Consider the following 115,343-nt stretch of genomic DNA (forward strand, 5'->3'; position numbering starts at 1 on the left):
TGCTCCTGGTGCTCCCGGGATCGGTCACCTCCGGGGGGATGCGCTCCGGTTCCGGCGGAACCCAGACGCTCACCTATGACGATGCGCGTGCCATCAAGGCAGAGTGCCCGTCGGTCGGGGCGGTGGCCCCGAACGTGCGCGGCTCCGGCCAGGTGGTGTATGGCAACCAGAACTGGTCCACCGTAGTCTACGGTGTCACGCCGGAAATGGTCGACGTCCGTGACTGGACCATCGTCGGCGGCCGCAACATCACCCAGTCCGATGTCGATGGCGCCACCAAGAACTGCTTGATCGGCCAGACCGTCGCTGATAACCTCTTCGGCGGCACCGATCCGGTGGGAAAGATCATCCGGATCAAGAAGATACCCTTCGCCGTGGTCGGCGTTCTCGGGAGGAAGGGGCAGTCGCCCCAGGGGCAGGACCAGGACGACGTGATCTACGTGCCACTGCGGACCGCGCAGAGAAAGCTTTTGGGGAGCCAGTTCCCCAACGTGGTCGGCTCCATCATGGTGCAGGCCAAGGATGCCGAGGTGCTGGACAAGGCTCAGGACGAGGTCACCGAGCTTTTGAACCAGCGGCATCGGATCGGCCCCAACCGCGAGGTCGATTACACCATCAGGAACCTTTCCGAGCTTCTGGCGGTCACAGAGCAGTCCTCCAAGGTGATGTCCATCCTGCTGGGCGCAGTGGCCTCGATCTCCCTCGTGGTAGGTGGGATCGGCATCATGAACATCATGCTGGTCTCGGTGACTGAGAGGACCCGTGAGATAGGCATCCGCATCGCCATCGGAGCGAAGAAGCGTGACATACTGCTGCAGTTTCTGACCGAGGCCGTGCTCCTCACCACGTGCGGCGGCTTGATCGGGATGCTGCTCGGGGTGGCCGGAGCGAAGCTCGTGGCGAGTCTCATCGGCTGGCCTACCCTGGTCTCCGTCAACACCATCATCATAGCCTTCGCCTTCTCTGCCGGAGTGGGGGTCTTCTTCGGTTTCTACCCGGCGCGCAAGGCGGCGGCGCTGAACCCCATCGACGCACTGAGATACGAGTAGCGTTTCAACAAGCAGGTTGAAAGGATCGCTTATGAAGAAAAACAGCAAAACCGCGCTGGCCCTCTCCCTCGGCCTTGTGCTCGGCGCCACCGCCCCGGCTTTCGCCCAGCCGGCCGTCAACCTGACACTGAAAGACGCCATCAGGATGGCGTTCGAGAAGAACCTCGACCTGAAGGTGGAACTCTACAACCCCGCCATGGCCGAGGCCGACATCCGCCGCAACCTGGGGATCTACGACCCGAAGCTTACCCTGGGCGTTAACTATGAACGCAGCAACAGCAGCAACATCCTGACCTTCCGCCCGCAGCCGGTTGACCAGGTCACCGCGAGCGCCGGGGTGAGCCAGCTTCTTCCGACCGGAACGGTCGTCGGGGTGACAGCGCAGAGTGGATGGATCAGCAACTCGGCCAAGTACTACTCCAACGCCATCGACCTCTCCCTGGCGCAACCCCTGCTCAAGGGGTTCGGGCAGGAGAACACCGAACTGGCCATCAACGTCTCCCGTTTCACCAAGGGTGAGACGATGAACGTCTTCAGGACCCGGCTGAGCGACACCGTCGCCAGGGTGCGCAACGACTACTTCCAGCTCTACAACCTGCTGGAGGTGCTCGAGGTGCGCCGTACCTCGCTCGCCCTGGCCAAGCGGATTCTGCAGGACGACCAGGGGCGGGTCAAGGCGGGCGTGCTCCCCGCGTACGAACTTTTGAACTCCGAGTTCCAGGTCGCCACCCGGGAGAAGCAGGTCATCGACGCGGAGCGGGCGGTCCGGGACCAGATGGACGTGCTGCGCGTGGAACTGCAGCTTCCTCAGGACGCGGAGATCGTCCTGGCCGACCAGCCGTACCGCGGCAACTTCAACATCCTTGAGCAACAGGCGCTGAACGATGCGCTTGAAAACCGCACCGAACTGGCCACGCAGCGTGACGTCATAAAGATCAACGATCTGCAGCAGCGGGTGGCGAAAAACCAGACATTGCCCGACCTTACCCTGAACGCCAGCGTCGGCACCGGTGGCTTTGACCGCCGATTCCTGGGGGGGCTGGAGAAGACCGCCACCATCGACGAGCCGAGCTGGGGGGTGGGGCTTCAGTTCAGCTATCCGCTTGGCAACCGCAGCGCCGAGAACGACTACATAAGGAAGAAACTCGCCCTGGAGCAGGCGCAGACCCAGTTGCAAAACCTGGAATCAACCGTGGTCAGGGACGTGAAGGCGGCGCTCCGCCTGGTGGCGGCAAGCTACACCCAGCTCGACGTGACCGCGCGCGGCACCGCCTACGCCCAGGACCGGTTGCGCGCCTTCCAGAAACGGCACGACGTGGGGCTTGCCACCACCAAGGATGTCTTCGACGTGGAGAACGACCTGGTGACCGCCAAGGGGAACCAGATCCAGGCCCTGGTGGATTACAACAATTCCATCACCCAGCTCTGGCGGGTGACCGGGATGATTTTGGACCAGGAGGGGATCAACGTGACGGAGACCCAGGCCGACCACCTGTATCAAAATATGAAGTAGCCGCCGCGACCGCCCCTTGTTTGCCAGTCGCATGATACACGCTACAATTGGCGGGTGTTAAGGCGGGAGGGCGGAGGTGGCTATGCAAAGGGTGCGTTACGAGCATGTTCATCAGATCAGGTTCACGGCGGTCGGAGCCGAGACCATCGGTGACCTGATCCGGACTTTCGAGGAGAGTCTGCAGCTCTTGAAGCATTGGGACGAAAAGGGAATTCAGCTGGACCCACATGGCGTGGGGAGCAACTACGCCATCTTTTACACCTACGACGAAGCAGTGGCCAGGGAGGAGGGGTTCGAACGGATACGGACCGAGTCGGGAAACCCGCTTCCACGCCGCTGAGTGGCTGGTACGTGGGACAGTGATAAAGGGGACAGGCACCTGCGGAGCCCGTCCCCTTTTTGCTTCCATGATACGCCTCACCTGTGAGATACTTTGCCGTCACCATCTCCGCACGACGTCAAAGGCAAAGGAAACATGTCACATCTGCACCGCTTTTCCCGTACCGAACTCCTCATTGGACCCGCTGGGCTCGACAAACTGAAAAACTCAACCGTCGCCATCTTCGGCCTGGGGGGGGTAGGGAGCTACGCCGCCGAAGCGCTGGTGCGCGCAGGGGTAGGCCACCTGGTCATCGTCGATTTCGACGACATCTGCCTCACCAACGTGAACCGGCAGTTGCACGCCATGGACGGCACCGTCGGCAAGGCCAAGGCCCTGGTCATGGCCGAGCGCATGCGCCAGATCAACCCGCAGGCCGAGATCGTCCCCTACCAGGATTTCTACTCCGCCGAAAACAGCGAGTTCCTGCTCCATGATCACTACGATTATGTCGTCGATGCCATCGACCACATAACCAGCAAGCTGCACCTGATCCGCACCTGCCGCGAAAAGGACATCCCCATCATCTCCAGCATGGGGGCCGCCGCCAAGGTCGACCCGACCAAGATCGGCGTCGCCGACATTTCCCAGACCCACAAGTGCCGCATGGCGCGCTCGGTCCGCAAACTGCTGAAGAAGCAGGGGATAGAAAAGGGTGTGAAGGTCGTGTTCTCGACCGAGGAGTACCGCGAGCAGGAGGTGAAGGATGGCGGCTGCAAGGGTAACTGCATCTGCCCCAACAAGGACGACCAGAAGTTCTCGTGCGAGCACCGCCGCGTCATCCTCGGGAGCGTGTCGTTCATCCCGTCCATCTTCGGGCTCACCATGGCGGGGGTGGTGGTGAACGATCTGCTGGCGGCGCGGCCCGATTAGGGGGCGCTGCAGGGGGAGGGTGGATCATAGAATGCCCGGGGGTGTTGCTTCGGGCATTTTCTTTTTCCACCGGTGTGAAGTTCTGGCATCCGCGTTGGCGATGGTCGTGGTGTCTTGGGTATGGGGGGCGAATGATTATTCGCCCCTACAGTGGACGGGATCGCCGTCGGTTTGCGCCTTGTAGGGGCGAATAATCATTCGCCCGGTTTTCGTACCAGTGCCGGCTCCTCACGCCGGTCGCTGACAATGGCGGCGCATCTCCAGTGCGTTTTGTGCGGCATAGCCGCAGCGGCAGTTGTTGAACATGATGAACGTCGTTCGCGCCCTCTCGCCAAGCTGCAGGGCGTGCCGCGCGATCTCCTTCAGTTCCGCTTCCTGGTAGAGGTACTCGTCGCCGGGTACGTCGCTGTGCCAGCAGTCGCCGTTTCTGCCGTGCAGCCTGAGATAGGCTATGCCGGTGGTGGCGTCGGGATGGAAGGGGGCGGTGGTGAGGTTGCCGTACTGCGGCTCGTCACAGGTGATGTAGGTGATCTTGTGCTCTTTCAGGAAAGCCAGCATTTCATCCCGGTGCTGCGAGGTAAACCAGCTGCCGTGGCGGAATTCCACCGCGATGGGAAACCCTGCCACCAGTTCCTTGCAGTAGCTCAGGTAATCGAGGTTGGCCTTCTTGTAGCCGAACCAGGGGGGAAACTGGAAGATGATGAACCCCATCTTGCGCGCCTGCCGGAGCGGTTCCAGGGATGCCAAAAGCGCCTGCGCCATCGCCTTGAGCATCCCCGGCTCGGCCACGTGCAGCTCCTCCCTGCCCAGGTCCCCGGGCGCCAGCATCCCACGCAACTCTTCCGGCAGCCGGCGCGGGTCGATGTTGTGCCCGGTAAGGGCGCCGAAGGCCTTGACGTGGAAAAGGAACCCGGGCGGCGTACGTCCCGCCCAGGCCTGCGCCATATCAATGGACGGAATCTGGTAGTAGGAACTTTCGATTTCGACGGTGTCGAACTGGCGGGCGTAGAACTTGAGTCGTGCCTTGGGCGTGCCGGCGCCGCGCGGGTAGAAGGCGCCGCTTTCGATGAGGCTGCTTTCGGTCCAGGAGCAGGTGCCGATGCGGATCTTGCCTGGTGCCATGAAGCCTCCGTGCCCCCCCTATACCCTCACCCCCACCCCCTCTCCCCGCGGGAGAGGGGGGATAAGGAACCCGCGAAGTGGACCGATCTTCCAAGAACCGGCTTACCGGGCATATGCTGCCGCACTTTCCCGATGACAGCCTCTTTTGCCGCATCGCCCGCGCCGTGTGCCGGGCCGGCTGTCTCCCCAGAAAGGAGCTCTACGAGGCCTGGGAAATGGCGCGACGGGTGCACCGGCGCTTTCGAGGGGGACGGGTGGTGGATCTTGCCGCCGGGCACGGTTTGCTGGCGCAGGTGCTGCTCATCCTGGACCGCGACCTCCGGGAAGGGATCGGCGTCGACCTGCGCATCCCGCAAAGCGCCGCCCGGCTCGCCATGGAAATCCGCGCGGAGTGGCCAGGTGCGGCCGACCGGTTCTCACTCCTGGAGCGGGACTTGAACCTGGTCCAGTTGCGCCCGGACGACATCGTGGTATCCGCCCACGCCTGCGGCTCCCTTACCGATCTCGTCCTGGAGAAGGCCGCTGCGGCCCGTTGCCGTGTGGCGGTGCTCCCCTGCTGTCACGATCTGCGCGCTTGTGACGATGGCGGAGTTTCCGGCTGGCTCGATGGGCCTCTCTCCATCGACGTGACCCGGGCCGCCTGGTTGCGCTCACGCGGATACCGCGTCTACACGCAGACCATTCCGCCCGATATCACGCCGAAGAACCGCCTGTTGATGGGGGAGCCGCTCTAGAGAACCGCGTTCAGCAGGAAGTTAACCACAGACAGCACCAGGCTGAACAACAGCGCCCACAGGAATCCGTCCACCGAGAAGCCGCGCACCAAGGCGCTGGTCAACATGATGAGCAGGGCGTTGATCACGAAGGTGAGCAGCCCCAGGGTCAGGATGTTGATCGGCAGGGTGAGCAGCATCAATAGCGGCCTGATGAAGGTGTTGATGAGACCGAGCACCAGCGCGGTGATCAGCGCGGCGCCGAACCCGGAGAGGCGCACCCCCGGCAGAAGATAGGCCGTGATGACAATCGCCACGGCGTGTACCAGCCACTTCACTATGAATCCCACGTGAACCTCCCTTTAATGTGCTGACAACGACCGGGCAATTATACCCGATTCTCTCCCGCGACAAAGCACTCTCTTGCCACCCGCGATAAAGGTGGCTTGGCTTCAAATCCGCCTGTTGTTTCGCCTCCCCAAAACGATGTTCAACCTGACAGTAAACATCGCCTCAGCGGTATCTTTCAAAACTGCACAAAGCTCTCGCCCCTCCCGGAACACCAAGGGCTAAACCCGCATAAATATTGATTATAGCGATTAACTTGCTCCTATAAACAAGTTGACAGCGTGGGCAATACTCGGGTATATTTCGCCGACTCTCACATTAATAGCAAAAGGGGACGGGCACCTGACGGAGCCGGTCCGCTTAAAGAGGACACGCAACCCATGAAGGAAATACTTTCCGGCAACGAAGCCATTGCCAGAGGCGCCTACGAGGCAGGGGTGAAAGTCGCCTGCGCCTACCCGGGCACCCCTTCCACGGAGATCCTGGAAAACACCATCCGCTATAGGGAAATCGACTCATCCTGGGCCACCAACGAAAAGGTCGCCCTGGAAGTCGGCATCGGCGCCTCCTTCGTCGGCGCCAGGTCCCTGGTCACCATGAAGCACGTCGGCGTCAACGTCGCCGCCGACCCGCTGTTCACGCTCTCCTACACCGGCGTCAACGGCGGGCTGGTGCTTGTCTGCGCCGACGACCCCGAACTGCACTCCTCCCAGAACGAGCAGGATAGCCGCAACTACGCCAAGTTCGCCAAGGTCCCGATGCTCGAGCCTGCCGACTCGCAGGAGTGTCTCGAGTTCACCAAACTCGCGTACGAGATATCCGAAAAGTACGATACCCCGGTCCTGCTGCGCACTACCACCCGCATTTCGCACAGCAAATCGGTGGTGAACATGGGCGAGCGCACCGGCGCCGTCCGCGACGCGAAGATCGAGAAAAATGCGGCCAAGTTCGTCATGCTGCCGGGCAACGCACGAGTACGCCACGTGGCGGTCGAGGAACGCACCGTGCAACTCTCCAAGGACGGCTGCGGCATGCCGATCAACCGCGTGGAGATGCGCGATGGCAAGATCGGCGTCATCACGGCCGGTATCGCCTACCAGCACGTGCGCGAGGCGCTTCCCGAGGCTTCCGTGCTGAAGCTCGGCATGGTGCATCCGCTTCCCTTCGACCTGATCGGCGACTTCGCCGCCAAGGTGGAGAAGCTGTACGTGGTCGAGGAACTGGACCCGTTCATCGAGGAGCAGGTGAAGGCGATCGGAATTCCGGTTATCGGCAAGGAGATCATATCGATCTGCGGCGAACTCACCCCGGGGCGGGTGCGGAAGGCATTCGGTCTGCCGGAAAACGCCCAGAGCGCTGTGGAAAAGCTTCCGGGGCGTCCCCCCAACATGTGCCCGGGGTGCCCGCACCGCGGCGTTTTCTACACCCTCAACCAGCTGAAGGCCTACGTCTCCGGCGACATCGGGTGCTACACCCTCGGCTTCATGCCGCCCCTTTCGGCCATGGACACCTGCGTCTGCATGGGTGCCTCCATCGGCATGGCGACCGGCGCGGTCAAGGTGCTCCCCCCCGAGGAGCGCAAGAAGGTGGTCGCGGTCATCGGTGACTCCACCTTCCTGCATACCGGCATCAACGGCCTCATGGACATGGTCTACAACAAGGGGGCCGCCACCGTCATCATCCTCGACAACAGGATCACCGCCATGACCGGCCGCCAGGAAAACCCGGGCTCCGGCCATACCCTGATGAACGATCCGGCCAACGCCGTGGACTTCGAACTGCTGTGCAAGGCGATCGGCGTCAAGAACGTGCGCACCATCAACCCCCTCGACCTGGACGAGTGCCGCACCGTGATTTCCGAGGAGATGGAGCGTCCCGAGACGTCGGTCATCATCACCGACAAGCCCTGCGTACTCATCAAGAGGGAAGGTATCTTCAAGGCGGGCGCCCCGCTGCAGGTGGTCGATGAATCCTGCACCGGATGCCGTGCCTGCCTCAAGATCGGCTGCCCCGCCATCGAGTGGGTGCCCGCCAGCGGCAAGAAGGGGAAGGCGCACATCGATCCGCTTTTATGCAACGGTTGCGACGTCTGCAGCCAGCTGTGCAAGTTCTCTGCGATTCAGGAGGCAAAATGAGCGACAAGGTAACCAACATCGTCCTGGTGGGCGTGGGTGGCCAGGGCATTCTGCTCGCCGCCGAGATCCTCTCCGAGACCTTCATGCTGGCAGGCTTCGACGTCAAGAAGAGCGAGATCCACGGCATGTCCCAGCGCGGCGGCTCCGTCGTGTCCCACGTCCGTTACGGCAAGGAAGTCTTCTCCCCCATGGTCCCCGAAGGGGAGGGGGACATCCTGTTCGGCTTCGAGCTGATGGAGAGCTACCGCTACCTGTCCCTTCTGAAACCGGGCGGCACCGTCGTGGTCAACGACCTCTGCATCGCGCCCCCGTCCGTCCTTGTCGGGCAGGAACAGTACCCGGCTGACATGGCGCTGAAGATCCAGGAACTCTGCCCGGATTGCCTGCTGGTGGATGGCCAGAACCTCGCCATTCAGGCAGGCAACGCCCGCGCCGCCAACACGGTGCTGCTGGGTGCTGTTTCCAAGCGTCTGGACATCGAGGAGAAGTACTGGATCGAGGCGATCGAGAAGATGGTGCCGAAAAAGGCCCTCGCCGTGAACCTCAAGGCGTTCGAGATGGGGCGCGGTCTGAAATAACAGAACCTGATATTTAACGCAAAGCCGCAAAGACGCTAAGACACCAGGCAAAGGCAAAAAAAGAGTTTGGTTTAAACCCGTCTATAGGTTTTCTTTGCGCCTCTGCGGCTTTGCGTTAAATAGAGCCTTTGACTGACTTTGAGAGTCGGTGCTGTAAGTATCAGTTAAGGAGTGAGTCATGTTTTTCAACGAGGAATTCGAGACGCTGCCGCGGGAGGCGCTCGAGGCGCTGCAGCTTAAGAGGTTGAAGGCCATGGTGGCCCGGGTCGAGAAAAGCGTCCCCTTCTACAAGGAGGCGCTCGCCAAGGCCGGTGTCACTTCCGATTCCATCAAGTCGCTCGCGGACCTGCAGCGGCTCCCCTTCACCTACAAGCAGGACATGCGGGACTCCTACCCCTACAACCTGTTCGCGGTGCCGATGGAGGACATCGTCCGCATCCACGCCTCCTCCGGCACCACCGGCAAGCCGACCGTGGTCGGTTACACCAAAAAGGACATCGAGACCTGGAGCGAGCTGATGGCGCGCTGCTTCATGGCGGCCGGGGTGCACAAAGGGGACATCATCCACAACTCCTACGGCTACGGCCTCTTCACCGGCGGCCTGGGCGCGCACTACGGCGCCGAGCGGCTGGGGGCCTCGGTCATCCCGATGTCCGGCGGCAACACCAAGAAGCAGATCATGATCATGCAGGACTTCGGCTCGACCGTCCTCACCTGCACCCCTTCCTATTCGCTCTTCATGGCGGAGGCAGCCAAGGAGGAGGGGATCGACTTCCGCGACCTCAAACTGCGCGTCGGCATCTTCGGCGCCGAGCCCTGGTCCGAGGAGATGCGCCGGGACATCGAGGGGAAGCTGAACCTCTCCGCCGTCGACATCTATGGCCTCTCCGAGATCATGGGACCGGGCGTCGCCATCGAGTGCTGCGAGGCCAAGAAGGGTCTCCACGTCTGGGAGGACCACTTCATCCCCGAGATTATCAACCCCGAGACCTGCGAGGTGCTTCCCGAAGGGCAAATGGGTGAGCTCGTCATCACCACCATCACGAAGGAGGGGATCCCGCTTATCCGCTACCGGACCCGCGACATCACCTCCATCACCTACGAGCCGTGCGTCTGCGGCAGGACCCATGCCCGCATCGCCCGCATGAGCGGCAGAAGCGACGACATGCTGATTATCCGCGGCGTCAACGTCTTCCCGTCCCAGATCGAGGCGATCCTCATGGGGGTCGAGGGGGTCGAGCCGCATTACGTGCTCATCGTGGAAAGAAAGGACAACCTCGATACGCTCGAGGTGCAGGTCGAGGTCGGCGAGAACCTCTTCTCCGACGAGATCAAGCACCTCCAGGCGCTGTCGGCCAAGATCGAGAAGCAGATCAAGGAGATGCTCGGCGTCACCTGCCGCGTGAGGCTGGTCGAGCCCAAGAGTATCACCCGCAGCGAAGGGAAGGCGAAGCGCGTCATCGACAACAGGAACAAGGCCTAAGGAGGGAACGTCATGCACGTAGAACAGATCTCCATATTCATCGAAAACAAGTTCGGACGTCTGGCCGAGGTGACCCGCATCCTGGGCGATGCCGGGGTGAACATCCGCACCCTGTCCCTGGCGGACACCTCCGACTTCGGGATCCTGCGCCTGATCGTGAACGACACGGAAAAGGCGAGGACCGTCCTCAAGGAGCGCGGCTTCACGGTGAGCAAGACCGAGGTGGTCGCGGTCGAGATTCCGGACCGTCCCGGCGGGCTCGCCGACATCCTGCAGGTGCTGGACGCCGACGGGATCAACGTCGAGTACATGTACGCCTTCGTGGAGCGCTGCGGCGAGAACGCCGTGATGATCTTCCGCTTCGACGAGACGCAGAAGGCGATCGCCACCCTGACCGGCAAGAGCTTCAACGTGCTGCCGGGGGAGAGGCTGTACAGCATGTAGTTTTGAGCCTTTGGTCCCCTCGCCCTCCGGGAGAGGGTGGCCGGAGGCCGGGTGAGGGTGAGGCGCAGGCAAGAATCCCTCACCCCAACCCTCTCCCAGAGGGAGAGGGAGAAAGGGCGGCGTCACCGAAATTAGATGCCCTCAACCCAACCCTCTCGCAGAGGGAGAGGGTGATAAGGGCTGTAGGGGCGAATGATTATTCGCCCCTACAGGTGAGGCCGTAGACGGGGGGGATTGTGGTCGCTGTAGGGGCGAATAAATATTCGCCCAGGGCACTCGCTCCGGCCGGACCGTCGCCCGGCGGCAGCCCAGCCCGGCATGAACCGTTTCTTTAACAGCCGTAGTTCAACCTGCCGATATTCAATGTGGTTAACCAAGTAGAGGGGGCAACAGATGAGAAAGATGTTCGCTGTATTCGGTATCACCATGCTGCTTCTGTGCAGTGCCAGCGCGGCCCTCGCCGCTGCTCCGATCAAGATCGGGGCGCTCTTCGCCGTTACCGGGCCTGCTTCCTTCCTTGGCGAACCTGAAAAGAACACCCTCGAACTGCTGGTCAAGGAAGCCAACGCGAAGGGGGGCATCAACGGCTCCAAGATCGAGCTCTTCGTCTACGACACCGGCGGCGACGCCACGAAGGCGGTGCAGCTCGCCAACAAGCTGATCAAGAACGACAAGGTCGTCGCCATCGTCGGCCCCAGCACCACCGGGGAATCCATGGCCGTCATCCCGGTCGCCGAAAAGGAGCAGATCCCGCTCGTCTCCTGCGCCGCGGGCATCAAGATCACCGATCCCGTCAAAAAATGGGTCTTCAAGACCCCGGCCAACGACCACGTCGCCGCCGAGAAGATCCTGATCCAGGCCGAGAAGCTGAAGCAGAAGAACATCGCCCTGATCACCGTGTCCGATTCCTTCGGATCCTCCGGCCGGGAGCAGTTGAAGCAGATGGCGGCCAAGCGCGGCTTCAAGGTCGTGGCGGACGAGGTGTATTCCCCGAAAGACACCGACATGACCCCGCAGCTCACCAAGATCAAGGCTGCCAAGCCGGACGCCATCATCTGCTGGGGCACCAACCCCGGGCCTGCCATCATCACCCGCAATCTTCAGCAGCTCGGTATCAAGACCCAGGTCTACCAGAGCCACGGCGTGGCTTCCAAGAAGTACATCGAGCTCGCCACCCCCCAGGCCGCGGAAGGGATCATGCTTCCGGCCGGGAAGCTGGCGGTGTTCGATCTGCTGAAGCCGACCGACCCGCAGGCGAAACTGCTCAAGGACTACAACACCGACTACAAGAAGAGCTACGGCGTGGAGGCCTCCACCTTCGGCGGCTACGCCTATGACGGCTTCCAGCTCATCGCCGCGGCCATCAAAAAAGGTGCGGTCACCCCGGCGCAGATCCGCGACGGCATAGAGAAAAACGGCCGCATGGTCGGCGTGTCCGGCATCTTCAAGATGTCGCCGGCCGACCACAACGGCCTCGACCTGGGCGCCTTCGAGATGGTGCGCATCGTCAAGGGCGACTGGGTCATCGTAAAATAACGACCGGCGGCGGGAGCGCCGCTCAAAAGGGGAAGGAAATCGTGAAAAAACTTGTCTCGACTGCTTTTGCTTCGATTGCTTTGTTCTGCCTGTCCACCGCCGCACTGGCAGCTCCGCCGATCAAGATCGGCGCGCTCTTCGCCGTGACCGGCCCAGCTTCGTTTCTCGGCGAGCCTGAGCGCAACACCGCGCAGATGGTGGTAGACGAGATCAACAAGGCCGGCGGCGTCAAGGGGCGCAAGCTGGAGCTGATCACCTACGATACCGGCGGGGACGCCACCAAGGCGGTCCAGCTCGCCAACAAGCTGGTCAAGAACGACCAGGTCGTCGCCATCATCGGTCCCAGCACCACGGGCGACAGCATGGCGATCATCCCCGTCGTCGAGAAGGCCCAGGTTCCGCTCATCTCCTGCGCGGCCGGCAGCAAGATCACCGAGCCGGTGAAGAAGTGGGTGTTCAAGACCGCCCAGAACGACGGCCTTGCCGTCGCCAGGATCTACGAGCAGTTGAAGAAGGAGAAGAAGACCAAGGTGGCCATCCTCTCCGTCTCCGACGGCTTCGGTGCATCCGGGCGCGAGCAGCTCAAGGCGCAGGCGTCCCGCTACGGCATCCAGATCCTCTCCGACGACACCTATGGTCCGAAGGACACCGACATGACCGCGCAGCTCGCAAAGATCCGCGGCTCCCAGGCCCAGGCGCTCATCTGCTGGGGGACCAATCCCGGTCCCGCCGTCATCGCGAGAAACGCGAAGCAGCTCGGCCTCACCATTCCGGTGTACATGAGCCACGGCGTCTCCTCCAAGAAGTTCATCGAACTGGCCGGCGATGCCGCCGAGGGGATCAGGCTGCCGTCCGGCAAGGTGCTGGTCGCCGACCTGCTCCCCAAGAACGACAAGCAGAGGGGCTCCCTGCTCGCCTTCATCAAGGACTACCAGAACCACTTCAAGGCCGAGGGTGACCATTTCGGCGGCCACGCCTGGGACGCCGTCATGCTCCTGAAAGGCGCAATCGAGAAGGGGGGGGACACCCCGGCCGGCATCCGCAACGCGCTGGAGGCGACTCGCAACTTCCCGGGCATCGGCGGCGTGTTCAGCTACTCCGCCAAGGACCACGCCGGTCTGACCAAGGACGCGTTCACCCTGGTCGAAGTGCGCAAAAAAGACTGGGTGCTGGTCAAGTAGGTAAAGAGGATTCATGGAGCTTTTAAACCAGGTAACGCAGTTCGTCATATCAGGGCTCGCCACAGGTTCCATTTACGCCCTGATCGGCCTCAGCTTCGCCATCATCTTCAATTCGACAGGGATCATCAACTTCGCCCAGGGTGAGTTCGTAATGCTGGGCGGGGTGTTGACCATTTTCTCGCTGAACGTGCTGCAACTGCCGCTTTTGGCGGCCATCATCGTCGCGGTGGCGGTGACCACCGTAATCGGTCTTGTTTTCGAGCGGCTGGCCATCCGGCCGCTCAAAAACGCCACCCCGCTCTCGCTCATCATCATCACCATCGGCGCCAGCATCCTGATCCGTGGTTTGGTGATGCTGCTGTGGGGCAAGGACACCCAGGCGCTGCCGGCCTTCTCGGGGACCGACCCCATCAGCGTCGCAGGGGCCACCCTCTTGCCGCAGCACCTCTGGATCTTCGGCGTCACCGTCCTGGTCATCATCGGCTGCCGGCTCTTCTTCAACCACACCATCAGCGGCAAGGCCATGCGCGCCTGCTCATTCAACCCGCGCGCCGCCAACCTGGTGGGGATCAGCGTCGGGCGCATGGTGCTCTTCTCCTTCGTGATCAGCGCCGCCGTCGGTTCGCTGGCGGGCGTCATCATCGCGCCTCTCACCATGACCGCCTACGACGTCGGCGTCATGCTGGGGCTGAAGGGATTCTGCGCCGCCATCATGGGGGGGATGGGAAGCGGCCTCGGCACCGTGCTGGGGGGGCTCATCCTCGGCACCTTGGAGTCGCTTGGGGCGGGGCTCATCTCTTCGGGTTACAAGGACGCCATCGCGTTTTTCATCCTGCTCCTGATTCTTTTCATCAGGCCGCAGGGACTTTTCAAGAAGGGTGAAACAGAAAGGGTTTAAGGTTTTACTTTGAAATCGGACAGAATTAAATTTCTCGTTTTTGCCCTCGTGGTGCTGCTCATCCCTCTGCCGCTGTCGGGAGGGTATCTCACTAACGTCCTCATCTTCGTCGGGATCAACAGCGTGCTGGCCCTGGGGCTCAACCTCCTTTTGGGCTACGCCGGCCAGATATCGCTGGGGCAAGCCGCCTTCTTCGGCCTTGGCGCCTACGGTTCCGGCGTGCTGACCACCGCCTATGGCTTCAACCCGTGGCTTGCCATGATCGTGGTCGCCGCATGCGTCGCGCTTTTCGCCTTCGCCATAGGGTTCCCGGTGCTGCGCCTGAAGGGGCACTATCTCGCCATGGCCACCCTGGGCGTCGGCGTCATCGTAAACATCGCCTTAAACGAGACCGTCGATCTTACCGGCGGTCCCTCTGGCCTTTCCGGCATCCCCAACCTCGCCATCGGCAGCTTCACCTTCGACTCGGACGTGAAGAACTACTACCTGGTATGGGTCTTCGCGCTGGGGATGATCCTCCTGTCGCTGAACCTGGTCAACTCGCGTTTCGGCAGGGGGCTTCGCGCCATCCACGACTCGGAGGTGGCCGCGCGCGTCATGGGGGTCAACGCGAGGCTCATGAAGGTGCAGGTCTTCACGCTCTCGGCCTTCATGTCGGCCATCATGGGGAGCCTGTACTGCCACGTGATGACTTTCATCTCTCCCAACTCCTTCGGTTTTCATTTCTCGGTCGAGATCCTCACCATGATCGTCATCGGCGGCCTGGGAAGCGTCTACGGTTCCATCCTGGGGGCGCTGCTCTTGACCCTGCTCCCGGAGATGCTGCGCACCTTCCAGGATTACGACATCATCGTGTACGGGCTCTTGCTCATCACCATGACCATTTACCTCCCCGGCGGCCTGGTGGAGGGGATTCCTGCGCTGTTCCGGTGCCTGCTGCCGGCCAGGAAGGTGACGGAGGGGAGCGATGCTTAGCCTGAACGGAATCGGCAAGAGGTTTGGCGGGCTGACCGCGCTGGAGCAGATCAGCTTCAACGTCGGCAAGGGGTCCATCACCGGCATCATCGGGCCCAACGGCGCCGGCAAGACCACGCTCTTCAACGTGGCCACCGGGATCTATCCACCCTCGAGCGGGGCGGTCCTTCTCGAGGGTAGGGACATCTCCAAACTGCCGCCTGAAGGGCGTGCGCGGCTCGGGCTGGTGCGCACCTTTCAGAATATCGAGCTCTTCGGCAAGATGACCGTGCTGGAGAACGTCATGGTGGGCCTGCACACCCGGAGCAACTCCGGGCTTTTTGCCTGCTCCTTCAGGATGCCCTGGCAGATGAGCGAGGAGCGCCGTATCCGCGAACGGGCCATGGAGCTTCTTGAATTTGTCGGGATACCGGATCTGGCGGGTGTCCAGGCCGGGACCCTTTCCTTCGGGAAGGGGAGACTCCTGGAGATCGCCCGGGCCATGGCCCTGGAGCCGAAGCTCCTCTTGATGGATGAGCCGGCGGCTGGGCTGAACAGCAGCGAGACCGCGGAGCTGGCGGAGTTGATCAAGAGGATCCGTGACCTTGGTGTCACCGTGGCGCTGGTCGAGCACGACATGGACCTGGTCATGGACATCTGTGACCAGCTGGTGGTGCTCAACCTGGGGACCATGCTGGCCGAAGGGACGCCGAGGCAGATCCAGGACAACCCGGCCGTCATAACCGCGTACCTCGGCGAGGAATAGCTCCATCCCCTTTTCTCCGGTCCCTCTCCCTGTGGGAGAGGGTGCCCGAAGGGCGGGTGAGGGAGATGCCCCAGCGAGAGTGACGCCTGTTTGCGTCGCCCTCACCCCCAGCCCCTCTCCCAAAGGGCGAGGGGGGAATGACACGGCGAGGAGTAGTTCCATCCCCGGTCCCTCTCCCTCTGGGAGAGGGTGCCCGAAGGGCGGGTGAGGGAGATGCCCCGAGCGAGAGTGACGCCTACTTGCGTCTCCCTCACCCCCAGCCCCTCTCCCAAAGGGCGAGGGGGGAATGACACGGCGAGGAGTAGCTCCATCCCTTTATTCCGGTCCCTCTCCCTCTGGGAGAGGGTGCCCGAAGGGCGGGTGAGGGAGATGCCCCGAGCGAGAGTGGTGCCAATTTGCGTCGCCCTCACCCCCAGCCCCTCTCCCAAAGGGCGAGGGGGGACAACCAAGGACAACCGTTAATGCTAAAAATCAAGAACATCAACGCATATTACGGCAAGGTGCACGCGCTCAAGAACGTCTCGCTGCACCTGAAGGCCGGCGAAATAGTGACCCTCATCGGCGCCAACGGCGCGGGGAAAACTACGCTCCTCAATACCCTCTCCGGCATCATCCCGACGGCAAGCGGGGAGATCCTGTTGGAGGGGAACAATGTAGTCGGGCTGGCGGCCGACCGGGTGGTCTCGCTGGGCCTTTCCCAGGTGCCTGAAGGGCGCCAGGTCTTCAATCCCCTTACGGTCGAGGAAAACCTGGAGCTGGGCGCCTACTTGCGCTACCGCGCCGGCGGGCAGAGAAGCGAGATCGGCGCGGACCTGGAACGGATGTACCTGATGTTTCCGAGGCTCAAGGAGCGCCGTCGCCAGGCGGCCGGCACGCTCTCGGGCGGCGAGCAGCAGATGCTGGCCATCGGCCGCGCGCTCATGGCGCGTCCGAAGCTCTTGCTGCTGGACGAGCCGTCCATGGGGCTCGCCCCCCTGGTGGTGCAGGACATCTTCAAGGTGATCGAGCGCCTGCGCAGCGAGGAGGGGACCACCATCCTCCTGGTGGAGCAGAACGCGCGCGCAACCCTGAAGGTGGCTGACCGCGGCTACGTCCTGGAGACAGGTAAAGTGATACTTGAAGGAAAGGCGTCCGAACTGCTGGAAAACAAGGACGTGCAGCGCGCCTATCTGGGGCGCGACAAGAAAGAAATTTGGGAGAGGTAGCTATGCAGATTTGGGAGCCAGATTACGAGTGCATGCCGCGGGAGGAGATCGAGCAGCTCCAGTTGGAGCGGCTCCAGGCTACTCTGAACCGCGTTTACAAGAACGTTACCTGCTACCGCAACAGGTTCAAGGAGATGGGGATCGTCCCCGAGGACGTCAGGTCCCTCGCCGACCTGGCCAAGCTCCCGTTCACCACCAAGGAGGACCTGCGCCTCAACTACCCGTACGGCATGTTCGCGGTGCCGCTGCGCGAGGTGGTCCGCATCCATTCCTCCTCCGGCACCACCGGCAAGCCCACCGTCGTGGGCTACACCAAGCACGACCTGAAGGTCTGGTCGAGCCTCGTGGCGCGCTTCATGACCGCGGCGGGGGTCAACAGCGATGACGTGGTGCAGATCGCCTTCGGCTACGGACTCTTCACCGGCGCCTTCGGCCTGCACTACGGCTCCGAGATGATCGGCGCCTCCGTTATCCCGATGGGCGCGGGGAACACCGAGAAGCAGATCATGATCATGCAGGACTACCGCACCACCGCGCTTGTTTCCACCCCGAGCTACGCCGTCACCATCGCGGAGCGGATGGAGAAGATGGGCATCGACCCCAAGAACCTCACCTTGAAGGTCGGTCTCTTCGGCGGGGAGCCCTGGTCCGAGGCTATGCGCCGCGAGATCGAGGAGCGGCTCGGCATCACCGCCACAGACAACTACGGCCTCTCCGAGGTCATCGGCCCGGGTGTCGCCGGCGAGTGCCTGTGCAAACGCGGCATGCACATCTCCGAAGACCACTTCATCGCCGAGATCATCGATCCGGACACGGGCGCTGTGCTTCCTCCGGGGAGCGTAGGCGAACTGGTGCTCACCTCGCTCACCAAGGAAGCCTTCCCCATGGTCCGTTACCGGACCCGCGACATCACCTCTCTGGACTACGAAAAGTGCGACTGCGGCAGAACCATGGTGCGCATGAAGAAGACCATGGGGCGTTCCGACGACATGCTCATCATCAAGGGGGTCAACGTCTACCCGTCGCAGATCGAGGATGTGCTGTTCGCCATCGAGGGGTGCCAGCCGCACTACCAGTTGGTCGTGGACCGCAAAGGGGCGCTGGATACACTGGAAATCCGCATCGAGGTGACCGAAAACATCTTCTTCGACGAGATGAAGAAACAAAAGGCCTTCCTGGACAAGGTGGAGAAGAAGATCGATTCCGTGCTCGGCGTTGGGGCGGTGGTAAAACTGGTGGAGCCCAACAGCATCCCGAGGGCTGAAGGCAAAGCATGTCGCGTCATTGACAACAGAAAAATCTAGACTAGCATTGATTCCGCTTTTGCTTTCAAGCCGGGTGTCAATGACAAGGCTGCAAGCATACTCGACTGGGGCACGCCCCCCCGATACTACCAAGGAGGAATCAAATGAAGAAAGTTGCCATTTTTACTGCTGCTGTGCTGTCTATGTCGGTGATCGCTGTTCCCGCCTTCGCGGAGGCCAAGAAGGGCGAGAAGATCGACGCCAAGGCGAAGTTCGACCAGCACTGTGTCGCCTGCCACCCGAAAGGCGGCAACCTCATCAATCCCAAGAAGGGGCTGGGCAAGAAGGACCTCGCCGCCAACGGCGTCAAGACCGAGAAGGACATCGTTGCCAAGATGCGCAATCCCGGTCCGGGCATGACCAAATTCGACGCCAAGGCCGTGCCCGACGCCGAAGCCAACGCGATAGCGAAGTACATCCTGGCTACCTTCAAGTAAATCCCGTTTCAGATAGGAACCTCCATAAGCACCTGCCGGCCCCGCGCCTGCAGGTGCTTTTTTTTCCTACGGGGCAGTTGTGAGCCAGGGCATGGATGCCTCGCAGGACAGTCCACGCCCTCACGTCCCCCCTTTGCGAAGGGGGGAGACGTGATGCACCTGCAAACCTTCGTGCAACTCACAGGTGCTCTCCAGAATTCTTCAAAGAACCTGGGATGCGAGCGCTTGAGCATCTCCCCGTCAAAGAACTCTATTATTCCAAACGGCATTAATGGCCCCAGTTTTTTAAGCACACCGCCCGCCTTTTACCCCTCTCCCGAGGGGGAGTGTTGTGGACGGCGGCCAAGGCCGCCCTCGTCACCGGCATCCTGGTCGAGTTGCTGCCGGTGCGCTCTCCGTTGAAGAGGAAGGTGAGCGGGGCCCTCACCACCATCGGGGCCATCTGTCTGCGCTTTGCGCTGCTGGAAGCGGGTAAGACCGCCGCGCGTGAGCCGCGGGCGACCTTCAACGTGCAGCGCAGCAGGATGCGGCGCTGAGGGTGGCAGGTAAGGGTCGGCATAAGCAAAGAGCGCCGCAGAAAAACTGCGGCGCTCTTTTTTGTTCACTCGGGAAGTCCACTTTCCCCTCAGAGAAGGTGCCGGGAGGGGGCGGGGCTTCATGCGGCACATTGCCTATTGCAGCGCCCTCACCCCCAGCCCCTCTCCCAAAGGGCGAGGGAGGATTTTTGGGGGGGTGCTTAAAGGGTCTGCTTTGCGGCAAGGATCTTGATCTCCATCACGGCCCGCGCCCACGGGAAGGCGGCTTTGGTCGAGTCGAAGGTGGGGCCGGAATGGACGATGGTTCCTGTTCCTTCCACGAAGAACCCCGTGCCGGGGCCGTGACTCCCTTCCACTTCGCGTGTGCCCAGCGTGATCAGGACTCTCGGGTTCTGGGCCAGGTTGTTCTCCGTCACGTGCATGTAGCCGACCGGTACCAGGAGCTTCCCGTCTGCGCTGATCCTCAGGTAGCTGTTCCAGGTGTTGACCATGTGCGGGCCTTCGATCCCCTGTGTCACTATGGCCACCACGCCCTCATGCGCCATCACTTCTTTCATCTTCTCAGGAATCGGGATCATCATATAGCACCTCCTTTGGTGGTTACCACTGTCTCAGTTCGATGGGGAAACCGTCGCAATCACGTATTTCGGCACGCTTGGAACTGCCGAGTGTTACCGGTCCCCAACTGGGGGTGACGCCTTTGCCGGCCAGGTAGGCGAGGGCGGCGTCCATGTCTTCCACCTCCAGCGCCATCATCCGGTAACCGGTGCCCCAGGGTTCCAGGGCGGATATGGCTGCATCCTGCACCCGCATAAGCTCGAGCACCGTGTCGCCAAGCGCGAGGTATGCGATTTCTTCCAGCGGCGCCGCGGCCACCGCCATTTTCTCCTTGATGGAAAACCCGAGAATCTCCGTATAGAACTTGATGGAGCGTTCGAAGTCGCACGGGATTATCTCAATGTGATCGATTCTTTTGAACATGATTACCTCTTTACTGGAATATCTACTTACCGTCTTACTTGTGATCGTTTATTTTGCTTCCGCTATGAGTGGGACCTCGGGCGCTTTCTCAGGCACCCGCATCCACTGTGCCGCTATGAGTGAGATGACGCCTAGCACTGTGCCGCCGATGAAAGGTATGCGGTAATCCATCATCCAGAAGTATCCCCCCAGGGCGGGCAGGAACACGGCCGCAATGTGGTTGATGGTGAACCCCACAGACATCGACGATGCGATATCAGCGGGATCGGCCACCTTCTGGAAGTACGTCCTGATCGCGACCTCGAAATTGTAGAGGATGTTGTCCAGTATGTACATGAGCATGACCAGATTTTTGGATGTGGTGAACGCGTAGACCAGGAAGATGACGATGACGCCCGAATACTCGATGGAGGAGATGGTGCGCTCGCCGAAGTGGTTGATCGCTTTGCCGATCAGTGAGTTGAGGATGTAGGCCACCACGTTGTTCACGATGAAGAGGATGGTCATCTCGCGCACCGTGAAATGGAACACCTGGACCAGGAGCAGGATGGAGAAGACCACGAAGATCTGGCGCCGGGCGCCGGAGAGAAGCGTCAAAAGATAAAAGAGCGAATACCGGCGGCGCAGGATCATCTTCTTGCGCTGCGGCACGATCCCGGCGTGGGTGGGGTTTTGGAACAGCCCCCAGATCCCGGCTGCGAGGACCAGGGCGCCGATGGCGAGATACATCTCGCGGTACTGCGCCACTCCGCTCAGGCAGTACACGATGATCCCCGCCACTACGCTCGACACCGCTGCGAGCGCGCGCAGCCGGCCGAAGATGAGCGGCGACAGCGCCGTCGAAAAATACTGCAGCGTGAGGGACTGGTTGGTGCTCTCGTAGTAGTGGAATCCGAAGCTCATCACCACGGTGGTGAAGATGACCCATCCGTAGGAGGGGATCAGCGCCGTGATGCCGGTGCCGAGCCCAAGTAGCGCCACCGAAAGCGCCGCCAGCTTGTGCTCGCGTACCAGCAGCAGGACGAACACCACCAGGAGCGACAAGAGACCCGGGATCTCGCGCACGGACTGGGTCACGCCCACCTGGCTTCCGTTCAGATGAACCATTTCGGCGGCGAAGTTGTTGAAAAGGATGGTATATCCCTGCAGCCCGATGGTCGAGGCGGCGGTGAGCACCACCAGAAAGCGCAACATCGGGCGCTGTTCCGAGGCCAAAAGCCCCATGTCGAATTTTCCCAGTACACCTTTCATGCGAGACTCCGGTTGTGAATGCTACCTGCGGCACCCGTCGCCGCGCAGAGCGCTATCTTTAGCACCGATGGTCTCCGCTGTACATACTGCTTTCTCTAATGATCGCGAGACGGCTTGACTTTAATGGGGCGCCAGCTACTTTTTATGGATGTTTTTCAACGCACGACCCGCCCTGCCACAATGGTAATGGCAGGGAAGGGGACTGTATCAACTCTGGATGGCAAAGGAGGAACTCATGCAGAAGTACCGCTGTACCGTTTGTGGTTATGTCTATGATCCTGAGGTGGGCGACATCGATAGTGGCGTGGCCCCGGGAACGGCCTTTGAGGATATTCCTGATGACTGGGTTTGCCCGGTGTGCGGCGTCGACAAGAGCATGTTCGAACCCGAATAAACTGCAGGGGAGATCTCATGAAGTGCGTCATCATCGGCGGCATTGCCGCCGGCCTTTCGGCTGCGAGCCAGATCAAGAGGCAGTCTCCGGAGGCCGATGTGATCGTCCTCGAGAAGAGCGGCGACGTCTCCTACGCCGCCTGCGGAATGCCGTACAACCTATTCTTCAAGGACCGGCCGGTGGAGAGGCTCTACGCCATGCCGCTGGAGGTAATACGCGGCGAGCGCGGGGTCGACTACAGGCTGCACCAGGAAGTCACCCGGATCGACGCAGGCGGTAAATGGGTTGAGGTCACCGACCTGCAAACCGGTAAAAGCTACAGTGAAAGTTACGACTTCCTGATCTATGCCACCGGGAATAAAGCGATCCATCTGGACATCCCCGGCTTCGACGCCATCGACGTCTTCTATTTTCGTACCCTGGAAGATACCCGCCGGGCAAAGGAATTCCTCTATCAAAAGCCTCCCGCGAAGGTACTCCTTGTCGGGGCAGGTTATACCAACCTCGAAGTCGCCGATGTCCTCACCAACCTGAAGCTCGCCCCGGTGATCCTGGAGAAGGCACCGCTGATCCTCCCCTCCTTCTGCGAGGAGGTGCGCGAGAAGGTCGTGGCGAAGGCGCGGGAAAAGGGGGTCGAGCTGCTGACCGGCGTCGACATCGAGGAAAAGTCTGGGCGACAGGTGAAGACTTCCGCCGGGACCTTCGATGCCGATATGGTGGTAGTTGCCGCGGGGGCCAGGCCCAATACCGCCCTCTTTGCCGCGGCGGGGGGGGAGCTGGGTGTTGCCGGCGCAGTGAAGGTGGACCGCTACCTGCGCACCAACCTCGACGGCGTCTTTTCCGGCGGTGACTGCGCGGAGCACTACGTGCGGCAACTGGGACTCAACTCCTACTTCCCTCTCGGACCGGCGGCAAACAAGCAGGGGCGGGTCATCGGCCACAACATCTGCAACCCCGACCGGATGACGGAGTTCTGGGGGATCGACCAGACCGCGGTCTTCAAGTTTTTCGACTACACCGTGGCCACGACCGGGCTCAGCGAGCGGCAACTGCAGACGCTCGGCAAGGACGTGGTCAAGGTGGTGGTGGACGGCCCGACCCGTGGGGAGTTCCCCGGTGGCGGCACCATCCGCATCGTGCTTTTGTGTGAGAAAGGAAGCGGTCTCCTGCTCGGTGGGCAGATGGTCGGCGAGGACGTGGTGGCCAAGCGGCTGGATATCCTGGCGACTGCCATCTACAAGAAGATGACCGTTTTCGAGATCGCCGAGCTGGATCTGAGCTATTCCCCGCCTTACGCGCCGGTATGGGACCCGGTCCTGGTCGCCGCGAACGTCGCGGTAAAAAAAGTCTGAGGAGAAAAGCATGAGCGTTTCCAACAGCTACAACACCCTCTCCACGCTCACCGTGGACGGCAAGACCTACCGCTATCACTCGCTGAAGGCCTTCGCGGACAACTCGGGCATCGATATCAGCCGCCTGCCTTATTCCATGAAGATCCTGCTGGAAAACCTGCTGCGCCGTGAGGACGGTGTGGTGGTGAAAAAGGAGGACATCGAGGCGGTGGCACGCTGGGACGCACGGGCTGAGCCGGACCAGGAGATACAGTTCATGCCGGCCCGCATCCTCTTGCAGGACTTCACAGGGGTGCCTGCCGTGGCCGACCTGGCCGCCATGCGCTCCGCCCTGAACCGGCTCGGGGGGCGCCCCTCTGACATAAACCCGATGCAGCGCGCCGACCTGGTCATCGACCACTCGGTACAGGTGGACCAGTACGGCAGCGAGTTGGCGCTCAAGGCCAACTCGGTGCTGGAATTCGAGCGCAACCACGAGCGCTACCAGTTCCTGCGCTGGGGGCAGTCCGCCTTCAGGAACTTCAGCGTGGTACCGCCGGCGACCGGCATCTGCCACCAGGTGAACCTGGAATACCTGGCGCAGGTGGCGCTCGTGAACACGGTAGAGGGGGCGGGCGGGGGTGAGTGGGTGCTGCCGGACACGCTGGTCGGCACCGACTCGCACACCACGATGATCAACGGCCTCGGCGTGGTCGGCTGGGGTGTCGGCGGGATCGAGGCGGAGGCCGCCATGCTGGGGCAGCCCTGCTCCATGCTCATCCCGCAGGTGGTCGGCTTCCGGTTGACCGGTGCCTTGAGCCCCGGCGCCACCGCGACGGACCTGGTGTTGACCATCACCCAGATGCTCCGGAAGAAGGGGGTCGTCGGGAAATTCGTCGAGTTCTACGGTCCGGGCGCCGCATCGCTCAACATCGCGGACCGGGCCACCATCGGCAACATGGCTCCCGAGTACGGTGCCACCATCGGCGTCTTCCCCGTCGACGAGCAGACCACGGCCTACCTCGGACTCTCCGGCAGGGGCAAGGTGGTACCGCTGGTCGAGGCTTACTTCAAGGGGCAGGAACTCTGGCGTTCTTCCGATCGCCCCGAGCCGGTCTTCAGCGACACCCTGGAGCTGGACCTGGCCGACGTTGAGCCCTCCCTTGCCGGCCCCAGCCGTCCCATGGACCGGGTGCGCCTGAAGGAAGTGCGCGGGTCGTTCCGCAGGCAGCTCGTCACCCTGAGGCAGCAGGACGCGGCCCACGTGGACAAGGAAACGCTGAACCGGTGGCTGGGGGAGGGGGGGGCGCCGGTCACGGTCGCCCCCGAACTGATGGCCGAGCATCCGGACAAGGGACTGGGCTCGCTGGGGCAGTGCGTCCCGGTGCGCCAGCCCGACGGCACCAGCTACAACCTCTGCCACGGCTCCATCGTCATCGCGGCCATCACCAGTTGCACCAATACTTCCAATCCTTCGGTCATGATCGGTGCCGGTGTGCTGGCACGAAACGCGGTGCGGCGCGGGCTCCAGGTGCGCCCCTGGGTGAAGACCAGCCTGGCTCCGGGTTCCAAGGTGGTGACCGACTATCTCGCAGCCGCGGGGCTCACCCCTTACCTGGATGCACTCCGCTTCCACCTGGTCGGCTACGGCTGCACCACCTGCATCGGCAACAGCGGACCGTTGGCCGACCACATCTCCCGCGCGGTGGTGGAGGGGGATCTCGCGGTGGCGGCGGTCCTGTCCGGCAACCGCAACTTCGAAGGGCGCATCAATGCCCACGTCCGGGCCAACTACCTCGCCTCGCCCCCCCTGGTGGTCGCCTACGCACTGGCGGGTAACATCAACATCGACCTGACCCGCGATCCGCTCGGCACCGACCCCAACGGTGAGCCGGTCTACCTGAAGGACATCTGGCCGGACGACAAGGAGGTTGCGGAACTGGTGCAAAGCTGCGTCCACGCCGAATCCTTCGCCACCAACTACGCAGACGTCTTCCACGGTGACGACGAGTGGCGCAGCCTCATCGTCCCCAGCGGCGAGCTGTACCAGTGGCAGGAGGATTCGACCTACATCAAGGAGCCTCCCTTCTTCCTCGACCTTCCGCCCGAGCCGCAGCAGGTACCGGATATCACCGGGGCGCGCTGCCTGGCTCTGCTGGGCGATTCCATCACCACCGACCACATCTCGCCCGCAGGCTCCATCGGCAAAGCCACACCGGCCGGACGCTACCTGATGTCGCTGGGGATCGAGCCCAAGGACTTCAACTCCTACGGTGCGCGACGCGGCAACCATGAAGTGATGGTGCGCGGCACCTTCGCCAACACCCGCATCAGGAACGCGCTGGTTCCCGGCGTGGAAGGCGGCGTCACCATGTTCTTCGCCAAAGGAGACGGCAGCGGCAAGCAGATGTCCATCTTCGACGCCTCGGAGCAGTACCGGGCCGAAGGCACGCCGCTGGTCGTCATAGCGGGCAAGGAGTACGGCACCGGTTCCTCGCGCGACTGGGCCGCCAAGGGGACCAAGCTCCTCGGTGTCAGGGCGGTCATAGCGGAAAGCTTCGAGAGGATCCATCGCTCCAACCTGGTGGGGATGGGGATTCTCCCGCTGCAGTTTTTGCCCGGCGAGAGCTACAAGAGTATCGGCCTCAACGGCACCGAGAGCTTCGACCTCACCGGTCTCGACGCAGTGACGCCGGGGCAGAATCTCGCGGTGAAGTACACCGGGATGGATGGATCCACCGGATCCTTCACAGTCCTGGTACGCATCGACACCTCCAACGAGCTCGATTACTATCACCACGGCGGCATCCTTCCCTTTGTGCTGAGGCAGTTCCTCAAGAGTTGAGCGCAGGCACAGTCAACCGCATCAACCTGTAGGGGCGAATAATCATTCGCCCCTTTTTCTTTGCACACAATGTTGAAACTTGAGCCTCGGCTTCCGTCCTGCGTCCTGCGGCGTCATCCAACCAAAGGCGGGCGAATGATTATTCGCCCCTACACGTTCTTATGGATCCTGATGCATAATCCCTCTTGACCTTTGATACCCCCTGGGGGTATTGTCTGTGTAACAGTATACCCCCGTGGGGTATCATTGAAGGAAGGAGGGAGCCATGAGCGACTCGTCGAAGAACAAGCTTAATACCCGCGTGAAAAGGATCGCCGGGCAGGTGGCCGGCATTGAGCGGATGCTGGAGGAGAAGCGCTACTGCGTCGACATCCTGAATCAGATCTCCGCGGTGCGCTCCGCCCTCGATTCCCTTGGCGTCGAGCTGCTGACCCGCCACCTGGAGAACTGTGTCCTGGGGCAGGGGGGCGACAAGCAGCACGACCAGGCCAAGCCGATGAGCCAGCAACAATTGCTGGACGAAGTCAAGACGGCACTGTCGCGTTTCCTGAAGTAGCGGTTTAGGGAGGATAAAGCCAATGGTTGAAAAAGTATCGTTACGCGATCCGGTTTGCGGGATGGAAGTCGGAGAAGCTGCACCCCTCTCCGCGACACACCTGGGGACCAGTTACAAATTCTGCTCCGCGAGTTGCCTGGAGAAGTTTCTGGCCTCTCCCGACACGTATCTGAAGCAAGCCGCCGTGCCCGCACCGGACGAGTCGCCTGCAGCGGCAGAGCCGCTTGCTCCGCTTGAGCGGCCTGCTCCGGAGCAGGTGGAACAGTGCGAGTTGCCGCTTCTGGGGATGAACTGCGCCGGATGCGCCGGGCGGATCGAGAAGACCCTGAACACGACGCCCGGCGTCGTGACCGCGGCGGTCAACTTCGCCACCACGCGGGCCAGCGTCACCTACGATCCGAACGGGACCAGCCCCGACGCGCTGAAGCAGGTGGTGCGCGACATGGGGTATGACGTCCTGGAGGCAGGGAGCGCCGGGACTGATACTGACGAGGCCAGCATGCTGGAAGCGCAGACCCAGGTGCACGAGGCGCAGTACCAAAAGAACAAGAAGAAGTTCTTCCTGGCGCTGGCGCTCACGCTGCCGGTCGCCATACTCGCCATGGCCGGCCATCTGGTCCCTGCCCTGGCCGATGCCTTCAACTTCCCGGGACGCGCCTGGGTCGAACTCGCCCTGACTACCCCGGTTCTGTTCTGGGCCGGGCGCGAGTTCTTCACCGGCGCCTGGGCCGCGGCAAAGCACCGGGTGGCCGACATGAACACCCTGGTTGCGCTTGGCACGCTCTCCGCGTACGTCTTCAGCCTAGTGGCCACCATCGCGCCGGATTGGCTCATGGCGGGCGCGGGTAGCGAGGCTGGCGCTGCCGGGCACGGACATGCAATGGCATCACCGGTCGGCGTCTATTACGAGGTGGCCGCCATCATCGTCACCCTGATCCTTATGGGGCGCCTCCTGGAAGCACGTGCCCGCAGCAAGACCAGCGGCGCCATCCATGCCCTGATCGGCCTGCAGCCGAAGCTGGCGCGCGTGGTGCGCGACGGCAGGGAAGAGGACATCCCCATCGCCGAGGTTCAACTGGGTGACGTCATCGTGGTGCGCCCCGGCGAAAAAGTGCCGGTAGACGGTGAAGTGGTCGAAGGGGGCTCTTCAGTCGACGAGAGCATGCTGACCGGGGAACCGTTGCCGGTGCACAAGAAACTCGGCGATACCGTCATCGGCGCCACCCTGAACAAGACCGGCTCATTCCGTATGCGCGCCACCCGGGTCGGCAAAGACACCGTGCTGCAGCAGATCGTGCGCCTGGTGCAGCAGGCCCAGGGGAGCAAAGCCCCCATCCAGCGCCTGGCCGACCTGATCGCCAGCTATTTCGTCCCCGTTGTCATCAGTCTCGCCATCGCCACCTTCGTGATCTGGTTTGATGTGACGCCACCCGAGACCCGTCTCAACATGGCGGTGCTCACCTTCGTCTCGGTGCTGATCATCGCCTGCCCGTGTGCCCTCGGTCTGGCCACCCCGACTGCCATCATGGTTGGCACCGGACGCGGTGCCCAAAGCGGCATCCTGATCAAGGGGGGCGAGGCACTGGAAACGGCGCACAAGCTGACCACCATCGTTTTGGACAAGACCGGCACCATAACCCGCGGCGTCCCGTCAGTCACCGACATCGAAAGCGAGGGGCTGGACCGGAAGACCTTGCTGCAGCTTGCCGCCTCGGCGGAGGGGGGCAGCGAGCACCCGCTCGGGGAAGCTATCGTGCGCGCGGCCGAAGAAGAGGGGCTCTCCAGATTGCCGGTAACCGGGTTCAACGCAATCCCCGGGCACGGCATCGAGGCGGAGGTGGACGGGAGGAAGGTCCTGGTCGGGACCGAACTGCTCCTTAAAAACAACGGCATATCTGCCGATGCCGAATCTCTGCACCGTCTCGCCGATGCAGGCAAGACCCCGGTCCTGGTAGCGGTTGACGGGAGCTATGCCGGCGTCGTCGCCATTGCCGATCCGATCAAGGAAGGGTCAGCCGGCGCCGTGAAGCGGCTGCACGACCTGGGGCTCGAGGTGATCATGCTGACCGGCGACAACCGCCGCACCGCCGATTCCATTGCCCGCCAGGTCGGCGTGGACCGCGTGGTGGCCGAAGTGTTGCCGGACGGTAAGGGCGAGGAAATCAGGAAACTGCAGGCGCAGGGCAAGATAGTCGCCATGGTGGGCGACGGCATCAACGACGCCCCGGCGCTAGCCCAGGCCGACGTCGGCATCGCCATGGGAAGCGGCACCGACGTCGCCATCGAGGCGGCCGACATCACGCTGGTGCGCGGGGACCTGAACGGCGTCATTTCCAGCATCGCGCTGTCCCGCGCCACCATCGCCAACATCAAGCAGAACCTGTTCTTCGCTTTCATCTACAACATCCTCGGCATCCCGATTGCGGCCGGGATCCTGTATCCGTTCACCGGCTGGCTGTTGAGCCCGATCATCGCCTCGCTCACCATGGCACTCTCGTCGGTGAGCGTGGTGACCAACGCCCTGCGGCTGCGCGGCTTCACCGTAGAAAGGGGGTAACCATGGACGCGTCTCAAATTTTCGTCACCCTGGGCGGAGCGGCCCTGATTTTATTCAACCTCTGGTTCTTTTTCGGCAAGAAGGCTACCATCAAGCCTGTCGCCGCTAAGGGAGCACTTTATGCCTGCCCGATGCACCCATGGATCACCAGCGAGGACCCGACCGCCGACTGCTCGATCTGCGGCATGAAGCTCGTCAAGAGCGAAGAGGTGGGTAAGTAGCAGGGATGCGGTTGTGTGTGGAATATTCTGCTGGATACGTGGAATATTCCCCCGCAGCCGTTGCCCTGGACCGCCGTCGCCTCCCGCTGGTCACGCCATTCCAGCTGGTTACGCTTTTATTCCTGTTTGGCATGACACTTGATTAAGAGTAGCCGGTGGTTGTTGAAAGGAGATGCCGCGGGGTTCCGCCTCCTCGGTCCCGCGGCATCTTTCAACTTCAACACCTCCCTCACCCGGCCTTCGGCCACCCTCTCCCAGGGGGCGAGGGCAGGGGCCACCATCCGGCCTTCGGCCACCCTCTCCCAGGGGGCGGGGGCAGGGGCCACCATCCGGTTTTCGGCCACCCTCTCCCAGAGGGCGAGGGCAGGGGCCACCATCCGGCCTTCGGCCACCCTCTCCCAGGGGGCGAAGGCAGGGGCCACCATCCGGTTTTCGGCCACCCTCTCCAGAGGGGGGAGGGTGTGGTCAGCGATGTACACACGTCCACTGTAGGGGCGAATAATCATTCGCCCCCCCATTTGCACCGATCGACACCGCAGCACGGAGAAACGATGAAACTGCACACCATCTCGATCAACAACCTGAAACGCCGCAAGGCCAAGATGGCGTTCTTGACCATCGGCCTCATGGTCGGCATAGCCACCATCGTGACCCTGGTCACCCTGACCCGCTCCATGTCCAACGACATCGAGCGCAAAATGGACGAATTCGGCGCCAACATCCTGATCACCCCGCAGAGTAACGGCCTGTCCATGAACTACGGCGGCATCAACCTCGGTGGCGTCACCTTCGACCAGCGCGAGATCAAGGAGGCTGACCTCGACAAGGTCCGCAAGATCAAGAACAACAAGAACATCTCCTCCATCTCTCCCAAGGTGCTGGGCGGCGTCAAGGTGGGTACCCACGACGTGCTGCTGGTCGGGGTCGATTTCGCGGCAGAGCTCAAGATGAAGCAGTGGTGGCAGATCTTCGGCAGCGAGCCCAAGGCGGACCACGAGGTGCTTTTGGGAAGCGACGCCTCCAACACCCTCAACGCAACTTCCGGCGACAATATCGAGATCAAGGGTGAGAAGTTCAAGGTGGCCGGTGTTCTGAACCAGACTGGCTCACAGGATGACTCGCTGGTCTTCATGGCGCTCCCGAAAGCGCAAAAGGTGCTCGGCAAGGAAGGAAAGATCACCATGGCGGAGGTCGCCGCCCTCTGCTCCGGCTGCCCCATCTCCGACATGGTGAACCAGATCGCCGAACTGCTCCCGGACAGCAAGGTTTCCGCGATCCAGCAGGTCGTGGCGGGGCGCCTGAAGGCACTGGACCAGTTCAAACGCTTCTCCTACGCCATGGCAAGCGTGGTCGTCTTCATCGGCTCCCTCATCGTCTTCGTCACCATGATGGGGAGTGTGAACGAGCGCACCACCGAGATCGGTGTGTTCCGCGCCATCGGCTTCAGGAAGAGCCACATCATGCGCATCATCCTTCTGGAGGCCGCTCTGGTGAGCCTTTTGGCCGGCGTGCTCGGCTACGCGGCCGGCATGGGGGGCGCGAAGCTCGCGCTCCCGTTCATGGCGGAGACGAAGAACGCACACCTGGTCTGGGACACCACTATCGCCTTCGGCTCGATAGCGCTGGCGCTGCTTCTTGGCATCCTGGCCAGCCTCTACCCTGCGCTGCACGCCAGCAAGATGGACCCGACCGAAGCCCTGCGGGCACTCTAACCTCTCACCCCCCTCCTTTGACGGGAGGGGGCAGGGGGGGGATGTTGCCATCGGCGTTGCCTGTGGCCGCTTCCCCCTCACCCGGCCCCTTCCTCCCCGTCAGGGGGGAGGGGGACTGCGATAAATGAGGACGAAATGGCTATCATAGAGATGAAGAACGTGAAGAAGCAGTACCAGACCGGCTCCGACCTCGTGGAGGCGCTGCGCGGCGTGGACATCACCATCGAGGCAGGAGAATTCATCACCATCATGGGGCAGTCCGGTTCCGGCAAGAGTACGCTCCTCTCCGTCCTGGGGGGGATGAACCATCCAACCAGCGGTGAAGTGGAGATGGCCGGGGTGAAGCTGTACCAGTTGAAAAGCGAGGAGTTGGCCGACTTCCGCGCCCAGAACCTCGGCTTCGTGTTCCAGTCCTTTCACCTGATCCAGTACCTGACCGCGCTCGAGAACGTCATGCTGCCGCTCGCCATCGTGAAGATGAGCACCGCCGCCAAGAAGGAGGCGGCGCGCCAGGCGCTGGAGCGGGTCGGACTCGGTGCCAAGACCGACCGGCTCCCCAACCAGCTCTCCGGCGGGGAACAGGAGCGTGTCGCCATCGCCCGCGCCATCGTCAACAACCCGCACATCCTGCTCGCCGACGAGCCGACCGGAAACCTCGACTCGAAAACGAGCGAGGAAGTCATGGCGCTCTTCAGGCAACTGAATGAGGCGGGGCAGACAGTGGTCATGGTCACTCACAACCCCGAGAACGGAGCTTATTCGGACCGCACCATCCATCTCAAGGATGGCTTGATCAGTGCGTAGAGTCGGCAATCGTTGCTTAAAATCTAAAAATCTGGAGAACACACACTTCTCGTACTTCGTGCTCTCCAGATTTTTCTATTTATGCGATTTTCTTCTCATCTGAAAGATTAACCTGCCGATGTGTGTATAATATTCCACTGTAACTGCCGAATATCCTTCGCTGAAATTTATGCCCCCAGTGTCTGATGCTTTGTAAATCGCGCAGTTATCAGTCGGGCACGGATCGTGTAAAAGTATCGTGAAAGTTACTGTCAAGTTTGTGGAGTCACCATGAAATACCGGCTTCTTTTTCTGTACCTGTCGTTGACCCTCCTGCTCTCCGCACCCGCGGTTCATGCCGACCAGGCAAGCCCAGCCATAGAAAATCTCGATCAACTGGTGCAGACCGCCCTGGCCAACAACCCGGAACTCAAGTCGTCGTCGGCCCGCTGGGAGATGTACCGAAGCCGTATCAGGCAGGCGGGCGCCCTGGAAGATCCCATGCTGATGCTGAAGATCCAGAACGGCGTGGTGACCGATCCCGTGAACTTCAAGCGCGACGGCATGACGCAGAAGGTGGTCGGTATCAGCCAGTTGATCCCCTTTGCCGGCAAGAGACAGCTGAAAGAGGATATCGCCGCCGCCGAGGCCGAGACCTATCGCTGGAGCGTGGAGGAGCGCAAGCTCGAGCTCGCCCGCATGGTGCGCGAGGCATACTACCAGGTCTACTTCGTCGACAAGTCGCTGGGGATCATCGACAAGAACATCAGGATACTGGACGACTTCATCACCCTGGCCCAGACCAAGTACTCGGTGGGGCAGGGCGCCCAGCAGGACATCTACAAGGCGCTCCTAGAGCGCTCCAAGATGCTGGACATGAAGATATCCCTGGAGCAGCAGCGCAGGAGCCTGGAGGTCAACCTCAACTCCCTGTTGAACCGGCCGCAGACGACCAAGGTCGGCGCCATAACGGATTTCAAGCTGGCCCCGTTCACGTACACCCCCGAGCAATTGCTCGACATCGCTGAGGAAAACCGCCCGCAGCTGAAGACCATCAAGGCACAGATCGAGAAGGGGAGGGTGGGGCACCTGCTGGCCCAGAAGGAATCGTATCCCGACTTCAACGTCTCCTTCGAGTACATGCAGCGCGACAAGGCGATGGGGAGCGACGGCTCCGACATGTATTCGCTGGGCGTCACATTCAACCTGCCGATCCAGAAAGAGCGGCGGGCAGCCATGAGGGCGGAGTCCTCCTCCGAGGTCAACATGGCCAGCGAGGAGCTGAGCGGCGCCAGGAACACCATCTCATCCGGGATCAACGACCTCCTGGCGCAGCTGGAGCGGCGCAAAAAGCTGATTGATCTCTACACCACCGGCATCATTCCCCAGGCCGAGCAGTCGCTCGAGTCTGCGGTGATCGGCTACCGGGTCAACAAGGTGGACTTCCTGACCCTGCTGGACAACCGGGTCACCCTTTTCAACTACGAGCGCGAATACTACGACTCGATGGCTGATTACCAGATGAAGCTGGCCCAGCTGGAAGCGCTGGTGGGCAAGGAACTGCGCTAGCTCCGTTTCCCTATCGCTCCTCCCCCCGGAGGGGGAGGAGCGATAGGGGGGGGACGCTGTCAGGAGCCCCCTCCCTGTCCCTCCCCCTCCGGGGGAGGGGACTTAGCTGCCGGACTGTGAGGCCTTTGTGAATCGAAGGCCGCCTGAATAAATTTCTACCCCACGAGGTATTTACTCATGAACAAAAGCGTCAAGGTTGCAGTTCCCATCATCCTGATTCTGGTAGCGGCGGCAGTCGGCGGAGGATACTACCTGTGGCACCAGAAGCACCAGGCGCCGGCCGGCAAGGAAAAGGCGGCCCAGGGGCAGGTGCTCTACACCTGCGCCATGCACCCTTTCATCATCAAGGACAAGCCGGGGACCTGCCCCATCTGCGGGATGCAGCTGATCAAGAAGGTGGAGGGGACCCAGGCGAGCGCCGAGGAGCAGAAGATGCTCGGGCACGTCTCGCTCTCGCCGACCCAGTCGGTCATGGCCAACGTCGCCACGGTGCCTGCCGAATACGCGCCCCTTTCCAAGGAGATCAACGCGGTCGGCATCGTGCAGTACGACCAGTCCAAGCAGGCCAAGGTGACCGCATGGGTGGCCGGGCGCATCGACAAGCTTAACGTGAACACGGTAGGCGCCTTCGTCTCCAAGGGACGGCCGGTGGCGGAGATCTACTCGCCCGACCTGGTCGCCGCGCAGCAGGAATACCTCCTGGCGCTGAGAAGCCGCGAGCAGTTCAAAAAATCGAGCATCGACGCCATCTCCCAGGGGGGCGAAGGGCTGGTGGCCTCGGCGCGCCAGAGGCTCAAGCTCCTGGGGGTGAAGGACGAGCAGATCGCCGGACTGGAAAAGGCGGGACACCCCAACATCAAGCTGCCCATCTACACGCCGCTTTCCGGCGTCGTGATCGAAAAAGTGGTCCAGGAAGGGCAGTACGTGAACATGGGCGATCCTCTCTTCAACATCGCCGACCTCTCCACCGTCTGGGTCGATGTCGAGGTGTACGAGAACGAGTTCAGCTTCGTGAAGATGGGACAGCGGGTGGAGATCCTGTCGCAGTCGTATCCGGGCAAGACTTTCTCCGGGCGCGTCTCCTTCATCTATCCCTTCCTCGATCCCAAGACCCGCACCGTGAAAGTGCGGGTGGAACTGGGGAACCCCGGTCTCAAGCTGAAGCCCGACATGTTCGTCAACGCCTCCATTAAGGCCCCCTTGGGGAACGCGCTGGTGGTGCCGTCCACCGCGGTGATGGACACCGGCAAGCGCCAGGTGGTGTGGGTGGAGTCACAGCCGGGCATGTTCGAGCCGCACGACGTGCAGGTGGGCGCCCGTGTGGGAGACAAGGTGCAGATCCTCTCCGGCCTGAAGCAGGGGGACAAGGTGGCGGCCTCCGGCGGCTACCTGATCGATTCCGAATCGCAGCTTGCCGGAGGCAGCGGTGGCGGCGGCCACGAAGGGCACGCAGGCGCAGCTGCTCCCGGCGCAGCCGCGTCGCCGGCGGCTCCCGGTGCGCCAGGTCAGCACCAGGGGCACGGCGCACCGGCCGCACCCGCCGCACCCAAGAAGGGTGGCGGCATGGATATGGGCGACATGAAGATGTAGTTGTTGGAATCCTATGAGCACTGAGGTTTTACATGATTGAAAAGATCATCGAATATTCCGCCCGCAACCGCGTCATAGTGCTGATGCTGTTCGGCTTGCTGATCGCCTGGGGCGTCTGGGCCGTCTACAAGACGCCGGTGGACGCCATACCCGATCTCTCCGACAACCAGGTCATCGTCTTCACCGACTACCCGGGGCGCTCGCCGCAGGTGGTGGAGGACCAGGTCACCTACCCGCTGGCGGTGAACCTGCAGGGGCTGCCGCAGGTGCGCGCCGTGCGTGCCTCCTCCGCCTTCGGCTTCTCGATGATCTACGTGATCTTCGAGGACAAGGCCGACATCTACTGGGCCAGGACCCGCGTCCTGGAGCGCCTGAACTACGCGGCCAGCCTGCTGCCGCCGGGCGTCGTCCCGACCCTGGGACCCGACGGCACCGGCGTCGGACACGTCTTCTGGTACACGCTCGAAGGGAAGGGGTACGACCTCGAGCAGCTCAGAACCCTGCAGGACTGGTTCGTGCGCTACCAGTTGAATACGGTGCCGGGCGTGGCCGAGGTGGCCTCCATCGGCGGCTTCGTGCGCGAGTACCAGGTCGACCTCGACCCCAACCGTCTCTTCGCCTACAACATCAAGGTGGGGCAGGTGGCCGAGGCAATCAAGAAATCCAACAACGACGTGGGTGGCAGGCTGTTGGAACAGGCCGATGCGGAGTACCTGATCCGTGGCCGCGGCTACGTCAAATCCACGGCGGACCTGGAAAACATCGTGGTCGGCGCCGACATGCGCGGCACGCCCATCTACGTGAAGAACCTGGGCACCGTGCAGCTTGGCGGCGCGATACGGCGCGGCATGCTGGACATGAACGGGCAGGGCGAAGCCGTGGGCGGCATCGTGGTCATGCGCTACGGCGAAAACGCCAAGGACGTCATCGACCGGGTCAAGGAGAAGATCGTCTCCCTGGAGAAGGGGCTTCCTCCCGGCGTGAAGATCATGGTCTCCTATGACCGAAGCGACCTGATCGAGCGCGCCATCCATACCCTGAAGTCCTCGCTCATCGAGGAATCAATCGTGGTGTCGCTGGTCATCCTCGTGTTCCTGCTCCATTTCCAGAGCGCGCTGGTCATCGTGCTGACCCTCCCCATCGCGGTGCTGATTTCCTTCATCACCATGAAGCTCATGGGGGTCACCTCGAACATCATGTCGCTGGGCGGGATCGCCATCGCCATCGGTGTCCTCGTGGATGCCGGCGTCATCATGGTGGAAAACTGCTACCGCCACCTCTCCGAGATGCCGTCCGAGGAGCGGCGCGAGAAGCGCCTGGATGTCATCATCACCTCTGCCAAACAGGTCGGCCGGGCCATCTTCTTCTCGCTGGCCATCATCATCCTCTCGTTCGTGCCGGTGTTCCTGCTCGAAGGGCAGGAAGGAAAGATGTTCCACCCGCTCGCCTTCACCAAGACCTTCTCCATGATGGGGTCGGCCTTCATCGCCATCACGCTGGTACCGGTGCTGATGTACTACTTTATGCGCGGCAAGATGCCGCCGGAGAGCGCGAACCCGGTATCTACCTTCTTCATCAAGCTTTATTCGCCGGTGATCCGGTGGGTGCTCAAGTGGAAGAAGACCACCATCGCGCTGAACCTGGTGGCGCTCGCCATCGCCATCCCCATGTTCATGAGCATCGGAAGCGAGTTCATGCCCCCCCTGGACGAGGGGTCGCTCCTGTACATGCCGGTGACACTCCCCAACATCTCCATCAACGAGGCGAAGCGCCTGATCCAGGTGCAGGATACGGTGATCAAGAGCGTCCCCGAGGTGGAGCACGTGCTCGGCAAAGTCGGGCGCGCCGAAACCTCCACGGACCCCGCGCCGGTCTCCATGTTCGAGAGCATCATTATCCTGAAACCCAAAGACAAGTGGCGCCCCGGCGTCACCAAGGCCGACATCGTTTCCGAACTCGATAGCAAACTGCAGCAGATCGGGGTCAGAAACGGCTGGACCCAGCCCATCATCAACCGTATCAACATGCTCTCCACCGGCGTGCGCACCGACCTGGGGGTCAAGATTTTCGGCGCTGACCTGAACGTGCTGAAGGACCTGGCGGTGCAGGCCGAGGGGATCCTGAAGACCGTGCCCGGTGCGGCCGACGTCGTCGCGGAAAGGGTGACCGGCGGCAACTACATCGACATCGATATCGACCGCGAGGCGGCGGCGCGTTACGGTGTCGCTGTGGGGGATATCCAGGAGGTGATCGCTACGGCCCTGGGGGGGGAGATGCTCTCCACCTCGGTGGAAGGGCGCAACCGCTTCCCGATCCGCCTGCGCTACATGCGCGAGATGCGCAGCGACATCCCGTCCATCCAGCGCATCCTGGTCTCAGGCATGGAAGGTGCCCAGATCCCGCTCTCGCTGGTGACCAAGCTTAAGGTCTCCACCGGTGCGCCCGAAATCAACAGTGAAGGGGGCCTCCTGCGCTCCATCGTCTTTCTTAACGTGCGCGGACGCGACATGGGCGGCTTCGTGAACGAGGCGAAGACCGTGCTGGAGAAGCAGATGAAGCTTCCTCCCGGGTATTACATCGCCTGGTCCGGCCAGTGGGAGAACCAGGTGCGCGCCAAGGCGCGGCTGCAGATGCTGGTTCCAGCCGGCATCCTGATCATCTTCATTCTGCTCTACTTCACGTTCCACTCCGCCCTCGAGGCGAGCATGGTCATGCTCTCGGTCCCGTTCGCGCTGGTGGGCGGGGTGTACCTGGTGAAGCTGCTCGGGTACAATATGTCGGTCGCCGTCTGGGTCGGCTTCATCGCCCTGTACGGCATCGCGGTCGAGACCGGGGTGGTCATGGTCATCTACCTGCACGAGGCGCTGGACAAAAAGCTCCTGAAGGGGCCGGTGACCGAGCAGGACATCTACGACGCCACCTTCGAGGGTGCGGTGTTGAGGCTCAGACCCAAACTGATGACCGTTGCGGTCGCGCTCATCGGCCTGGTGCCGATCATGTGGTCATCCGGCACCGGTGCGGACGTCATGAAGCCGATCGCGGCCCCCATGATCGGCGGGATGATCTCATCCGCGGTGCACGTACTGATCATGACCCCGGTGATCTTCGTGTTGATGAAGAAGCACGACCTGAAGAAAGGGAAACTGAAGTACTCGGGGATGAAGCATTAGGCGAATATGCTACTACTGCAGTGGAATATTCCTCAAATAACCGCGTCACAACGCAGGCAGACCGCGCTGTAATGGCATTTTAGCTCTTGGCACACCGCGTGCTTAGTCAATAAACAGATTATTTTTCACGCAAAAGGAGAATCACCATGAAGAAACTCATCGTTCTGGCTGCCGCTGCACTCGCTCTGACCGCCCCGATCGCTTCCTATGCCATGGACCATGGTTCCATGGATATGGGGCACGGCGATATGAAGATGGATCATGATATGGGTGCCGTCGCTCACCAGGAAGTTGTCAACGGCGTGAAGGCCACCTTCAAGGTCATGAGCATGAAAGAGCACATGGCCGCCATGAAGATGGAACTTCCCAAAGGGATGAAAGAGACTCACCACATCGCCGTCGAGTTCAAAGACGCCAAAACCGGTAAGCCGCTCACCGAAGGCGAAGTTAAAGCGAAGGTCCAGGGGCCGGACAAGTCCGAGCAGACCAAGGACCTCATGGGAATGCAGGGACACTTCGGCGCCGACTTCGACCTTTCCAAGAAGGGCAAGTATGGGGTCATGTGCAAGTTCAAGCTGAAAGACGGCCAGGTGCGCACCTCCAAGTTCTGGTACACCATCAAGTAGTACAGTCCGGGCGGCTCCGTAATCGGAGCCGCCCTTAGCTTCCTCCTTCCCCTCCCGGTCGCTTCCGTCCTCTTCTGTCGCTGTTGTCTCACACAGTTTGTCTGTTAGTGTAAATGATCGAACTATAAGAATTTTTGACTGGTGTTTTTCGCCAAAATACCCTAGAGGATACTTCCATGACACAAATGAACCTCGCCCGGATCGTTCGGGGCGTATTCCTGCTTCTTGTCGTCGTGTTCGCAGGGTGCACTTCCCGTCAGGATACGCCCCCTGAAGCCAAGGGGAGGGTCAACGCAACCGGCGCTTTCGTGAAGTACTTCGGGCCTGTTCCGCCGGTGGACAAGGGTACCTGCTACGGCTTCGTAATCTATTTCCCCTCCGCCAGGGAACCCGGCAAGGTGTTGCCGTTCCCGTTCTTCAGTTTCGACGAGGCAAGCCTGAAGAAGGTGGCGCTGGGCAAGCTCATAGCAGGAATGGGTGACCAGAAGGCCTACCAGGGCGAATTGGCACAGCCGTTTCCGGCAGGGAGCCGCATCCTCGACGTCTCCCAAACCGCCGGCACGGTGACCGTCGACTTCAGCAAGGAACTCAATTCGGTTAAACCCGACCCGCAGGTGCGGCAGGCAGTGGTCAACGCGGTGACCTTGACCCTGCGCCAGTTCAACGGCGTGACTACGGTCGTCATCAAGGTCGAGGGGGCCGGGAGTCCCCTCAATAAACTGGTCGCCAAGGCCGATGAGAGTGCGGTGCTTCCTCTTGCCGCACCCCGGTTACTGGGTGTCACAGGCATGAAGGAGAAGGGCGCCGCCAATATTGAGGAAATCGACGCTTTCTTCGACCGGCCGGTCGACATCAAGGAACTGAGCCTTTCGGGTGCCGATGGGAAGAAAATAGAGGGGGATATCTTTCAATCGGTGTTCGATATGGCCGGAGTCCTCAAGGCCAAGACCCCTTTGACGCTGCAAGCGGGCGCGCCGATAAAGGTGCACTGGAAGATCACCGACAAGCTTGGACGGAGCGCCTCCGGTGACGCCGATGTTGCCCTGGAGATAAAGGAACACTGACCGGAGAGGATATGAAAACCTTTATACTAGCCGCAGCCGCAGCCCTGTTACTCGTTTCCGCGGTGGCGTACGCCCACCAGGAGCAGCATCATGGCGATCACCAGGGAGCCGCCCAAATGGCGAAGCTGCACAAGATGATGCCCGGGTATGCCAAGGCCAGAGCGCTGATTGAGAAGTCGCTGGAGCAGGGGGATTTGAAGGGTGCGGTCACGCAAACCGACTACCTTCTCTCCACTACGGCTGATCTGAAGAAGTCAACGCCCCACAAAAACGTTGAACGAATCAAAGAGTTCCAGGGTATCGCCAGCGATTTCGAGCAGGATGTCAACGCCCTTGCCGCTGCCGCAAAGAAAGGCGATCTGAAAGGGGCACGGGGGTCCTTCACCTCTGCCGCAAAGCGCTGCAATTCCTGCCATGCGAAGTTCCGTACCTGATGGTGGGGCAACTCATGAAATGTGTTGGTAGATAGTATGTTCAGGAAAGCGATCTTGCTCTTGGGCGTCGCCGTCACCTGCTGCCTGCTTTGGTTCGCCGTCTACGACTACCGCGAGGCCGGGCCCATTTCCAGGGAGAACCTGAGTGGGCTCGCACTCTCGCTCACCACGGCCATAGAAAAACTCGCTGCCAACGATCCCTCCCTGGAGACGCTGCACTCCTTCCATCCCCCGGACGTTGCCTATTTCGCCCTGGTCGACCGCCGGGGCGTCTACCGCTTCCACTCCAACCATGATCTCGTCGGCACCACTGTCGACGCCCGTTCTCAAGAGATCCCGCTGCTGACCAGGTCCGAGACCCGTATTGCCCTCGGTACCGGTGAGCGCGCCTATCAGTTCACGTCACCCGTGACGGTGCACGGGGAACCGCTGGCGCTGGTACTCACCCTGCATACCTATCGTGCCGACGCGGTGACCCGGCGCGCCAGGCTCAACATGACCATCGTACTCGCCCTGGTCGTGGTGGGATGGCTCTTGAGCCTCGGCCTGGCGCGGTATGCGCGGCGCGACGAGCGCCACCGGGAGGAACTGGCGCGTAGGGAGTCTCTTGCGAAACTGGGCGAAATGGGGGCGGTTCTTGCCCATGAGATACGCAACCCCCTGGCGGGGATCAAGGGTTTCGCCCAGGTCATCGCCGCGAAGCCCCAGGAGTCCCGTAACGCGGCGTTTGCCCGGAGCATCGTGACTGAGGCGGTGCGCCTGGAGAGCCTGGTTAACGATCTCCTGGCCTACGCGGCGAACGAGCCCGAGACGGTGGCGGATTTTCCCCTCGCGGACCTTTTCGACCATACCGCCTCTTTGCTCCAGCCGGATGCCGGTGCTCACGGCGTTACTATCGAGTGGCGCTGTCCAGAAGATTTGTCGCTCCGCGGCAACCGGGACAGGATCGAGCAGGCGCTGCTGAATCTCGGACACAACGCGGTTCAGGCCATGCCGGACGGGGGGCACCTGCAGCTGCTGGCGGAGCGGTCCGGCAAGGATGCCGTCATCACCATTCGGGACAATGGCAGCGGCATCGCGCAGGAACATCGCCAGCTTGTGTTCGAGCCGTTTTTCACCACCAAAAGCCGGGGGACCGGACTGGGGCTTGCCCTGTGCAGGAAGATCGTGGAAGCAAACCGTGGCAGCATCACGCTGCACAGCAGGGAAGGGGAGGGGACCGTGGTCACGCTGACTCTCCCCTGTGCCAGCTGACCAGGTAGAGGAGCCGGGATGAAGGGAACAGTGCTGGTTATTGAGGATGACGACACCTTCCGCACCTTTGTGCAGACCATTTTGCAGGACGAGGGGTACCAGGTGGAAATCGCAGCCGATGGGGTGAAGGCGTTGCGCCTGTTGCGGCAGACCGCTTTCGACGTGGTGGTTTCCGACTTGAAACTCCCGGGGAAGAGCGGTCTCGAGCTGTTTCGTGAGACGCGCCCGGATCCCGGCGCCCCCCCCTTCATCTTCCTTACCGCCTTCGGCACCGTTGACGAGGCCGTCTGCGCCATCAAAGAGGGAGCAGTGGACTTTTTGACCAAACCGCTGCAGGACCCGCAGGCGTTGCTCACCCTGGTGCAGCGGACCATCGAGACACAAAGCCGGACCCGAGAATACCTCTCCCTCAAGGAGTCCGAGGCCGCCGGATTGCCGCCTGAGGAACTTCTTTTTGCCGGTGACGCCATGCGCGCCGTGCGGCAACTGGTTTATGACGTGGCCGCCACCATGGCGAACGTGCTGATCTTCGGTGAAAGCGGCACCGGTAAAGAACTGGTCGCCCGGACCATCCACCTGATGAGCCAGAGAAGCAAGGGCGCCTTTGTCGCCATAAACTGTGCCGCTATACCCGAGAACCTGCTGGAAAGCGAACTCTTCGGTCACGAGAAGGGTGCCTTTACCGGGGCGATCCAGGCGCGCCAGGGTAAGTTCGAGTTGGCCAAAGGGGGTACCATATTCCTGGACGAGATCGGCGAGATGCCGCTTTCCCTCCAGGCGAAACTGCTGCGTGTCATACAGGAACGGTCCTTCGAGAGGGTGGGAGGGACCCGTGAGATCAAGGCCGATGTCCGCATCATCGCCGCGACCAACCGGAACCTGCGTGAGGAGGTTTCCCAGCGCCGCTTCCGTGAAGACCTGTACTACCGCCTCAACGTCTTCCCGCTGCAACTCCCGCTGCTTCGGGAAAGGGCCGATGCCATACCTGTTTTGGCCGAATACTTCATGCAGCACTTCAGCTCTCAACTGGGCAAGACGCTCAAGGGGATTGAGCACGATGCCCTCGCCGCCCTGCGTCGCTATGAGTGGCCCGGCAACGTCCGCGAGTTGCAAAACGTGATGGAAAGAGCGGTGATCCTGTCCAAGGATCTGGTCCGGGCAAGGACGCTTCCCGATGAGATCGTGTCCACGACTCGGGGAGGGCAACTGGACAGCAGGGAGCGCCTGAAAGGTGCGGAACGCGACCTGATCACCCAGGCCATCGCCAAGCATGGCGGTAACCGCCGCCTCGCGGCAGCGGAGCTCGGTATCTCGCGGCGTTCTTTGCAGTACAAACTGAAAGAGTACGGCTTTCTCGATGAGGGGTGAGTGGTGCAAGGCAGTTGCGTTAGGGTGCAATTTTTTGCACCAGGTGAGCTTCCCCGGCAAAACTAACGGCCGCACTTTACGTGCTGATTCGGCATGTTACGCTGCCGTCGCGATCCGGCACGGAGCGTGATAACCCTTGACCGTCGACATTTCGAGAAGGAGGTTAAGGTGTGGAACGTAGCGTGCTGTTAAGCGATGCCGGTAACCGGACAAAAGGGGGAGCGATGAAGACGATTGCGCTGGTAGTACTAGTGGTGGCATTTGCGCTGCTGACCGGATGCTGCATGTTGCATCCGATGTGATGACCAATCGGAAGGATGGTGCATTGTTATGGCGGGTGGGCGATTTATTTTGATGATCATGGCTTTGCTCCTGAACGGGCTGTGGCTCGGGGATGCTTCCGCCGGGTTTCTCGGTTTCGGCTCCGACGACAAGGGGAAAAGCGGTCTTGACTTCAACCGGGGGTACGACCTCAACACCGTGGGGAGCGTGTCCGGTCGTGTCGTCACCGCGCCTCACCAAGTCGAAAACGAGCAGTACATCTTGGAGGTTCACACGGCGTCCGGCACCGTGAACCTGAGTGTCGGGCCAGGCGCCTACTGGCAGAAAAAGGGAATCGCCGTTCGGGTCAACGACGAGATCAGCGCCAAAGGTGCCAGGGCGCAGGGGCTGGATGGCAAAGATTACCTGCTGACCCAGAAACTGGTGAACAAGACCACGGGAGCCGCCGTCGTACTGCGCAGCGACAGCGGCGAGCCGGTCTGGCCGGTTAAGGGAGCCGGGGCAGGTATGCGAGCGCAGGATGGCCGGTTCGGCGCTGGAGGCAGCGGCGGATTCATGCGTGGTGGCGGGGGCATGATTGGGGGCGGTATGATGGGCGGCGGCATGCGGCGCTAGCGCAGCCACTCCAGCCGGTCCATGAGGTGACGATGATCAAGAAGGGTATCTGTTGCAACGCTGTCGGCGGTTTGCTACTGGCGGGATCTTTGCTGGTTCCGGGGTGGGCGCGGGCGGAAGGGCCTGCGCTTTCAGCGACCCTCGGTTTCGAGTTCGCGTCTGGTGATTACGGCACCGGCGTCACCACGCGGTCCATCTACCTTCCGGTTACCGTGTCGGTCGCTGCTACGGAACGGCTCGGCTTCTCCCTGGAAATACCGTATGTCTACCAGAGCAACTCTGCCGTCAATACCGGCGTCCTCTTAGGTTCTGGGGGGCAAATGGCAGGTATGCAGAAAGAAACGGCCGCGATGAGCGGCCAGCACGGCGGCAGTGGCTCCATGTCGTCTGCAAAACCAGGCAGCTACAGCCGCTCCGCGCGCGGCCTCGGCGACGTCACCGCCAAGGCCGGCTATGTACTGGTGCCGGAGGGGGATATCATGCCACGGATCCGTCCGTACCTCTTCGTGAAATTCCCCACTGGTGACGAGAGCAGGGCTCTGGGCACCGGGGCCTTTGACCAAGGAGGCGCCGTGGAGTTTTTCAAGCAGGTGGAGAGGTGGTACTCCTTCGTCGAAACGGGCTACACGGTCCAGGGGCATTCTCCGGTGCTTCCCTTGAAGGACTACTTCAGCTTCAATGCAGGAACCGGTTACGCGATAACGGAAACGCTGCTACCCATGGTGGTTCTGAAGACCTCCACCGCTCCTATCGAAGGAGCCAGCGCGCTGGTGGACACGCGCATCAAGCTGAAATACCTGGTTACCGGCCGCACCAGCATCGAAGGGTACCTTGCCAAAGGGTGGACCAGAAGCAGTGCCGATTACGGAAGCGGCCTCGCAGTTTCTTACGACTTTTGACACATACTCAAATACAGCGATAGAAGAGGGGGCATTATCATGAAACGAGAGATTATTGCGGCAGCGGCAGCATTCGTGGCGGCCGGTATCCTGGCGGGATGCGGGGGCGGCGCTTCATCCGGCACCGACTCGGCCAAGATAGCAGGCAAGGTGGCCGACGGATACCTGGAGAAGGCGACCGTCTTTATGGACAAGAACAACAACTACCGTCTCGATGCGGGGGAACCGAACACGCAAACCGACGCCAACGGCGCCTACACGCTCACCGTGGACCCCGCCGATGTCGGCAAATACCCGATCATCGCCCTTGCCGTCAAGGACGTCACCATCGATCAGGACACCGGTCACACTGTGGACCTGAATTACCTGTTGAGCCTTCCCAAGGACAGCGTTTCAGGGGCCGTGAGCAGCAACTTCATCAGCCCGCTCACCACGCAGGTGCGTGAGATGATGGAGACCGGCAACTACACCATGACCCAGGCGATGGACCAGTTGCGGCTCAAGCTGCACCTTTCCCAGGACACCGACATGATGGGTGATTACATGGCGGGGCGGAATACGGCGCTACACCAGACCGCGCAGAACATGGCAACCCTGATGGGGGGACAGATGGGGCAGGTCTACCAGTCGGGCAGCGATACCGTGGTGGATGTCAACCGCTACCGCGGCATGATGGGGGCTATGTTCAGCAACATCTCATCGGTACGGGCCGCCACGACCAACGCGGAGATGACGCAGTTGATGACCCAGATGTCCTCGAACCTGAGCAACATCTCGGTCGGCCAACCGTTCCACAACATGTCCACCTACTTCGGCGGCATGATGGGGAGTGGGGGGATGATGGGTAGGTAAGCTTATTCCCGCGGCATCCCCGGTCTGCCTTGCGCCTGGGATGCCGCCACTGCATTCCTTAGTCCCCTGCTAGCGCCTCCCTGACCTTGGCCGCCAACGACTGCATGGTGAATGGCTTTTGCAGAAAACACATGTCCGCGTTGAACTTGCCTCTTTCGGCGATCACATCGGCGGTATACCCTGACATGAACAGGCATTTCAGCTGCGGCCGGTTTGCCAGCAACTGCTCGGAAAGGTCTTTGCCATTCATGCCGGGCATGATGACGTCCGTAAGCAGTAGGTCTATCTCCCGGCCCATGTCATCGGCGATGGCGATCGCTTGCTCCGGTGATGACGCGGGGTAGACCGTGTACCCCAACTGGGTAAGGATGGTGGTACCGATGTCCATGATGGCCGGCTCGTCCTCGACCAGCAGCACGGTTTCCGTGCCCCCCACCGGTTTCTCCTTTTCCAGTGTCCGCTCTTCGGTCGCCTCCTGTATCGCGGGAAGATAGATCCTGAACGTCGCCCCGCGCCCCGGTTCGCTCTGTACCTCTATGTGGCCGCCGTTTTGCTTCACGATGCCGAACACCGTGGCGAGCCCGAGGCCGGTTCCGCGCCCCAGGGCCTTGGTGGTGTAGAACGGCTCGAAAACGCGGTCCATGACCTCGCGGGACATGCCGGCGCCGCTGTCCGCGACGACCAGCATGACGTGTTCGCCAGGCACAAGGTCGGCAATCCGCGCCTTGTCATGGTCACTCAACGTAATGTTTTCGGTGTAGATACTGATGTTTCCAACGCCCGCGATGGCGTCACGCGCGTTGACGCAGAGGTTGGCCATGATCTGGTCCAGTTGAGACGGGTCGATCCGTACCTTGCTCACATTGAAGCCGGGAGACCACGACAGGTCGATGTCCTCGCCAATCAGGCGATGCAGCATCTTGAGCATCCGCGCGATGGTCTCGTTCAGGTCGAGGACCTTGGGCTCGGCGTGCTGCTGACGGGAAAAAGCGAGCAGTTGCTTGGTGATGTCCGCTGAGCGCGTGGCCGCGTCGAGAATTTCCCTGAGGCGGTCATGCATTTCGCCGGAAGTGCCGGTCCGCAATAACGCCAGCTCCGCATGGCCGATGATGACCCCCAGCATGTTGTTGAAATCGTGAGCCACACCACCCGCTAACTGCCCCACAGCTTCCATCTTCTGGCTTTGCGCCAGTTGCTGGGCCAGTTCCCGCTTCTCCGCCTCTATCTCTGCCTTTTCAGTGACGTCTCGTATCACCAGCACCGTACCCGCCAGTTGTCCCAAGCTGTCGATGATCGGGGCGCCGTTGGCGGTTACGGTGCGCAGGGCGCCGCTTTTGGAGACGATGTGGTGCTGACCGGGGAGTTCAAGCGTCCGTCTGGCCTCCAGAACGCTACCGAGCTGCGTCATGACTTCCGCATATTCCGTATCGGTGCCGAGCTTCAGCACCTGTCCCAGTTCCTTTCCTTTGGCTTCTTCCTCGCTCCAGCCGGTAAGCTGCTCCGCTATCTGGTTCAAGAGCATGACTCTATTGCCGGTATCGGTGGCGATAACGCCGTCCCCAATGGATTGCAGGGTCACGGTCAGGCGTTCCTGCTCGGCGAGCAGTCGTTGTTCAGCATCGCGCAGTTGGGTCGAGGAATGGTTCAGCGCGTCGGCGAGAAGATCGATCTCGTACACTCCGCGTCGCACCGAAACCTGGGCTCCCTTTCGGTCCTGCAGTTCCTGCGCGAACTGGCTCAGTTCTCTTATCGCTCTCAACGGGCGTTTGACCACAATGATCATCAGCAGTGTGCCGACCAAGATCCAAAGGGCTCCGATCTGCAGGCTGCTTTTCCATGTGGCCACTTGAAGTTCGTTCGCGGTCTTGAGGGTCAGTGCCATCCGGACCCATCCGAGGTGGGTACCGGCCAGGATGGGCGCCCAACTCACCAGTTGGTCACCTTCGCGCCTAAGATCAGGCTCCGGTCGACCTGGGACGGCTATGTGCGTAATTTTGTAGCTTAGGGTCGGGTGAATGCCACGCGAGGAGCGCTGTATGTTGCAAAGAAGGTGGCCGTCCGGTTCGGCCACCTGGATGGAAAGGACTTCGGGCATGCTAGCCGCGTTCATCATGTGCGATTCCAGCCCGGCGTACTCCTGGGTCACGATGAAGGTCGCTGCGTCGTGGGCATGGCTGTGTGAGAGAACCCGCAGGTTGTCCGAGAGGGCCTGGATGTACACGGACTGCTGCCTGCTGCCGGTCCACCAACCGTAGACGGCAATCATCACCGCCAGAATCAGGGCAAGTGAAACGATGATCTTTACTTCCAAACGTTTTAACATCTATGTATCCGGTTATTTCGGTTGCTGCTTGTCAAGCCGCTCGAAATCGACGTTGGCGAAGAACGAATAGTCGCGCTTGTAATCAGCCCTGACCGGTTTGACAAGCTTCACCGCTTCCAGCATCTTGCGTCCCTGGTCCGATTTGTCGAGGTTCAACAGCGCAGTAGTTACGGCGTCCCTGACTTTTTTCGGGATCCTGGGATGCGCTGAGAAAGGGTGGGGAGGGATTTTTTCCGTCTGCATGATGACTCTGAACTCTTTCTGCATCTCAGGGGCGTCTTCCATCATGCTGCTGTCGAGGGTGGCGCCGGCAGCGGCCTTGCCGACCAGAACGCTCTTGGCGACGTTGATGGTGGAGCCGCTGAATGACACGTTGAAGTCGATGTTGTTGCCGCTGAGAAGCGCATGGCGCGTGATGACGCTGCAGACGTTTTTGGGGCCGACGATGGCGATGGTCTGGCCTTCAAGGTCCTTCACCTTGGTGTAGGGGGAATCCTTGCGCACGAAGACCTGACCGCGCAACATGTTGGAACCGCGCACCAGCGGGATGTACTTCTGTTTCTGGTAGGCCAGGTAGAACATGTTCGGCGCGGCGTACATGAAGTCGGCATTCCCGGCCCTGGTCTCCTCGAGGAAGGTCGTTATCTTGTCGTAGAGTTTGAGTTCGACCTTGACGCCCAGCTCACGGGAAAGGTAATCCGCAATGGGGGTCCAGTTTTTATGGAGCGTGACGGCGGGGAGATTTGGGACGACAGCGAGGGTATACCCCTTTTCAGAAGCCATGACCAGGCGGGGAAGGGTGGTCGCAAAAAGGATGGCCATGGCAAGAGTGAAAAAACCGAACCTGAAACGTGACATACAGATCCTCCAAGACATTGGTGTTGTAACTGAGAACTTGATACTGGCACAGTGACGGGCAGTCACAGAAGCAGGACGGCCATTAAGTAATACCACAGAAAAAGAAAAAGTCAGCAGCACGTCGAAAGCTTGACTATGTCAGGTTTTGACTCAGTAAAACTACCGGTACTGCGTTCATTACTTCGCTGTCTTTGCGGTATGAGCAGATGGTGACTGAGTTGGTGATGGGAACGAAGAAGAATGAGAGAGAGCTGTGCAACATCAACGAGTGGTAGCCAAGATCGATCAGGACCCGCATCACCGTGAGCAGCCAGAGATAGATGAATGGATGGAGAAGCTGCCCTCGCAGGAGGGGTATCCGTAAAACGCCCATAAGATATATTATGTCAAGTTGAAGAGGCGTGTTTACCGAGTGACCTCTTACCGAGTGACCTCTTACCGAGTGACCTCTTACCAAGTGACCTCTTACCAAGTGACCTCTTACCAAGTGACCTCTTACCAAGTGACCTCTTACCAAGTGACCTCTTACCAAGTGACCTCTTACCAAGTGACCTCTTACCAAGTGACCTCTTACCAAGTGACCTCTTACCAAGTGACCTCTTACCTTGATGGGATTGTGGCACGTTCCGTCGGACCGCACCGGAAGTCATGGCGACTTCCCGACTCCCCTTTGCCAGGCCGACCTGAGCTCCACCCTCAGCCTCTCGCCTGTGGAAGCCGGACCACCGGTTTGTGGTGCTGATCGCCGCAGAAGCCCTCCTGGCGCCCCGGCAGCAAAAAACGGGTGCAGGTCTACCCCTGCGCCCGGTCGAAAAGTCCCTCTACAGGGCAAATTTGGAAGCCGCTTTTTTGGGCAATTACCAGCGACGGCTCTCGAGGGCCTTGACCAACTCGATCACCTTGTCCGCTACCAGTGATTCCAGGATCTTACCCTTTTCAGCGCTCGCCTTGCCAGGGTCACCCCAGACCCCGCCGGGCCAGAAGCTTCGCTTGTCACGGACGAGGATCCCGGTCGGAAAATTGGGATACTCGGCGGCGGCCAGCCCTTTGACCAGGTGCGGATGCGAATGCATGATGCGCGAGGTTTCGATCTCACCGGCGTGGGCATCGCCACGGGTCTCGATGAGATGAGCTCCGCTTTCCTTGGCGAGTTCGTATTCGGTGACGACGGCCATGTTGATTTCCGGCAATTCCTGAATCAGTTCCTCGCCGGCGTCCTGAAGCGCCATGCGGTGCGATCCGCCGGCGTGCCCGGTTAGCGCAATGAAGTTGACCAACCCATGCGCGTGCAGCGAGCGCACTATGTCCTTCAAAAGAGCCTTTAACGTCGCAGTGCTGATGGATACGGTCCCTGGATGGCGCGACGTCGAGCGGCAGCACCCGTAATGCACCGGCGGCGCTACAAACAGCGGGATCCGTTCGGCCGCGCGTTTTCCCACCTCGTAGGCCTCGATGGTGTCCGTAGAAAGCGGCAGATGGCTGCCGTGCTCTTCGACCGATCCAAATGGAATGTAGACGGTCTTGCAGATTTCCAGACCTTGGGCGAATTCGTCCATGGTGATGTTCTCTATGAGCATAATATTGTCCCTTTAAATATATGAAAACATTACAAAATATGCCAGTGCCGCATCCCCCCCTCCCCTTTTTGCCGCCCTGGGGAAGGGGACGCGGCGCGGGTGGATCAGCTGTCGAGCATCTCCCGGACCTTGTTGGCGAGTTCGATCGGTCTCGCGGGTTTGCGTAAGATATCGACGCCTTCCTCAAGGAAGATCCCCTTGTCCTGTATCACGTCGGCGGTATATCCGCTCAGGAACAGTACTTTCAACTGGGGAGAATGACGACGGAGTTCCTCGCAGAGCTGTTTGCCGTTCATCTTGGGCATGATCACGTCGAGCAGCGCCAGGCTGATCTCCTGCCGCCTCGACTCGAAGAGCTGCAAGGCTTCATCCCCGCTGCTCGCGCGTATGACCTGGTACCCGTACCTCTTAAGCACCGACTCGACCAGCCGCCCTACAGCGGCGTCATCCTCCACAACCAGGATGGTCTCGCTTCCCCCCTCCGGGATGAAGGTGACCGGCTTTTCGCCGGACTGCACCTTCTCGGTTATCAGGGGCAGGTAGATGCTGAAGGTGGTGCCGAAGCCCATCTGACTGAATATAGTGATGTAGCCGCCATGCTGCTTGATGATGCCGTACACGATGGACATCCCGAGTCCCGTGCCGCGACCCGGGAGTTTCGTCGTGAAGAAGGGCTCGAATATCTTCTGCTGAGTTTCGGCATCCATCCCGGTTCCGGTGTCGGCGACGGTGATGAGGGCGTAGCGGCCGGGCATACCGTACCCATACTGGCGGTGGAACTCCTTGTCCAGGGTGGTCAGCTCCGTCTTGATGGTGAGCTCCCCGCCGGCGGGCATGGCGTCCCTGGCGTTGGTGGCGAGGTTCATCAGCACCTGCTCCAACTGACCGCTGTCGGCCATCACCAGCAAGTTCTCATCGCTGAAGGAGGTTCTGAGCGTCACGTCTTCGCCGATGATCCGGACCAGGAACTTGGCGTGCCTGCGGGCCAGTTCGTTCAACTCGACCTGCTGCATCACCATGACCTGCTTCCGGCTGAAGGCCAGAAGACTCTTGGTGAGGTGCGTGGCCCGGTCGGCGGCATCGAGGATCTGCTCCATGTGGTCGAGCATCGGGTCGTTTGGGGGCAGGGAGTGCTGCAGCAACTGCCCGAAGCCGAGAATGACGGTGAGTATGTTGTTGAAATCGTGAGCGACCCCTCCGGCCAACTGGCCGATCGCTTCCATCTTTTGCGCCTGCCTCAGCTGCTCCTCAAGTTTCTTGCGCTCGCTGATGCTTTCCATGAAGGCCATGAAATGGCAGATATTGCCGGCACTGTTCAGGATCGGGGATATGGTGGCGTGCTGCCAGAAGGCGGTGCCGTTTTTATGGCGGTTGTACAATTCGCCGCTCCAGATCCGGCCCGAGGTGATGGTGTCCCACATCCCCTGGTACAGTTCGGGCGATGTCTTGCCGCTTTGCAGGATGCGTGGGTTTTCTCCTATGACCTCTTCGGAGGTGTAGCCGGCAATCTCGGTGAAGCGCGGATTGACGAACTCTATGTTGCCTGTGGTGTCGGTGATTATGATGGCGACGGGACTCTGCATCACCGCCTGGGACAGCTTCAGCAGCTGCTCATCTGCCAGCCTCCGTTCGGTCACATCCTTGTAGACGACGACGGCGCCTACCAGCTCTCCCCCCTCGCGCAGGGGCCTGCAGTTGTACTCGGCGTAGAAACTGCTGCCGTCCTTGCGCCAGAACAACTCGTCGCTCCCCTGGTAGGGACGTCCCTCGTAGCAGGCGGTGGACATCGGGCAGTCCTGTTCCGGGAATGGTGACCCGTCCTCCCGGGTGTGGTGCATCAGGGAGTGCTGGTGCTGGCCCAGAAGTTCTTCCTGGGTCCATCCCACCATCTGTGCCGCCGCCGGGTTCACGAAGGTGATGCGTCCCTGCATGTCCACGCCGTTGATCCCTTCACCGGCCGCGTCCAGGATGAGCTGCAGCTGGCGCCGGGTCTTTTCATGCGCTTCCTCGGCATGCTTGCGCTCGGTGATGTCCTCGAGGTTCTGGATCGCGCCGACCACCCTCCCCTGCCGGTCACGGATCTGCGCGGCGTTGAGGGTGATGTAATGCCCGGTGCCGTCCGGATCCTTGTACCATCCTTCGGCCTGTATCCCTCCCTCTATCAGAGGAGACTCACGGTAACTGCTGAAGTATTTACCGGCGTCATCGACCTGTCCATCCAGCACAAGGTCGGCCAGGACGGGGCGGTCGATGCCGTAAAAGATTTTGCCGAGATGGTCGGAGCCCAGCACCTCGCCCGGCTCGATCCCCGTGAGGGTCGCCAAGGCGCGGTTCCACATGATGACGCGGTGCTGGTGGTCCAGTACGAACGTTGGCTGCGTCATGTTCAGGACGAGGCTTTCGGCGAATTCCTTCTGGGACTGCAGGGCAGCCTCGGCCTGCTTGCGCTCTGTGATGTCGAGCATGACACCAAGGACACCGCCGCAGACGCCGCCTGTGGCGGTGAAGCTGGTCTTGAAGAAAATGACGTCGCGCTCCTCCTGATCGACATGCATCGCCTTGCCTTCATAGACCTGCACGCCGCCTGAGGCGATGAGTTCCTGGTCGTGACGGTGGTGGGCTTCGGCGAGCGGGCCGGGGGCCACGTCGAAGACGGTCTTGCCTATGACGCGGTCCCTGGTGAGACCCGTGAAGTTGAGGAAGGCCTGGTTGCACCCGAGATACCTGCCGTCATCGCCCTTGTAGAAAACGGGAATGGGGGTGACCTCGATGAGCTTTTGCGAGAAATCGAGCTCCCGCTTCAGCTCATGTTTTTGCTGCTGCAGTTCCTCCAGCAGTTGGTTGAAGGCGTCGCCCAGCACCCCTATCTCGTCGCCCGCAGATATGTTGATGCGCGCGCCCCCCCCTTTGTTCTGCGTCAGCATCCTGATCTGCTCGGTGAAGGTGATCAGCGGCGCGGTGAGGAATTTCATGCACAGCCAGACCACCAGCATGGAGATGAGAAAGACCACGAACAAGGCAGCGAGGATGTAGCTGCGCGCCCGGTAGATCGGGGCGTAGGCCTCGTCCTGCGGGAAATTGCTGGCGAGTATCCAGTTGGTGGTATGGAGCCTTTTGAAGGAGCTTATGACGCGGACGCCCCTCGAGTTGGTGGTCTCCCCGGTACCCTCGTACCCCCCGATGGCCTCGTCGTAGAGCCGGTTCTTCCCAAGCGGCACGTCCTGCTTGAAAATCCTGCGGGTGTCGGGGTGGGCGATCATAACCCGGTCCGTGCTGTACAGGTAGAGGTACCCTTTCTCTCCCAGGGTAACCTTGCCTATCCGGGTCACGAAGTTGTCCTTGGTGAGGTCGATGCTCCCGGCGAGCACCGCGGCGATTTCTCCCCGGTCGTCGAAGACGGGCGCGGTGAGCATGATGATCGGGTGCCCGTGCGACTGGGCGGAGAGGAAGGGGGCGGATATCTGCGGCTGCCTGGTGGCGAGGGTTTTTTTGAGATACTCCCTGTGCAGGAAGTTCTTGCCGGTGATGCCCTTGTCCAGCGGGTTCCCGGAAAGCAGCGTCCCCTGGGCGGAGAACAGAAACAGCCCGTTGTCGAACATGGTCAGATTTCCGGGGCGCTGGCCGAAGAATCTCCGCAGTGTTTGGGGATCATTGACGTCCCCGGCTTTGAGGGTGCCGGCCGTGGCCGCCAGTTCCGTCTGCGACAGGCGCAGCTTGTCGTCGATCTGGTCGGCGAGCGCGGTGACCATGTTAAACTGCTGGGTGAAAAGGAGTCCCTTGATCTGATCGTTGAAATACAGGTGGGTGCTAAGCGCAAGAATGGACAGCAGTCCCGCCATGAGCAGGGAAATGGTGACCGTCATCTTGGTTTTAAGGCTAAAGGGGCGCAATCGGCCTCCGCTGTTACGGCCGCGCCACGCGACCTGGCTGGAAAGGGTTACCTTATTATGAAAATGTCGGAAGTGTCCAGCTAAAAAGCAATCCGGCTGTCGTTGGAAGTGCCTGTTAGTTAACCGCTTTTCCGTGGGACGTGCGGAACGTCGCCTGGTGCGTCGAAAAGATTAATAGGCGCGCGCGAGGATTTGATATAGTATTTCGGTTCGCGGCGGCAAAACATTAGAACGCCGCGATGGGAGCAGACTGAGAATGTTAGAAATCGGCAAGTACAACCGTTTGGAAGTCAAGAAATTGAGCGCGATAGGCGCCTACCTCGTCTCGGAGCTTGGGGACATCCTGTTACCGACCAAGTACGTCCCTGAAGGGCTGCACCACGGCGAGCACCTCAAGGTGTTCGTCTACCTGGATTCGGAGGACCGGCTCATCGCCACCACGCTGGAGCCCAAGGCGCAGGTCGGGGATTTCGCGCTCATGGAGGTCAAGGATGTGAGCCCCGTCGGGGCCTTCATGGACTGGGGGCTGGAAAAGGACCTGCTGGTCCCGTTCAGCGAGCAGCCGCGTCCCATGCAGAAAGGGGAAAGGCACCTGGTGCGGGTCTACCTCGACCGCTCCGAGCGTATCGCCGCGTCGGCAAAGATCGGGAAGTTCCTCGAGAAGTCAGCGGCGGGGCTCAAGGAGGGACAGGAAGTCCTGCTTACCTTCTACGAGTTCGGCGACCTGGGCGCCAAGGTGATCATCGACGGACGCTATGACGGCCTGCTCTTCAAGACCGAGCTCTTCGGCAGGTACCGGACCGGTGACAGCGCCAAGGGGTACGTGAAGAAGATACGCCCCGACGGCAAGATAGACGTGACACTCAGAAAGGGGGGGAGGCAGGACCTGAGCGGCGGCCGGGAGACCCTGTTGCGGGTACTCGCCGAGCGCGGAGGCTTTCTTCCCGTGGGGGACAAGTCCCCCCCCGAGCTGATCGCGGACATGTTCCGGATGAGCAAGAAGAACTTCAAGGCCGTGATAGGAAACCTCTACCGGGAAGGTGTCATCGAGATAACGAAGGAAGGGATCAGGCTGCGCTAGCCCCCCCTCCCCTTGTCTGACGTGAAGAACCCCGCCGCAGCGCTGCGCCGGGGTTCTTTTTTTACCTGCGGTCGCCCAGGAAACGAAGCAGCAGCAGGAACATGTTGATGAAGTCGAGGTAGAGGGTGAGCGCGCCGAGGATGGCTCCCTTGCCGCCGGAGTTCCCCATCTGCTTGATCCTCTGGGTGTCGTAGGCGGTAAGGCCGGTGAAGACGATGATGCCGCACAGGCTCAGTACCCAGTTGAGCATCGAGCTGTGCAGGAAGATGTTCACCAGGGAGGCAATCACCACCCCGACCAGTCCCATGAACAGGAAGCTCCCCCAGGAGGAGAGGTCGCTCCTGGTCAGGTAGCCGTAGAGGCTCATGGCGCCGAACATCCCCGCGGTGACGAGGAAGGTCGAGGCGATGGAGGAGTGTGTGTAGGCGACGAAGATCGTGGACATCGTCAGGCCGTTGAGCGCCGCGTACAGTAAAAAGAGCAGGCTCGCAGCCGCCGTGCTGATCCGGTTGATGGCCCCGCTTATGGCCACCACCAGCCCCAGCTCACCAAAGAGGAGCGCGTAGAAGAGTATGCGGTTGCCGAGGATGGCCTGTAACAGGGCCGGCGTGGATGCGGTTATGACAGAAACGAGAGCGGTCAGTAGCAGCCCGCCGCTCATCCAGCCATAGACTCCTCTCATCACGCCGCTGTTGACTACGGTTATGGTCCGGTACTGTGTCTGATATCTTTCCATTCAATGCTCCTTTTGCTCGGCTGCGTGCTGGAACCTTGTTCCCGAAGCAGTTGTCAGTGATTTACGCCCCCTGTTATACCATGAAGCGAGCAGCTCTTGCCGAAAAATAAACACGGACCCGTGAAAGTGCAAGAGGTGCTGTTACAATGAAGTCTCCCGCGTTTAATTTGGCGCGACAACAGCGCCGTTTGAGCGGCCTCCGCCGCATTACCAAGAGGAGGATCCCATCATGTTGAAAAAAATCGCAATTCTTGCCTGCCTGCTCTCCTTCGCGCCGGCTGCCGCAGGTGCACAGGACGTGGCGCTCATGGTGAACCAGCAACCCGCGCAGCAGTCCGAAGCGCTCAAGAACGTGAACCTGATGCCGCGTGAAGAGCGCTCCACGACAGTGGTCGCGGCGAACGACGTCCAGGGGACGGTGGCCGCCGCGGAGGAGCGCCCGAAAAAGAGCCACAGCGGCCTGACCTTCAAGGAGTTCTGCGACGTGCACTTCGGCGAATACCGCTGGGTGTACTGGGTAGGTGCGGTCGCCGCGATCGTCGCCATTCACGTGGTAGCTGCCGACTAAGAGCAGGGGCGGCAGGTGCCATCACCCTGCCGCCCCCCGCCAACGCTTCTCCCCTTCCCTTCCCATTTCCACCCGCCGCTGTTCTCCCGTCACGGCTTCCCGCGGAAAAATCGCTTTTTTCCACCGCCCTATTTCGCCCTCTCGTATTGAGCCGGCCAGGGTAGATCAACGCCCAGGGCCTTCGCCGCGTGCAGCGGCCAGTACGGGTCCCGCAGCAGGGCCCGCGCCAGGAACACGGAGTCGGCAAGGCCTGTGGCGACGATCTGCTCGGCCTGCGCCGGATCGGTGATGAAACCGACAGCTCCAGTAGGTATGCCCACTTCTTTTTTTATGGCGGTCGCGAACGGCGTCTGGAAACCGGGGCCGAACGGTGGCATGGCCTCGGGTACCATCCCGCCGGTGGAGCAGTCGATGAGGTCGATGCCGATATCCTTTAGCGCCTTGCAAAGGTGCAGGGTCTGCTCCAGATCCCACCCTCCCTCCATCCAGTCCGAGGCCGAAACCCTGACAAAGACCGGAAGGTGTTCGGGCCAGATGTCCCGCACCGCCTTAGCGACCCGGAGCGGAAACCGGCAGCGGTTCTCGAGCGAGCCCCCGAACTCGTCGCCGCGCCGGTTGGAGAGCGGTGACAGGAACTGGTGCAGCAGGTAGCCGTGCGCCATGTGGATCTCGGCCACCTCGAAGCCGGCCTCGATGCTGCGCCGCGCCGCCTGGGCGAACTGCCCGAGCAGCGCTTCCAGGTCCTGCTGGGTCGCCTCACGGGGGATCACCGGCTCCTCTTTGGAAAAGGGGACCGGGCTTGGGGCGATGGTTTGCCAGCCGCGGTGGTTGACGTCGACGGGGCGTCCTCCCCTCCAGGGGAGATCGGTGGAGGCCTTGCGCCCCGCATGGGCCAACTGCACGCCGGGGACCGCGCCCTGTTCCTTTATGAAGCGCGTGATGGGGAGATAGGCGGCAGCGTGCTCGGCGCTCCAGATGCCGCTGTCGTCGGGGGAAATTCTCCCCTGCGGCGTCACTGCAGTGGCCTCGACCATGACGAGGCCCGCGCCGCCGACGGCCCGGCTCCCCAGGTGCACCATGTGCCAGTCGGTGGGAAGCCCCTCCCTGCTGGAGTACATGCACATCGGTGACACGAAGACACGGTTTTTGAAGACCAACTCGCGCAGGGTAAGAGGTGTGAAAAGGATGCTCATGCTGGAAAACCTCCTGAAACTTTCGTGATAGCGGGGCGTGTTCCCTGCGGCAGTTTAGCAGGCATGCCGGCAACTGCAATGAAAGCCGGCGCCGGAAAACTGCACCGGGAAGCCTGCGTGACGGACGGCCGGCGCCTCAGCGCTGGCAAACGGCGCAGAAGAAGGTGGAGCGGTTGCCGAGCCTCCCCCTGATGATGGGGGCGCCGCACTCCCGGCAGGGGAGCCCCTCCCTCCCGTAGACGTAGAGTTGCTGCGGGAAGTAGGCGAGCTTCTCCCCGGCGCACAGGAAATCCATGCTGGAGCGCCCGGTGGCGATGGAGACGGCGAGGGTCTCCTTGATGGCGGCGACCACTTTGGCGCACTCTGCCTGGGGCAGTTCTCCAGCAGCTGTCTCCGGGTGGAGCCGGCAGCGAAAGAGGCTCTCGGCGGCGTAGATGTTACCGATTCCGGCAACAACGGCGCTGTCCATCAGGAAGCGTTGCAGGGCCACCGTCCTGCGCCGGCTCGCGTAGTAAAGGTAGTGGGCATCGAACGCCGTGGTGAGCGGTTCCGGTCCGATCTTGCGCAGCAACGGGTGTTGCAGCGGGTCGGACGTGGTGAAGTGGATCGAACCGAAGCGGCGCGGATCGTTCAACCGGAGCGCGAGTCCCGAATCGACCAGCAGCTCGAAGTGGTCGTGGGGGCCGCGCCCGCTGGTGGCCGGCACCAGGCGCAGGTGACCGGTCATCCCCAGGTGCAGCAGCAGCGCTCCGGAGCCGCAGTCAAGGATCAGGTACTTGCCGCGGCGCTCCAGAGAGCGGATGGTCTGCCCGGCGAGGATCTCGGACAGCCCCTCCGGAACCATGTTCCGCAGTTTAGGGATGTGCAGCGCGATGGACGCGATCCGGGCGCCGGTGAGGTGATCCTTGATCCCCAGCCGTGTGACTTCGACTTCGGGTAATTCTGGCATGATCGCTCCGGCGGTTACTTCGAGAGGGGCATGGGGCTGCAGACGTTATCCCCGGAGTTGGCCTCGGTCCCGCAGGTGAAACAGACCACCGTCGGATGGCTGGTGAGATGGGCGACCTCTTCCAGACGGCCGGTGCTTTTCAACATGCAGATGTGTCCGGTGTGTTTCGCCCCGCAGTGGCAGGTGGCTTTGGCTTCCATGGGAATCCTCCTTTGTCTGACGTATCACTCATTACTACTGCAAACAGGCTCTGACAGTCAACTCCTAGGTCACACGAAGTCACGGTGCGAGTCTGTCATTATTGCTGTGACATTATTTTTTTATAATTTGTAGTTGCTACTTCGCGGTAATGTGGTTATATTAGAAAAAACTTTCCTTGTGCCTGTGGAGACCATGCGCCGAGACAGATGGCGTAACAAGCGGGAAGGGGTTGGAAGGCTTTAAGTTGATCGTTGCCCCAGGGGGGAGCACATGAACCGATTGTCACAGCCAAACCATCGTACCGATCACAACCAAGGCGCTCCCCTTCCCCACATCGGGGGGGACCACGGGGCGGTCCAGACGGTTGCGCTCGCTGCCGGCTACGAGCAGGTGCTGCGTAACATGTTCCGGTCGGCCCCCTTGGGTCTGTATCTGACAGATCTCGATGGTCAGCCGCTGGCGTCTGCGGGGAGCACCCATCCCTGCGAGCCGGGACAGGGCCAGTCGGGGTACGTCAATCCTCAGGAGCGTAAGGGTATGGCCGCCAGCTTCCAGAGCGCCATGGAGTCCGGCCTGCAGTGGAACCAGCAGTTCCATTACCGGTCCGCTGATGGCGCCGTCTCGCTGCTGCATGCCGTCGTCGCCCCGCTGCGCGGTGCGAGCGAGGCGCTCATCGGCTACCAGGTCTGCACCATCGATATCACCGCGCAGCATCATGCCCTTCAGGAGCTCGCTCTCAGCGATGACCGGCACCGGGTGGCGCTCGATGCCGCGGAACTTGGGATCTGGGACTTCGACGTTGCCGGCAACGACTGCTACTTCAGCCCATACTGCTACCACATGCTCGGTTACAGCGGTGGACAGGTGCATGTACGGCTGGAGGATTGGACCAACATCATCCATCCGCAGTACCTCGAACGTGCCCGGCGTGTGCTGGAAAGCTGCATCGGCGGCGAGATCGAAAAATTCGAGATCGAATTCCGCCTCAAGACCAATGAGGGGAAATGGCGCTGGTTTCGCTGCACCGGAAAGGCTGCCAGGCGGGACGCCGGCGGCAAGGCCTGCCGGCTGGCCGGTACTCTGCTCGATATCAACCAGGCAAAGCTGATGGAACATTTGCTCCATATGGAGCACGGCCTGCTGAACCTGATCACGGCGACCAGCCCGGTCGGAATCATGTTCATCGAGTCAGACGGTAACACCACCTTCGTGAATCCCCGCGCGGAGCGGATCCTTGGGCTGACCAAGCAAGAGATGGCGCACCGGGACCCCCCGGTGATCGACGCCATCTTCTCTGCGGAGCCTGATCCCGCGACCGGGGCGGAACTCTCGCTGGGCGAGTTCCTGCAGCAGGGGCGTTGCCTGCTGCAATCCTGCTTCGTGTTCACCCGTGGCGATGACAGCAGCGCGGTGCTCTCCATCAGCACCGCCCCCTTTCTTGACCCGGCCAGCACGGTGAGCGGGACCGTGGTGACGCTGGAAGACGTGACAGAGCAGAAGAAGCACGAACAGGTGCTCGCGGACAACGACCGGCTGCTGCGGGAGACCCAGAGGATCGCCCAACTCGGCAGCTACGTTCTCGACATCAGCCAGGACCACTGGGTCTGTTCCAGCAAGCTCGAGGAAATCCTCGGGATCGACGCCTCCTACCCGAAGACCCTCCAGGGGCACTTCGACATCGTGCACCAGGATTTCCGGGACCAGTTCATGGACAGTTACCGCTCCGCCATCAACAACGACCGTCCCTTCGAGCACGAATACAAGATCCGCAGGCACAACGACGGGGAGGAACGCTGGGTGACGGAATGCTGCGAGTTGACCCGGGATGCAGCGGGCAAGCAGGCGCGCATGATCGGCACCATCAAGGACATCACCGAGAGAAAGGCCGCCGAGGAGGCCATCCGTAACCTCAACGACGAGCTGGACCGCCGGGTCATCGAGAGGACTTCGCAGCTCGTGGCGGCGAAGAAAGAGATAGAATCCTTCAGCTACTCGGTGTCGCATGACCTGCGCGCGCCGCTGCGGCACATCAACAGCTACAGCTCGATACTCGTCGAGGAGTACGGCAACGCGCTGCCGGAGGAGGCCCGCTACTACCTCGAGCGGATCTGCACGGCTAGTAACCGGATGGGGAAACAGATCGACGACCTGCTCGCCCTCACCCGGGTCGGGCGCGCCATCATGAAAAGGAGTACCTTCAACATCAGCCAGTTGGCCGCCGACGTGGTCGAGATGATCGGTGACGAATCGGAAAATGCCCCGGAGTTCGTGGTTCAGCCCGGGATCAGCGCCTACGGCGACAGCGCCCTGGTGAGGCTGGTGCTGCAGAACCTCATGGGAAACTCCGTCAAGTACACCTCCCGCAATCCGTTCCCGCGCATCGAGTTCGGTCAAACCGTGGTGGCGGGACGGCATGCCTTCTTCGTCAGGGACAACGGGGTGGGGTTCGACATGGCCTACGTCGAGAAGCTGTTCCAACCTTTCCAGCGCCTGCACGGTGCCGAGTTCGAGGGAACCGGTATCGGTCTCGCCACGGTGCGGCGCATCATAGAGCGTCACGGCGGCAGTATCTGGGCCGAAGGCAAAGAAAACGAGGGAGCCACGTTCTACTTCACCCTCTCCCACCCGCGCAAGGCCGACCTTTCCTCCCGCTGATCCCCTGCCCCGCCTGGTCTGCGGGTGCGGGGGGCGCACCTCTCCGTCTCAACCTCGTAAAACTTAAAACGGCGTCTAAACATTGTTGCGGCACCGCTCCACCGCTCGCTCATGTTGCCCGCACTTTAAAGTAAACGGTCACAGGCTTGAACCGTTAACTCCGCGGGAGGTAAGGCTATGTAATGCGGAATAATTCTCGGGCACCGGTAAAAAACCCGTTGTTATTTTAGCAGAACTATGTTTTATATGTGTATACGTCTGCGTCGGGACATCCGTCTGGTGCGGACGATCAAAGGTGAGCAAGCCTGGTCTGCCTGCCGTCTACGAAGTGAGGGGCCTATGAGGAAAACCTGCCAGATGGTGGAGAAGGCATTGGTTGACGGGATGTTGAGTGGGGAGTTCAAGCCGGGAAGGCCGCTGCTGAGCGAGCGGGACCTGGCCGCTCGTTTCGAGGTCAGCAGGGCAACGGTGCGGGAGGCGCTGCAAAAGCTGCAGGACGCGGGATGGATATCGGTGCAGCAGCGGCATTGCACCATCGTGAAGGACTTCTGGTCGCAGGGGGACCTGGAAATTCTCTCCTCGATCACCCGCAACAGCGAGCCTTTCCCCTACGACCTCGCCACGCATCTGCTCGAGCTGAGGGTTCAGTTCGCTCCTGATTACGCCCGCAGGGCGGTCGAGAACGACGCGGCCGGGTTGGCTGCGGTGCTGCGCAAAGCGGAAAAGCTGCGCAACTGCTCGTCCGCACTGGTGAAGTTCGATTGGGAACTGCATCTGGCCATGGCGGTGATGTCGGGCAACCGCATCTACCCCCTGATGCTGAACAGCTTTGCCGGCGTCTATTCCAAACTCAGGTCGGCGCTTTTTTCCAAGGACAAACACCGGCTGCAACTGCGTGACTACTACCGTGAGCTACTGGCGGCCGCCAACGCGGGCAACTCCCTGCTGGCGGAAAACATCACCCGGGGGGCCATGATGTTGAGGCTGAGCGATTTCAAGCTGTACTTCGGATCGCTCGCCCAGGATTGTCCCGCCCCGGCCTAGCGCCCCCTCCCGCTCAGCTGCCAAGGGTGAAGTAGAAGGTGGCGCCCTCGTTCACCTCCGCCTCCGCCCAGATCCTCCCGCAGTGACGGTTGATGATCCTCTGCACGATGGCAAGTCCTATGCCCATGCCGGGGAACTCCTCTTCGCGGTGCATGCGCTGGAACGGCCCGAAAAGGCGGTCGGCGAAGCGCATGTCGAATCCGGCGCCATTGTCCCGTACGAAATAGACCACCTCATCCCCGTCTTTTCTGCTCCCGAGCTCTATGGTGGCGGACTCCTTCCGGGCGGTGAATTTCCAGGCGTTCTCCAAAAGATGCTCCAGGGCGGTCCGCAACAGCACCGCGTCCCCGTGCGCGGGGAGCCGCTCAGGGATGCTGAAGGTCACCTTTCTGCCCGGGTCCGCTTCCCTGATGCAGGCGGCGTAGCTGTTGGCCATCTGGCTTAGATCGAGGTTCAACAGGGTCATGTCCTGGCGCCCGATGCGCGACAAAGCGAGCAGCGCGTCAACGAGTGCCTCCATCTTGCGCCCCGCACGTACGATGCAGTCCAGGTAGCTGTGGGCGGTCGGTTCCAGCCCTTCACCGTAATCCTCAAGCAGGGCGTTGCTGAAACCGATCAGGTGCCGCAGCGGTGCGCGCAGGTCGTGGGAAACGGAGTAGCTGAAGGTTTCCAGTTCCCTGCCCAGGTTGTCCGCGCTGGCCTTTTGCCTGGCCAACTCCTCGTTCAACCGGCCCAGTTCCCGCTGCGCATCGGCGAGCCTTCTTTCACAGTCGCCGCCGAGTTCTTCCGGCTGGCCGCCACCCTCCTGCTGCCCGGACCGTGAGCCGTTGCGCTTCGCTCCATCGCTGCCACCACCGCTGCCGGAACTGTTGCGGGTGCCTGCCTTGCGTCCTTTATTGCTGATAGGCACTTCCATTGGCACCTCCCGCTGCTACTGTCACAACCCCGCTTAGAACTCTCTTAAAGAGCAATTCTGCCACAAGATGTACCGTTACACCACTTATAAAGTGAACTTTTCTACTCACAGCGCCGCTTGCCGTGAGCTCATTCGTCCCTCTGTGATTCACAGCAATGGTCCGGCAAAGGAACGGGCCGGTTCCACAGATCTCTCAGCGGGGAACCGGCCCGACTCGGCGCTCTTTTCTCAGGACTTAAAAGGGGTACTTCTCAGCTTCGATCACCGCCTGTGCCAGGATGCGCTTGTCCTGGAGCAGTCCAACCGCGTTATAGCGCGTGAAGCGCCGGACGGCACCTAGCAGGACCGCGAGGGTGTCCCCTTCCTCGCAGTAGAAGGCCGCCTTGCGCGCCGCGCTGGCGGTCTTCTCGTTGGCGGTAAAGCAGAAGCTCCTGACCGCGGCCGATACCGCCTCGCGCTTCGTTTCGCTCAGGCGTGGCAGGATCTTCTCGGCGCGCAGCACGGCGCTTTCCATGGCGAACAGGTTGATCACTACGTCCGCGAGCGCCATGAGTATCTCCTGCTCGTCCTTGATGCGGGCCTGGTACTTCTGCGCCGCCGATCCCGCCACCACCAGGAACAGTTGCTTGAGGCCGGAGAGCAAGGCCTTCTCCGCGGCGAAGGGAACGGTGTCGTCGGGCTCGTCGAAGGATGGCGTGGTGAGCGCGTCGAGCGCCTTCATCGCCTCGCGCTGCAGCGGGATCTCCCCCTTCAGTGCACGGGTAAGCAGGGTGCCCGGGATGAGCAGCCGGTTGATCTCGTTGGTCCCCTCGAAGATGCGGTTGATGCGCTCGTCGCGGTAATAGCGTTCGGCGGGGTACTCCTGGATGAAGCCATAGCCACCGTGGATCTGCACCACCTGGTCCGCCACGAAGGCGAGCATCTCCGAGCAGAAGACCTTCGCGATGGCGCACTCCATGGCGTATTCCTCGATCCCTTTCTGGTAGGCATCGTAGTAGTTCGCGGTCTCCTTGGGGATGGTGGCGAGACGGTCGTCGATGAGACCGGCCAGGCGGTAGACCAGCGCTTCCGAGGCGAAGATGTCGGCCGCCATGTCGGCCAGCTTCTCCTGGATGGCGCCGAAGGAGGCGATGGGACGTCCGAACTGCTTTCTCAGCACCGCGTATTTCACCCCGTCGGCTAGCGCGAACTTGGCTGAACCGGTGACCGCAGCCCCGAGCTTGAAGCGCCCGATGTTGAGGACGTTGAAAGCGATCTTATGCCCCTTGCCGATTTCGCCGAGGACGTTCGCGGCGGGGACCTTGACGTTGTCCAGGATGACCTGGGTCGTGGAGGAACCCTTGATCCCCATCTTCTTCTCCTCAGGCCCCACGCTCACCCCTTCCATGGTCCGCTCCACCAGGAAGGCGGTGAAATGCTCCTTGTCCACCTTGGCGAAGACGGTGTAGAGGTCGGCTATGGAGCCGTTGGTGGTGAACTGCTTGGTGCCGTTGAGGATGTAGTGGCTCCCGTCCGCCGAAAGCATCGCGCTCGCCTTGGCGCCCAGGGCGTCGCTCCCCGAATCGGGCTCGGTGAGGCAGTAAGCCGCGATCCACTCGCCGCTGGTCAGCTTATTGAGGTAGCGCGACTTCTGGTCCTCGGTGCCGTAGTAGACCAGGGGGAGCGTGCCGATGCCGCTGTGGGCGGAGTAGGCTACGGAAAAGGAGCCCGAGCCGGAGATCTTCTCGGCCGCAAGCATGCTGGTCGCCTTGTCCAGTTCGAGGCCGCCGTACTCCTCGGGCACGTCTATCATCAGGAGTCCCAGTTCGCCGCAGCGCCTGAGCAACTGCACTACCTTTTCGAAGTTCTGGTGCTCGATCTCTTCCCGCGCCGGGATCACCTCGTTGGCCACGAACTGCTCGGTGGTGGCCCCGATCTGGCGCTGTTCGTCCGTGAAATCCTCCGGGACGAAGATCTCGTCCTTACCGGTCTCAGTTATGAGGAATTCCGCTCCCTTGAATATCCTTGCTGCCATGACACACCTCTCGTTAGTAGTGGAGCTCGGCCGGACTCAGCTCAGCTCGAAGACGCCTGCGGCACCCATGCCGCCGCCGATGCACATGGTGACCATGCCGTAGCGCGACCCGCGCCGCCGCATTTCGTGCAGCAGCGTCGCGGTGAGCTTGGTGCCGGTGCATCCCAGCGGGTGCCCGAGCGCGATAGCGCCGCCGTGGACGTTGACCCGCGCCGGGTCGAGCCCAAGCTCACCCATGCAGGCAAGCGCCTGAACGGCGAATGCCTCGTTGAGTTCGATCAGGTCGAGCCGGTCCTGGGTGAGCCCGGCCATCTTCAGTGCCGCCGGAACGGCTTCGACGGGGCCGATCCCCATGATTTCCGGGGGGACGCCCCTGACTGCGAAGCAGACGAACCGGGCCAACGGTTTCATCCCGGTCCGCTTCAGGAAATCCTCGGAGACCACGAGCGCCGCGGCCGCGCCGTCGGTCATCTGGGACGAATTCCCTGCGGTCACGGTGCCGTCTGCCTTGAACGCGGGCTTAAGCTTCGCCAGGGCCTCCATTGTGGTGTCGCCCCTCACCCCGTCGTCGGCATCGATCTTCTCCTCGCGGCACTGCAGCTTCCCCCGGTTCAGCGAGCAGAACTGGGCCGGCACCGCGACGGTCTCCTCGGCGAAGGTCCCCTCGGTTATGGCACGTGCCGCCTTCTGGTGACTGGCCAGGGCAAAGGAGTCCTGGTCCTCTCGGGAAATGCGGTACCTGTCCACCAGCCGCTCAGCCGTGATCCCCATCGACGCGTAGGCCTCCGGCCAGGAGGCGATGAGGCCCGGGTTGGCGCTGTACTTGTTGCCGCCCATGGGGATCATGGACATGCTCTCGGTCCCCCCGGCGATGATGCAGTCGGCGAAACCGGCCATGATGCGGTCCGCCGCCGAGGCGATGGTCTGCAACCCGGAAGAGCAGAAACGGTTCACTGTCTGGCAGGGGACCTGGTAGGGGATGCCCGCCTTGAAGGCGGCGATGCGCGCCACGTTCATCCCCTGCTCCCCTTCCGGAAAGGCGCAGCCGATGATGACGTCCTCGATGAGCGCAGGGTCGACTGCGGTCCGTTCGACCAGCCCCCTGATGGCGGCGGCGGCAAGGTCGTCGGGGCGGACATCCTTCAGCTTCCCCTTGTAGGCCTTGGTGGCCGGCGTGCGCACGGCTTCTACGATATATGCTGCTCGCATGGTGGTGCTCCTTTGATGACTTCGGTTGCTCCGGCAAGTTCCCTTCCCCCCCCCCGGCCCTCCCCAGGCTCTACCCCTGAGGAGGAAGCTGAGGTCACTTCCCCCACCTCAGGGAGCTGAGGTCACACCCCCCCCTGAGTAGGGAGCTAGTTCCTGAGCGGTCTACCCTTTTTCAACATGTGCTGGATGCGCTCCTGGGTCTTTTTTTGACCGCAGAATTTGAGGAAGGTCTCACGCTCGAGATCGAGCAGAAACTCCTCTGTGATCATGGTCCCGCCCGGGAGGTCGCCGCCGGTGATGACGTCGGCTATGCCCGAGGCGAGGTAGTGATCGTAACCGGATATGAAGCCTCCCTGTTCCAGGTTCCAGAGCTGGCTCTTTATGCTGGCGGCGATGCTACGCCCCGGTGCTTTTACTGCCGTCTCTGGTCTGCCCGGGCGGTAGTTAGCCGCAAGGGAGATCGCCTTCAGCTTGGCGTCATGGATGCGGCGGTCCAGGGCGAGGGTGATGCCGTCGCCGGGGCGCATGAGCCCCATGGCCTTCAATTCGGTGGCGGAGCCGCTCACCCTGGCCATGGCGATGTTCTGGTAGTTCTTGATGAGAAACGGGGTGACGTCGGCGCCGTTGGCCTCGGCGAGCCGGACCGCCCTGAGTGCCATTTCCTTGGTGCCGCCGCCGGCGGGGATGAGCCCGACTCCGATCTCGACGAGCCCCATGTAGGTTTCGGCGTGGGCGTTGATGGCGTCGGCATGGAGGCAGGTCTCGCACCCTCCCCCCATGACCAGACTGTGGGGAGCGGCGACCACCGGGATGCGGGAATACTTGATCGCCATCATGGCGCGCTGGAACGATTTCACGGTGAGGTTCAGATCGTCCCAGGCTCCTTCGGCGCAGGCCATGGCGATCAGCATCAGGTTCGCCCCGGCCGAGAAGAGGCTTCCCTCGTTGGCGATCACCATGCCGATGCCGTCGGACTCGCTGCGGCGTAGCCCTTTCTGGATCATGCTCAGGGTGTCAGCGCCGATGGTGTTCATCTTGGAGTGGAATTCGAGGCAGAAGATGCCGTCGCCGATGTCGATGAGCGAGGCTGCCGCATTCTTTTCGACGACGCCGCCGGCACTCTTCAAAAGGGTGAGCGAGACCTGGCCGCGGGTAAGCGACACCTCGCGGTACTTCTTGTCGATGACGCTGTAGAAGTAGCGCTTCCCCTGCTCCACACGGTAGAAGCTGTCCACCTCGCGCAGAAACTGCGGTACCTGGACGCCGTCGCGGTCGGCGCGGGCCACGAAGGAGGCGACGCCCAGGGCGTCCAGGAGTTCGAAGGGGCCGAGGTCCCAGTTGTACCCCCACTTCATGGCGTTGTCCACGTTGACCACGTCATCCGCGATCTCCGGGATCCGTTTCGCGGTGTAGATCAGGGTGTCGCGCAGCGTCCTCCAGGCGAAGTCGGCGGCCTTGTCGCTTCCCTGAAGCAGCGTCTTCACCCGGGTGCCCGGGTCGTCGACCTGTTTTGCGGCCCCTACCGAGGCGAATTTCGGGGAGACGCAGTCGCGGTAGGCGCCCGTTTCCGGGTCGTAGCAGAGTTTGACGCTGGCGCCGTCCACGCTCTCCCGCTTGAAGAAGCCCCCCTTCCCTTTCTTGCCGGTCAGCCCTTCTGCGACCATGCGGCGCGTGCTTTCCGGGACCCGGAACAGTTCCCGCTCGTCGTCGCCGGTCAAAAGCTGGTAGCTGTTGTCCATGACCCGCACCACCGTGTCGATCCCCACCAGGTCCCAGAGGGCAAAGGTGGCGGTTTTGGGGCGGGCCAGGGCCTGGCCGGTGATTACGTCGGCCTCCTCCACGGTGAGTCCCATCTCAACCATGTGCCGCCAGGTGGCGGCGCCGGCGTAGGTGCCGATGCGGTTGGCGATGAAGTTGGGGGTGTCCTTGGCGAACACCACCCCCTTGCCCAGCCGCTTGTCCAGGAAGGAGGCCATGCTGCGCAGCAGGTTGGGATCGGTTTCCCGGCAGGGGACCATCTCCATCAGGCGCATGTAGCGCGGCGGGTTGAAGAAGTGGGTCACCATGAAGCGGCGCCTGACGTCCGCCGGGAGCGCCTGCGCCAGCTCATTCACGGAAAGCCCGCTGGTGTTGCTGGAGAGGATAGCGCTCTCATTGAGGTTCGGGACCACGTGCTCCAGGAAGAGCCGCTTCTTCACCTCGAGGTTTTCCAGCACCACCTCGATGACCCAGTCGCACTCCCCGAGCCGGTGGCTGTCGTCATCGAAGTTGCCGGTCTCGATCCAGTCGGCGTACTCCGGAGCGTAGAGGGGGGCGGGCCTGCTTTTAACCAGGGCCGCGAGCGCCTGGTCGGCGATCAGGTTGCGCAGCGCTTTGTCCTGCGATCCCTTGGCTTGTTCCGGCACCAGGTCGAAAAGCAGGACCTCTATGCCCGCATTGGCGAGATGCGCGGCGATGGCCGCGCCCATGACACCGGCACCCAACACGGCAACCTTGTTCATCTGTTTCATCATTTCCTCCGTCTCCGGACGCGGCGTCAGTTCTCCGCGACGGTATACATCCGCTCTATCTTATCCTTATAACGTTCAGAAATCACCCGCCTTTTGACCTTGAGGGTCGGGGTGAGCTCCCCCGATTCCAGGGTAAAGTCGCGCGGCAGCAGCACGAAGTTCTTGATGGTCTCGTAATGGGCCAGCTCGGCGTTGACCGCCTCGACCCGCTGCCGGTACAGTTCGAGGACCGGATCGTGCACCACCAGCTCCTCGAGGTCCGTATAGGCGATCCGCCTCTCCTGGGCGAATTCCAGCAGTTTCTCCAGGGTCGGCACGAGGAGCGCGGTCAGGTAGGGCCTCTTATCCCCGTAGACGTAGGCCTGGGAGATGTACTTGTCCCTTTTCAGCAGGTTCTCGATGGGCTGTGGCGCGATGTTCTTGCCGCCGGCGGTGACGATCAGGTCTTTTTTGCGATCCGTGATCACCACGAACCCCTCCTCGATGCGCCCGATGTCGCCGGTCCTCAGCCAGCCGTCGCTGAAGGCCTCCCGGGTCCCTGCCTCGTCCTTGTAGTAGCCGAGCATGACCTGGGGGCCGCGCACCAGGAGTTCCCCGTCCTCGGCCACGCGGAAATCCGTCTGGCCAAGCGGGGTTCCCACGCTGCCGAAGCGCAGTTGCCCGAAGGTGTTGTTGCAGACGACGGGGCTCGTTTCGGTGAGTCCGTAACCCTCCAGGATGGGCACCCCGATGCTCCAGAAGAACTCGTTGATCTCGCGATCGAGGGGAGCGCCGCCGCTGGAACAGAATTTGAGGTTGTTCCCGAAACGCTCCCTGAGCTTGCTGAAGACCACCCGATCGGCGACGGCGTGCTGAATCGCCAGCCAAAGCGGGACTTTCTTCTCGATGTACCTCGCGTGGACGTACCTGCGTCCGATGGAGAGCACCGTCCCGAAAAGCTTCCTCTTGTACAGGGAAAGCTGGTGCACGTGCTCGTAGATGCGCGAGTGGATCTTCTCGAAGAGCCTGGGCACGCAGACCATGATGGTAGGCTGGATCTCCAGCATGTTCTCCGCTATCTTCTCGATGCTGTCGGCGAAGGCGATCATCGCACCCCGGGCGATGGGGAGGTAGTATCCGGTGCAGCGCTCGAGGACGTGGCTTAGCGGCAGAAAGCTCAGGAATACTTCGCCCTCCTGCACCGCCGCCTTTTCGATGGTGGCGAACACGTCGAAGAGGATATTCCGGTGCGAGAGCATCACCCCCTTGGGAACGCCGGTGGTCCCCGAGGTGTAGATGATGGTCATCAGCGACTCCGGCTCGATGGCGTCGATGACCGCGTACAGCTCTTCCCGCTCCTGGTCGGAGATCGGGTCGTCTATCTCGGAGAGCTGGTAGAACGTGGTGAGAGGAAGGGATGGCTCACCAAGGAAGCGCTCAAAGGAAACCACAAGTTCCACCATGGGAATGGCATCCTTGATCTTGAGCAGCTTGCGGTACTGTGACTTCCCGGAGATGAAGACGATGCGCGCATCGCCGTGGTTCAGGGTGTATTCGACCTGCTCGGGGGAGTTGGTGGCGTAGACCGGGACGGTGACCGCGCCGGCGCAGAGGATACCCATGTCGGCGATGACCCAGCCGACGCGATTCTCGGAGAGGATGGCGACCTTGTCGCCGGGCTTGATGCCGAGCTTGCGCAGGCCGCGCGCAACCATGAGGGCGCGAGTGAAGAACTGGGAGTAGCTCAGGGTGACCCAGTTTCCCTGCTTCCTGTACTTCACCGCCAGCCTCGCGTCCAGCCGGTTTGCCTGGTGCCTTAGCAGGTCGGGTATTGAGCGAAATGGCACCTTTTCCACGACGGACTCCAATCAAAGCAAGAAACAATGTCTATCTGTACTTAAAAGATAGTACATGCCTTGCATAATACAAGAGTGACAAAGCTTTCTGACGAAAAATGACTGGCATTGGAACAAACCGCCAATTCACAGACAGATGATACTCGTCGCACAGGAATAGTTTGACATGCCACGGGCCGGTCAATATTATCCTCCTGCTAAAATTGCACAACCATCGGCGGTAAAAAACGAGTTTACGCTATGCCAACTTCAGCTGGAAAGACTGTTGCCTGGATGAGTTGCTTTAGGAAATTAGCTGTCACACAAGGAGTTAGCCGTGATCGAAGCCATGATATCTGAAATGGAAGCTGCATTTTGCAAGGGAGTCTTTGCTGCTGAGACAATCTTTCTTTTCAACCTGGAAAAGGAAACCGTGACCATCGTGGTCGGTCCCGACGGTTACCGCGTGGTCATGGGGACGACACCGGAGCCCGCCGACTGCGAGTGCAGCACCGGCGCCGGGATGTTCAAAAGGATCTGGTACGACGGGTACCGGCCGGGAATCATGGATTTCCTCGGCGGTGCGATCCGGTGCGACAACCCGTTGCTGCTGCCAGGCTTCCTGAAGGCTTTCGGCCGCTAGCCGCTAGCCCGGCGTCGTCACCGGGCGCTCCGACGGGCCAGCATCCCCTCGAACTCGGCCGCTGGCAGCGGCCTGCCGATGAGGTCCCCCTGCACCTCGTCGCAGCCGTAGTTCTGCATAAGCTCCAGCTGCTCGGGCCTTTCCACCCCCACCGCGTTCACGGTCAGCTTCAGGCTGTGCGACATGCAGATCATGGCGGTCACGACGTCGAGGTTGTCCGGGTTTTCCAGGTTCCTGATGAAGCTGCGGTCGATCTTGAGCTTGGCGATGGGAAGCTGCCGGATCCGCTGCAGGGACGAGGAGCCGACGCCGAAGTCGTCGACGCAGAAAGCGACCCCCGCTTCGGTGAGCCGGAGCATGTTCTGCCGCGACGAGGCGCCGTTTTCCATGATGGCGCGCTCGGGGATCTCCATTTGCAGGGTCCCCGCTTTCATGCCGGTTTCCGAGAGCGCGGTCAGTGTCTGTTCGAGGAAATGGGGCTGGTGAAATTCCCTGTTGGAGAGATTGACCGCCAGTGAGAGGTCGAACCCTCCGTCCTGCCACAGTTTCATCTGTGCGCAGGCGTGGTGTATGACCCATTCCCCGATCGGCACGATGACGCCGGTTTCCTCTGCGACCCCGATGAATTGCTCCGGCAGCAGGAGCCCCCGCTCCGGATGGTGCCAGCGCAACAGGGCCTCTGCCGCGATGATGCGCCCGTTACCCAGACTGAGGGCCGGCTGGTAGAGCAGTTGCAACTCCCCTTTGGAAACCGCCTCGCGCAGCTGCCTTTCCAGGTTCTGACGGTTCACGGTGCGCGCGTTGATCTCGCTGTTGTAGAACTGGTAGCTGTTCCCCCGGTTCTGCTTGACGGCGTACATGGCGCCGTCCGCCTTTTGCAGCAGTTCCTCGCAGCTCTCGCCGTCGGCGGGGAACATGCTGATCCCGACGCTCGTTCCCACCTTCACCTCGACTCCCTCCAGACGAAACGGCGCCTGGAATACACCCACTATCTTGTTCACCACCGTCCCGACATCGTCCGCCTGAGCCAGGTCAGGCATGAGGACGTTGAACTCGTCGCCTCCTATGCGCGCCACCGTATCTGACTCGCGTACGCATTTTTTAAGCCGCTGCGCCACCGACTGCAGCAGCTGGTCGCCCGCCGCGTGGCCGAGCGTGTCGTTGATCTGCTTGAAATGGTCCAGGTCCAGGAAGAGGACGGCCAGGTGCTTACGGTTGCGGCGTGCCTGCGCAAGCTCAAGCGCGAGGAAATCCATGAAGAGCTTGCGGTTGGGGAGATCGGTCAGGGGGTCGTGCTGCGCCTGGTGCCGTATCACCTGTTCCAGCCGCTTTCGCTCGCTGATGTCCTTGAACAGGGTGAGCAGGAAGGGGCTCCCCTCTATTTCGATGCAGTCCGCCGATACCAGTCCCTCCAGTTCCTGGCCCGACTTCGCCCGGAAACGCACCTCGAGGTCGCGCACGGTTCCCTTCTCGGACAGTTCGAAAAGGAGCGCCCCGGGCTGGCCCTCGTCGAGCCACAACCCAAGTTCCTCGCCGCTGCGGCCGATCACCTCTTCACGGTCGAACCCGAGCACCCGGAGAAACGCTTCGTTCACCTCGACCAGCCTCCCGTCGGCGAGGCTCGCGATGCTCAAAAGGTCTGGAGTGGCATGAAAGATGGTGGAGAAGCGCCGTTCGGAGGCGCGCAGCGCCGCCACCTGCTGCGCCACCAGCCGTCTCAGGGTGAGCTTTTCCCCCACCCGATCCAGCACCCGGAAAAGCTCCGGATAGTTCACCGGCTTCAAGATGTAGTGGTCCATACCGACTTCGACGGCGTTTATGAGGTATGATGTCTCGCTGTGGGCGGTTACCGCCACGATGGTGGCGTCGGGATCGATCTGCTTTATCTCCCGGGCCATGGCGATGCCGTTCATCTGGGGCATGTTGATGTCGGTGATGATCACATCAGGCTGGTACAGGCGGTACAGCTCGAGGCCGGACCTCCCGTCGTCCGCCGTGTAGATCCTGGCCTCCGGATAGTTGAGAGCGAGCATCCTTGCGAGCATGTCGCGCGCCTCGATCTCATCCTCAACGAGGAGCAGTGAGGCGTCCTTGAAACGCTGGCGGGGCTGTTCCATCTGTCACACCTCGATGCGGAAGCGGGCGCCGTGTCCGGTGTTGCACACGGAGAGTGACCCCTTCATGTTCTTTTCCACGATGGTCTTGGACATGAACAGCCCGATGCCGGTACCCTTGTCGGGGCCCTTGGTTGTGAAGTACGGGTCGAACACCTTCTCGATGATGTCGGCGGGGATACCTCCCGCGTTGTCCTCTATCCAGAGGAGCGTCCTCCCCCCTTCGCGTTTCAGCCGTATCACGATCCTGGGGTTATCCACCTTTCGTTCCAAGAGGGCGTCCTTCGCGTTCATCAGGATGTTGACCAGTACCTGCGAGTACTCGTTCGGGGAGCCGAAGATCTCCGCTTCAGGGTCGGCTTGCACGTCGAATTCAATCCGGGCGGCGGCGAAAGCGGCTTGCAGGATGGCGAGGGTCTGCTCGAGAATGGCTCCCGCCAGGAATTTCTGCTTGTTCTTTTCCGGCCCGAAGAAGTTGCGGAAGCCGTCGATGGTCTGGGACATGTAGTTGATGACCTGCATGGCACGGTCGACGCTGCTTTCCAGGTACTGCTTGGTGAACAGCCCCTGCTCATAGTAACTGGGCAGCTCCTGGACGATGAGGCCTAACGTATTCAGCGGCTGACGCCATTGGTGCGCGATGTTGCCGATCATCTCGCCCATCGCCGCCAGCCGTCCCTGCCGGATCAAAAGCTGCTCCTGGCGGCGCAACTCTTCAACGGCCCGGACCCGTTCGGTCATCTCCTCCCTGAGAGCCTCTTGCGCCAACACGGCATCGGTGATGTTAAGGCAGGCGCCGATCAGCCTCGCGGGGGCCCCGTACTCGTCGTAGGAGACCCGGGCGCGCATGCTCAGCCAGTGTACCTTGCCGTCGGGCCTGATCACGCGGTACTCGGCGCTGTAGAGCCCGGCGCCGTCGGTGCTGCGGGCATCCTTCACGATCTGCTCCAGCCGGTCGCGGTCCTCCGGGTGCACCGCCTGCAGCACACCTGCGAGGTCTACGGGTGACTCGGCGCCCAGACCGTAATGCTGCTTGGCTATGGGGGACCAGTCACCTTTGCCGCTCTGCAGGTCGACGTCGAAGATGCCCAGGCCGGTGGCCTCGATGGCGAGTTTGAGTCGTGTTTCGCTCTGCTTGAGCGCCTGCTCCGTCCGTTTCAGGTCGGTGAGATCTACCGCGAAACCGATCCCCTCCGCGGCCGATTCCGCCATCCGGGCGATGGCCGTCAGGGCCGCGACCCTTTCCTTGGTATCCTGCTTGATGAAGACCTTCTCGTAGGTCCTGCTGATGCCGCGGGTGATGGTTTCGTCCATCGCCGCCCGGTCCTTGGCGTATTCCTCGGGGGGGGTGACCTCGGCCAGTGTCAAAGTGCCACCGCGGCACTCCTCCACGCTGTAACCGACCAGTTCGCAGTAGGCGTCGTTGGCGTCGGTGATGAAGCCGTCCCGGTTCCAGAAAAAGATCGCCACCAGGCTCGACTCGTACAGCCAGCGGAACCTGGTCTCGCTGGCCCGCAGTTTTTCCTGGGTTTCGCGCAGGTCGTTGATGTCTGTGGCCGTGCCGTACCACTTGACCACCCTCCCCTCCTCGTCACGCTGGGGAAGCGCCCGGCTCAGGTGCCAGCGGTAGCCATCATCGCGGCATGTGATGCGTTGCTCGATCTGATAGGTTTCGCCTGTGTCGATGGAGTGCCGCCATGCAAGTGCTGTCCGCTGCCGGTCCTCCGGGTGGATGCAGTCGCTGATCAGCAGGTCCGGATCGCCCATGATCTGGGCCAGTATCCCGCGCTCCACGCCGGTGTAGTTCTCAAAGTGGGCGTTGAGATAGTCGAGCCTGCCGTCCGGGTTCGCCGTCCAGACGATCTGCGGCATGGAGTCCGCCAGGTTACGGAAGCGCTGTACCGACCGGCGCAGTTCCTCCTCGATCGCCTTGCGCCCGGTCACGTCGAAGATGACTCCGATGAAACGGCAGGACGCGTCGTCGCACCAGAAACGGCCAAGCACGTTCACCCAGACCAGCTCTTGGTCGTCAGCCCTGACGATGCGGTGCTCGGAGCAGAACAGGTCGCGTTGCTTGCGGGCGCGGTCGAGTTCTGCCAGCACAAGGTCCCTGTCGGCGGTATGGATCCTCTCGAGCCACATGGAAATCGTAGCCGGCCCGTTCTGCTCCTGCGGCGCGGGATACCCCAGCACCAGGTAATGGCGCCGCGACCACACACCGTTCCCGCTGGCAACATCCATGTCGCAGGAGCCCATCTCCGCGGCGTCCAGCGCAAGCTTTAGACGCTCCTCGCTCTCACGTAGCGCCCTGGCGGCGCCCCTGCTCTCGGTGATGTCGTTGAAGGTGATGAGTCCGGATATGATCGCGCCGGATATGTCGCGCAGAGGGGTCGCGTTGACGTTGATGAAACCGCGGGTACCGTCGCCGCGTTCTATCTGGTACTCCTCGCCGAATACGGTCTCGCCTTGCCGGATGGCACGGGTCAGCGGGTATCGCTCAAGGGGCAACGGCTTCCCGTCCAGGGTGCAGATTTTCCAGCGGGGGGACTCGTCGGTGCCGGCCACATAGTCATCCGCTTCACGGAAAATAACCCGGGTCAATTCGTTTTGGTAGACCACCTTGCCCGAGGGTGCCTCTGCGATCAGCACACCTACAGGAAGCTGTTCGACCACCGCCTCGAACCGTGCCTGCTGGAAGGCGAGCTGGTTCTGCATGTTCTCCCGTTCGGCCTCGGATGCCTTGCGCTGGGAGATGTCGCGGGCGATGACCTGGATGGCGGGAACGCCCTGGTAATCGATCCTGGTCGAGGAGCTTTCGATGAAGAGTTCATCCCCGTCCAGACGCAGCAGCCTGAACTCCACCGTCGACGGTTCACCTCCCGCCATGACCGCGTCGATGCTCTTGCGCATCGCCTCCCGATCGTCCGGGTGGACCATATCCAGGAAGGTGCGCCCCTGCAACAGGGACAGGTTCTGCGCGCCGTATATGCCGAGGGCCGCGCAGTTGGCATAGAGGAAGACGCCGTCCCGGTGCACAAGGACCGGGTCTGGCGCCATCTCGACCAGGGCCCGGTAGTAGCGCTGGCTCTCGCGCAGCAGCCGCTCCTTCTGGACCTGTTGTGCGTTTTCACGTGCGATGACCGATATGCCGGTGAGGACCCCGTGCGGGTCGAGGATGGGCGAAAGGGTGAGGGAGACCTGGACCTCGCGCCCCCCCTTCGCCAGGCGCACGGTCTCAAGGTTCCTGATTTTGTCTCCATTCAGCACTTGTTGCGTGATCTGTTCCAGCTCTTCGAGGCGCTCCTGCGGCACCAGCATCCTGATGTTGCGCCCCACGGTTTCCTCGGCGCTGTAGCCGTAGAGGCTCTCGGCAGCCTGATTCCAGCTGGTGATGGTCCCGTCGGGAGTCTTGCTGAGGATGGCGTCGTTGGACGAATCGACGATGGCCGCCAGATGGGCCATGGCGTCCTCTTTGTCGGCTGCCTGTATTGCCCCTGTTTTTCGTGTCATGACGCCTCGCAAGCGTTCACGCCTCCTTGAGGTAGGACCCCGACTCGGGGTTGGGCTCCAGGGTGAAGTAGAAGGTCGCCCCCTGCCCCACCGCCCCCTCGGCCCACAAGCGTCCCCCGTGCCTGAGCACGATGCTGTGCGCGACAGCGAGCCCTATCCCGGTCCCTGACCAGTCGAACTCCCCCGGCGCGTGGATGGTCTGAAACGGCTGGAAGAGCTTCTCAGCGTACTTCATGTTGAACCCCACCCCGTTGTCGCGAACGAAGTAGGTGCGCACTCCTTCCTGGTCGGTCCAGCCGAACTCGATGCGTCCCCGCTCATTCTTCGAGGTGAATTTCCAGGCGTTGTCGAAGAGATGCCCCAGCGCCTTGCCCAGCAGTTCCGGGTCCCCCTTTACCCTCGCCCCTTCGGCGATGACGAAGTCGACCTTCCGGTCGGGCGCGTCTGCCGTCAGACGCCGGGCGATCTCGTGCGCCTGCGCGCTCAGGTCGGTCACCTTTATGGTCAGGGCGCAGCGCGCAAGGTGAGTGAGGCTGTTGAAAGCGTCCATGATCTGCTTGATCTGCTGCACCACATTGGCCGAGCGCTCGGCGTACTGGCGGCAATTTGCATGTCCGCACGCGCTACAGTCCTCCAAAAGGGCGGTATAAAAGCCCTCCAGACGCGCCACGGGGGCCCTGAGATCGTGGGAGACGAAATAGCTGAAATTCTCCAGCTCACTCACCGTTGCCTGCAGCAGTGAGGTCCGCTGCAGCACGCGCCGCTCGAGATCCTCCGTGAGCGAGCGGACCTGCTGTTCGGCCTGCTTAAGCTCGGTGACGTCGTGGCAGGTGCCGATAACGCCGGCCACCCCGTCAGGCTCCCGTGCCCATTCCACGTCGAGTCGCACGATGCGCTGCGCCCCTTCCGGCCGCAGTACCCGGACGAACTTGTGCCCCGGTTGACGATGCGGCTCCCGCGCGCCTTGCAGTGAGTCCGACACCTCGTTGCGATCCTCGGGGTGGAACCGTTCCAGGAAAGCCTGGTAGGTTGCCGGGATGGAGCCCGGCTCGAGGCCGCAGATGCGGTACATCTCGTCGGACCAGTCCATGTTTTCGGCATCGAGGTCCCACTGCCAGCTCCCGAGGTGCGCGATGCGCTGTGCCGCGGTGAGCTGGCGCTCGCTCTGGGCCAGGCGTCTGTGCTGTGCGCTGACCAGCTGTTTCAAGGCTATTTGCTCGAGTACCTTGTCGAGCACGCTGAAGAGTTCCTGGTAGTTGAGTGGTTTGAGGACGTAGTGATGCACGCCGATCTCGATAGCGCTCAAAAGGTAGGATGTGTCGCTGTGGGCGGTGACAGCGATGATGAGGACTTCGGGGTTGAGGGCTTTCATCTCTCGGGACATCCGGATGCCGTCCATGACCGGCATGTTGATGTCGGTCATGACGATCTCCGGGGTGTGCTCCCGGTACAGTTGCAGTGCGTCCAGCCCGTTGTCGGCGCTGTAGAGCGTGAGGTTCGGGTAGTTCATCGCCAGCATCCTGGTCACCATCAGGCGGGCGTCCGCCTCGTCCTCGACGTACAGCATGCTGACTTTTGCGTCCTCCGGAGCCTCCTCTTTCATGGAGCCCCCTCGCGGCGCGCCAGGATCGACTTCAGCCGGTCCACCGTCATCGGCTTGTAGATGTAATCCACGACGCCGAGCTCCCAGCACTTCTGCTGGTCCGTTTCGTTGTCCGAGGAGGTGAGTATGGCCACGGCGAGTTCGTGCAGCCTGGCACTCTCCCGGATCCCCCGCAACAGGTCGAGGCCGCTTATCTTGGGGAGTTTCAGGTCCAGAAGCACCAGCTTGATCTGGCGATAGGTGTCTTCCCGCTCCATGCGCTTTAGCAGCTCGTCGGCCTCTTCGCCGTCGCGCGCGGTAAGGAGCTGGTCCTCGCACGCCTTGCCGATAATGCGGCTGGCGAGGAAAAGGTCGTCGGGGTTGTCTTCGATCAGCAGGATGTAGGATGGTGCCATGGGCTACTCCGCGCCGCCGGCAGGTGAGCCGAAGGCCGAAAAAAGGCCGAGCGTTCAAGCGTTTCTGCGTCTGCTCGGCCTGCCTGCTGCGTGCCAGGGTTAAAGCGTGGGGTTTGGCACATTAACAGTCGCTTATTCTAGCCTGCTCCACCGTCTTGTCAATCGGGGGGCCTTCGCGGATACTACGATCCCGGGACCTCGATCCTGAACTCGGCACCCTCCTCCACGTTGCGCGCCGACAGCCTTCCCGGGATGTTCTTCTCGATGATTACCTTGGACATGTACAGCCCGATCCCCGTTCCCCGGTCCGGCCCCCGGGTGGTGAAGTAGGGATCGAAGATCTTGTCCAGTATCGCCTCGGGAATTCCCCCGGCGTTATCCCGCACCGTCACCACCGAGCGCCCCTGCTCCTCGACCACGGTGACCGTGATCTGGCGCTTGTCGATCTTCCGGTCCAGGAACGCATCCCTCGCGTTGAAGAGGATGTTGAGGATGGCCTGGGAGAACTCGTTGGGGTGGCCGGTGATGCGCGGGTCGCCGCATGTCTTTAGTTCCACCGCGATCTGCAGGTGGCGGAAACTCTCCTGGACCAGGGAGAGCGTCTTGCCGACCACCTCCGCCACGCGGAACGGGACCGCTTCCTTGTCGGGCTTGAAGAAGTTCCTGAAGTCGTCGATGGTCCTCGATGTGTGGCTCAACACCTTCATGAACCGGGCCACGCTCTCGCCGAGGTACGCGCGGGTGAACTCGCCGCGATCGAACATGATGGGCAGCTCCTGCACGATGAGCCCGAGCTCGTTGAGCGGCTGGCGCCACTGGTGCGCGATATTGCTGATCATCTCCCCCAGGGCCGCAAGGCGGCTTTGCTGCAGCAGCATGCGCTCCTTCTCCCCCAACTCTTCAAGCGCCCGCAGCCTCTGCGCCGTCTCGTCCTCCAGCTCGAACAGCGTCCGCGTCAGCTCGTCGTGCTGCAGTTCGATCTTGCGCCTGCTCTGTTCCAGGTCGGCGGTCCGCTCTGCCACCCTTTGCTCCAGTTCCTCCTTGGCCTGTTCCAGCGCGCCGATCAGTTCGCAGTTCCGGTAGCTTATGCCGATGATGGAGGCCGTACCCATGAGGAGGCTCACGTCGCGTTCCACCAGTGGACGCTTGGTCTTCACGTTCTCCGCCGCCAGCACGCCGAGGGAGACTCCGTCCGAAACGATGGGGCAGCATATGAAAGCCCTGGTGCCGTTTTTGAGGGCGCAGGCGAGAGTCCTTTGGCCGAGCGTCTCCTGCTCCCGTTCCAGGTCGTTGATGAGAAAGGGCCTTTGCTCCGTGAGGCAGGCGATGTAGACGTCCTTGCCCTCTGCATGGTGGTCCAGCGGCAGCTCGAGGCCGTTCAGGCAGGCGAGCTCTCCGGCGCCATAGCCGTAGCTCGCCCGCAGTTGCAGCCGCCCCTCTTTTTCGTTCAAAAGAAAGATCGCGCCGCGGTCGTACTCGAGCCTGCGCTGCATGATGTCGGCCACGTCCATGAGCATCTCCTCGAGGCGGGTGAAATTGCCCAGCCGCTGTCCGATCTCGTGGGTCAGCATGGCGTTGTTGTAGTTGAGATCGATCTGTTCCAGGAGGTTCTCGATGGATTGATTGGTGCTGCTAAGCCCCTCCTTGACGGCCCTCTTCTCGCTCATCTCCGCGGCGAGCGAGACCAGCAGGACAAGGCACAGCGATGTGAGCAGGGCCGTCGCGGCGTGCGCCCCCTGCGTTGCGGCCAGCAGGGCCAGGTTGCCGGCGGCCAGCACCGGTATCATCAGGTTGCGCGCCTTCTTGAGGTAGGTGAAGGCGCTTTTTTCCCAGGTCACTATGTAGCGGCAGACGGGGTCACCCCGGAAGACGCATTCGGGCTGCTGAATGGTAGGAAGGCGCCTGATCTCGGGGAAGTACTGCAGGTCCGTGATCTTGTGGTTGAACATGAGGACGATGGCCTCGAAGAAGCCGATGCGGTTCTCGCACTGGTACTGCTTCTCAAGCCCCGGTTCGACCGGGGTGACGGTGATCTCGACCATGTTGGAGGCGAGCGGTCGCGAGCGGTAGGTCGTGCTTTTGGTGAAGTTGGCGGTGGCCTTGCTGATGATGTCGAAGGTGCTGGAGGCGTCGACGAGCCCCAGGATGTACTGGCGCATCGCCCCGAGCACGTCGGGGGAAGCGGCATAGCGGCCCGCCTCCCTGGCGATCCTCGGGTTGCCGGTCATCTGCAGCAGCCTCTCGTAGAACCGGTCCACCTGTTCCTGCCGGAACCAGTGTGCCTGGTCGGCCACCTCGTAGTCCTTCATCCCCGCATAGTCGAGCAGTTCGTTGATGTCGACGTGGCTGTACTTGTGCTTGATCAGCAGGATGAAGGAATTGATGATCCTGCTGTTGTACAGCGGCTTGTCGCGTAGGGGGGATGGCTCCATTCAGGCTCCGGGTGCGTCTTCAGTGGGCTTTGCCGTGCCCCTTGAAAAGGGCGTCGCAATAGTGCAGGAAATGGTCGCTGTAATGCATGTCCAGAGTCCACAGGAGGTAGTTTTTCTCGCGCGGCAGTGCGTTGTTCTCCACGTATGCCTGAGGGAAGGTGAGCACAGGCATCCCCTCCCCTTCGTAATGGCGGCTCACCCGCTTCAAGGCGAGCTCGAACATCTCCGGCGGGGTCTCCTCGTCGATGACGACAGCCGTGACGCAGTTGGTGAGCTCGGCCATGTTGAAACCGGCGTCGGTGCGGTTCACCAGGAAGAACACCTTTAGAGAGCCCGCCTTGCGCAGCGAGTAGAGGTAGAGCTCCTTGCGAAAGCCGAGCCCCCGGTACTGCTCATTCAGGTCACCGTTCCCGGAGGCACCGGGGTGAAGATCGAATGCATCGGTCATCAGGCCACCGGATAGATGGCGGTAAAAGCGCGCCAACTCGGTGAGGTCGAAATCGCTGGCGGGAACGAGGGCCCACGACTCCGGCCACGGAGGCTCCTCCCCTTCGGCCCGATAGTGGGAGTAGGCGAAGAGGTCGAGCGAGCAGCTCCCCTGGTCGCCGTGCCGCTGGGCGAAACCGCCGAAAACCCGGGCCGGGAACTTGTTGTCTGGCCGGTAGTAGCAAAAGACGTAGCGCAGGTGCGCGAAGGGGAAGGTTTCCAGTTCGTTCAGGTAGCGCCCTACCTGCTCCAGCACGGCAAGACCCGCCCGGACCGACGCCGACTTGCGGGCGGCATGGTGATGGATGAGCCAGGAGTCGTGGTAGAAGCGGACCATGGCCATGTGCCCGAGTATGGCGCCGCGGTCGAGGTAGATGAAGTGCCGGGCGATGTGAGGGCTCTCGTTGTAGAGCCTCGCGTAGGTATCCTTGATGCGTTCCTTGTTGGCCTGAAAGTGCGCATATTTGCCGGGATAGATGAAGCCGGTCTGGAAGAAGAAATCCCACAGCTCGTCGAGGTCGACCCCGGTGCTGACGTAGGCGTTGCGGTCGGCTGCCTGGTGCAGGATGGAGAGGAGCTTCACGTGGTCGTGGATCTCCATCTCGAGGACGGCGCAGCCGCAGCGTACGGTCCTCTCCCCCTCCTCCCCCGTCACGTTGCGCGACAGCACCTGGGCCGTGCAGTCGAGGGTGAGCCCCTGCGCGAAACTGATCTTGACCCCGGGGATCATCATCCCCGGCAGCAGGACCGATTCCTCCTCGTTCTCCTCGACGGCGAAACCGGTGCCTGAGATGTCGGCCATCTTGAGGTTCACCCTCTTCCCGATCAGCGGGTGGTCGAACACGATGTTGGGGGACGGGACCAGCTCCTGGCGTTCGTTCCGGTAGGTCTTGGTCCTGAAGCGGCGGATGTTGTTCCGGTGCTGCCTGAGGACGAAGGAACACTCCTTCCTCCCCTGGTAAAGCGACATGATTTCGAAGCTGCCCGAGAAGATCAGGTCGTCCCCGCGCGACAGCCTCAGGTGTACCGGTTCCTCGGTATTGATCCAGTTGAGGGCCTCCGGCCGCTCCCATATACCCGTTACCCTTAGGCTTACCGGAGTGAAGTCGAACAGGGTGCAGTTGAAGAGCACGCCGTGTTGCAGCAGTTGCGCGGAAATTGGGCTTGCGGGATGGCGCCGGATCTTGCGGGCCTGGAACTCGCGGCAGGCCGGAGGGAGCAGCAGGGAGAGTCCCGTGTCGTCCATGGATAGCAGCTCCGAGTTCACCACCAGGTACTTCTTGCCGTCGGCGATGAGGAGATAGTCGAAACGGTACGTCTTCAGGATCTGCTTGATGCTCGCGGGCTCGTCCCACCGGCACTCCAGACGCTCCCCTTCGCACGGCTGGGGGCGTGCGCGAAGCAGGATGGAATCGTCGTAGGCCAGGTGTCTCAGGGAGACCAGGATGGTCTGGTCCTGGAAATTGATGTAGTTCAGGCGGTTCACCAGGTGCCCGCGGCTGACGCTCTTGCCGGTCGCCGGGCTTTCGGCATCGGATGGGACTGCATGAAGTGTGGTTGCCGCGTCTCCCATGTGGTCCTCTGGGGGCGATCGGGATGGGTTAAATGGTGCTGCCGCTTTGCTCCTGGGCCGGCGGCTGGGCCGCGAGTTCGGGAGCGATATTGAGCCCGAGCCAGTACTGCACCAGGTTCTGCATCATCACGAGAAGCGCGTTGAAGGAGTTGGGCTTGACCAGAAAGGAGTTGCAGCCAAGCTCGTAGGCCCGGTTCAAGTCCGCAGCCGGGACCGGGGTCGTCAGTACGACCACCGGAAGGCGCCTCAAGGACGGCTGTTCCCGCAGCCACGACAAAAGTCCCACGCCTGAGATGTGCGGCAGCTTCAGATCGAGCAGCATGAGGACCGGCATCGGGTAGCAGTCCCGGTCCTGGTAGCTCCCCCTGCCGCTCAGGTAGCCGATCGCCTCCTCGCCGTCCCTCGCGCTCTGCACCGGCGTTATCACGCCGACGCGCTGCAGGGCGAGCTTGGTGAAGTGGGCCTGGTCCGTGTCGTTGTCAACCACGAGGATGGTATGGTGCACGTAGCTCATGACTTCCCCCGGCGCTATTCAGCCCTTCTGAGTTCGATCCAGAACCGGCTCCCCTCCCCTTCTTTCGATTCCAATCCGATCCGCCCGCCCAGGCGCTGCACCGCTCTCCGCACGATGGCGAGCCCCACCCCGGTGCCGGGATAGCTTTCCATGCTGTGCAGACGCTCGAAAATCTTGAAGATCCTCTCCTGGTGCTGCGGCGGTATGCCGATGCCGTTGTCCTGCACGTAGAGGCGGCAGTACTCATGGGCCTCGTCGGTCCAGATCTGCAGCAGGGGCACCACCCCGTTGGGGACGAACTTGATGCCGTTGGTCATCAGGTTGAGCACCACCTGGACCAGCACCGTGGGATGGCCTATGACGGTCGGGAGGTCGCTGGCGATCTCCAGGCGGTAGGCCTTGCCACCGGCTGCAAATTCCAGTTGCTGGGCCGCGGCGCGAACGACCTGGTCCAGGCTTACCGGCTCAAGGGTGATCTCCTGCCTGCTTACCCGGCTGTAGGCGAGCAGGTCCTGGATGAGCCGGTCCATCCCGTGGGCGGCGGTCTTGATGCGGAGAAGGTAGGCGTTGCGCTCCGTAGCTGTCTGCAGTTCATCGTCCAGCAGTATCTCGGCGAAGGCCTGCATGGCGCGGATGGGGGCCCGGAGGTCGTGGGAGACCGAGAAGGCGAAGGAATCAAGTTCCTCGTTGATCTCCTCCAGTTGCGCGGTACGCTCGGCGACACGCCGGTCCATCGCGGCGGCGTCCTTTTCCAGTCTCGACGTCAGACCTGCGATTTCCGCCTCCTCCTCGCGATACCGGGTGCAGTCGCTGATCACCATGCCTATGTGGTTGTCGGTAAGGGCGAAGATGCGGATCCGGTAAAAGGAGTGATCCCTGGAGACCTCACCCAGTTCCAGCGATCCCCCGAAAGCGGAAAGCCTGTGGCAGCTGTCCCTGAACCGGTCCGCTTCGAACCAGCCGGGAAAGCAATCCGTCACGAGACAGTTGTCGAAGTTGAAGGATTTGCATCGGCAGAGTTTCACCGCCGCCGGGTTCATCTCGATGACCAGCGGGTGAGCGTCAGGGTAACGCACGTCAAGGTGCAGGATGGCGAGTGCCTCCCTCATGTTGGTGAACATCAAACGGTAGAGCTGCTCGGCCTGTTTCATGTCCATGGCGGGCTCTCCTTGGCAAATGCAGAAGAGTATAGCGAAGCAAGATGTGTTTGCACTAATGTTTTAGGGGGGGGTGGGAAACTATCTGGATGTGGGTTTTCCGGAGCGGGAACAGCAGGCGCGACTCTCACTTCCTGGAGACGTATGGATTCCCCTCCAGGTAAAACCGGAGCGGCTTCGTGGCCCAGACGCCCGAGTAGGCGACGCCGATGCGCGGCCTGGCCACGATCCGGCGCGGTTGTGCTTCGTCGCGGGGGGCAATGAAGAGGTCATTGCTTTCCAAGTCGTGCCGGTTGTGCCGCAGGTCGATCCCCATGGCACGGCAGAGCAGGCCCGGACCGGAGGCCCGGGTCCCGATGTTGCGCACCGGCTCCAGGGCCCGCAGCAGGACCGCGCAGGCATTTCCTTCCCGCTCGGTCACGACGTTCAGGCAGAAATGGATTCCGTAGATGAGGTAAACGTAGGCGAAGCCGGGTGGGCCGAAGAGGACGCTGGTGCGCGGCGTGAGCCCCCTTGAAGAGTGCGCCGCGAGATCGGTCACGCCGAGGTATGCTTCGACCTCGACGATTTTCCCCACCCTCACCTCTCCGGCCACGTCGTGGACCAGGAACGCTCCCAGGAGGTCATGTGCTACATCAACGGTGTCGCGGTCGTAGAAGGAGCGCGGCACCGCGTTCAGACACGCCATGAGGACTCCTAGATCAGCCCTTCTTTCTTGAGGGACTTGACCACCTTGTACGCCAGGTCCTTGCCCACCTTGGTCACGTTTTCCGGTTCCATCGTCTGCATGGTCCCGGCCCAGAGCAGCCTGTCGGAGCCGAGGTCGAACAGGTTCACCTGCATGGTGGCGACGTCGTAGGTGGTCACGTAGCTCGGGCCGTAAAGGGCCATGGAGCGGTAGTAACCGGGGAAGTCCCAGTCAGGGAAGGCGGGCGGGTACCAGTAGCCGGGATACGGCGTTCCGACCGCGCCGGGTTGAACCGTGGCCTGTTTTTCCAGCTTGATGGTCTGCACGGCGAGAATCCCCTGCGCCCCGACAGAGCGCACCGCGCGATCCAGCGCGTGCCAGTCAGGCAGCGTCGCCTGCGACAGGACCGAGTAGCTCGCCACCGCCTCGACGCCGTGTTTGTTCAACTCGCTGACCAGCATGTTCTCGTACACGGCCCGGCTGGCGGCCTTGGCGGCGAAACTCACCACGAGGACCTTGTGCAGCCGGCTGGCGGGTAGCGTCGGGTTGCGCCAGGTATCCACCACAGAGACCGAAGCGCAGGAGCAAAGCAGTGCGGTCAAGCAAAAGACAACGGTGATCCTGATCAGGTTGCGCATGTGTCACCTCCGTTAACAGTCTGGAATTGCGTGCTGGCGGGGCTTTGATGGGGTCCGGTAAACAGATTGGAAATATTTATACCAAGTTGCCGCAGGAAGGCAATCGTATATACTGGGGTGGTCAATCATTAGGGCCTCCCCCCGTCGGATTCGTTAACGGTCTGGACGCCACGGAATCGAGGCGGAAACTGTATCAGGGAAACTGGGAACCACAAAAGCTACGTTTACTCAGGAGGCAAGGCCATGGAAAATTACAAAAGGGTTCTCGTGGTCAACAGGATGAGCGAGTACTGCCGGGATGCGGTCCAGGCGGGTGTCTCCATAGCCAGGAGATACGGTTCCGAACTCATGGTGCTCCATATCGCCACCAATCCCGAAGGAACCATGAGCATGGCCGGAGGCGCGCTGAACGCACCGAGCGCGATCCCCGACGATGTAAAGAACTACGCCAGCATCAAGGATCGCGCAAAGGATGAGCTGGACCAGATGATCGGCCAGGAGATTCGCGCCGGGCTCCCCATAAAGGTCATCATCAAGGAAGGAAAGCCGGTCGACGAGATCATGCAGGTGGTCAAGGACGAGAAGATCGACCTCATGGTGCTGCTGGCCCATGAGGAGGGGCGCATCGAGCACATGCTCTTTGGCCGGGACAACGACGCCATCCTGCGCCGCATGCCCTGCAGCATCCTGCTCATCAAAAGGGAGCCGGATTCGGTCGAGTGGTAGCTCGCGTGACGCGAAGGGAGATTGCCCATGCAGCGATGGTTCTGCACCATTTGCCAGTACGTCTATGACCCCGATGAAGGGGACCCGGTGAACGATGTCCCCCCCGATATTTCCTTCGAGGAGTTGCTGCCGGACTGGCACTGCCCCGTGTGCAAGGCCGCCAAGAGCTTCTTCGAACCATACCCCGAGGAGCCCGAGCGGTGAGAGATGGAAAAAATGGATGAACACCTGCAAGGGCAGGTCCCGGGACCTGCCCTTTTTCTGTGGGGTTAAATGTCGACGGCAGAAAAGTCCGGTGTGGCCTCTGCAGCGAACAGCGCGCAGTCGGGATGCCTGCAGACGATGTCATAGCCGACAGGCAGCGCGTAACCGCATTCGGCTTCTTCCTGGCAGCAGTAGTACATAAGCTTGCCGTTGCCGGGCATGACGGCCCCGACGCTGGTGGTCCTGCACTCTGTGAAGCGAGTATTTCTTTTTTTCAGTCGACATCCTGACTTTCGCATGGCACCCTCTCCACGATTTGAGACTCGGCGCGGCCATTTCAATATGCGCCTGGAGTCATTCTGTACCGGCGAGCCGTCATCCGCCAGCCGCTCTGTTGGGCCGAATAACCATTCGCCCAGCCGCTCTGTAAGGGGGAATAACCATTCGCCCACCTGTTCGGTAGGGGTGAGCAGTCATCTGCCCAGCCGCTCTGTAGGGGCGAATAATCATTCGCCCAGAGCCGGAGAGTATAATAAATTTTTTCTAACTGTAAAGTTTTGGCGGTTCACCCCAAAAGAATGGATCCTGCCCCGATGACCATCCTGCAAGCGCTCGACGTTACCAAGTATTACCGTATTGGCAGCCGCGACATCACCGTGCTCGACCATGTCTCCCTGGACGTCGCAGAGGGGGAGTTCCTGGTGGTGAAAGGCGAAAGCGGCAGCGGCAAGTCCACCCTGCTCACCCTCCTTTCCGGCCTGGACCGCCCGGACCGGGGGCGGATCTTCATCGAGGGCCGCGACATCACCGATCTTTCCGAGGATGACCTCGCGCCGCTGCGCAACAGCACCTTCGGCTTCGTGTTCCAATCCTTCCACCTGGTTCCATCCCTCACCACCATCGAAAACGTGACCTTTCCAGCAGAACTGCGGCAGGACCCCGCCGCCCGGGCCAAGGCCGGGGCGCTTTTGGAACGTGTTGGCCTGGCGCACCGGATGAACAGCTTTCCGCACCAGCTCTCCGGCGGGGAGAAGCAGCGCTGCGCCATCTGCCGTGCCCTCATCAACGAGCCGCGCATCATCTTCGCGGATGAACCGACCGGCAACCTCGATTCCGTCAACGGCTCCGCGATACTGCAGCTGCTCCTCGAATTACAGCGCGAGCGCGGCACCACCCTGCTCATGGTGACGCACAGCCCCGAGATTGCGCAGAGCGCGGACCGCGTGGTGACGCTCAAGGACGGCCGGGTGGTAACGGACGCGGCGCATGGTTAACCTCCGTTTCATCGCTCGGCAGATGACGGGGGCGAAACGGCAGTGCGCCGTTTTCATCCTCTGCGTCGCCCTCTCCATGATCACCCTGGTCTCGCTGGGAAGCTTCCGGGAGAGCGTGGAACGCTCCCTTTTGCAAGACGCCCAGTCGCTCCACGCCGGTGACATCATCGTCAGGTCCCACGCCGCTCTCCCCCCACCGGTGGAGAAGGAGATCGATGCGCTGGTGCGCAATGGTCAGGCAAAAAGCACGCGGTTTTGGGACTTTTACTCGGTAGTCATGAAAGTAAAGGGTGAAGGTTCCCTGCTCTGCAACCTGAAGGTGGTTGAACCGGGTTATCCCTTTTACGGCAGGGTCGTGCTCAGGTCCGGAAGGACGCTCGCCGAGGTGCTGCAGCCCGGCGGCCTCGTCGTCGAGCAGCAGCTCCTGGACCGCCTGCGCCTGCGACTTGGCGACCCGCTCAAGGTCGGCAACGCCACCCTCGTCATCCGCGACGTGGTGCTGCAGGAGCCGGACCGTCCGGTGAACTTCTTCTCCCTCGGCCCCAGGGTGTTCGTTGCAGCGGCGGACCGGGAGGCGCTGGGGCTTATCGGCTTGGGGAGCCGCGTGGAACACGTGACCCTGCTCAAACTGGCGCACCAGGGGGAGCTCGATACGGTCGCGGCGCGCCTTGCCGCAGTGACCGACGAAAACCGCGTCCGTGTCGCCACCTACAAGAACTCCGGCTCCAGGGTCAAGCGCTTCTTCGACAACCTCCTGTTCTTCCTGAACCTGAGCGGCATCTTCACCCTGCTCCTCTCCGGCTTCGGCATCCAGAGCACCCTCTTTGCCCTGCTAAAGGAACAGGAGCGGACCATCGCGGTGCTGAAAGCGCTGGGGGCGAAAAGCCGGTTCATCATCGGCCACTTCCTGGCTGTCACGCTGGTACTCGGCGCCATCGGCACCCTGGCCGGCCTGACCGGCAGTTTTCTTCTGCAGCGCTTCCTCCCCGCCCTGTTCAGCGGATTGATCCCCGCCCAGGTCACTCTGCGAATCTCATCCGGCGCCATCTGGGAAGGGATGGTGATCGGCCTCCTGGTGGTGCTCCTCTTCACCGCCCTCCCCTTGTACCGGTTGAAGGAGGTGAAGCCGCGCGCCATCTTCGGCAAGGAGGAAGCCGCAAGACTTTGGAACCGCTCCACCTGGATCATCGCCGGGCTGGGCGCGCTCTTTTTCCTCTCCATGGTGCTGGTCCGGCTGCGCGACCTGAAGACGGGACTGTATTTCATGCTCGCCCTGGTGGGGCTCATCCTGGTCTCCTACCTCCTCTCCAGCCTCGTATTGCTGCTGTTGAGAAGGAGCGCCCCCAAAAATCTCGCCTTCAGGCAGGCCCTCAAGGGGTTGTTCCGGCCGCATAACGCTTCCCTTTCCATCATCGTCACCCTCTCGGCCGCGCTTGGCGTGATCTTCTCCATCACGCTCGTGGAAAAGAACCTCGACGCCTCCTTCATCGAATCCTTTCCCGCTGGCGCTCCCAACGTGTTCCTGATCGACATTCAGCCGGACCAGAAGGAGGGTGTTGCCCAGCTACTGGGGCCCGGCACCACCTACTACCCCATCGTCAAGGGAACGGTCAGCGCCGTGAACGACACCCCCATCGATCCCGAGCAGGAGCGGAAGTCGCGCGGCGACAACCTGGGGCGGGAGATGAACCTCACCTACAGGAATGACCTTCTCCCCGACGAGCGCATCGTTTCCGGGGAGGCGCTCTTCAACAAGCGGTGGGGAAGTACCGTGCAGGTATCAGTTCTGGACACCGTGCTCAAGATGCACGACATGAAAGTCGGCGACAGCATCACCTTCAAGATCCAGGGCGTCCCGATGACCGCCCGCATTGCCAGCATCCGCACCCGGACCAGCAGCGGGTTCACCCCGTTTTTCTACTTCGTTTTCCAGCCGGATGCCCTCTCCGGCGCGCCGCACACCATCTTCGCCGCGGTCCGCGTCGACAAGGAGCGGATCAGTTCGCTGCAGAACCAGGTGGTTGCCCGGTTTCCCAACGTGAGCGTCATCGACCTTACCGAGACCGTCGTCGTGTTCGGCCGCATCATGGGGAAGCTTTCCACCATCGTGCGTTTCTTCACCTCGTTCAGCATCGTCGCGGGGGTGCTGATCGTGATAAGCTCCGTGTTCGCGACGCGCTACGCGAGGATCCAGGAAGCGGTCTACTTCACCATTCTCGGTGCCCGGCGCAGGTTCGTCCTGGCCGTCTTCGCCGCCGAGAACCTGGTGCTCGGGGCGGTAAGCGGAGTGATCGCCCTGCTCATGTCGCAGGTGGCGAGTCTGCTCATCTGCCGCAAGGGGCTCGACATGGAGTATCACCCCTATCCTGCTGACAGCCTGCTGCTGGTGGGGGTGACCACCATCCTCGTCGTGTTGGTCGGGCTGGGGGTTACCCTCCCCCTGTTGCGGCAAAAGCCGGTGAACTTCCTGCGCGAGCAGGCGGACGAGTAAAGACAGGGGGATCCACCTGGCCCACCGAAGCAAAGGAGAAAACATGCGGAACCTTTTCACCATATTCACCCTGGCGCTTTGCACCGTTACCGGCGCCGGGCCTGCCTTGGCAGCCGGCACCGCGAGGCCTGCCAGCCACGGCACCATCGTGGCCTTCGGCGACAGCCTGACCGCAGGGTATGGCGTCCCCGAGTCGGAAGCCTACCCGGCCCGGTTACAGCGCAAACTGCAGCAGGCAGGCTACCAGTGGACCGTCGTCAACGCCGGCATCAGCGGCGAGACCAGCTCCGGCGCCCTCGCACGAGTTGATTGGATCATGAAGCTCAACCCGGACATCGTCATCCTGGAGACGGGCGCCAACGACGGCTTGCGCGGCCAGGACCCGGAACTTTTGCACAAGAACATCGACAAAATCGTCTCCACCCTGCAGTCCAGGGGGGTGGTCGTCGTCCTCGCCGGCATGAAGATGCTGAAGAACCTCGGTCCCGCCTACACCGGCAAATTCGCAGCCGTGTACCGGCGCGTGGCCAGGGACCGCAAGGTGCTCCTGGTCCCGTTCTTCCTGGACAAGGTCGCCGGCAAGGAGGGGCTCAACCTCTCCGACGGTGTCCACCCGACCGGCAAGGGATATGCAATCGTCACAGACAATGTCTATCCGTACCTTCTTAAAGCGATCCAACAAAAAGATAAACACTGACTCAGATCTCCTCCTCCGGTACTGTTAAAAGTTGCCTGAACCCGCGTCTTGTCTTGCTTTTTTGCTCGATTTAATGTACAGGTACTCTGTTAAACTGGGTACCATTGCTTACAGCCGGAGCCGCCTGTCGGTGCAGCAGTCGACACTGTGCGTTCACCATCCTTTTCCGTGCCCAAGCCTTGTCCTTCTGCCGGTTCAGTACCTTTACGCCATCGCAATTCCTCTGTAATTCGTGGCAACAGGAGAATCCCGTTTGGATCTTTTTTCACTTCAGGGTGAGTCTGGTGCTTGCTCTGCCAAATCCGAAAGTTCCCAACCCGCAGTTATGAGCCTCAGAGACGCGCTCCGCCACATCCGCCACCCCCTGTACCTGGTGCAGCGGGACGGTGCACTGGCCCCCCAGCTCGGTGGCGCCGGGAGCGTTCAGTCGTGCGTCGGGTACGCCCCCGCCTGCCTCCCGGAAAACCTGGGCGATCCGTCCTTTTGCCGCGAGCTCGGCATCCGCTACCCGTATGTCGGCGGCTCCATGGCCAAGGGGATCAGTTCCGCCGCCATGGCCGAGGAACTGGGACGCGCCGGGATGCTCGGCTTCTTCGGCGCCGCCGGTCTCCCTATTTCCACGGTCTCCGATACCGCCGACCGCCTGAAGCAGTCCCTGGGTGACATCCCCTACGGCTTCAACCTCATCCATTCGCCGCACGAGCCGGAGCTCGAGAAGGAGCTGGCCGAACTCTACATCCGCAAGGGGGTGCGCATCATCGAGGCGTCGGCCTTCCTGGCCCTGACCCTCCCCCTGGTGCGTTACCGCCTGCACGGCATCAAGCGCGCCGCCGACGGCAGCATCGTCACCCCCAACCGCATCATCGCCAAGGTCTCCCGCGAGGAACTGGCGGCGAAGTTCTTCGCCCCGGCGCCAGAGAAGCTCCTGCGCGCCCTGGTGGAAAACGGTTCCATAACCGCCGAGCAGGCCGAACTGGCCGCTCAGGTACCGCTGGCCCAGGATGTCACCGCCGAGGCGGATTCCGGCGGCCACACCGACAACCGCCCGGCCATGGCCCTCTTCCCGACCATCAACTCGCTCGCCGCAAGGCTCGAGCGCCAGTACGGCTACGACTGCAAACTCCGCGTCGGCCTTGGCGGCGGCGTTTCCACACCCGCCTCGGCCGCGGCCGCCTTCGCCATGGGCGCCGCCTACGTCGTGACCGGGTCGGTGAATCAGGCCTGCGTCGAATCCGGCACCTCCGATACCGTGCGCGGGATGCTGGCCGTCACCCGTCAGGCCGACGTCACCATGGCCCCCGCCGCCGACATGTTCGAGATGGGCGTGACCGTGCAGGTGCTGAAGCGCGGCACCATGTTCCCCATGCGCGCCGCGAAGCTGTACGACCTCTACCGCGCCTACGGCAGCATGGAGGAGATCCCGGCGGCGGAGCGCGAAAAGCTGGAGAAGACCATGTTCCTGGCGCCGCTGGAAAAAATCTGGCGTGGCACCCGGGACTACTTCCTCAAACGCGACCCTTCCCAGGTGGAGCGCAGCGAGCGCGACCCGAAGCACAAGATGGCGCTGGTTTTCCGGTGGTACCTCGGCATGGGCGCGCACTGGGCAAAAGACGGCGTCGAAAGCCGCAAGATGGATTACCAGGTGTGGTGCGGCCCCGCCATGGGCGCCTTCAACGAATGGGCCGCCGGCTCCTTCATCGAGGCGGCCGCCGAGCGCAAGATCGTCACGGTGGCGCTCAACATCCTGCACGGTGCGGCACACCTGACCCGCGCCAACTTCCTGCGCAGCCAGGGCATCGAGCTGCGCCTGGAAGAGATCGCACCGCAACCCCTCGAACTCGCACACATCAAGGAGTACCTTTGTTGAAAACTGATGATCTGAAACCCGCCAACCCCAGCAACGGAACTCAGCTTGCCATCATCGGCATCGGTTGCCTCTTCCCGAAGGCCGCGGATAAAAACGCCTACTGGGCCAACATCGTTGACGGCGTCGACGCCATCACCGAAGTCCCCCCGACCCACTGGCCGCTGGACGCGTACTACGACGAGGACCAGAAGAGCCCGGACCGCACCTACGGACGCCGTGGCGGCTTCCTCTCCCCGGTGGATTTCAACCCGATGGAATTCAACATCCCGCCCAACGTGCTGGAGGCGATCGACACCTCCCAGCTGCTCGGTCTGGTTGCAGCGGGGCAGGCGCTCAAGGACGCCGGCTACGGCCCGGAGCGCGCCTTCGACAAGAGCAACGTATCCGTCATCCTCGGGGTCACCGGGACGCTTGAGCTGGTCATCCCGCTGGGAGCGCGCCTCGGGCACCCGGTCTGGCGCTCCGCGCTCAAGGACGCCGGCGTCGACGAGGAAACCGCGAAAGACGTGGTCGAGCGGATCTCCGACTCCTACGTCCCCTGGCAGGAAAACTCCTTCCCCGGGCTCCTGGGCAACGTGGTCGCGGGGAGGATCAGCAAACAGTACGACCTGGGCGGCACCAACTGCGTCGTCGACGCGGCCTGCGCCAGCTCCTTCAGCGCCCTGCACCTCGCCTCCATGGAGCTGATGTCGGGCAAGTCCGACCTCGTCGTGAGCGGTGGCATCGACACCTTCAACGACATCTTCATGTACATGTGCTTCAGCAAGACGCCGGCGCTCTCCCCGACCGGCAACGCCAAGCCTTTCGACGTTTCGGCGGATGGCACCATCCTGGGCGAAGGTCTCGGGATCGTGGTGCTGAAGCGGCTCGCGGACGCCGAGCGCGACGGCGACAGGATCTACGCCGTGATCCGCGGCATCGGTTCCTCCAGCGACGGCAAGGGTGACGCGATCTACGCTCCCAGCGCCGCCGGGCAGAAGAAGGCGCTGGTGAACGCCTACCGCAACGCCGGGGTGACGCCGGAAAGCATCGGCATGCTCGAAGCACACGGCACCGGCACCAAGGTCGGTGACGCCGTGGAAGTGAGCGCGCTGCGCGAGGTGTACGGCAAGGCCGAAAACCCGTGGTGCGCCCTCGGCTCGGTGAAGTCCCAGATCGGGCACACCAAGGCGGCCGCAGGCTCCGCAGGCCTGATCAAGGCGGCGCTCTCCCTGCACCACAAGGTGATTCCGCCGACCATCAAGGTGCAGACCCCGCAAAAAGAGGTGGTGGCGGACAACTCCCCCTTCTACCTTCCGACCGGCAAGCGCCCCTGGTTCCCCCGTCCCGGCGCCCCCCGCCGAGCGGCGGTCAGCGCCTTCGGTTTCGGCGGGTCCAACTTCCACGTGGTCCTCGAGGAGTACCAACCCAAGAAACAGGGCGTGGACTGGGACGGCAACACCCAGATCTTCACCTTCTCCGGCGCCGATGCAGCCTCACTTGCCACCAGGCTCGATGCCGTTCCCGCGGACGCCGCCTGGGCCGCCCTGCGCGACCTCGCCCTCGCTTCCCGCAGCTCCTTTGACGGGAAAGCGCCCCTGCGTCTCGCGCTGGTCGTGGAGCGCGGCAAGACCAACCTCGCCTCGCTGGTGAAGAACGCACGCGCCATGCTGGACAAGAACGCGAAATCGGCCTGGCAGACCCCGGACGGCGCCTACTTCGCCTGCGGCGCAGCTCCTGGTAAGCTCGGGATGCTGTTCCCCGGGCAGGGATCGCAGTACACCGGCATGCTCAACGACCTCGCCTGCAGTTTCCCTCAGGTGTTCGACGCCGTTGCCGCTGCCAACGAGGGATTTGTCACTGCCGACGGCAGAACCCTATCGGACCTGATCTACCCCCCTTCCTCCTTTGACGACGCGACACGCGCCAAACAGGAAGAGGAACTGCGCGCCACCCAGGCCGCCCAGCCCGCCATCGGCGCCACTAGTCTCGGTGCGTTGCGCGTGCTGCGGAACTTCGGCGTCGAGCCCGATGCCGTCGCCGGGCACAGCTACGGCGAGCTCACGGCCCTGTGTGCCGCGGGGAGACTCGACGAGAGCGCACTGCACGAGCTGTCCCGCCTGCGCGGCACGCTGATGGGCGCCGGCGCAGGGGACAAAGGGAGCATGCTTGCCGTTTCCGCGCCGCTCGACAGGATCGCCGAGGTGGTCACCACCGAAAAGCTCGACCTTGTCATCGCCAACAAGAACGCGCCGGCCCAGGCCGTTCTCTCCGGCACCAGCGCCGAGATCAAACGCGCCGTCACCGTGTTCAAGGGGCTGGGGCTCACGTGCAAGGAGCTGCCGGTAGCCGCCGCCTTCCATAGCGCGCTGGTCGCCGATGCCGCCAAGCCGTTCCTCGCTGCACTGGAAAAGATCGACATGCCGCAGGCGAAGATCCCGGTCTACGCCAACACTACCGCCGCCGTGTACCCGGCCGATGCGGCCGCAGCCAAGGCGCAGCTTGCCGCCCAGCTCGCCAAGCCGGTCGAGTTCGTCGCCCAGATAGAGGCGATGTACGCCGCAGGCATCACCACGTTCGTCGAGGTCGGCCCCGGCAGCCGCCTGACCGGGCTGGTGCAGGCCATCCTCGGCAATCGTCCTCACCTGGCCTTCGCGGTCGACGCCTCCTCCGGTAAACGTGCCGGCGTCGCGGACCTGGCCCGGACCGTAGCGCAGCTTGCCGTGCTCGGCTACGGCGTGAACCTCCCGCTCTGGGACGAGGGGCACCGCCCTGCCCCGGCGCCCACCGGCAAAAGACCCGCGCTGACCATCCCGCTGTGCGGAGCCAACTACGTGAAGGCCAAGCCGAAGAAGCCGCCGGTCCAGCCGAAACCTGCCGTGATCGCTGCTGTGCAGCCTAGCGCGGCACCCGCTGCAGCTCCGGTCGCCCCGGTGCAGGCCGCAGCCGCCGTACCGCCGCAGGCAGCCTACCAGCACCCTGCACCCGCAGCGCCGGGATATCAGCCTCAGCCCGCAGCGCAGCCGGCTGCACACGCGGGGCTGAACGAGTCGCTGCGCCTCGCCCGCGAGGGGATGGCCGTCCTGCAGAAAATGCAGGAGGATACGGCACTGCTGCATCGCCGCTTCCTGGAAGGACAAGAGGCCGCCGCCAAGACCTTCCAGGCACTCCTCGAGCAGCAACAGCAGCTCATCATGGGCGCGCCTGCCGCTCCGGTTGCCCGTCAGAGCGTACCGGCTGCTGTCGCCGCAGCTCCTGTCGCACCGGCACCGGTCCACGCCGCCACGGTCCCCGTTGCCCCCCCGGCTCCCGCTGTTGCTCCGGCTCCGGTCAAGGCCGCCCCGGCACCGGTCGCATCGGCTCCGGCCGCGCCCGCAGTCCCGGCACCCCCGGCCGCTAAAGGCCCCGACGCCGGTCACATCACGCAGACCCTTTTGACCGTCATCTCCGAGAAGACGGGGTATCCCATCGAGATGCTTGAACTCGACATGGGGATGGATTCCGATCTCGGCATCGACTCCATCAAGCGGGTCGAGATCCTCTCCACGCTGCAGGAACGCCTCCCCGGCTCGCCGGTCATCGGCCCCGAGCACCTGGGGACCCTGCGCACCCTGGGTGATATCGCCGGGCATCTCGCCGCAGGCGCAGCCTCGGCCGCTTCCCCTGAGAGCGCCGTCACCAGCGAGGGGACTGGCTCCGCAGGTGCCTGTCCCCCTTCCAACTCCCCTTCCCACGTCACCGAAACCCTCCTCGCCGTCGTGAGCGAGAAGACCGGTTACCCCGTGGAGATGCTTGAGCTTGAAATGGGGATGGACTCCGACCTGGGCATCGATTCCATCAAGCGCGTCGAGATCCTCTCCACGCTGCAGGAGCGCCTCCCGGGCTCGCCCGCCATCGGCCCCGAGCACTTGGGGACCCTGCGCACCCTGGGCGACATCGCCGGGCACCTCGCCGCCGGCACGGTTTCCGTTGCCGCGGTCGCACCTGTTGCCGCCGTTGCCGCTCCCACGGCAGGCGCCGGCGCTGCACAGGTGACCGAGACCCTCCTCGCCGTGGTGAGCGAGAAGACCGGGTATCCGGTCGAGATGCTCGAGCTCGAGATGGGGATGGATTCCGACCTCGGCATCGACTCCATAAAGCGCGTCGAGATCCTTTCCACGCTGCAGGAGCGCCTCCCAGGCTCGCCCGCCATCGGCCCCGAGCACCTGGGCACCCTGCGCACCCTGGGCGACATCGCCGGTCACCTTGCCGCAGGCGCCGCGCCTTCCGCCGCCGCTCCGGCCACCATCTCCGCGGCATCGAGCAGCAATGCCGCCGATGTGACGGCTACTCTCCTGGATGTGGTCAGCGAGAAGACCGGCTATCCCACGGAAATGCTGGAACTCGGCATGGGTATGGATTCCGACCTGGGCATCGACTCGATCAAGCGCGTGGAAATCCTCTCCACGCTGCAGGAGCGCCTCCCGGGGTCCCCGACCATCGGCCCCGAGCACCTTGGGACCCTGCGCACGCTGGGAGACATCGCCGGCTACCTCGGTTCCGGCTCCGGCTCCACCCCTGCCCCCGCCGTAACAGCCGTTGCCGCTCCTGCCGCGCCCGCTGCCCCGGTCGCGTCCCCGGCCGCAACCGCTCTCGATCACGCCGCCGTCAGCCAGGCCCTGCTCGAGGTGGTCAGCGACAAGACCGGCTATCCGGCCGAGATGCTCGAGATGACCATGGGGATGGATTCCGATCTCGGCATCGACTCCATCAAACGGGTCGAGATCCTGTCCGCCCTGCAGGAGAGGCTCCCCGCCTCCCCCGCCATCGGGCCGGAACATCTGGGGACCCTGCGCACGCTGGGCGATATCGCCAATTTCCTGGCGGCCCCCGCACAGGCTGCGGCTCCGGCCGCCGCTGAGGTCGCGCCCCCTGCCGTGACAGAGGCCGCCCCTACAGTGGCCGCCGCGGCTTTCCCTGCGGCAGCGCCCGCGCCCAGCCCCGCGCATCCCATCCAGCGCAGTTCCGTCGTTCCCGTGCTGCTTCAGGACCATGACGACGATGCCATCACGCTTGCCAACGACGGCGAGATCTGGGTTACCGATGACGGCTCCGCATTCGCAGCCGAGCTCTGCGGGATCCTCCTCGAGCACGGCTGCTCGGTCCGCAAGATCGACGCGGCCCAGGCCCGGCAGATCGCTCCTGCCGGCAAGCTCTCCGGCCTGGTTATCTGCGCGCCGGTGGCCGGCACCGACGACCTCTTCCTGGAAAACGCCTTCCTGCTCCTGAAGAACGCCGCTGCGGCCCTGGGTGAATCCGGACGCGCCGAGAGCGCCGTTTGCATCACCGTTTCCCGCCTGGACGGGGCATTCGGCTTCGGCTCCGGCAAGACGTTGAAGGATCCGCTCTCCGGCGCCCTGGCCGGCCTTACCAAGACCGCTGCCTTCGAATGGTCTGATGTCGTCTGCAAGGCGATCGACCTGGGCGAATTCCCGCACCCGGCAGCGGCTGCGGGCGCCGTCGCCATCGAGATGCTCCGTCGCGGCCCCGTGGAAGTAGGTCTCACCCCGGAAGGACGCTTCGGCCTGCAGACCGCCCTGCTCCCTTCCGCACCCGCTCCGGTCGACCCGGTCCTCGCACCGGGCGACGTGGTGGTGATCACGGGTGGCGGACGCGGCGTCACTGCCGTTTCGGCCCTGGCGCTCGCCAAGGAATACCATCCCTTCCTGGTCCTCCTCGGACGCAGTCCCGAGCCGCAGGACGAGCCCGCCTGGCTTGCCGGCGTCACCGACGAAGCCGAGATCAAGCGCGCCATCATGCAAAATGCCACCGGGAAGCTGCATCCCCGCGAGATCGAGGAGCGTTACCGCTCGGTGGTGGCCGCCCGCGAACTCCGCGCCACCCTGGCTGCCATCGCCGCAACCGGCGCCGAGGCCATCTACCGCTCGGTCGACATCCGCGACCAGAGCGCCATGGAACTCCTGCTCGGCGAAGTGCGCCGCGCCCACGGAGCCATCCGCGGCGTCGTGCACGGGGCAGGCGTCCTCGCCGACCGGCTCATCGTCGACAAGACCCCCGAGCAGTTCGAACAGGTCTACAGCACCAAGGTGCACGGCCTGCGCGCCCTGTTGCACGCGACCCGCAACGACGACCTCAAGTTCGTCGCCCTCTTCTCCTCCTCCACCGGCCGTTTCGGCCGCGTGGGACAGGTGGATTACGCGGTGGCCAACGAGGTGCTGAACAAGACCGCCCAGGCCGAGGCGCGCCGCCGTTCCGGCTGCCGCTGCGTAAGCATCAACTGGGGACCGTGGGACGGCGGCATGGTCACCCCGGCGCTTAAGAAGGTGTTCGCCTCCGAGGGGATCGGCGTCATCGGCCTCGCCGAAGGGGGCGAGTTCCTGGCCCGCGAAATATCCGCGACCGACGCACCGGTGGAGATCGTGGCCATCGCCCAGCTGCCGGACCAGGCTGGCGCTGCCGCACCCGCTACCGGCAAGCCGCAGAACCTCTCCGAGGCGTTCTCCCTCACGCTGACCGTGCCGGAATACCCCTTCCTGCGCTCGCACGTGCTCGACGGGAAAGCGGTGCTCCCCATGGCGGTCATCGTCGAGTGGCTCGCCCATGGCGCGCTGCACGGCAACCCCGGTTTCCGCTTCCACGGCTTCAACGACCTGCGCATCTGCAAGGGGGTCGTCTTCGAGGACAACACCCCCTTCACGGTCAACGTGATGGCGGGGCGCGCCGAAAAACGTGAATCGTTCTGGCTGGTTCCGGTCGAGCTCTCCAGCCCGGGCGTGAACGGCAAGACCATCCTGCACGCCCGTGCCGAAATCGTTCTGGCCACCAAGCATCCCGAGGGGATCCGTTCCATCAAGGAGATCCCCAGCACACCGTACGTGCCGCACGACGGGGTGATCTACAACAACGAGCGCCTGTTCCACGGCCCGGACCTGCACGGCATCGAGCAGGTGGACGGCTGTTCCGCCAAGGGGATCGCGGCCTCCGTGAAGGGCGCCCCGGCACCCGGAAAATGGATCCGGCGCCCCTTGAGAAGCTCCTGGCTCACCGACCCGCTGGTCCTCGACAGCGCCTTCCAGATGATGATCCTCTGGAGTTTCGAGCGTTTCGGCGCCGGTTCGCTCCCCTGCTTCGCGGCACGCTACCGCCAGTTCCAGGAAACCTTCCCCCGCGAGGGTGTCCAGGTGGTCATCCGCGTCACCTCCGAGAGCAAGCACGGCGCCAGCGCCGACATGGAGTTCCTCGACCGCAGCAGCGGCAAACTGGTGGCGCGCCTCGAAGGGTACGAGTGCGTGATCGACCCGTCCCTGAAACAGGCCTTCCAGCGCAACAAGCTTAGGACCGTAACGGTTGTGGGGGCGGCATAGGCATGAAGCAGCAGTCGCCTTCCGTGGCAATCGTCGGCATGGGCGGGATCTTTCCCGACGCGCCGGAACTGACAACTTTCTGGGAAAACATCCGTAACGGCAAGAGCGCGGCGCGCGAGGTCCCGGCGGGGCGCTGGGCCCTTCCGGCCGACGCCGCCTTCGATCCCGAGGCGGGGAAGCCCGACCACGTCTACTCCAAACGCGGCTGCTTCATCGACGCCGTCCCCGCGCCGTCCGGGCTTTCCGGCCTGCACATCGACCCGAAACTCGCCGAGGGGCTGGACCCCGCCTTCCACCTTTTGCTGCACGCAGGCAAGCGGGCGTTCGACAGCGCGGTTACGGCGAAGCTCGACCGCTCCCGCGTCGGCGTCATCATCGGCAACCTGGCGCTTCCGAGCGAGAAATCCGCCCAACTCTCCCGCGCCCTCCTGGGGCGGACCTTCGAGGAAAAGCTCCTCGGGCACGCCGGCACCGATCCCATCCCGAACCCGCTGAACCGTTACGTGGCCGGGCTTCCCGCCGGATTCCTGGCCGCAGCACTGGGCCTTGGCGGCGGCTGCGGCACCCTGGACGCCGCCTGCGCCTCCTCGCTCTACGCCATCAAGCTCGCCTGTGACGAGCTCATCTCCGGCCGCGCCGACGCCATGCTCACCGGGGGGCTGTCCCGCCCCGATCCCCTCTACACCCAGATGGGCTTCGCCCAGCTGCGCGCCCTGTCGCGGCGCGGCATCTGCGCCCCCTTCGACGCCTCCGGCGACGGCCTCGTCGTGGGTGAAGGCGCCGGCATCTTCGTGCTCAAGCGGCTCGAGGACGCCATCGCGCAGGGGGACCGGATCTACGGCGTCATCAAGGGGATCGGGCTTTCCAACGACGTCGGTGGAAGCCTCCTGGCTCCCATGGCCGATGGGCAGTTGCGCGCCATGCGTGCAGCCTACGCCAAGGCCGGCTGGTCGCCGCAGGACGTGGATCTCATCGAGTGCCACGCCACCGGCACCCCGGTCGGTGACGCCACGGAAGTCGGGAGCCTCCGCGAACTTTGGGGGGACGCCTCCGGCACGGGGTGCGTGATCGGCTCGGTCAAGTCCAACATCGGTCACCTTTTGACCGCCGCCGGCTCCGCCGCGCTCACCAAGGTGCTCCTGGCCATGGCCGAGGAGACGTTGCCCCCTACCGCCAACTTCACCAAGGCGCCGGAAAACTTCCACCTGGAGGAGAGCCCCTTCCGCGTCCTGAAGGGCGCGACCCGGTGGCAGCGGCGCGCCGAAGGTGTACCCCGCCGCGCCGCCGTGTCCGCCTTCGGTTTCGGCGGTATCAACGCGCACCTGCTGGTAGAGGAATGGCTGCCGCAGGGGGCAGCTGCCGCCGTCGCCGCCCCCCCGAAAAAGGGAGGTCCCGTTGCGGTGGTCGGTCTCGACGCCCGCTTCGGGACATGGCAGGACCTGAAGTCCTTCCAGTCCCGGGTGCTTGGAGGCGACGCGGGGGCCAAGACCTCCCTCCCCAAGGACTGGTGGGGCGCCGAAAAAAGCGCCTGGTTTGACAAGGAAAAGCTGAAGGAGACACCCTTCGCCGGTTACTACCTGGACCAGTTCGCCCAGCCGACCGACCAGTTCCGCATCCCGCCGAAGGAGCTGGAGGAGATGCTGCCGCAGCAGCTATTGATGCTGCAGTCGGCCGCAGCCGCCATGAAGGACGCCGGAGCGGACCGGGGCGACAACCTGCGCGCAGGCGTCTTCGTCGGCATCGCCCTCGACTTGAACAGCACCAACTTCGCCTTCCGCTGGACCATCACTGAAAAAGCGGAGGCATGGGCGCGCCAGCTCGGCCTGCAGCTCTCCCCGGAGGAACTGGAGCAATGGATCGCGCAACTGCGTGATCACGCCGGCCCGCCCCTCACCGCGAACCGCACCATGGGCGCCCTGGGAAGCGTGGTCGCGAGCCGGGTAGCCCGTGAATTCCGCTGCGGCGGCCCCAGCTTCACCATGTCCAGCGAGGAGAGCTCCGGCCTGCGCGCCCTGGAAACCGCCGTGCGCCAGTTGCAGTCAGACGAGATCGATCGCGCCATCGTCGGCGCCGTGGATCTCGCCGGCGATTTGAGGGCCGCCATCGGCCAGCACCTGAACCGCCCCTACTCCGGGTTCGGCAGCGTCACCCCCTTCGACCAGTCCGCCGACGGCACCGTCATCGGCGAGGGTGCCGCAACGGTCATCCTGAAGCGGCTGGAAGACGCGGAGCGCGACGGAGACCGGATCTACGCCGTTATCGGCGGCATCGGCAGCGCAAGCGGCGATGTCATGCTTCCCGGCGTCCCCGCCTACCGTCACGCGCTGGAGCGGGCCTACGGCGAGGCCGAGGTCGCTCCAGCCAGCATCGGTCTTCTGGAGGCCCACGGCAGCGGCAACGCGGCCGAGGACCGGATGGAAGCCGCCGCATTGACCGAGTTCTTCGACGAGCCGGGGCCGACCGCCCACCCAAGGCGCGTGGCCGTTGCCAGCGTAAAGGGTGATATCGGACACACCGGCGCCGCCTCGGGCCTCGCCTCGCTGGTACGCGGCTGCCTTGCGCTGTACCAGGAGATCATCCCGGGTGCACGCACCGGCGAGCGTCCCGTGGCGCAGCTCTCCGGCAACGGCGCCCTCTTCCTCCCGGCAGGATCGCGTTACTGGCTGAGAAATCGCAGCGAAGGCGCACGCCAGGCCGGTGTCAGCGTCTTCGGCGTGGACGGCAGCGTGAGCCACGTGGTGCTGCAGGGGTATGACAAGGTGTCCGGGCGGGCGTCCGTCGAGCAGGTGGCGCCGCTGGGCGGCTGGGACGAGTTCCTGTTCTGCATCACCGGAACGAACCGCCAGGAGCTTGCCGAAGGGGTGCAGCAGCTTCGGGAAACGGCGGAAAGAAAGCCGGCACCGGAAATGGCCCTCCTCTCACGGCGCGTTTGCAAGGAAAGCAGCGCCTCCGGCGCGCCGCTCGCGGTCTCTTTGGTGGCACGCAGCGCCGACGAGCTCGCCTCGCTCTGCCTGCAGGGAGAGCGGATCCTGCGCTCCGACGCGGCGTACGCCGAGGCCGTGCTGCATCCGTCCCAGCGCGACCGCCTCTTCTTCAACGCCAAACCCATCGGCAAAAGCGGCAAAATCGGCTTCGTATATCCCGGCTCCGGCAATCATTTCGCCGGCATGGGGATGGAGCTCTCCGCCCGCTGGCCCGAGGTATACCGCCGCCAGGATGCGGAGAACCTCTACCTGCGCGAACAGTTCCAGCCGGAGCATTTCTGGAACGGCGCGCCCATCGACAGCGTGCACGAGAACCATCTCGCCGTGATCTTCGGGCAGGTGGCGACCGGCTGTGCGGTCACCGACGTGGTGCAGCGTTTCGGCATCAATCCGAGCGCCGTCATCAGCTACAGCCTGGGCGAATCCGCCGGTCTCTTCGCCACCCGCACCTGGACGGAGCGCGACCTCATGCTGACCCGCATGAAGGCTTCCACTCTGTTCACCCGCGATCTCGCCGGTGAATGCCGCGCGGCGCGCGAGGCTTGGGGCGAGCCCGAGGGGAAAGAGATCAACTGGAGCATCGGCGTGGTCGACGCCCCGGCCCGCGAGGTGCGCCGCGCGCTCAAAAAGACCAGCCGGGTCTACCTCCTCATCGTCAACACGCCGGACGAGTGCGTCATCGGCGGCGACGTGAAGTGGGTGAAGCACCTGGTCGCCATGCTGGACTGCCGCTTCTTCCCGCTGCAGGGCGTGACCACCGTGCATTGCGAAGTGGCGCGCCAGGTGGCGAACGCCTACCGCGACCTGCACGTATTCAACACCACTCCGCCCGCCGGGGTCACCTTCTACAGCGGCGCCGCGGGGAGCGCCTACCAGGTGAACCGCCGCAGCGCGGCCGAATCGATCCTGGCCCAGGCGGTCGAGGGGATCGATTACCCGAAGGTGATCGAAGCCGCCTACGACGAAGGTATCCGCTACTTCATCGAGATGGGGCCCGGCGCTTCCTGCAGCCGCATGATCGGCCGCATCCTCAACAATCGTCCCCACGTGGCCCGTTCCGTCTGCCAGCCGGGCACCGATGCCAACTCCGCGGTGTTGCGCCTGCTGGCCCAGCTTACCGCCGAGCGGGTCCCGGTTGACCTGGAGCCGCTCTTTCACGCGGCACCGGAGCTCGTGCAGCCGTCGGTGATCGTCAGCGAGCCGAAGGGGCTTCGCTTCACCACCGGTGGCGCTCCGTTCGCCCCGGGCCTCCCCACTGACCGGCAGGAGCCCTCTGCACCCGCGGCCGCGGTTGCGGCAGGTGCCCCGGCTGCGCCCGTCCAGCCTGCGGCGGCAGCCGTCCGTCCGGTCCAACCCGCTGCCGCCCCCGGTGTCGCGCCGGTAATCCGGTCCGCAGGTATCCCGGTAAGTACGCCGGAAAAAAATGCGGCAGCTAAAGAAGATATGGCTCAATTCAACAGCGCGCCCCCCGCATTTATGGCACCCAAAGCGAACACCGCGGAGACAGTCGTGGCACCGTCTCAGGCTCCCCCGGCACCAGGCGCGATCGTGCACGTGCCCGCCCCCGAGGCTGCCGTCCAGCCGCTGCTGCGCGAGTTCGCCCAGGCGCAGCAGGCCCGCCAGCAGGCCCATGACACCTACCTGCGCGTCGCTAACGACCTGAGCCGCTCCATCGCGGACGCCCTGGCGCTGCAGATCTCCATCCAGCAGCAGATGCTTGCCGCCGGGGTTCCGGTCGAGCAGGATGTCCTTGGTGGGGCTGCCGCCACCTGCGCAGCCGCCATGTCCGCACCTGCACCTGCCGCGATGACCACTCCCGTAGAGGCTCCGGTTCCGGCCGCGCCCTACCCCGGGGCGCTCCCGGCGCTCTATGACTACGACATGTGCCTGGAGTTCGCCATCGGCTCGGTGGCGAAGATGCTCGGCCCCGCGTTCGCAGAGGCTGACACCTACCCCACCCGGGTGAGGCTGCCGGACGTGCCGTTACAGCTCGTACACCGGATCGTGGCGCTCGAGGGCGAGCCGAAATCGATGACCAGCGGCCGGGTGGTCACCCAGCACGACGTCCATCCCGGCGCATGGTACCTGGACGGCGGGCGCATCCCGACCTGCATCGCGGTCGAGGCCGGCCAGGCCGACCTGTTCCTCTCCGGCTACCTCGGTATCGACTTCATCACCAAGGGACTGGCCGTGTACCGGCTCCTGGACGCCGTGGTGACCTTCCACCGCGAGCTTCCCGCTCCCGGCGAGACCATCAACTACGACATCCGCATCGAGCGCTTCTTCAGGCAGGGCGAAACCTACCTGTTCCGCTTCCATTTCGAGGCCACCGTGAACGGCGAGCCGCTTCTGTCCATGCGCAACGGCTGCGCCGGCTTCTTCTCACAGGAAGAGCTGGATGCCGGCAAGGGGATCGTACGCGGCGCCATAGACCTGCGTCCGCGCACCGGCAAGCTCCCGGCGGACTGGAAATACCTGGTTCCCATGCAGCCCGCCTCCTACGACGCGCGGCACCTGGGCGCCCTGCGCCGCGGGGACCTGGCCGGATGCTTCGGTCCGCTCTTCTCGGGGCTTGAGGTCCAACGCCCGCTCACCATCCCCGGCGGCAGGATGGAACTGGTGCACCGGGTCATGGAACTGGTCCCCGACGGCGGGCGCTGCGGCCTGGGCTTCATCCGCGCCGAAGCGGACATCCACCCGGACGACTGGTTCATCACCTGCCACTTCGTGGATGACCGCGTCATGCCCGGCACGCTCATGTACGAGTGCTGCATGCACACGCTGCGCATCTTCCTGCTGCGCCTGGGCTGGGTGGCGGAGTCCAATGCGGCCGCATGGCAGCCGGTCCCCGGCGTCGCAAGCCAGCTCTGCTGTCGCGGACAGGTCCTGGAAACCACCAAGGTGGTGACCTACGAGGTGACGGTGCGCGAGCTTGGCTACCGCCCCGAACCGTACGCCATCGTCGACGCCCTGATGTACGCCGACGGCAAGCCCATCGTGGAAATCACCAACATGTCGGCCCGCCTGACCGGTACTACCCGTGAAGCGCTGCTTCAGCTGTGGCGGCACAACACCCCGGAGCCGAACAACTTCATCCCTGCGCCGGCGCCGGTGCCCGCCTACGATCAGAAGCCTGCGCTCTACACGAAGAAGCAGATCCTGGCTTACAGCAACGGCAACCCCTCCGAAGGTTTCGGGGAGCTTTACAAGGTGTTCGACAGCGAGAGGAAGATCGCTCGCCTCCCCGGCCCACCGTTCCAGTTCATGGACCGTGTCACCGGCCTCAGGGGTGAGCCGTGGCAGATGGTGCCGGGCGCGATGGCCGAGGCCCAGTACGACATCCCGGTGGACGAGTGGTATTTTGCCGCCGACCGCCAGCCGCGCATGCCCTTCGCGGTACTCCTGGAAGCGGCGCTGCAGCCCTGCGGCTGGCTCGCGGCATACGTCGGCTCCGCCCTCACCAGCCCGACCGACATCTCCTTCCGGAACCTGGGGGGGACGGCAGTCCAGCACCGCCCGGTCACGCCGCAAAGCGGCACGCTGACCGCTACGGCGACCCTCACCAAGGCCGCCACCAGCGGCGGGATGATCATCCAGGAGTTCGACTTCTCGGTGGCCGACCGCCACGGCGTGCTGTACGAAGGCGAGACCATGTTCGGTTTCTTCGCCAAGGAGGCGCTGGCCAACCAGGTGGGGATCAGGGAGGCTGTTCCGTACATCCCGAGCGCCGAGGAAGCCGGGCGCGGCCGTTCCCTCCCCTACCCCGAGCAGCATCCCTTCCCGGACAAGATGCTGCGGATGATCGACCGGATCGATCTGTATGTCGCTGACGGCGGCCCGGCCGGGCTGGGCTACCTGAGGGGGACCAAGACGGTAGTCGCCGAGGACTGGTATTTCAAGGCGCACTTCTACCAGGATCCGGTCACGCCGGGGTCGCTCGGGCTGGAGTCCTTCCTGCAGTTGATGAAGTTCGCGGCGGTGGAGCGCTGGGGCTGGAGTGAGGGTGATACCGTCGCTGCCGTTGCCCTGGAGCGCAAGCACCGCTGGCTCTATCGCGGACAGGTGGTGCCGGCCAACAAGGAGGTCACGGTAGTCGCCTGGGTCACCGCTGTGGACGACACCAACCGCATCCTGACCGCCGCGGGCTTCCTCTACGTGGACGGCCGGGCGATCTACCAGATGAACGACTTCACCGTGCAGGTGGAGAGAGGCTGACTCCCCGTTCAATGTTCAATAGTCAATGTTGAATGTTGAATGTTCCCTCCACTCCACACTCCCTCTCCCCCCGGGAGAGGGTTGGGGTGAGGGCGTTACATGGCGACCATCTCCCTCCGTGGCGCCGCCCTCACCCGCCCTGCGGGCACCCTCTCCCAGAGGGATAGGGGATGGACGGTGCAGGGGAAGATGCAGCAGGCGGTTTGACATCATTTTTTTTCTGTGCCCTCTGCGGACTCCGTGTCCTCAGCGGTCATGCTTTTTAGTTTTTCAGCTTCCGTTTCTTAAGGTGATTGATGAAGTATTCCAAGGTATATATCGAGTCTTTCGGTTATGAGCTGGCTCCGGTGGTGGTAACCTCGGACGAGCTCGAGGCGCGGCTGGAGCCGCTTTACAAGTCGCTGCATTTCACCCCGGGACAGCTGCAGGCGCTGACCGGCATCCGCGAGCGGCGCTGGTGGGAGCCGGGATTCCAGCTCTCCAAGGGTGCCATTGCCGCCGGGAAGAAGGCGCTGGCAACGGCCGGCATCTCCCCCAATGAGATCGGCGCCCTGCTCTACACCGGCGTCTGCCGCGAACGCTTCGAACCGGCCACCGCCTGCCGCGTCGCCGCGGGGCTGGGCGTTTCGGGCAACGCCGCTGTCTACGACCTGTCCAACGCCTGCCTCGGCGTTCTGAACGGCATCCTTGAGGTGGCGAACCGCATCGAACTGGGGCAGATCCGGGCGGGCCTAGTGGTCTCCTGCGAAAGCGCGCGCGACATCAACGACGTCATGATCGCCAAGATGCTGGAGGACCGCAGCATGGAGAACTTCGCGAGTTCTCTGGCCACCCTCACCGGCGGCTCGGGCGCGGTCGCGGTGCTCCTTACCGACGGTTCCTTCTCCAAGTCCGGCCGCAGGCGGCTGCGCGGCGGCATCGCCCAGGCGGCGCCGGAACACCACGGCCTGTGCCTGTGGGGCATCACCCCTGACGGCAAGGGTGGCTACGAGCAGTCCATGAGCACCGACGCGGTGAGCGTCATGAATTTCGGCGTGGAGCTGGGGCGCCGCACCTGGGAGGAATTCCTCCCCGAGGTGGGATGGAGGGAAACCGACGTGGATCGCGTCATCTGCCACCAGGTGGGGAGCGCGCACCAGAGCGCCATCCTGAAAACCCTCGGCATTTCGCTTCAAAAGGATTTCACCAGCTACGAGTTCCTGGGCAACATGGGGACGGTGTCCCTGCCGCTGACCGCCGCACTCGCCGACGAGCGCGAGGTGCTTTCCGCCGGCGACCGGGTCGCCCTGCTGGGAATCGGGAGCGGGCTCAACTGCCTGATGCTGGGAGTGGACTGGTGAGAGACGCCGTGAAAAAATATTACCCCTTCACCGGCCGCACCCTCGACCTCGACGGCCTCTCCTACCATTACCTCGACGAGGGTGCGGGCGCCCCTGTGGTCATGGTGCACGGCAATCCCTCCTGGTCCTTCTATTACCGGAACCTGGTGCTGGCGCTGCGCGGCAACTACCGCTGCATAGTGCCGGACCACATCGGCTGCGGTTTCTCGGAGAAGCCGGGCGACGACCGCTACGACTACACCCTCTCCCGCCGCATCGACGACCTGGAGCGCCTGATCGACTCCCTCGACCTCGACGAGAAGATCACCCTGGTCGTGCACGACTGGGGTGGGATGATCGGCATGGGGTACGCGAGCCGCCACCCCGAGCGGATCGCCCGCATCGTCGTCCTCAACACCGCCGCGTTCCATCTCCCCAAGGAGAAGACCTTCCCGCTGGGGCTGAAGATCTGCCGCGATACGCTGCTCGGCACCCTGCTGGTGCGCGGGTTCAACGCCTTCAGTGTCGGCGCCTCCATCGTCGGCTGCAAAAAGAACCCCATGCCGCGGGAGCTCATGCAGGCCTACCGCGCCCCCTACGATTCGTGGCGGAACCGGATCGCCACGCTGCGCTTCGTGCAGGATATCCCGCTGGGGCCCGGTGATCGCACCTACGACCTGGTGAGCGATATCGCCGCCGGGTTGGAGCGTTTCCGCGACCTCCCCATGGCCATCTTCTGGGGGGAACTCGACTTCGTGTTCGACACCACCTTCCTGGCTGAATGGAAGCGGCGCTTCCCGAAGGCACAGGTGAAGAGCTACGCCGACGCCGGGCACTATATCCTCGAAGACATGAAAGACGAGGTGGTGCCGCTCATCGCCCAATTCCTGCAGCAGACCGGAACCCGGGAGATCGCCTAAGACATGTCCCAGACCGACTTCGTCAACATAGCAGCGCACCTGCCGGAAATGGCCAGGCGCCAGCCGGAGACCAGGGCGATCATCTTCCCCAAGGGGAAGCGGAGCCTCACCTTCTCCGAACTGAACCGCCTGAGCGACCGGATCGCGCGTGGGCTGATCGCCAACGGCATCCGCAGCGGCGTGCGCACGGTGCTCATGGTGACGCCGAGCCCGGAATTCTTCGCCCTCACCTTCGCCCTCTTCAAGATCGGCGCGGTGCCGGTGCTCATCGACCCGGGGCTGGGAATCAAGAACCTGAAGCAGTGCTTCTCCGAGGCGGAGCCGCACGCCTTCATCGGCATCCCGAAAGCGCACGTCGCGCGCAAGCTCTTCGGCTGGGGCAAGGAGACCATCCGCACCTGCGTCACGGTGGGGCCGCGCCTGTTCTGGGAGGGGACCACGCTGGCGAAGATCATCGCCGAGCAGCAGGACGAATCCCCCTTCACCCTTGCCCCTACCCAGAAGGACGACGTCGCCGCCATCCTCTTCACCAGCGGCAGCACCGGGATCCCCAAGGGCGCCATCTACAGCCACGGCAACTTCTCCGCGCAGGTAAAGGCGCTCAAGGTGGTCTACGGCATCGAGCCGGGTGAGATCGATCTCCCCACCTTCCCGCTTTTCGCGCTGTTCGCGCCGGCACTCGGCATGACCGCCGTGATCCCGGAAATGGACTTCACCCGTCCCGGCTCGGTCGATCCCCGCAAGATCGTGGGGCCGATCAACGAGTACGGCGTGACCACCATGTTCGGCTCTCCCGCGCTCATCAACCGGGTGGGACGCTACGGGGTGGAGCACGGCGTGAAGCTGCCGACGCTGCGCCGGGCCATCTCGGCAGGCGCGCCGGTCCCGGCCTCGGTGCTGGAGCGATTCACCACCCTCCTGAACCCGGGCGTCCAGGTATTCACCCCATACGGCGCCACCGAGGCGCTACCGGTCTGCTCCATCGGCAGCACCGAGATCCTGCAGGAGACCCGCAAGATAACCGATTCCGGCGGCGGGGTCTGCGTCGGCCGCCCGGTAGAGGGGATTCGCCTGGAGATCGTCCAGATCACCGACAACCCGATCTGCGGATGGGAGGATTCGCTGCGTGTCCCCGCCGGCAAGATCGGCGAGATCGTGGTGCAGGGAGAGCAGGTGACCCGCGGCTACTACAACCGCCCGGAATCCGACCACCTCTCCAAGATCATCGACCCGGCGACGGGCTCCTTCTTCCACCGGATGGGGGACCTGGGCGGCATGGACGAAGAAGGGCGCGTCTGGTTCTGCGGCCGCAAGTCGCACCGCGTGGAACCCGAGGCCGGTCCTCTCTACACCATCCCCTGCGAGGCGGTGTTCAACACCCATCCCGCCGTGTTCCGCTCCGCCCTCGTCGGCGTAGGCGAGCCGGGGGCGCTGACACCCGTGATCTGCATCGAGCTCGAGAAGAACGTCAAGGCCGACCAGGAGCAGATCCGTACCGAGCTGAAATCGCTGGCGGAGGAGCACATCCACACCCGGGCCATCGAGACATTCCTGTTCCATCCCGCCTTCCCGGTGGACATCCGCCACAACGCGAAGATCTTCAGGGAAAAGCTGGCGGTATGGGCCGCGGAGAGCCTGAAATGCGCGCGCTAGTCACCGGAGGGGGCGGCTTTCTGGGGTCGGCCATTGTGCGGCAACTGCGCGCCCGCGGTGACCAGGTGGTCAGCTTCTCGCGTGGCGAGTATCCCGGACTTGCCGCTTTGGGGGTCGAGCAGCGCCGCGGCGACCTCTCCGACTTGAACGCGGTGGTCGAGGCGGCGAAGGGGTGTGACGTCGTCTTCCACGTCGCGGCAAAGGCCGGGATCTGGGGCGATTTCCAGGAGTACTACCTGGCCAACGTGGTGGGGACCGAGAACGTCGTATCGGCCTGCCGCATCCTCGGCATCGCCCGGCTGGTCCACACCGGGTCGCCCAGCGTGGTCTTCGACGGCTCCGACGTAGAGGGAGGTGACGAGTCGCTCCCCTACCCCGCCCACTTCGAGGCGCATTACCCGCACACCAAGGCGCTGGCCGAAAAGTCCGTCCTCGCCGCCAACTCGCGCACGCTGTCTACCGTATCGCTGCGGCCGCACCTTATCTGGGGACCGGGCGACAACCACCTGGTGCCGCGCATAGTAGCCAAGGGGCGCGCCGGCGCCTTGAGGCGCATCGGCACGCGCGCCTGCCTCGTTGACACCGTTTTCGTGGAAAACGCCGCCGAGGCGCACCTGAACGCGGCGGACCGCCTCGCGCCGGAAGCCCCGCTGGCGGGGAAGGCCTACTTCATCTCCAATGGCGAACCCGTTCCTCTGTGGGACATGGTGAACGCCATCCTGGAAGCCGCCGGCGTCCCCCCCGTCACCCGCACCATCCCCGCCGGAGTGGCCTACGCCGCAGGGATCGCCTGTGAAATCGCCTGGAGATCGCTCAGGCTTCGCGGGGAGCCGCCCATGACCCGCTTCGTCGCAAAGGAACTCGCCACCTCCCACTGGTTCGACATCTCCGCGGCGCGCAGGGATCTCGGCTATTTCCCCCGCATCTCCATACAGGAAGGGTTAAGGCTTCTGCGCGCGTCGTTCGAGGCAGGGGCTTGATTGCGGTTGCCGGACTCGAGGCGGTGCACGCGCAGTTCCGGCTCGAACCGCTGCTGCGCCCGGAACACGAGAAGGTGCGTCTGACCGGCTATTTGAACGACGCCGAGCTGAGACGTGGAGCGAGGCTGCTCGATCCCGGCAAGCGGGAGGAATTCCTGGTCGGGCGGGGGCTGGTACGGGAGATCCTGGCCGGGCTTACCGGCGGGGAACCTGGAAGGATCGAGTTCCTGGAGGGGGTGTTCGGGAAGCCGTATCTCTCGTCACACCGGGGAACCGGCGGGTTGCACTTCAATGTTTCGCATTCCGGAGGGCAGTTGCTGGTCGCGGTCTGTTACGGCGCGGAGATAGGAGTCGACCTGGAAGAAGTACGGCAGGACCTGGCGTTTCGCCCCATGGCGGAGCGCTATTTTTCTTTGCGGGAGCGCGAGGAGCTGTTCGGGCTGGACCCGGAACTGCAACTCGACGCGTTCTACCGTTGCTGGACCAGGAAGGAAGCATACCTGAAGGGGATGGGGACGGGTTTTTCCCTCCCATCGACCGCGTTCGACGTGTCGCTTGCACCGGGTGAGCCGCCTGCCCTTTTGGCCCACTGGGTCGGGCCGGAAGAGGTGAAGCGGTGGGCTATCACCGACCTGCCGGTCCCCGCAGGTTATTGCGCGGCCCTCGCCATTCAAAGGCAGGGCGAATGATTATTCGCCCCTACAGCTCCCCCCCCGCGATTCCCCCGTGTCACCTTTGCTTCCCCCTGAACGCCCGGTAGGCGTCCATGTGGCTCTTGTATTTCACCAGGCTCACCTCGCTGTTCAGCCAGGCATAGATGATGGCATTGGTCTCCTTGTCCCACTTGAAAAAAAGCCGGTGCTCGCAGGTTGGCTTCGCCCTGCGCCATTGACGGTAGGCATGTCCCTCCGCCTCTCCCTGGTAGTACGAGGCGTGCTGCGGGTCTGCGGGTATCTCGTCCTTTATCGCCCGGTACACGCGCGCCAGGAGCTTCGCCTGGGGCGAGTTCTTATATGTCTGCGGATTCCTCTCCTTCTCCTTGGCCACCACGGCGATCAGTTCGTCCAGCACCTGTTCGAAGGCGGCATGAAAGCGGATGCGCGACTCGTTACTCACCATGGTCAGACCTCCACGCCCCTGATCAACTCCTCGATCAGCTTCATCTTATCCGGGTCCGGCACCTTGATGGTGTCGGCGCTGGAGGCGAGCTCCCGCTCCATCCAGTCGTACAGCTCATAGACGGTGCCGTTCTCCACCGAAAAGGAGAACGCGTCGAAAACACGGGGATGGCAGGCCGTGGCAGCCAGCTTGTCCGCGATGAGATCCTCGTAGTAGGAGGCGACCAGGCTGTCCGGGAGCACGAAACTGTAGTGGATGAACGAGGCGTCCTTGCCGCGCACAATCTCGTAACGGTACTGCAGCAGTATGGCATCCGTCTCGGAAAAGGCCGTGCCGATGGCGGCAAGGACGCCCTTCAGGTCCTGCTCCGCCAGCCCGTGTTTGGCCAGGGCTTCGCTCACCGCCTCATAATCCCCCTGCCGCGGGTGGCGCACTCCCTCGTGGCTCTCCTG

General features: G+C 62.7%; 88 protein-coding genes (2 of these 88 only partly in view). 56 read left to right on the top strand and 32 right to left on the bottom strand.

The window, feature by feature from the left end; genetic code table 11:
* From KP001_RS05280 to KP001_RS05295, 4 genes are all read left to right on the top strand, one after another.
* Positions 1-1,049, top strand: the 3' portion of a protein-coding gene (locus tag KP001_RS05280; RefSeq protein WP_217288511.1) for an ABC transporter permease. 181 nt of this gene lie to the left of the window's left edge; 1,049 of the gene's 1,230 nt are visible here — the last part of the coding sequence; its start codon lies off the left edge, out of view; the stop codon is at positions 1,047-1,049.
* A gap of 31 nt (positions 1,050-1,080) precedes the next feature.
* The gene (locus KP001_RS05285; RefSeq protein WP_217288512.1) at positions 1,081-2,562 is read left to right on the top strand and encodes a TolC family protein; all 1,482 of its coding nucleotides are present in this window, start codon (positions 1,081-1,083) and stop codon (positions 2,560-2,562) included.
* Positions 2,563-2,644: 82 nt separating this feature from the next.
* Positions 2,645-2,902 carry a hypothetical protein gene (locus KP001_RS05290; protein WP_217288513.1) on the top strand — a complete coding sequence of 86 codons (258 nt, stop codon included), beginning with the start codon at positions 2,645-2,647 and terminating at the stop codon, positions 2,900-2,902.
* A 135-nt stretch (positions 2,903-3,037) separates the two neighbouring features.
* Positions 3,038-3,814: a tRNA threonylcarbamoyladenosine dehydratase gene (locus KP001_RS05295; RefSeq protein WP_217288514.1), complete on the top strand. Its 777-nt coding sequence runs from the start codon at positions 3,038-3,040 to the stop codon at positions 3,812-3,814.
* Positions 3,815-4,042: 228 nt separating this feature from the next.
* On the opposite strand, the gene KP001_RS05300 is transcribed toward KP001_RS05295, so the two are convergent.
* On the bottom strand, positions 4,043-4,936 hold the full coding sequence (locus KP001_RS05300) for a DUF72 domain-containing protein (protein ID WP_217288515.1): 894 nt from the start codon (positions 4,934-4,936) through the stop codon (positions 4,043-4,045).
* A gap of 77 nt (positions 4,937-5,013) precedes the next feature.
* On the opposite strand from KP001_RS05300, the gene KP001_RS05305 reads away from it, so the two are divergent.
* Entirely contained in the window at positions 5,014-5,670 is a 657-nt protein-coding gene (locus tag KP001_RS05305) for a methyltransferase (RefSeq protein WP_217288516.1), read from the top strand.
* Here KP001_RS05305 and KP001_RS05310 read toward each other — a convergent pair.
* Entirely contained in the window at positions 5,667-5,999 is a 333-nt protein-coding gene (locus tag KP001_RS05310; RefSeq protein ID WP_217288517.1) for a phage holin family protein, read from the bottom strand. The genes KP001_RS05305 and KP001_RS05310 overlap by 4 nt on opposite strands.
* Before the next feature lie 378 nt (positions 6,000-6,377).
* On the opposite strand from KP001_RS05310, the gene iorA reads away from it, so the two are divergent.
* The 13 genes from iorA (at position 6,378) to KP001_RS05375 (ending at position 19,454) form a co-directional block, all read left to right on the top strand.
* Entirely contained in the window at positions 6,378-8,132 is a 1,755-nt protein-coding gene (gene iorA / locus KP001_RS05315) for an indolepyruvate ferredoxin oxidoreductase subunit alpha (RefSeq protein WP_217288518.1), read from the top strand.
* Complete coding sequence (locus KP001_RS05320) at positions 8,129-8,710, top strand: indolepyruvate oxidoreductase subunit beta (RefSeq protein WP_217288519.1); 582 nt, start codon at positions 8,129-8,131, stop codon at positions 8,708-8,710. The genes iorA and KP001_RS05320 overlap by 4 nt, the downstream gene beginning before the upstream one ends.
* Before the next feature lie 178 nt (positions 8,711-8,888).
* A complete protein-coding gene (locus tag KP001_RS05325; protein WP_217288520.1) occupies positions 8,889-10,193 on the top strand; it encodes a phenylacetate--CoA ligase family protein in 1,305 nt (434 codons plus the stop codon).
* Between the two features lie 12 nt (positions 10,194-10,205).
* The gene (locus KP001_RS05330; RefSeq protein ID WP_199395290.1) at positions 10,206-10,637 is read left to right on the top strand and encodes an ACT domain-containing protein; all 432 of its coding nucleotides are present in this window, start codon (positions 10,206-10,208) and stop codon (positions 10,635-10,637) included.
* A gap of 393 nt (positions 10,638-11,030) precedes the next feature.
* Positions 11,031-12,173 carry an ABC transporter substrate-binding protein gene (locus KP001_RS05335; protein ID WP_217288521.1) on the top strand — a complete coding sequence of 381 codons (1,143 nt, stop codon included), beginning with the start codon at positions 11,031-11,033 and terminating at the stop codon, positions 12,171-12,173.
* Positions 12,174-12,214: 41 nt separating this feature from the next.
* The gene (locus tag KP001_RS05340) at positions 12,215-13,354 is read left to right on the top strand and encodes an ABC transporter substrate-binding protein (RefSeq protein WP_217288522.1); all 1,140 of its coding nucleotides are present in this window, start codon (positions 12,215-12,217) and stop codon (positions 13,352-13,354) included.
* A 13-nt stretch (positions 13,355-13,367) separates the two neighbouring features.
* Positions 13,368-14,252 (top strand): branched-chain amino acid ABC transporter permease, encoded by an 885-nt coding sequence (locus KP001_RS05345; protein WP_217288523.1) that lies wholly within the window; start codon positions 13,368-13,370, stop codon positions 14,250-14,252.
* A gap of 9 nt (positions 14,253-14,261) precedes the next feature.
* A complete protein-coding gene (locus tag KP001_RS05350; RefSeq protein WP_217288524.1) occupies positions 14,262-15,227 on the top strand; it encodes a branched-chain amino acid ABC transporter permease in 966 nt (321 codons plus the stop codon).
* Positions 15,220-15,972 (top strand): ABC transporter ATP-binding protein, encoded by a 753-nt coding sequence (locus KP001_RS05355; protein WP_217288525.1) that lies wholly within the window; start codon positions 15,220-15,222, stop codon positions 15,970-15,972. The genes KP001_RS05350 and KP001_RS05355 overlap by 8 nt, the downstream gene beginning before the upstream one ends.
* 461 nt (positions 15,973-16,433) lie before the next feature.
* Positions 16,434-17,177, top strand: a complete 744-nt coding sequence (locus tag KP001_RS05360; RefSeq protein WP_217288526.1) for an ABC transporter ATP-binding protein — start codon at positions 16,434-16,436, stop codon at positions 17,175-17,177.
* A gap of 2 nt (positions 17,178-17,179) precedes the next feature.
* On the top strand, positions 17,180-18,481 hold the full coding sequence (locus tag KP001_RS05365; RefSeq protein WP_217288527.1) for a phenylacetate--CoA ligase family protein: 1,302 nt from the start codon (positions 17,180-17,182) through the stop codon (positions 18,479-18,481).
* A gap of 104 nt (positions 18,482-18,585) precedes the next feature.
* On the top strand, positions 18,586-18,918 hold the full coding sequence (locus KP001_RS05370; RefSeq protein ID WP_217288528.1) for a c-type cytochrome: 333 nt from the start codon (positions 18,586-18,588) through the stop codon (positions 18,916-18,918).
* A 326-nt stretch (positions 18,919-19,244) separates the two neighbouring features.
* Positions 19,245-19,454 (top strand): hypothetical protein, encoded by a 210-nt coding sequence (locus KP001_RS05375; protein ID WP_217288529.1) that lies wholly within the window; start codon positions 19,245-19,247, stop codon positions 19,452-19,454.
* Between the two features lie 200 nt (positions 19,455-19,654).
* On the opposite strand, the gene KP001_RS05380 is transcribed toward KP001_RS05375, so the two are convergent.
* Genes KP001_RS05380 through KP001_RS05390 form a run of 3 tightly spaced genes read right to left on the bottom strand, consistent with a single transcriptional unit; the run spans position 19,655 to position 21,686 of the window.
* Positions 19,655-20,035 (bottom strand): pyridoxamine 5'-phosphate oxidase family protein, encoded by a 381-nt coding sequence (locus KP001_RS05380; protein WP_224956371.1) that lies wholly within the window; start codon positions 20,033-20,035, stop codon positions 19,655-19,657.
* Positions 20,036-20,054: 19 nt separating this feature from the next.
* Positions 20,055-20,435 (bottom strand): VOC family protein, encoded by a 381-nt coding sequence (locus tag KP001_RS05385; protein WP_217288530.1) that lies wholly within the window; start codon positions 20,433-20,435, stop codon positions 20,055-20,057.
* 48 nt (positions 20,436-20,483) lie between these two features.
* Positions 20,484-21,686 carry an MFS transporter gene (locus tag KP001_RS05390; RefSeq protein ID WP_217288531.1) on the bottom strand — a complete coding sequence of 401 codons (1,203 nt, stop codon included), beginning with the start codon at positions 21,684-21,686 and terminating at the stop codon, positions 20,484-20,486.
* Between the two features lie 235 nt (positions 21,687-21,921).
* Here KP001_RS05390 and rd point away from each other — a divergent pair, with 235 nt between their 5' ends.
* From rd to KP001_RS05420, 6 genes are all read left to right on the top strand, one after another.
* Positions 21,922-22,080, top strand: a complete 159-nt coding sequence (rd, locus tag KP001_RS05395) for a rubredoxin (protein ID WP_183346161.1) — start codon at positions 21,922-21,924, stop codon at positions 22,078-22,080.
* A 17-nt stretch (positions 22,081-22,097) separates the two neighbouring features.
* Positions 22,098-23,432, top strand: a complete 1,335-nt coding sequence (locus tag KP001_RS05400) for an FAD-dependent oxidoreductase (RefSeq protein ID WP_217288532.1) — start codon at positions 22,098-22,100, stop codon at positions 23,430-23,432.
* A gap of 10 nt (positions 23,433-23,442) precedes the next feature.
* The gene (gene acnA, locus KP001_RS05405; protein ID WP_217288533.1) at positions 23,443-26,256 is read left to right on the top strand and encodes an aconitate hydratase AcnA; all 2,814 of its coding nucleotides are present in this window, start codon (positions 23,443-23,445) and stop codon (positions 26,254-26,256) included.
* Between the two features lie 265 nt (positions 26,257-26,521).
* Complete coding sequence (locus tag KP001_RS05410; protein WP_199388746.1) at positions 26,522-26,812, top strand: metal-sensitive transcriptional regulator; 291 nt, start codon at positions 26,522-26,524, stop codon at positions 26,810-26,812.
* A gap of 22 nt (positions 26,813-26,834) precedes the next feature.
* Positions 26,835-29,369, top strand: a complete 2,535-nt coding sequence (locus KP001_RS05415; RefSeq protein ID WP_217288534.1) for a heavy metal translocating P-type ATPase — start codon at positions 26,835-26,837, stop codon at positions 29,367-29,369.
* Between the two features lie 2 nt (positions 29,370-29,371).
* Positions 29,372-29,590 carry a heavy metal-binding domain-containing protein gene (locus KP001_RS05420; protein ID WP_217288535.1) on the top strand — a complete coding sequence of 73 codons (219 nt, stop codon included), beginning with the start codon at positions 29,372-29,374 and terminating at the stop codon, positions 29,588-29,590.
* A gap of 116 nt (positions 29,591-29,706) precedes the next feature.
* On the opposite strand, the gene KP001_RS05425 is transcribed toward KP001_RS05420, so the two are convergent.
* On the bottom strand, positions 29,707-30,096 hold the full coding sequence (locus KP001_RS05425; protein WP_217288536.1) for a hypothetical protein: 390 nt from the start codon (positions 30,094-30,096) through the stop codon (positions 29,707-29,709).
* Between the two features lie 45 nt (positions 30,097-30,141).
* On the opposite strand from KP001_RS05425, the gene KP001_RS05430 reads away from it, so the two are divergent.
* The 14 genes from KP001_RS05430 (at position 30,142) to KP001_RS05490 (ending at position 45,808) form a co-directional block, all read left to right on the top strand.
* Positions 30,142-31,302 carry an ABC transporter permease gene (locus KP001_RS05430; protein ID WP_217288537.1) on the top strand — a complete coding sequence of 387 codons (1,161 nt, stop codon included), beginning with the start codon at positions 30,142-30,144 and terminating at the stop codon, positions 31,300-31,302.
* A 135-nt stretch (positions 31,303-31,437) separates the two neighbouring features.
* Positions 31,438-32,106 carry an ABC transporter ATP-binding protein gene (locus KP001_RS05435; RefSeq protein ID WP_217288538.1) on the top strand — a complete coding sequence of 223 codons (669 nt, stop codon included), beginning with the start codon at positions 31,438-31,440 and terminating at the stop codon, positions 32,104-32,106.
* 270 nt (positions 32,107-32,376) lie between these two features.
* A complete protein-coding gene (locus KP001_RS05440; RefSeq protein ID WP_217288539.1) occupies positions 32,377-33,654 on the top strand; it encodes a TolC family protein in 1,278 nt (425 codons plus the stop codon).
* 177 nt (positions 33,655-33,831) lie between these two features.
* The gene (locus tag KP001_RS05445) at positions 33,832-35,244 is read left to right on the top strand and encodes an efflux RND transporter periplasmic adaptor subunit (RefSeq protein WP_217288540.1); all 1,413 of its coding nucleotides are present in this window, start codon (positions 33,832-33,834) and stop codon (positions 35,242-35,244) included.
* A gap of 32 nt (positions 35,245-35,276) precedes the next feature.
* The gene (locus KP001_RS05450) at positions 35,277-38,414 is read left to right on the top strand and encodes an efflux RND transporter permease subunit (RefSeq protein ID WP_217288541.1); all 3,138 of its coding nucleotides are present in this window, start codon (positions 35,277-35,279) and stop codon (positions 38,412-38,414) included.
* A gap of 146 nt (positions 38,415-38,560) precedes the next feature.
* Positions 38,561-39,040 carry a hypothetical protein gene (locus KP001_RS05455; protein WP_217288542.1) on the top strand — a complete coding sequence of 160 codons (480 nt, stop codon included), beginning with the start codon at positions 38,561-38,563 and terminating at the stop codon, positions 39,038-39,040.
* A 176-nt stretch (positions 39,041-39,216) separates the two neighbouring features.
* Positions 39,217-40,104 carry a GerMN domain-containing protein gene (locus KP001_RS05460; protein WP_217288543.1) on the top strand — a complete coding sequence of 296 codons (888 nt, stop codon included), beginning with the start codon at positions 39,217-39,219 and terminating at the stop codon, positions 40,102-40,104.
* An 11-nt stretch (positions 40,105-40,115) separates the two neighbouring features.
* A complete protein-coding gene (locus KP001_RS05465; protein WP_217288544.1) occupies positions 40,116-40,538 on the top strand; it encodes a cytochrome c in 423 nt (140 codons plus the stop codon).
* Between the two features lie 36 nt (positions 40,539-40,574).
* Positions 40,575-41,792, top strand: coding sequence for a two-component system sensor histidine kinase NtrB (locus tag KP001_RS05470; protein WP_217288545.1), 1,218 nt, complete (start codon positions 40,575-40,577; stop codon positions 41,790-41,792).
* A gap of 18 nt (positions 41,793-41,810) precedes the next feature.
* The gene (locus KP001_RS05475) at positions 41,811-43,160 is read left to right on the top strand and encodes a sigma-54-dependent transcriptional regulator (protein ID WP_217288546.1); all 1,350 of its coding nucleotides are present in this window, start codon (positions 41,811-41,813) and stop codon (positions 43,158-43,160) included.
* Positions 43,161-43,330: 170 nt separating this feature from the next.
* A complete protein-coding gene (locus KP001_RS22185) occupies positions 43,331-43,462 on the top strand; it encodes a hypothetical protein (protein WP_263634364.1) in 132 nt (43 codons plus the stop codon).
* Positions 43,463-43,514: 52 nt separating this feature from the next.
* Complete coding sequence (locus KP001_RS05480) at positions 43,515-44,057, top strand: MamS/MamX family magnetosome protein (RefSeq protein ID WP_239027902.1); 543 nt, start codon at positions 43,515-43,517, stop codon at positions 44,055-44,057.
* A gap of 32 nt (positions 44,058-44,089) precedes the next feature.
* Positions 44,090-44,956, top strand: coding sequence for a transporter (locus KP001_RS05485; RefSeq protein WP_217288548.1), 867 nt, complete (start codon positions 44,090-44,092; stop codon positions 44,954-44,956).
* A 39-nt stretch (positions 44,957-44,995) separates the two neighbouring features.
* Positions 44,996-45,808 (top strand): peptidase associated/transthyretin-like domain-containing protein, encoded by an 813-nt coding sequence (locus tag KP001_RS05490; RefSeq protein WP_217288549.1) that lies wholly within the window; start codon positions 44,996-44,998, stop codon positions 45,806-45,808.
* A gap of 58 nt (positions 45,809-45,866) precedes the next feature.
* Here KP001_RS05490 and KP001_RS05495 read toward each other — a convergent pair whose 3' ends face one another.
* The 4 genes from KP001_RS05495 to KP001_RS05510 form a co-directional block, all read right to left on the bottom strand.
* A complete protein-coding gene (locus KP001_RS05495; RefSeq protein WP_217288550.1) occupies positions 45,867-48,131 on the bottom strand; it encodes an ATP-binding protein in 2,265 nt (754 codons plus the stop codon).
* Positions 48,132-48,143: 12 nt separating this feature from the next.
* Positions 48,144-48,989 carry a phosphate/phosphite/phosphonate ABC transporter substrate-binding protein gene (locus KP001_RS05500; protein WP_217288551.1) on the bottom strand — a complete coding sequence of 282 codons (846 nt, stop codon included), beginning with the start codon at positions 48,987-48,989 and terminating at the stop codon, positions 48,144-48,146.
* Between the two features lie 857 nt (positions 48,990-49,846).
* A complete protein-coding gene (locus KP001_RS05505; RefSeq protein WP_217288552.1) occupies positions 49,847-50,566 on the bottom strand; it encodes a creatininase family protein in 720 nt (239 codons plus the stop codon).
* A gap of 104 nt (positions 50,567-50,670) precedes the next feature.
* Positions 50,671-54,456 (bottom strand): PAS domain S-box protein, encoded by a 3,786-nt coding sequence (locus KP001_RS05510; RefSeq protein WP_217288553.1) that lies wholly within the window; start codon positions 54,454-54,456, stop codon positions 50,671-50,673.
* A 256-nt stretch (positions 54,457-54,712) separates the two neighbouring features.
* On the opposite strand from KP001_RS05510, the gene KP001_RS05515 reads away from it, so the two are divergent.
* Positions 54,713-55,537: a CvfB family protein gene (locus KP001_RS05515; RefSeq protein ID WP_217288554.1), complete on the top strand. Its 825-nt coding sequence runs from the start codon at positions 54,713-54,715 to the stop codon at positions 55,535-55,537.
* Between the two features lie 61 nt (positions 55,538-55,598).
* Here the strand turns inward: KP001_RS05515 and KP001_RS05520 are convergent, their stop codons facing one another.
* Entirely contained in the window at positions 55,599-56,273 is a 675-nt protein-coding gene (locus KP001_RS05520) for a Bax inhibitor-1/YccA family protein (RefSeq protein ID WP_217288555.1), read from the bottom strand.
* A 229-nt stretch (positions 56,274-56,502) separates the two neighbouring features.
* Between KP001_RS05520 and KP001_RS05525 the strand changes: the two genes are divergently transcribed.
* Complete coding sequence (locus KP001_RS05525) at positions 56,503-56,841, top strand: hypothetical protein (RefSeq protein WP_217288556.1); 339 nt, start codon at positions 56,503-56,505, stop codon at positions 56,839-56,841.
* Positions 56,842-56,969: 128 nt separating this feature from the next.
* Here the strand turns inward: KP001_RS05525 and KP001_RS05530 are convergent, their stop codons facing one another.
* The 3 genes from KP001_RS05530 to KP001_RS05540 form a co-directional block, all read right to left on the bottom strand.
* Positions 56,970-58,034, bottom strand: a complete 1,065-nt coding sequence (locus KP001_RS05530; RefSeq protein WP_217288557.1) for an NADH:flavin oxidoreductase/NADH oxidase — start codon at positions 58,032-58,034, stop codon at positions 56,970-56,972.
* Between the two features lie 136 nt (positions 58,035-58,170).
* Entirely contained in the window at positions 58,171-58,983 is an 813-nt protein-coding gene (mutM, locus tag KP001_RS05535; RefSeq protein ID WP_217288558.1) for a bifunctional DNA-formamidopyrimidine glycosylase/DNA-(apurinic or apyrimidinic site) lyase, read from the bottom strand.
* Positions 58,984-58,997: 14 nt separating this feature from the next.
* Positions 58,998-59,183 carry a hypothetical protein gene (locus KP001_RS05540; RefSeq protein WP_217288559.1) on the bottom strand — a complete coding sequence of 62 codons (186 nt, stop codon included), beginning with the start codon at positions 59,181-59,183 and terminating at the stop codon, positions 58,998-59,000.
* 271 nt (positions 59,184-59,454) lie between these two features.
* On the opposite strand from KP001_RS05540, the gene KP001_RS05545 reads away from it, so the two are divergent.
* Both KP001_RS05545 and KP001_RS05550 read left to right on the top strand, forming a co-directional pair.
* Positions 59,455-61,839 (top strand): PAS domain-containing sensor histidine kinase, encoded by a 2,385-nt coding sequence (locus tag KP001_RS05545; RefSeq protein ID WP_217288560.1) that lies wholly within the window; start codon positions 59,455-59,457, stop codon positions 61,837-61,839.
* 339 nt (positions 61,840-62,178) lie between these two features.
* Complete coding sequence (locus KP001_RS05550) at positions 62,179-62,883, top strand: GntR family transcriptional regulator (protein WP_217288561.1); 705 nt, start codon at positions 62,179-62,181, stop codon at positions 62,881-62,883.
* Positions 62,884-62,896: 13 nt separating this feature from the next.
* Here the strand turns inward: KP001_RS05550 and KP001_RS05555 are convergent, their stop codons facing one another.
* From KP001_RS05555 to KP001_RS05575, 5 genes are all read right to left on the bottom strand, one after another.
* On the bottom strand, positions 62,897-63,799 hold the full coding sequence (locus KP001_RS05555; RefSeq protein WP_217288562.1) for a sensor histidine kinase: 903 nt from the start codon (positions 63,797-63,799) through the stop codon (positions 62,897-62,899).
* 235 nt (positions 63,800-64,034) lie between these two features.
* Positions 64,035-65,813 carry an acyl-CoA dehydrogenase FadE gene (locus KP001_RS05560; protein ID WP_217288563.1) on the bottom strand — a complete coding sequence of 593 codons (1,779 nt, stop codon included), beginning with the start codon at positions 65,811-65,813 and terminating at the stop codon, positions 64,035-64,037.
* Between the two features lie 36 nt (positions 65,814-65,849).
* Entirely contained in the window at positions 65,850-67,022 is a 1,173-nt protein-coding gene (locus KP001_RS05565) for an acetyl-CoA C-acyltransferase (RefSeq protein WP_217288564.1), read from the bottom strand.
* 146 nt (positions 67,023-67,168) lie between these two features.
* Positions 67,169-69,532: a 3-hydroxyacyl-CoA dehydrogenase/enoyl-CoA hydratase family protein gene (locus tag KP001_RS05570; protein WP_217288565.1), complete on the bottom strand. Its 2,364-nt coding sequence runs from the start codon at positions 69,530-69,532 to the stop codon at positions 67,169-67,171.
* Positions 69,533-69,558: 26 nt separating this feature from the next.
* Positions 69,559-71,367, bottom strand: a complete 1,809-nt coding sequence (locus tag KP001_RS05575) for an AMP-dependent synthetase/ligase (RefSeq protein ID WP_217288566.1) — start codon at positions 71,365-71,367, stop codon at positions 69,559-69,561.
* Between the two features lie 316 nt (positions 71,368-71,683).
* Between KP001_RS05575 and KP001_RS05580 the strand changes: the two genes are divergently transcribed.
* On the top strand, positions 71,684-71,989 hold the full coding sequence (locus KP001_RS05580; protein ID WP_239027903.1) for a hypothetical protein: 306 nt from the start codon (positions 71,684-71,686) through the stop codon (positions 71,987-71,989).
* A gap of 17 nt (positions 71,990-72,006) precedes the next feature.
* Here the strand turns inward: KP001_RS05580 and KP001_RS05585 are convergent, their stop codons facing one another.
* The 10 genes from KP001_RS05585 to KP001_RS05630 all read right to left on the bottom strand — a co-directional run bounded on the left by KP001_RS05585 (position 72,007) and on the right by KP001_RS05630 (position 87,099).
* Complete coding sequence (locus KP001_RS05585; protein WP_217288567.1) at positions 72,007-74,106, bottom strand: putative bifunctional diguanylate cyclase/phosphodiesterase; 2,100 nt, start codon at positions 74,104-74,106, stop codon at positions 72,007-72,009.
* Between the two features lie 3 nt (positions 74,107-74,109).
* Positions 74,110-77,613 (bottom strand): PAS domain-containing sensor histidine kinase, encoded by a 3,504-nt coding sequence (locus KP001_RS05590; protein ID WP_217288568.1) that lies wholly within the window; start codon positions 77,611-77,613, stop codon positions 74,110-74,112.
* A 16-nt stretch (positions 77,614-77,629) separates the two neighbouring features.
* Positions 77,630-79,216, bottom strand: coding sequence for a sensor histidine kinase (locus KP001_RS05595; RefSeq protein ID WP_217288569.1), 1,587 nt, complete (start codon positions 79,214-79,216; stop codon positions 77,630-77,632).
* Positions 79,213-79,611 carry a response regulator gene (locus KP001_RS05600; protein WP_217288570.1) on the bottom strand — a complete coding sequence of 133 codons (399 nt, stop codon included), beginning with the start codon at positions 79,609-79,611 and terminating at the stop codon, positions 79,213-79,215. The genes KP001_RS05595 and KP001_RS05600 overlap by 4 nt, the downstream gene beginning before the upstream one ends.
* 182 nt (positions 79,612-79,793) lie before the next feature.
* Positions 79,794-82,043 carry a GAF domain-containing sensor histidine kinase gene (locus KP001_RS05605; RefSeq protein WP_217288571.1) on the bottom strand — a complete coding sequence of 750 codons (2,250 nt, stop codon included), beginning with the start codon at positions 82,041-82,043 and terminating at the stop codon, positions 79,794-79,796.
* A gap of 19 nt (positions 82,044-82,062) precedes the next feature.
* On the bottom strand, positions 82,063-84,102 hold the full coding sequence (locus KP001_RS05610) for a pilus assembly protein PilZ (protein WP_217288572.1): 2,040 nt from the start codon (positions 84,100-84,102) through the stop codon (positions 82,063-82,065).
* Positions 84,103-84,130: 28 nt separating this feature from the next.
* A complete protein-coding gene (locus KP001_RS05615; protein WP_217288573.1) occupies positions 84,131-84,616 on the bottom strand; it encodes a response regulator in 486 nt (161 codons plus the stop codon).
* A gap of 14 nt (positions 84,617-84,630) precedes the next feature.
* Positions 84,631-85,773, bottom strand: a complete 1,143-nt coding sequence (locus KP001_RS05620; RefSeq protein WP_217288574.1) for a sensor histidine kinase — start codon at positions 85,771-85,773, stop codon at positions 84,631-84,633.
* A gap of 127 nt (positions 85,774-85,900) precedes the next feature.
* Entirely contained in the window at positions 85,901-86,461 is a 561-nt protein-coding gene (locus KP001_RS05625; protein WP_217288575.1) for a DNA-3-methyladenine glycosylase, read from the bottom strand.
* A gap of 8 nt (positions 86,462-86,469) precedes the next feature.
* Positions 86,470-87,099 carry a DUF4136 domain-containing protein gene (locus KP001_RS05630; protein ID WP_217288576.1) on the bottom strand — a complete coding sequence of 210 codons (630 nt, stop codon included), beginning with the start codon at positions 87,097-87,099 and terminating at the stop codon, positions 86,470-86,472.
* Between the two features lie 243 nt (positions 87,100-87,342).
* On the opposite strand from KP001_RS05630, the gene KP001_RS05635 reads away from it, so the two are divergent.
* Together KP001_RS05635 and KP001_RS05640 are read left to right on the top strand one after the other, a co-directional pair.
* A complete protein-coding gene (locus KP001_RS05635) occupies positions 87,343-87,825 on the top strand; it encodes a universal stress protein (RefSeq protein ID WP_217288577.1) in 483 nt (160 codons plus the stop codon).
* A 27-nt stretch (positions 87,826-87,852) separates the two neighbouring features.
* Positions 87,853-88,029 (top strand): rubredoxin, encoded by a 177-nt coding sequence (locus KP001_RS05640; RefSeq protein WP_217288578.1) that lies wholly within the window; start codon positions 87,853-87,855, stop codon positions 88,027-88,029.
* Between the two features lie 65 nt (positions 88,030-88,094).
* Here the strand turns inward: KP001_RS05640 and KP001_RS05645 are convergent, their stop codons facing one another.
* Complete coding sequence (locus KP001_RS05645) at positions 88,095-88,250, bottom strand: hypothetical protein (RefSeq protein WP_239027904.1); 156 nt, start codon at positions 88,248-88,250, stop codon at positions 88,095-88,097.
* A 372-nt stretch (positions 88,251-88,622) separates the two neighbouring features.
* On the opposite strand from KP001_RS05645, the gene KP001_RS05650 reads away from it, so the two are divergent.
* From KP001_RS05650 to KP001_RS05700, 11 genes are all read left to right on the top strand, one after another.
* The gene (locus KP001_RS05650; RefSeq protein ID WP_217288580.1) at positions 88,623-89,303 is read left to right on the top strand and encodes an ABC transporter ATP-binding protein; all 681 of its coding nucleotides are present in this window, start codon (positions 88,623-88,625) and stop codon (positions 89,301-89,303) included.
* The gene (locus KP001_RS05655; RefSeq protein ID WP_217288581.1) at positions 89,296-91,794 is read left to right on the top strand and encodes an ABC transporter permease; all 2,499 of its coding nucleotides are present in this window, start codon (positions 89,296-89,298) and stop codon (positions 91,792-91,794) included. The genes KP001_RS05650 and KP001_RS05655 overlap by 8 nt, the downstream gene beginning before the upstream one ends.
* A gap of 43 nt (positions 91,795-91,837) precedes the next feature.
* The gene (locus tag KP001_RS05660) at positions 91,838-92,491 is read left to right on the top strand and encodes an arylesterase (RefSeq protein WP_217288582.1); all 654 of its coding nucleotides are present in this window, start codon (positions 91,838-91,840) and stop codon (positions 92,489-92,491) included.
* 253 nt (positions 92,492-92,744) lie between these two features.
* On the top strand, positions 92,745-94,358 hold the full coding sequence (locus KP001_RS05665) for a PfaD family polyunsaturated fatty acid/polyketide biosynthesis protein (protein WP_217288583.1): 1,614 nt from the start codon (positions 92,745-92,747) through the stop codon (positions 94,356-94,358).
* Positions 94,355-101,701 carry a type I polyketide synthase gene (locus tag KP001_RS05670; protein ID WP_217288584.1) on the top strand — a complete coding sequence of 2,449 codons (7,347 nt, stop codon included), beginning with the start codon at positions 94,355-94,357 and terminating at the stop codon, positions 101,699-101,701. The genes KP001_RS05665 and KP001_RS05670 overlap by 4 nt, the downstream gene beginning before the upstream one ends.
* Positions 101,702-101,703: 2 nt before the next feature.
* Positions 101,704-108,900, top strand: a complete 7,197-nt coding sequence (locus KP001_RS05675; protein ID WP_217288585.1) for a beta-ketoacyl synthase N-terminal-like domain-containing protein — start codon at positions 101,704-101,706, stop codon at positions 108,898-108,900.
* A gap of 296 nt (positions 108,901-109,196) precedes the next feature.
* Complete coding sequence (locus KP001_RS05680) at positions 109,197-110,240, top strand: 3-oxoacyl-ACP synthase III (RefSeq protein WP_217288586.1); 1,044 nt, start codon at positions 109,197-109,199, stop codon at positions 110,238-110,240.
* Between the two features lie 8 nt (positions 110,241-110,248).
* On the top strand, positions 110,249-111,139 hold the full coding sequence (locus KP001_RS05685) for an alpha/beta fold hydrolase (protein ID WP_404813599.1): 891 nt from the start codon (positions 110,249-110,251) through the stop codon (positions 111,137-111,139).
* 3 nt (positions 111,140-111,142) lie between these two features.
* A complete protein-coding gene (locus KP001_RS05690; protein WP_217288588.1) occupies positions 111,143-112,792 on the top strand; it encodes a fatty acid CoA ligase family protein in 1,650 nt (549 codons plus the stop codon).
* The gene (locus tag KP001_RS05695) at positions 112,780-113,772 is read left to right on the top strand and encodes an NAD-dependent epimerase/dehydratase family protein (RefSeq protein WP_217288589.1); all 993 of its coding nucleotides are present in this window, start codon (positions 112,780-112,782) and stop codon (positions 113,770-113,772) included. The genes KP001_RS05690 and KP001_RS05695 overlap by 13 nt, the downstream gene beginning before the upstream one ends.
* A complete protein-coding gene (locus KP001_RS05700) occupies positions 113,769-114,461 on the top strand; it encodes a 4'-phosphopantetheinyl transferase family protein (protein WP_217288590.1) in 693 nt (230 codons plus the stop codon). The genes KP001_RS05695 and KP001_RS05700 overlap by 4 nt, the downstream gene beginning before the upstream one ends.
* A 40-nt stretch (positions 114,462-114,501) precedes the next feature.
* Here KP001_RS05700 and KP001_RS05705 read toward each other — a convergent pair whose 3' ends face one another.
* On the bottom strand, positions 114,502-114,891 hold the full coding sequence (locus KP001_RS05705) for a type II toxin-antitoxin system YhaV family toxin (RefSeq protein WP_217288591.1): 390 nt from the start codon (positions 114,889-114,891) through the stop codon (positions 114,502-114,504).
* 2 nt (positions 114,892-114,893) lie between these two features.
* Positions 114,894-115,343 carry the 3' portion of a hypothetical protein gene (locus KP001_RS05710; protein WP_217288592.1) on the bottom strand. It continues 417 nt past the right edge of the window, so only the last 450 of its 867 coding nucleotides appear in the window; the start codon falls outside the window, past its right edge; the stop codon is at positions 114,894-114,896.

It is taken from the genome of Geomonas subterranea (assembly GCF_019063845.1).
Taxonomy (GTDB): domain Bacteria; phylum Desulfobacterota; class Desulfuromonadia; order Geobacterales; family Geobacteraceae; genus Geomonas; species Geomonas subterranea.

What these genes read in the sequence shown, in the direction of transcription:
- KP001_RS05410 (WP_199388746.1), top strand. Translation starts at nt 26,522, where the DNA reads ATGAGCGACTCGTCGAAGAACAAGCTTAATACCCGCGTGAAAAGGATC.
- KP001_RS05610 (WP_217288572.1), bottom strand. Translation starts at nt 84,102, where the DNA reads ATGGGAGACGCGGCAACCACACTTCATGCAGTCCCATCCGATGCCGAA.
- KP001_RS05525 (WP_217288556.1), top strand. Translation starts at nt 56,503, where the DNA reads ATGTTGAAAAAAATCGCAATTCTTGCCTGCCTGCTCTCCTTCGCGCCG.
- KP001_RS05695 (WP_217288589.1), top strand. Translation starts at nt 112,780, where the DNA reads ATGCGCGCGCTAGTCACCGGAGGGGGCGGCTTTCTGGGGTCGGCCATT.
- KP001_RS05345 (WP_217288523.1), top strand. Translation starts at nt 13,368, where the DNA reads ATGGAGCTTTTAAACCAGGTAACGCAGTTCGTCATATCAGGGCTCGCC.
- KP001_RS05585 (WP_217288567.1), bottom strand. Translation starts at nt 74,106, where the DNA reads ATGGAACAGCCCCGCCAGCGTTTCAAGGACGCCTCACTGCTCCTCGTT.
- KP001_RS05555 (WP_217288562.1), bottom strand. Translation starts at nt 63,799, where the DNA reads ATGGAAGTGCCTATCAGCAATAAAGGACGCAAGGCAGGCACCCGCAAC.
- KP001_RS05500 (WP_217288551.1), bottom strand. Translation starts at nt 48,989, where the DNA reads ATGTCACGTTTCAGGTTCGGTTTTTTCACTCTTGCCATGGCCATCCTT.
- KP001_RS05415 (WP_217288534.1), top strand. Translation starts at nt 26,835, where the DNA reads ATGGTTGAAAAAGTATCGTTACGCGATCCGGTTTGCGGGATGGAAGTC.
- KP001_RS05440 (WP_217288539.1), top strand. Translation starts at nt 32,377, where the DNA reads ATGAAATACCGGCTTCTTTTTCTGTACCTGTCGTTGACCCTCCTGCTC.
- KP001_RS05605 (WP_217288571.1), bottom strand. Translation starts at nt 82,043, where the DNA reads ATGGAGCCATCCCCCCTACGCGACAAGCCGCTGTACAACAGCAGGATC.
- KP001_RS05680 (WP_217288586.1), top strand. Translation starts at nt 109,197, where the DNA reads ATGAAGTATTCCAAGGTATATATCGAGTCTTTCGGTTATGAGCTGGCT.
- KP001_RS05540 (WP_217288559.1), bottom strand. Translation starts at nt 59,183, where the DNA reads ATGGAAGCCAAAGCCACCTGCCACTGCGGGGCGAAACACACCGGACAC.
- KP001_RS05625 (WP_217288575.1), bottom strand. Translation starts at nt 86,461, where the DNA reads ATGGCGTGTCTGAACGCGGTGCCGCGCTCCTTCTACGACCGCGACACC.
- KP001_RS05640 (WP_217288578.1), top strand. Translation starts at nt 87,853, where the DNA reads ATGCAGCGATGGTTCTGCACCATTTGCCAGTACGTCTATGACCCCGAT.
- KP001_RS05655 (WP_217288581.1), top strand. Translation starts at nt 89,296, where the DNA reads ATGGTTAACCTCCGTTTCATCGCTCGGCAGATGACGGGGGCGAAACGG.
- KP001_RS05330 (WP_199395290.1), top strand. Translation starts at nt 10,206, where the DNA reads ATGCACGTAGAACAGATCTCCATATTCATCGAAAACAAGTTCGGACGT.
- KP001_RS05450 (WP_217288541.1), top strand. Translation starts at nt 35,277, where the DNA reads ATGATTGAAAAGATCATCGAATATTCCGCCCGCAACCGCGTCATAGTG.
- KP001_RS05465 (WP_217288544.1), top strand. Translation starts at nt 40,116, where the DNA reads ATGAAAACCTTTATACTAGCCGCAGCCGCAGCCCTGTTACTCGTTTCC.
- KP001_RS05355 (WP_217288525.1), top strand. Translation starts at nt 15,220, where the DNA reads ATGCTTAGCCTGAACGGAATCGGCAAGAGGTTTGGCGGGCTGACCGCG.
- KP001_RS05600 (WP_217288570.1), bottom strand. Translation starts at nt 79,611, where the DNA reads ATGGCACCATCCTACATCCTGCTGATCGAAGACAACCCCGACGACCTT.
- KP001_RS05325 (WP_217288520.1), top strand. Translation starts at nt 8,889, where the DNA reads ATGTTTTTCAACGAGGAATTCGAGACGCTGCCGCGGGAGGCGCTCGAG.
- KP001_RS05635 (WP_217288577.1), top strand. Translation starts at nt 87,343, where the DNA reads ATGGAAAATTACAAAAGGGTTCTCGTGGTCAACAGGATGAGCGAGTAC.
- KP001_RS05400 (WP_217288532.1), top strand. Translation starts at nt 22,098, where the DNA reads ATGAAGTGCGTCATCATCGGCGGCATTGCCGCCGGCCTTTCGGCTGCG.
- KP001_RS05295 (WP_217288514.1), top strand. Translation starts at nt 3,038, where the DNA reads ATGTCACATCTGCACCGCTTTTCCCGTACCGAACTCCTCATTGGACCC.
- mutM (WP_217288558.1), bottom strand. Translation starts at nt 58,983, where the DNA reads ATGCCAGAATTACCCGAAGTCGAAGTCACACGGCTGGGGATCAAGGAT.
- KP001_RS05615 (WP_217288573.1), bottom strand. Translation starts at nt 84,616, where the DNA reads ATGAGCTACGTGCACCATACCATCCTCGTGGTTGACAACGACACGGAC.
- KP001_RS05425 (WP_217288536.1), bottom strand. Translation starts at nt 30,096, where the DNA reads ATGATTATTCGCCCCTACAGTGGACGTGTGTACATCGCTGACCACACC.
- KP001_RS05385 (WP_217288530.1), bottom strand. Translation starts at nt 20,435, where the DNA reads ATGTTCAAAAGAATCGATCACATTGAGATAATCCCGTGCGACTTCGAA.
- KP001_RS05335 (WP_217288521.1), top strand. Translation starts at nt 11,031, where the DNA reads ATGAGAAAGATGTTCGCTGTATTCGGTATCACCATGCTGCTTCTGTGC.
- KP001_RS05435 (WP_217288538.1), top strand. Translation starts at nt 31,438, where the DNA reads ATGGCTATCATAGAGATGAAGAACGTGAAGAAGCAGTACCAGACCGGC.
- KP001_RS05650 (WP_217288580.1), top strand. Translation starts at nt 88,623, where the DNA reads ATGACCATCCTGCAAGCGCTCGACGTTACCAAGTATTACCGTATTGGC.
- KP001_RS05675 (WP_217288585.1), top strand. Translation starts at nt 101,704, where the DNA reads ATGAAGCAGCAGTCGCCTTCCGTGGCAATCGTCGGCATGGGCGGGATC.
- KP001_RS05290 (WP_217288513.1), top strand. Translation starts at nt 2,645, where the DNA reads ATGCAAAGGGTGCGTTACGAGCATGTTCATCAGATCAGGTTCACGGCG.
- KP001_RS05690 (WP_217288588.1), top strand. Translation starts at nt 111,143, where the DNA reads ATGTCCCAGACCGACTTCGTCAACATAGCAGCGCACCTGCCGGAAATG.
- KP001_RS05505 (WP_217288552.1), bottom strand. Translation starts at nt 50,566, where the DNA reads ATGCTCATAGAGAACATCACCATGGACGAATTCGCCCAAGGTCTGGAA.
- KP001_RS05515 (WP_217288554.1), top strand. Translation starts at nt 54,713, where the DNA reads ATGTTAGAAATCGGCAAGTACAACCGTTTGGAAGTCAAGAAATTGAGC.
- KP001_RS05460 (WP_217288543.1), top strand. Translation starts at nt 39,217, where the DNA reads ATGACACAAATGAACCTCGCCCGGATCGTTCGGGGCGTATTCCTGCTT.
- KP001_RS05645 (WP_239027904.1), bottom strand. Translation starts at nt 88,250, where the DNA reads ATGCCCGGCAACGGCAAGCTTATGTACTACTGCTGCCAGGAAGAAGCC.
- KP001_RS05300 (WP_217288515.1), bottom strand. Translation starts at nt 4,936, where the DNA reads ATGGCACCAGGCAAGATCCGCATCGGCACCTGCTCCTGGACCGAAAGC.
- KP001_RS05495 (WP_217288550.1), bottom strand. Translation starts at nt 48,131, where the DNA reads ATGTTAAAACGTTTGGAAGTAAAGATCATCGTTTCACTTGCCCTGATT.
- KP001_RS05570 (WP_217288565.1), bottom strand. Translation starts at nt 69,532, where the DNA reads ATGAAACAGATGAACAAGGTTGCCGTGTTGGGTGCCGGTGTCATGGGC.
- KP001_RS05360 (WP_217288526.1), top strand. Translation starts at nt 16,434, where the DNA reads ATGCTAAAAATCAAGAACATCAACGCATATTACGGCAAGGTGCACGCG.
- KP001_RS05590 (WP_217288568.1), bottom strand. Translation starts at nt 77,613, where the DNA reads ATGACACGAAAAACAGGGGCAATACAGGCAGCCGACAAAGAGGACGCC.
- KP001_RS05365 (WP_217288527.1), top strand. Translation starts at nt 17,180, where the DNA reads ATGCAGATTTGGGAGCCAGATTACGAGTGCATGCCGCGGGAGGAGATC.
- KP001_RS05445 (WP_217288540.1), top strand. Translation starts at nt 33,832, where the DNA reads ATGAACAAAAGCGTCAAGGTTGCAGTTCCCATCATCCTGATTCTGGTA.
- KP001_RS05430 (WP_217288537.1), top strand. Translation starts at nt 30,142, where the DNA reads ATGAAACTGCACACCATCTCGATCAACAACCTGAAACGCCGCAAGGCC.
- KP001_RS05595 (WP_217288569.1), bottom strand. Translation starts at nt 79,216, where the DNA reads ATGAAAGAGGAGGCTCCGGAGGACGCAAAAGTCAGCATGCTGTACGTC.
- acnA (WP_217288533.1), top strand. Translation starts at nt 23,443, where the DNA reads ATGAGCGTTTCCAACAGCTACAACACCCTCTCCACGCTCACCGTGGAC.
- iorA (WP_217288518.1), top strand. Translation starts at nt 6,378, where the DNA reads ATGAAGGAAATACTTTCCGGCAACGAAGCCATTGCCAGAGGCGCCTAC.
- KP001_RS05390 (WP_217288531.1), bottom strand. Translation starts at nt 21,686, where the DNA reads ATGAAAGGTGTACTGGGAAAATTCGACATGGGGCTTTTGGCCTCGGAA.
- KP001_RS05620 (WP_217288574.1), bottom strand. Translation starts at nt 85,773, where the DNA reads ATGGACATGAAACAGGCCGAGCAGCTCTACCGTTTGATGTTCACCAAC.
- KP001_RS05370 (WP_217288528.1), top strand. Translation starts at nt 18,586, where the DNA reads ATGAAGAAAGTTGCCATTTTTACTGCTGCTGTGCTGTCTATGTCGGTG.
- KP001_RS05520 (WP_217288555.1), bottom strand. Translation starts at nt 56,273, where the DNA reads ATGGAAAGATATCAGACACAGTACCGGACCATAACCGTAGTCAACAGC.
- rd (WP_183346161.1), top strand. Translation starts at nt 21,922, where the DNA reads ATGCAGAAGTACCGCTGTACCGTTTGTGGTTATGTCTATGATCCTGAG.
- KP001_RS05420 (WP_217288535.1), top strand. Translation starts at nt 29,372, where the DNA reads ATGGACGCGTCTCAAATTTTCGTCACCCTGGGCGGAGCGGCCCTGATT.
- KP001_RS05480 (WP_239027902.1), top strand. Translation starts at nt 43,515, where the DNA reads ATGATCATGGCTTTGCTCCTGAACGGGCTGTGGCTCGGGGATGCTTCC.
- KP001_RS05530 (WP_217288557.1), bottom strand. Translation starts at nt 58,034, where the DNA reads ATGAGCATCCTTTTCACACCTCTTACCCTGCGCGAGTTGGTCTTCAAA.
- KP001_RS05560 (WP_217288563.1), bottom strand. Translation starts at nt 65,813, where the DNA reads ATGGCAGCAAGGATATTCAAGGGAGCGGAATTCCTCATAACTGAGACC.
- KP001_RS05705 (WP_217288591.1), bottom strand. Translation starts at nt 114,891, where the DNA reads ATGGTGAGTAACGAGTCGCGCATCCGCTTTCATGCCGCCTTCGAACAG.
- KP001_RS05455 (WP_217288542.1), top strand. Translation starts at nt 38,561, where the DNA reads ATGAAGAAACTCATCGTTCTGGCTGCCGCTGCACTCGCTCTGACCGCC.
- KP001_RS05470 (WP_217288545.1), top strand. Translation starts at nt 40,575, where the DNA reads ATGTTCAGGAAAGCGATCTTGCTCTTGGGCGTCGCCGTCACCTGCTGC.
- KP001_RS05485 (WP_217288548.1), top strand. Translation starts at nt 44,090, where the DNA reads ATGATCAAGAAGGGTATCTGTTGCAACGCTGTCGGCGGTTTGCTACTG.
- KP001_RS05545 (WP_217288560.1), top strand. Translation starts at nt 59,455, where the DNA reads ATGAACCGATTGTCACAGCCAAACCATCGTACCGATCACAACCAAGGC.
- KP001_RS05320 (WP_217288519.1), top strand. Translation starts at nt 8,129, where the DNA reads ATGAGCGACAAGGTAACCAACATCGTCCTGGTGGGCGTGGGTGGCCAG.
- KP001_RS05490 (WP_217288549.1), top strand. Translation starts at nt 44,996, where the DNA reads ATGAAACGAGAGATTATTGCGGCAGCGGCAGCATTCGTGGCGGCCGGT.
- KP001_RS05475 (WP_217288546.1), top strand. Translation starts at nt 41,811, where the DNA reads ATGAAGGGAACAGTGCTGGTTATTGAGGATGACGACACCTTCCGCACC.
- KP001_RS05550 (WP_217288561.1), top strand. Translation starts at nt 62,179, where the DNA reads ATGAGGAAAACCTGCCAGATGGTGGAGAAGGCATTGGTTGACGGGATG.
- KP001_RS05565 (WP_217288564.1), bottom strand. Translation starts at nt 67,022, where the DNA reads ATGCGAGCAGCATATATCGTAGAAGCCGTGCGCACGCCGGCCACCAAG.
- KP001_RS05660 (WP_217288582.1), top strand. Translation starts at nt 91,838, where the DNA reads ATGCGGAACCTTTTCACCATATTCACCCTGGCGCTTTGCACCGTTACC.
- KP001_RS05630 (WP_217288576.1), bottom strand. Translation starts at nt 87,099, where the DNA reads ATGCGCAACCTGATCAGGATCACCGTTGTCTTTTGCTTGACCGCACTG.
- KP001_RS05380 (WP_224956371.1), bottom strand. Translation starts at nt 20,035, where the DNA reads ATGATGATCCCGATTCCTGAGAAGATGAAAGAAGTGATGGCGCATGAG.
- KP001_RS05285 (WP_217288512.1), top strand. Translation starts at nt 1,081, where the DNA reads ATGAAGAAAAACAGCAAAACCGCGCTGGCCCTCTCCCTCGGCCTTGTG.